The organism is Nonomuraea sp. NPDC049625 (assembly GCF_040675285.1).
Lineage (GTDB): Bacteria > Actinomycetota > Actinomycetes > Streptosporangiales > Streptosporangiaceae > Nonomuraea > Nonomuraea angiospora_A.
Map to the genome: position 1 here is coordinate 1166684 of NZ_JBFAOQ010000002.1, position 115343 is coordinate 1282026.

The 115343-nt window shown below is 71.7% G+C and carries 94 protein-coding genes and 3 pseudogenes (2 of these 97 running past the window's edge); 48 read left to right on the top strand and 49 right to left on the bottom strand.

What is annotated here, in order from left to right:
* The 5 genes in view from AB0J87_RS12790 to AB0J87_RS12810 are tightly spaced (at most 30 nt apart) and all read right to left on the bottom strand, a layout consistent with a single transcriptional unit that may run on beyond the window.
* Positions 1-814 carry the beginning of a glycoside hydrolase family 76 protein gene (locus tag AB0J87_RS12790; protein WP_363964778.1) on the bottom strand. The gene continues 1070 nt to the left of window position 1, outside the view, so 814 of the gene's 1884 nt are visible here — the first part of the coding sequence; the start codon lies at positions 812-814; the stop codon falls past the left edge of the window.
* Entirely contained in the window at positions 811-2085 is a 1275-nt protein-coding gene (locus AB0J87_RS12795) for an ABC transporter substrate-binding protein (protein ID WP_363964780.1), read from the bottom strand. Before AB0J87_RS12795 ends, AB0J87_RS12790 begins: the two co-directional genes overlap by 4 nt.
* Positions 2086-2115: 30 nt before the next feature.
* A complete protein-coding gene (locus AB0J87_RS12800; RefSeq protein WP_363964781.1) occupies positions 2116-2982 on the bottom strand; it encodes a carbohydrate ABC transporter permease in 867 nt (288 codons plus the stop codon).
* Complete coding sequence (locus tag AB0J87_RS12805) at positions 2979-3917, bottom strand: sugar ABC transporter permease (RefSeq protein WP_363964782.1); 939 nt, start codon at positions 3915-3917, stop codon at positions 2979-2981. Before AB0J87_RS12805 ends, AB0J87_RS12800 begins: the two co-directional genes overlap by 4 nt.
* Complete coding sequence (locus tag AB0J87_RS12810; RefSeq protein WP_363964784.1) at positions 3914-5176, bottom strand: glycoside hydrolase family 125 protein; 1263 nt, start codon at positions 5174-5176, stop codon at positions 3914-3916. The genes AB0J87_RS12805 and AB0J87_RS12810 overlap by 4 nt, the downstream gene beginning before the upstream one ends.
* A 133-nt stretch (positions 5177-5309) precedes the next feature.
* On the opposite strand from AB0J87_RS12810, the gene AB0J87_RS12815 reads away from it, so the two are divergent.
* Genes AB0J87_RS12815 through AB0J87_RS12825 form a run of 3 tightly spaced genes read left to right on the top strand, consistent with a single transcriptional unit; the run spans position 5310 to position 8767 of the window.
* Positions 5310-6410 (top strand): substrate-binding domain-containing protein, encoded by a 1101-nt coding sequence (locus AB0J87_RS12815; RefSeq protein ID WP_363964786.1) that lies wholly within the window; start codon positions 5310-5312, stop codon positions 6408-6410.
* 23 nt (positions 6411-6433) lie between these two features.
* On the top strand, positions 6434-7501 hold the full coding sequence (locus AB0J87_RS12820; RefSeq protein ID WP_363965064.1) for a glycoside hydrolase family 76 protein: 1068 nt from the start codon (positions 6434-6436) through the stop codon (positions 7499-7501).
* A 51-nt stretch (positions 7502-7552) separates the two neighbouring features.
* Complete coding sequence (locus AB0J87_RS12825; protein ID WP_363964788.1) at positions 7553-8767, top strand: FAD-dependent monooxygenase; 1215 nt, start codon at positions 7553-7555, stop codon at positions 8765-8767.
* Between the two features lie 110 nt (positions 8768-8877).
* Here AB0J87_RS12825 and AB0J87_RS12830 read toward each other — a convergent pair whose 3' ends face one another.
* Together AB0J87_RS12830 and AB0J87_RS12835 are read right to left on the bottom strand one after the other, a co-directional pair.
* Positions 8878-9252, bottom strand: coding sequence for a DoxX family protein (locus AB0J87_RS12830; RefSeq protein ID WP_363964789.1), 375 nt, complete (start codon positions 9250-9252; stop codon positions 8878-8880).
* A gap of 76 nt (positions 9253-9328) precedes the next feature.
* Positions 9329-10198: an RNA polymerase sigma-70 factor gene (locus AB0J87_RS12835; RefSeq protein ID WP_363964791.1), complete on the bottom strand. Its 870-nt coding sequence runs from the start codon at positions 10196-10198 to the stop codon at positions 9329-9331.
* A 111-nt stretch (positions 10199-10309) separates the two neighbouring features.
* Between AB0J87_RS12835 and AB0J87_RS12840 the strand changes: the two genes are divergently transcribed.
* The 4 genes from AB0J87_RS12840 (at position 10310) to boxB (ending at position 15553) form a co-directional block, all read left to right on the top strand.
* The gene (locus tag AB0J87_RS12840; RefSeq protein WP_363964793.1) at positions 10310-11512 is read left to right on the top strand and encodes an alginate lyase family protein; all 1203 of its coding nucleotides are present in this window, start codon (positions 10310-10312) and stop codon (positions 11510-11512) included.
* A 139-nt stretch (positions 11513-11651) separates the two neighbouring features.
* Complete coding sequence (locus AB0J87_RS12845) at positions 11652-12509, top strand: 3-hydroxyacyl-CoA dehydrogenase family protein (RefSeq protein WP_363964795.1); 858 nt, start codon at positions 11652-11654, stop codon at positions 12507-12509.
* On the top strand, positions 12506-14047 hold the full coding sequence (gene paaZ, locus AB0J87_RS12850) for a phenylacetic acid degradation bifunctional protein PaaZ (protein ID WP_363964796.1): 1542 nt from the start codon (positions 12506-12508) through the stop codon (positions 14045-14047). The genes AB0J87_RS12845 and paaZ overlap by 4 nt, the downstream gene beginning before the upstream one ends.
* A gap of 27 nt (positions 14048-14074) precedes the next feature.
* A complete protein-coding gene (gene boxB / locus AB0J87_RS12855) occupies positions 14075-15553 on the top strand; it encodes a benzoyl-CoA 2,3-epoxidase subunit BoxB (protein ID WP_363964798.1) in 1479 nt (492 codons plus the stop codon).
* Here boxB and AB0J87_RS12860 read toward each other — a convergent pair.
* Positions 15550-16398, bottom strand: a complete 849-nt coding sequence (locus tag AB0J87_RS12860; protein ID WP_350738214.1) for a PaaX family transcriptional regulator C-terminal domain-containing protein — start codon at positions 16396-16398, stop codon at positions 15550-15552. The genes boxB and AB0J87_RS12860 overlap by 4 nt on opposite strands.
* A 160-nt stretch (positions 16399-16558) precedes the next feature.
* Between AB0J87_RS12860 and boxC the strand changes: the two genes are divergently transcribed.
* From boxC to AB0J87_RS12890, 6 genes are read left to right on the top strand one after another with little or no spacing between them, the layout of a single operon-like run.
* On the top strand, positions 16559-18208 hold the full coding sequence (gene boxC, locus AB0J87_RS12865) for a 2,3-epoxybenzoyl-CoA dihydrolase (RefSeq protein ID WP_363964800.1): 1650 nt from the start codon (positions 16559-16561) through the stop codon (positions 18206-18208).
* A gap of 2 nt (positions 18209-18210) precedes the next feature.
* Complete coding sequence (locus AB0J87_RS12870; protein ID WP_363964802.1) at positions 18211-19749, top strand: benzoate-CoA ligase family protein; 1539 nt, start codon at positions 18211-18213, stop codon at positions 19747-19749.
* Positions 19746-20717, top strand: a complete 972-nt coding sequence (locus AB0J87_RS12875) for an NAD(P)/FAD-dependent oxidoreductase (RefSeq protein ID WP_363964804.1) — start codon at positions 19746-19748, stop codon at positions 20715-20717. Before AB0J87_RS12870 ends, AB0J87_RS12875 begins: the two co-directional genes overlap by 4 nt.
* A 14-nt stretch (positions 20718-20731) precedes the next feature.
* Entirely contained in the window at positions 20732-21061 is a 330-nt protein-coding gene (gene fdxA / locus AB0J87_RS12880) for a ferredoxin (protein WP_350738204.1), read from the top strand.
* A gap of 5 nt (positions 21062-21066) precedes the next feature.
* On the top strand, positions 21067-21927 hold the full coding sequence (locus AB0J87_RS12885) for an amidohydrolase family protein (RefSeq protein ID WP_363964806.1): 861 nt from the start codon (positions 21067-21069) through the stop codon (positions 21925-21927).
* 2 nt (positions 21928-21929) lie between these two features.
* Entirely contained in the window at positions 21930-22457 is a 528-nt protein-coding gene (locus AB0J87_RS12890) for a gamma carbonic anhydrase family protein (protein ID WP_363964807.1), read from the top strand.
* 12 nt (positions 22458-22469) lie between these two features.
* On the opposite strand, the pseudogene AB0J87_RS12895 reads toward AB0J87_RS12890, so the two are convergent.
* From AB0J87_RS12895 to AB0J87_RS12905, 3 genes and pseudogenes are all read right to left on the bottom strand, one after another.
* Positions 22470-23236: pseudogene (locus AB0J87_RS12895) on the bottom strand (enoyl-CoA hydratase/isomerase family protein).
* Between the two features lie 3 nt (positions 23237-23239).
* Positions 23240-24967 (bottom strand): CocE/NonD family hydrolase, encoded by a 1728-nt coding sequence (locus AB0J87_RS12900; protein ID WP_363964809.1) that lies wholly within the window; start codon positions 24965-24967, stop codon positions 23240-23242.
* 113 nt (positions 24968-25080) lie between these two features.
* Positions 25081-25443 carry a hypothetical protein gene (locus AB0J87_RS12905; RefSeq protein ID WP_350738190.1) on the bottom strand — a complete coding sequence of 121 codons (363 nt, stop codon included), beginning with the start codon at positions 25441-25443 and terminating at the stop codon, positions 25081-25083.
* A 297-nt stretch (positions 25444-25740) separates the two neighbouring features.
* On the opposite strand from AB0J87_RS12905, the gene AB0J87_RS12910 reads away from it, so the two are divergent.
* Entirely contained in the window at positions 25741-26646 is a 906-nt protein-coding gene (locus AB0J87_RS12910) for a helix-turn-helix transcriptional regulator (protein WP_363965066.1), read from the top strand.
* 4 nt (positions 26647-26650) lie between these two features.
* Here AB0J87_RS12910 and AB0J87_RS12915 read toward each other — a convergent pair whose 3' ends face one another.
* Genes AB0J87_RS12915 through AB0J87_RS12925 form a run of 3 tightly spaced genes read right to left on the bottom strand, consistent with a single transcriptional unit; the run spans position 26651 to position 29430 of the window.
* Positions 26651-27436, bottom strand: coding sequence for an ABC transporter permease (locus AB0J87_RS12915; RefSeq protein ID WP_363964811.1), 786 nt, complete (start codon positions 27434-27436; stop codon positions 26651-26653).
* Positions 27433-28182: an ABC transporter ATP-binding protein gene (locus AB0J87_RS12920; RefSeq protein WP_363964812.1), complete on the bottom strand. Its 750-nt coding sequence runs from the start codon at positions 28180-28182 to the stop codon at positions 27433-27435. The genes AB0J87_RS12915 and AB0J87_RS12920 overlap by 4 nt, the downstream gene beginning before the upstream one ends.
* Positions 28183-28230: 48 nt before the next feature.
* Complete coding sequence (locus AB0J87_RS12925; protein ID WP_363964813.1) at positions 28231-29430, bottom strand: nitrate ABC transporter substrate-binding protein; 1200 nt, start codon at positions 29428-29430, stop codon at positions 28231-28233.
* 291 nt (positions 29431-29721) lie between these two features.
* On the opposite strand from AB0J87_RS12925, the gene AB0J87_RS12930 reads away from it, so the two are divergent.
* Positions 29722-30528, top strand: a complete 807-nt coding sequence (locus AB0J87_RS12930; protein WP_363964814.1) for an SAM-dependent methyltransferase — start codon at positions 29722-29724, stop codon at positions 30526-30528.
* A 4-nt stretch (positions 30529-30532) separates the two neighbouring features.
* Here the strand turns inward: AB0J87_RS12930 and AB0J87_RS12935 are convergent, their stop codons facing one another.
* Complete coding sequence (locus tag AB0J87_RS12935) at positions 30533-30766, bottom strand: hypothetical protein (RefSeq protein WP_363964815.1); 234 nt, start codon at positions 30764-30766, stop codon at positions 30533-30535.
* A 311-nt stretch (positions 30767-31077) separates the two neighbouring features.
* Here AB0J87_RS12935 and AB0J87_RS12940 point away from each other — a divergent pair, with 311 nt between their 5' ends.
* Positions 31078-31554, top strand: coding sequence for a hypothetical protein (locus AB0J87_RS12940; protein ID WP_363964817.1), 477 nt, complete (start codon positions 31078-31080; stop codon positions 31552-31554).
* On the opposite strand, the gene AB0J87_RS12945 is transcribed toward AB0J87_RS12940, so the two are convergent.
* The 3 genes from AB0J87_RS12945 to AB0J87_RS12955 are packed head-to-tail and all read right to left on the bottom strand — an operon-like array spanning position 31547 to position 35777.
* Positions 31547-32785 carry a LacI family DNA-binding transcriptional regulator gene (locus AB0J87_RS12945; protein WP_363964819.1) on the bottom strand — a complete coding sequence of 413 codons (1239 nt, stop codon included), beginning with the start codon at positions 32783-32785 and terminating at the stop codon, positions 31547-31549. The genes AB0J87_RS12940 and AB0J87_RS12945 overlap by 8 nt on opposite strands.
* Positions 32770-34791: a glycoside hydrolase family 36 protein gene (locus AB0J87_RS12950; RefSeq protein WP_363964821.1), complete on the bottom strand. Its 2022-nt coding sequence runs from the start codon at positions 34789-34791 to the stop codon at positions 32770-32772. Before AB0J87_RS12950 ends, AB0J87_RS12945 begins: the two co-directional genes overlap by 16 nt.
* Complete coding sequence (locus AB0J87_RS12955) at positions 34791-35777, bottom strand: hydroxyacid dehydrogenase (RefSeq protein ID WP_363964823.1); 987 nt, start codon at positions 35775-35777, stop codon at positions 34791-34793. Before AB0J87_RS12955 ends, AB0J87_RS12950 begins: the two co-directional genes overlap by 1 nt.
* Before the next feature lie 247 nt (positions 35778-36024).
* Between AB0J87_RS12955 and AB0J87_RS12960 the strand changes: the two genes are divergently transcribed.
* The 10 genes from AB0J87_RS12960 to AB0J87_RS13005 all read left to right on the top strand — a co-directional run bounded on the left by AB0J87_RS12960 (position 36025) and on the right by AB0J87_RS13005 (position 53376).
* Positions 36025-37011: an ABC transporter permease subunit gene (locus tag AB0J87_RS12960; protein WP_363964825.1), complete on the top strand. Its 987-nt coding sequence runs from the start codon at positions 36025-36027 to the stop codon at positions 37009-37011.
* Positions 37008-37874 (top strand): carbohydrate ABC transporter permease, encoded by an 867-nt coding sequence (locus AB0J87_RS12965; protein ID WP_357737024.1) that lies wholly within the window; start codon positions 37008-37010, stop codon positions 37872-37874. The genes AB0J87_RS12960 and AB0J87_RS12965 overlap by 4 nt, the downstream gene beginning before the upstream one ends.
* Positions 37875-37902: 28 nt before the next feature.
* Complete coding sequence (locus tag AB0J87_RS12970; protein ID WP_363964827.1) at positions 37903-39474, top strand: DUF3502 domain-containing protein; 1572 nt, start codon at positions 37903-37905, stop codon at positions 39472-39474.
* 2 nt (positions 39475-39476) lie between these two features.
* Positions 39477-42359, top strand: a complete 2883-nt coding sequence (locus AB0J87_RS12975) for a hypothetical protein (RefSeq protein ID WP_363964829.1) — start codon at positions 39477-39479, stop codon at positions 42357-42359.
* Positions 42360-42511: 152 nt separating this feature from the next.
* Entirely contained in the window at positions 42512-44005 is a 1494-nt protein-coding gene (locus tag AB0J87_RS12980) for a glycoside hydrolase family 43 protein (protein ID WP_363964830.1), read from the top strand.
* A gap of 34 nt (positions 44006-44039) precedes the next feature.
* Positions 44040-44750: an alpha/beta hydrolase gene (locus tag AB0J87_RS12985; RefSeq protein ID WP_363964832.1), complete on the top strand. Its 711-nt coding sequence runs from the start codon at positions 44040-44042 to the stop codon at positions 44748-44750.
* A gap of 227 nt (positions 44751-44977) precedes the next feature.
* Positions 44978-45901, top strand: a complete 924-nt coding sequence (locus tag AB0J87_RS12990) for a substrate-binding domain-containing protein (RefSeq protein ID WP_363964833.1) — start codon at positions 44978-44980, stop codon at positions 45899-45901.
* Between the two features lie 237 nt (positions 45902-46138).
* Positions 46139-50617: a hypothetical protein gene (locus AB0J87_RS12995; protein WP_363964835.1), complete on the top strand. Its 4479-nt coding sequence runs from the start codon at positions 46139-46141 to the stop codon at positions 50615-50617.
* A 32-nt stretch (positions 50618-50649) separates the two neighbouring features.
* On the top strand, positions 50650-52311 hold the full coding sequence (locus AB0J87_RS13000; RefSeq protein ID WP_363964837.1) for an AbfB domain-containing protein: 1662 nt from the start codon (positions 50650-50652) through the stop codon (positions 52309-52311).
* Positions 52312-52476: 165 nt separating this feature from the next.
* Positions 52477-53376 carry a hypothetical protein gene (locus AB0J87_RS13005; protein WP_363964839.1) on the top strand — a complete coding sequence of 300 codons (900 nt, stop codon included), beginning with the start codon at positions 52477-52479 and terminating at the stop codon, positions 53374-53376.
* On the opposite strand, the gene AB0J87_RS13010 is transcribed toward AB0J87_RS13005, so the two are convergent.
* Complete coding sequence (locus AB0J87_RS13010; RefSeq protein ID WP_363964841.1) at positions 53362-54153, bottom strand: hypothetical protein; 792 nt, start codon at positions 54151-54153, stop codon at positions 53362-53364. The two genes, AB0J87_RS13005 and AB0J87_RS13010, sit on opposite strands and share 15 nt — an antisense overlap.
* A 46-nt stretch (positions 54154-54199) precedes the next feature.
* A pseudogene (locus AB0J87_RS13015) lies at positions 54200-54952 on the bottom strand (SMI1/KNR4 family protein); the annotation flags it as partial.
* 111 nt (positions 54953-55063) lie between these two features.
* Here AB0J87_RS13015 and AB0J87_RS13020 point away from each other — a divergent pair.
* Positions 55064-55234 (top strand): hypothetical protein, encoded by a 171-nt coding sequence (locus tag AB0J87_RS13020; protein ID WP_363964842.1) that lies wholly within the window; start codon positions 55064-55066, stop codon positions 55232-55234.
* Between the two features lie 47 nt (positions 55235-55281).
* Complete coding sequence (locus AB0J87_RS13025) at positions 55282-56100, top strand: MOSC N-terminal beta barrel domain-containing protein (RefSeq protein ID WP_363964844.1); 819 nt, start codon at positions 55282-55284, stop codon at positions 56098-56100.
* A 39-nt stretch (positions 56101-56139) separates the two neighbouring features.
* On the opposite strand, the gene AB0J87_RS13030 is transcribed toward AB0J87_RS13025, so the two are convergent.
* Together AB0J87_RS13030 and AB0J87_RS13035 are read right to left on the bottom strand one after the other, a co-directional pair.
* On the bottom strand, positions 56140-57474 hold the full coding sequence (locus tag AB0J87_RS13030; protein ID WP_363964846.1) for a hypothetical protein: 1335 nt from the start codon (positions 57472-57474) through the stop codon (positions 56140-56142).
* Positions 57475-57563: 89 nt separating this feature from the next.
* The gene (locus AB0J87_RS13035; RefSeq protein ID WP_363964848.1) at positions 57564-58466 is read right to left on the bottom strand and encodes a helix-turn-helix transcriptional regulator; all 903 of its coding nucleotides are present in this window, start codon (positions 58464-58466) and stop codon (positions 57564-57566) included.
* A gap of 114 nt (positions 58467-58580) precedes the next feature.
* Between AB0J87_RS13035 and AB0J87_RS13040 the strand changes: the two genes are divergently transcribed.
* Complete coding sequence (locus AB0J87_RS13040; protein ID WP_363964850.1) at positions 58581-59279, top strand: SDR family NAD(P)-dependent oxidoreductase; 699 nt, start codon at positions 58581-58583, stop codon at positions 59277-59279.
* Between the two features lie 76 nt (positions 59280-59355).
* Here the strand turns inward: AB0J87_RS13040 and AB0J87_RS13045 are convergent, their stop codons facing one another.
* The 3 genes from AB0J87_RS13045 to AB0J87_RS13055 all read right to left on the bottom strand — a co-directional run bounded on the left by AB0J87_RS13045 (position 59356) and on the right by AB0J87_RS13055 (position 62293).
* Positions 59356-60876, bottom strand: a complete 1521-nt coding sequence (locus AB0J87_RS13045) for a multicopper oxidase family protein (RefSeq protein WP_363964851.1) — start codon at positions 60874-60876, stop codon at positions 59356-59358.
* Positions 60877-60887: 11 nt separating this feature from the next.
* The gene (locus tag AB0J87_RS13050; RefSeq protein WP_363964853.1) at positions 60888-61352 is read right to left on the bottom strand and encodes a hypothetical protein; all 465 of its coding nucleotides are present in this window, start codon (positions 61350-61352) and stop codon (positions 60888-60890) included.
* Between the two features lie 92 nt (positions 61353-61444).
* The gene (locus AB0J87_RS13055) at positions 61445-62293 is read right to left on the bottom strand and encodes an AraC family transcriptional regulator (protein WP_363964855.1); all 849 of its coding nucleotides are present in this window, start codon (positions 62291-62293) and stop codon (positions 61445-61447) included.
* A 135-nt stretch (positions 62294-62428) separates the two neighbouring features.
* On the opposite strand from AB0J87_RS13055, the gene AB0J87_RS13060 reads away from it, so the two are divergent.
* Together AB0J87_RS13060 and AB0J87_RS13065 are read left to right on the top strand one after the other, a co-directional pair.
* Positions 62429-63403 carry a DMT family transporter gene (locus AB0J87_RS13060; protein WP_363964857.1) on the top strand — a complete coding sequence of 325 codons (975 nt, stop codon included), beginning with the start codon at positions 62429-62431 and terminating at the stop codon, positions 63401-63403.
* A 10-nt stretch (positions 63404-63413) separates the two neighbouring features.
* The gene (locus AB0J87_RS13065; protein ID WP_363964859.1) at positions 63414-64430 is read left to right on the top strand and encodes a class I mannose-6-phosphate isomerase; all 1017 of its coding nucleotides are present in this window, start codon (positions 63414-63416) and stop codon (positions 64428-64430) included.
* An 11-nt stretch (positions 64431-64441) separates the two neighbouring features.
* Here AB0J87_RS13065 and AB0J87_RS13070 read toward each other — a convergent pair whose 3' ends face one another.
* The 3 genes from AB0J87_RS13070 to AB0J87_RS13080 are packed head-to-tail and all read right to left on the bottom strand — an operon-like array spanning position 64442 to position 68341.
* The gene (locus tag AB0J87_RS13070) at positions 64442-65437 is read right to left on the bottom strand and encodes a hydroxyacid dehydrogenase (protein ID WP_363964860.1); all 996 of its coding nucleotides are present in this window, start codon (positions 65435-65437) and stop codon (positions 64442-64444) included.
* Positions 65434-66483 carry a LacI family DNA-binding transcriptional regulator gene (locus AB0J87_RS13075; RefSeq protein ID WP_363964862.1) on the bottom strand — a complete coding sequence of 350 codons (1050 nt, stop codon included), beginning with the start codon at positions 66481-66483 and terminating at the stop codon, positions 65434-65436. The genes AB0J87_RS13070 and AB0J87_RS13075 overlap by 4 nt, the downstream gene beginning before the upstream one ends.
* Positions 66467-68341 (bottom strand): DUF2264 domain-containing protein, encoded by a 1875-nt coding sequence (locus tag AB0J87_RS13080; protein WP_363964864.1) that lies wholly within the window; start codon positions 68339-68341, stop codon positions 66467-66469. Before AB0J87_RS13080 ends, AB0J87_RS13075 begins: the two co-directional genes overlap by 17 nt.
* Before the next feature lie 272 nt (positions 68342-68613).
* Between AB0J87_RS13080 and AB0J87_RS13085 the strand changes: the two genes are divergently transcribed.
* From AB0J87_RS13085 to AB0J87_RS13100, 4 genes are read left to right on the top strand one after another with little or no spacing between them, the layout of a single operon-like run.
* The gene (locus tag AB0J87_RS13085; RefSeq protein WP_363964866.1) at positions 68614-70611 is read left to right on the top strand and encodes an ABC transporter substrate-binding protein; all 1998 of its coding nucleotides are present in this window, start codon (positions 68614-68616) and stop codon (positions 70609-70611) included.
* Positions 70612-70615: 4 nt separating this feature from the next.
* Positions 70616-71605, top strand: a complete 990-nt coding sequence (locus AB0J87_RS13090; RefSeq protein ID WP_363964868.1) for an ABC transporter permease — start codon at positions 70616-70618, stop codon at positions 71603-71605.
* 12 nt (positions 71606-71617) lie between these two features.
* The gene (locus AB0J87_RS13095) at positions 71618-72697 is read left to right on the top strand and encodes an ABC transporter permease (protein WP_355195422.1); all 1080 of its coding nucleotides are present in this window, start codon (positions 71618-71620) and stop codon (positions 72695-72697) included.
* A 14-nt stretch (positions 72698-72711) separates the two neighbouring features.
* On the top strand, positions 72712-74820 hold the full coding sequence (locus AB0J87_RS13100; RefSeq protein ID WP_363964870.1) for an ABC transporter ATP-binding protein: 2109 nt from the start codon (positions 72712-72714) through the stop codon (positions 74818-74820).
* Here the strand turns inward: AB0J87_RS13100 and AB0J87_RS13105 are convergent.
* From AB0J87_RS13105 to AB0J87_RS13120, 4 genes are read right to left on the bottom strand one after another with little or no spacing between them, the layout of a single operon-like run.
* The gene (locus AB0J87_RS13105) at positions 74767-76296 is read right to left on the bottom strand and encodes a heparinase II/III family protein (RefSeq protein ID WP_363964872.1); all 1530 of its coding nucleotides are present in this window, start codon (positions 76294-76296) and stop codon (positions 74767-74769) included. The two genes, AB0J87_RS13100 and AB0J87_RS13105, sit on opposite strands and share 54 nt — an antisense overlap.
* A gap of 60 nt (positions 76297-76356) precedes the next feature.
* Positions 76357-77712 carry a sugar ABC transporter substrate-binding protein gene (locus AB0J87_RS13110; RefSeq protein ID WP_363964874.1) on the bottom strand — a complete coding sequence of 452 codons (1356 nt, stop codon included), beginning with the start codon at positions 77710-77712 and terminating at the stop codon, positions 76357-76359.
* Positions 77713-77734: 22 nt separating this feature from the next.
* Positions 77735-78640, bottom strand: a complete 906-nt coding sequence (locus AB0J87_RS13115; RefSeq protein ID WP_363964876.1) for a carbohydrate ABC transporter permease — start codon at positions 78638-78640, stop codon at positions 77735-77737.
* On the bottom strand, positions 78637-79548 hold the full coding sequence (locus AB0J87_RS13120; protein ID WP_363964878.1) for a sugar ABC transporter permease: 912 nt from the start codon (positions 79546-79548) through the stop codon (positions 78637-78639). The genes AB0J87_RS13115 and AB0J87_RS13120 overlap by 4 nt, the downstream gene beginning before the upstream one ends.
* Before the next feature lie 384 nt (positions 79549-79932).
* Between AB0J87_RS13120 and AB0J87_RS13125 the strand changes: the two genes are divergently transcribed.
* On the top strand, positions 79933-80919 hold the full coding sequence (locus AB0J87_RS13125; protein WP_363964880.1) for a LacI family DNA-binding transcriptional regulator: 987 nt from the start codon (positions 79933-79935) through the stop codon (positions 80917-80919).
* Between the two features lie 56 nt (positions 80920-80975).
* Positions 80976-83057, top strand: coding sequence for a beta-galactosidase (locus AB0J87_RS13130; protein WP_363964882.1), 2082 nt, complete (start codon positions 80976-80978; stop codon positions 83055-83057).
* Here AB0J87_RS13130 and AB0J87_RS13135 read toward each other — a convergent pair.
* Positions 83051-84028, bottom strand: coding sequence for an arabinan endo-1,5-alpha-L-arabinosidase (locus AB0J87_RS13135; protein ID WP_363964884.1), 978 nt, complete (start codon positions 84026-84028; stop codon positions 83051-83053). The genes AB0J87_RS13130 and AB0J87_RS13135 overlap by 7 nt on opposite strands.
* Before the next feature lie 291 nt (positions 84029-84319).
* Here AB0J87_RS13135 and AB0J87_RS13140 point away from each other — a divergent pair, with 291 nt between their 5' ends.
* The 5 genes from AB0J87_RS13140 (at position 84320) to AB0J87_RS13160 (ending at position 89499) form a co-directional block, all read left to right on the top strand.
* Positions 84320-85009, top strand: a complete 690-nt coding sequence (locus AB0J87_RS13140; protein WP_363964886.1) for a DUF2306 domain-containing protein — start codon at positions 84320-84322, stop codon at positions 85007-85009.
* A 74-nt stretch (positions 85010-85083) separates the two neighbouring features.
* Complete coding sequence (locus AB0J87_RS13145; RefSeq protein WP_363964888.1) at positions 85084-86715, top strand: FAD-binding protein; 1632 nt, start codon at positions 85084-85086, stop codon at positions 86713-86715.
* 55 nt (positions 86716-86770) lie between these two features.
* Positions 86771-88030, top strand: coding sequence for a sensor histidine kinase (locus AB0J87_RS13150; RefSeq protein ID WP_363964890.1), 1260 nt, complete (start codon positions 86771-86773; stop codon positions 88028-88030).
* Positions 88027-88683 carry a response regulator transcription factor gene (locus AB0J87_RS13155; protein ID WP_363964892.1) on the top strand — a complete coding sequence of 219 codons (657 nt, stop codon included), beginning with the start codon at positions 88027-88029 and terminating at the stop codon, positions 88681-88683. The genes AB0J87_RS13150 and AB0J87_RS13155 overlap by 4 nt, the downstream gene beginning before the upstream one ends.
* A 27-nt stretch (positions 88684-88710) precedes the next feature.
* A complete protein-coding gene (locus AB0J87_RS13160; RefSeq protein WP_363964894.1) occupies positions 88711-89499 on the top strand; it encodes an N-acetylmuramoyl-L-alanine amidase in 789 nt (262 codons plus the stop codon).
* Between the two features lie 17 nt (positions 89500-89516).
* On the opposite strand, the gene AB0J87_RS13165 is transcribed toward AB0J87_RS13160, so the two are convergent.
* The 3 genes from AB0J87_RS13165 to AB0J87_RS13175 all read right to left on the bottom strand — a co-directional run bounded on the left by AB0J87_RS13165 (position 89517) and on the right by AB0J87_RS13175 (position 94240).
* Positions 89517-92078 carry a sugar-binding domain-containing protein gene (locus tag AB0J87_RS13165; protein WP_363964895.1) on the bottom strand — a complete coding sequence of 854 codons (2562 nt, stop codon included), beginning with the start codon at positions 92076-92078 and terminating at the stop codon, positions 89517-89519.
* An 18-nt stretch (positions 92079-92096) separates the two neighbouring features.
* Positions 92097-93131, bottom strand: a complete 1035-nt coding sequence (locus AB0J87_RS13170) for a glycosyl hydrolase 53 family protein (protein ID WP_363964897.1) — start codon at positions 93129-93131, stop codon at positions 92097-92099.
* Positions 93132-93292: 161 nt separating this feature from the next.
* Positions 93293-94240 (bottom strand): hypothetical protein, encoded by a 948-nt coding sequence (locus tag AB0J87_RS13175; RefSeq protein WP_363964899.1) that lies wholly within the window; start codon positions 94238-94240, stop codon positions 93293-93295.
* A gap of 179 nt (positions 94241-94419) precedes the next feature.
* Between AB0J87_RS13175 and AB0J87_RS13180 the strand changes: the two genes are divergently transcribed.
* Positions 94420-95577 carry an alkaline phosphatase PhoX gene (locus tag AB0J87_RS13180; protein WP_363964901.1) on the top strand — a complete coding sequence of 386 codons (1158 nt, stop codon included), beginning with the start codon at positions 94420-94422 and terminating at the stop codon, positions 95575-95577.
* 50 nt (positions 95578-95627) lie between these two features.
* Here the strand turns inward: AB0J87_RS13180 and AB0J87_RS13185 are convergent, their stop codons facing one another.
* Positions 95628-96953, bottom strand: a complete 1326-nt coding sequence (locus AB0J87_RS13185) for a phytase (RefSeq protein ID WP_363964903.1) — start codon at positions 96951-96953, stop codon at positions 95628-95630.
* A gap of 116 nt (positions 96954-97069) precedes the next feature.
* Complete coding sequence (locus AB0J87_RS13190) at positions 97070-97720, bottom strand: TetR family transcriptional regulator (protein ID WP_363964905.1); 651 nt, start codon at positions 97718-97720, stop codon at positions 97070-97072.
* A 163-nt stretch (positions 97721-97883) separates the two neighbouring features.
* Between AB0J87_RS13190 and AB0J87_RS13195 the strand changes: the two are divergent.
* The 3 genes and pseudogenes from AB0J87_RS13195 to AB0J87_RS13205 all read left to right on the top strand — a co-directional run.
* Positions 97884-99302, top strand: a pseudogene (locus AB0J87_RS13195) (MFS transporter); the annotation flags it as partial.
* Between the two features lie 264 nt (positions 99303-99566).
* On the top strand, positions 99567-100178 hold the full coding sequence (locus tag AB0J87_RS13200; RefSeq protein WP_350738259.1) for a carboxypeptidase-like regulatory domain-containing protein: 612 nt from the start codon (positions 99567-99569) through the stop codon (positions 100176-100178).
* Positions 100179-100241: 63 nt separating this feature from the next.
* Entirely contained in the window at positions 100242-101201 is a 960-nt protein-coding gene (locus AB0J87_RS13205; protein ID WP_363964907.1) for a YceI family protein, read from the top strand.
* A gap of 106 nt (positions 101202-101307) precedes the next feature.
* Here the strand turns inward: AB0J87_RS13205 and AB0J87_RS13210 are convergent, their stop codons facing one another.
* The 3 genes from AB0J87_RS13210 to AB0J87_RS13220 all read right to left on the bottom strand — a co-directional run bounded on the left by AB0J87_RS13210 (position 101308) and on the right by AB0J87_RS13220 (position 103446).
* Positions 101308-102273: an NAD-dependent epimerase/dehydratase family protein gene (locus AB0J87_RS13210; RefSeq protein ID WP_363964909.1), complete on the bottom strand. Its 966-nt coding sequence runs from the start codon at positions 102271-102273 to the stop codon at positions 101308-101310.
* Positions 102273-102698: a MerR family transcriptional regulator gene (locus tag AB0J87_RS13215; protein WP_363964911.1), complete on the bottom strand. Its 426-nt coding sequence runs from the start codon at positions 102696-102698 to the stop codon at positions 102273-102275. The genes AB0J87_RS13210 and AB0J87_RS13215 overlap by 1 nt, the downstream gene beginning before the upstream one ends.
* Before the next feature lie 169 nt (positions 102699-102867).
* Entirely contained in the window at positions 102868-103446 is a 579-nt protein-coding gene (locus tag AB0J87_RS13220; protein WP_363964913.1) for a helix-turn-helix domain-containing protein, read from the bottom strand.
* 60 nt (positions 103447-103506) lie between these two features.
* Here AB0J87_RS13220 and AB0J87_RS13225 point away from each other — a divergent pair, with 60 nt between their 5' ends.
* Positions 103507-104442 carry an SDR family oxidoreductase gene (locus AB0J87_RS13225; RefSeq protein ID WP_363964915.1) on the top strand — a complete coding sequence of 312 codons (936 nt, stop codon included), beginning with the start codon at positions 103507-103509 and terminating at the stop codon, positions 104440-104442.
* 56 nt (positions 104443-104498) lie between these two features.
* Here the strand turns inward: AB0J87_RS13225 and AB0J87_RS13230 are convergent, their stop codons facing one another.
* The 7 genes from AB0J87_RS13230 to AB0J87_RS13260 all read right to left on the bottom strand — a co-directional run bounded on the left by AB0J87_RS13230 (position 104499) and on the right by AB0J87_RS13260 (position 111189).
* The gene (locus AB0J87_RS13230) at positions 104499-105110 is read right to left on the bottom strand and encodes a hypothetical protein (protein ID WP_363964917.1); all 612 of its coding nucleotides are present in this window, start codon (positions 105108-105110) and stop codon (positions 104499-104501) included.
* A 12-nt stretch (positions 105111-105122) separates the two neighbouring features.
* Positions 105123-106589, bottom strand: a complete 1467-nt coding sequence (locus AB0J87_RS13235; RefSeq protein ID WP_363964919.1) for a multicopper oxidase family protein — start codon at positions 106587-106589, stop codon at positions 105123-105125.
* Between the two features lie 5 nt (positions 106590-106594).
* Positions 106595-107047, bottom strand: a complete 453-nt coding sequence (locus AB0J87_RS13240; protein WP_355195477.1) for a hypothetical protein — start codon at positions 107045-107047, stop codon at positions 106595-106597.
* Positions 107044-107580 (bottom strand): hypothetical protein, encoded by a 537-nt coding sequence (locus AB0J87_RS13245; protein WP_363964921.1) that lies wholly within the window; start codon positions 107578-107580, stop codon positions 107044-107046. Before AB0J87_RS13245 ends, AB0J87_RS13240 begins: the two co-directional genes overlap by 4 nt.
* 76 nt (positions 107581-107656) lie before the next feature.
* A complete protein-coding gene (locus AB0J87_RS13250) occupies positions 107657-108298 on the bottom strand; it encodes a response regulator transcription factor (RefSeq protein WP_363964923.1) in 642 nt (213 codons plus the stop codon).
* Complete coding sequence (locus tag AB0J87_RS13255) at positions 108273-110621, bottom strand: GAF domain-containing sensor histidine kinase (RefSeq protein WP_363965068.1); 2349 nt, start codon at positions 110619-110621, stop codon at positions 108273-108275. Before AB0J87_RS13255 ends, AB0J87_RS13250 begins: the two co-directional genes overlap by 26 nt.
* Before the next feature lie 91 nt (positions 110622-110712).
* Positions 110713-111189, bottom strand: a complete 477-nt coding sequence (locus tag AB0J87_RS13260) for an anthrone oxygenase family protein (RefSeq protein ID WP_363965070.1) — start codon at positions 111187-111189, stop codon at positions 110713-110715.
* A 315-nt stretch (positions 111190-111504) separates the two neighbouring features.
* Here AB0J87_RS13260 and AB0J87_RS13265 point away from each other — a divergent pair, with 315 nt between their 5' ends.
* A complete protein-coding gene (locus AB0J87_RS13265; protein ID WP_363964925.1) occupies positions 111505-114576 on the top strand; it encodes a BTAD domain-containing putative transcriptional regulator in 3072 nt (1023 codons plus the stop codon).
* 7 nt (positions 114577-114583) lie between these two features.
* On the opposite strand, the gene sulP is transcribed toward AB0J87_RS13265, so the two are convergent.
* Positions 114584-115343: the final stretch of a sulfate permease gene (sulP, locus tag AB0J87_RS13270; protein WP_363964927.1), read on the bottom strand. 905 nt of this gene lie beyond the right edge of the window; the window shows 760 of its 1665 coding nt (coding positions 906-1665); its start codon lies beyond the right edge, outside the window — the gene reads right to left on this strand; its stop codon occupies positions 114584-114586.

The window sequence follows — 115343 nt, forward strand, 5'->3', positions numbered from 1 at the left end:
GGTAGGTCGTGGCCCAGTCCGCCGCCGCGCGGGCGTCGGTCAGGTAGGAGGCGGTGCCGGTCGCGGCGTGGAGCGCGGCGGCGGCACTGATGTAGGTGCCGAAGTTGTAGCTGAAGTCCCATTTCACGAGGGTGCCCGAGCCCTCGATGTGGTCGTAGACGTGCCCGGACTGCTGAAGATCGGCCTTGATCCAGGCGAACAGGCTCTGCGCCCGCGTCAGGTAGGCGGCGTCGCCGGTCGCGGCGTACAGCTTGGCGGCGGTGATCACGGCCGGGGCGTTGGTGGCCACGTTCTTCTGGGTGTGCACGCTCCTGCGCCACCAGATGCCGCCGCCGAACGTGGTGTCCTGCTCGGCCCAGATCTGGTCGAACAGGGCACGCGACCGGTTCAGGTACGTCGCGTCACGCGTGATCTCGTACGCCCGCGCGCACGCCAGGGCCCACCAGCCCAGGTCGTCGTTGAAGTCGTTGGCGAAAGTGGGGTAGTAGGCGACGAAACCGGCGTACACGTCGTCGATCAGCTGCCGGTAGGCGGCGCCGCCGGTGCGCTGGTAGGCGTCCATCACCAGCTCCCACAGCTGGGCCTCCCACCAGAAGTCGGTGTACAGGCCGCCTTCCGGGCCGTGGGCGTGCTCGGCATGGATCTGGTGGTCGCTGTTGGTGTAGAAGTACTTCTTCGCCGGATCCCAGAAGGCGGAGACGAAGGCCGACATCGCCGCGTCGGCGTCGGCGGGCACGGTGGCGTGCGCGGGAGCGGGGGCGAGGGTGAGGGCCGCTGTCAGCACGAGGCCGGCGGCCGCCGCGCGCGCTCTCATTGGTTGTTCTCCGTCAGCACCCGGTCACCCTGCTCCTGGGCCTTGGCCAGGGCCTGCTGGGCGGTGGTCTTGCCCTCCATGAGGAGCTGGAGGTTGGGGATGAGGGACTCCTCCTCCATCGGCGCGTAGCCCGCGCAGGCGGGGCGGATCTTGGCGTACTGCAGCGTGTCCAGGATCGGCTTCCAGAACGGGTCGCCGGAGAAGAAGGGATCCTGCGCCGCCTGCACGTTGCCGGGGATGTTCAGGCTCGTCCTGGCCCACAGCAGCGCGTTGTCCTTCTCGGCCGTCCACCACTTGACGAACTCCCAGGCCGCGTCCTTGTGCTTGGCCGCCTGCGGGATCACCAGGCCGAAGCCGCCCATGAGGCTGGCGCTGCCGCCCTGCGGCCCGGCCGGCGGCGGCACGATGCCGAAGTCGAGGTCCTTGCCGTACTTCTGGTACGTGGTGATGTTCCAGGGACCCGTCAGGATCATGGAGACCTTGCCGGTCGCGAACGCGTCGGTGCCCTCGCCGAGCCCCTTCTCGAAGCCGCTCTGGTAGACGCCCGCCTTGATCAGGCGGCTCCACAGGTCGAGGACCTGCAGGCCCTGCGGGCCGTTGAAGGTCGTGCGCGAGCAGTCGTCGCTGACCATCTGGCCGCCGGCCTGGCGCAGGTACATGCTGAACAGGCCGGTGTCGTCCATCGACAGGCCGGCGCGCACGAGCTTGCCGCCCTCGCGCCTGGTCAGCTTGACCGCCGCCTGCTCCAGCTCGGCCCAGGTGCGCGGCGGCTCGACCCCGGCCTCCTTCAGGTGGGCCTTGTTGTAGAACAGGGCCCGCGCGTCGACCGTGAGCGGCAGCCCGTACAGCTTGCCGCCGTGGGTGAGCTCGCGCAGCGCCTCGCCGTAGAAACGCTCCCGCTCGATGCCGTCCTTCTTCAGCAGGTCGTCGATCGGGGTGAGGACGCCCTTCGGCGCGTAGCTCGCCGTCCGCCAGCGGTCCCAGAACATGACGTCGGGGGCCTGGCCGGAGGTCGAGGCGGTGAGGAACTTGGTGAGCATGTCCTCCTGGACGACGTACTCGACCTGGATCTTGGGGTGCGTCTTGTTGAAGGCGGCGGTCATGGTCTTGAACTGCTGTTCGCCCTCGCCCGACCAGTCGCCCCAGAACTTCAGCCGCACCACCCCTCCCGCGGAGGAGGAGGGGGCGTCGGACGAGGCGCAGCCGGTCGTGATCGTCAAGAGTACGGCGAGGGCGGTGGCGGCCAGCCGCTTGACCAGGGTCGAGTGCATCGGCGGCGCGCTCCTTTCTGGGAGGGGGTGTCACTGGAGGCCGGAGCCGGTGAAGGCCAGGCCGCGAGTCAGGTAGCGCTGCCCGAAGGCGAACAGCAGCAGAGTGGGCAGCATGGCGACGATCGATCCGGCCATGAGCGGCCCGTAGTCGGTCTGCCGGTTGAAGGAGAAGGCGGCCAGGCTCATCTGGATCGTGCTCATGTCCGGGTCGTTGAGCACGATCAGCGGCCACAGGAAGCCGTTCCACCCCGCCACGAAGGTGAAGACCGCCAGGGTGGCCAGGGCGGGACGGCACAGCGGCAGATAGATCCGCCAGAAGATGCGGAACTCGGGGCAGCCGTCGACGCGGGCGGCCTCGCCCAGCTCCCTGGGCAGCGCGAGGAAGAACTGCCGCATCATGAACACCGCGAAGGCCCCGACGGCCCCCGGCAGGATGACCGCCCAGTACGTGTTGAGCAGGCCGAAGCCGCCCTGGCCGGCGAGATCGTTGCCCCCGGCCAGCGGGAAGTTCTTGACGATGAGGAACGACGGCACCAGGGTCACCACGGACGGCACCATCATCGACGCGAGCAGCAGCCGGAACAGCACCCGGCTGCCGCGGAACGGCAGCCGCGCGAACGCGTAGCCGGCCAGCGACCCGAGCAGCAGGTTGGTGGCGACGCCGGCCACGGCGAGCAGCAGCGAGTTGGCGAAGTGCCGGGCGAAGGGGACGGTGGTGAACGCCGCCCCGTAGTGCTCGAAGGTGATCGTGCCGGGCAGCCACGTGATGGGCAGGGAGATGATCTCGTCGTCCGGCTTGAGCGACGTGCTCAGCGACCACAGGAACGGCAGCAGCATGAACAGCCCGACGACGGTGAGCACGGCGTAGAACAGGGTGATTCTGATCGTCCGGATCATGTCTCGTCGCTCCGGTTGAGCCGCATGTTGAGCACGGTGACCGCCACGATGACGAGGAAGAGCGTGAACGCCTGAGCCGAGGCGTAGCCCATGTGCAGCCGGTTGAAGCCGGTCTCGTAGATCTGGTAGACGGGCGTCAGGGTCGAGTTGCCCGGACCGCCCTTGGTCATCACGTACGCCTGGTCGAAGAGCTGGAACGCGCCGATCAGCGACAGCGTCGTGACGAACATCGTCGTGGTGCGCAGCTGCGGCCACGTGATGTGGGCGAACGCCGCCCAGCGGCCCGCCCCGTCCAGGGCGGCGGCCTCGTACAGGTGGCCGGGGATGTTCTGCAGCCCGGCGAGGTAGATCAGCATGTTGGAGCCGACCCCCTGCCACAGGGTGACCAGCACGATGGAGAGCATGGCGGTGCTGCTGTCGCCCACCCACGCCGGGCCGGGGATGCCCAGGAAGCCGAGGATCTCGTTGACCGGCCCGTAGTGGCTGTTGAGCATCCAGGTCCACACGGTCGCGGCGGCCACGGGGGAGGTGACCACGGGGATGTAGAAGACGGTGCGGAAGACGCCCATCGCCGGGAGCCTGCTGTTGAGCGCCACCGCGAGCAGCAGCGAGACGGCGATCATCGCGGGCACGAACATCGCGCAGTACAGCAGGATGTTCTTCAGCGTGAGGGCGAAGGTGGCGTCCTTCAGCAGCCTGGCGTAGTTCGCGAGGCCGGCCCACGTCGGCGGGGTCAGCACGTCGTACGAGGTGAAGCTGAGGCCGAGGGTGCCGATGACGGGCAGCACGGTGAAGACGAGGAACAGCACCATCGGCGGCGCGGCGAACAGCGCCCCGGCCCGCGCCTGGTGCCGGCTCAGCAGGGAGTCCCCGGGCCGGGCGCGGCCCGGGGATGCGCGGCCGGCCGCGGACCGGCCGGCGAGCGTCTGGGTCATGTCTGTGCCACCTCCATGGCGAACTGCGCGAACAGGCTGTTGGCCCAGCCGAACCAGGGGCGGGTGAAGACGCCGGGGTCGTCGGGGTCGAAGCTCTCGTGGACGTATCCGGTGCCGGCCGTCGTGGCCGCGAGCACGGCCAGCAGCTCGTCCCGTTCCGACGCGTCGGTGGACGTCAGGCCCTGCATGATCAGCGATAACGGCCAGACATGTCCGGACTTGGTATGCGGGCTGCCCACGCCCCGCGCGTACCTGCCCTCGGCGTAGTGCGGGTTGCCGGGGCCGAGCACGAAGGCGCGCGTGTTGCGGTACGTCGGGTCGGACGCCGGCCGGTATCCCAGGTAGGGGATGGAGAGCAGGCTGGGGATGTTGGCGTCGTCCATCAGCAGGTGGTTGCCGAGGCCGTCGCTCTCGTAGGCGTAGATCTCGCCGTGGACGGGGTGGCGGACGACGGCGTGCCGCCGGATGCCTTCGTCGATCTCCCCACGCAGCCGTACGGCGTCGTCGGCCAGGCCGGCGTCCGCGTAGATCTCCCGCGCGAACTTCGCCAGCTGGCCCAGCACGACGACGGCGAACATGTTGGCCGGGACGAGGAAGCCGTACGTGCACGCGTCGTCGCTTGGCCGGAATGCGGAGCGGACCATGCCCGTGTATCCGCAGGCCGGGCCGCTCCCCTCGTTGACCAGCGTGTCGGTGGGCAGCCCCGGATCCGGCCGGACGAAGCGGTACGGCGAGCGCTCTGGCCGCTGCTCGGCGCGCATCGTGCCGACGACGGTGACCAGCATGCGGTACACGGACTCGTCGAACACCGAGACGTCGCCGGTCGCCTCCCAGTAGAGGTGCAGCAGCCGGATCGGATGGCACAGGGAGTCCAGCTCCCACTTGCGCTCCCAGACCCACGGCCCCGCGCGCGGCACGTCGTCGTGGTGGCCCTGGCCGTCGGGGCTCTCGTTGAACGCGTTGGCGTACGGGTCGATCGCGACGTACCTGGCCTGCCGGTGGATCACCCCGCGCACCATGCGGCGGACCTCGTCGTCGGAGGCCGCGTGCCGCACGTACGGCTCGACCTGGGCCGCGGAGTCGCGCAGCCACATCGCCGGGATGTCGCCGGTGAGCACGAACGTCGTCCCGTCCGGCAGCGGCTTGACCGTGCTCTCCAGCGTGTTGAGCAGGCACTGCCGGAACATCGCGGCGGCCTCGGGGTGACGCCGGGCGAGCCTGGGCTCGACCTTGTCGGCGAGATCATGTACGGCTTTCACACGGTTCCCTTCGACATCGCTTGAGGGAAACGTAAGAATCAAGTTGTCATAAGTCAATATGTCTGAAACATCGAGATATAAGATGATATATATCTGGATGGGTTGACATACCAACTGAATGGCGAGGGGAAGAGTGGCTGAGAGAGGCCCGCTGCTGTACGAGCGGATCGTCGACTACCTGCTGGACGAGGTCAGGCGAGGCGCCCTGGCCCCGGGCGACCGCGTGCCCTCGGAGATGGAGCTCGCCGAGCGGTTCAAGGTCAGCCGCATCACCTCCAAGAAGGCGCTCGAACTCCTCCGGGAGGCCGGCGTCGTCCATCGGATCCGCGGCAAGGGCTCGTTCGTGGCCACGGACCTTCCCGACCTCGACCGGCTGACCCCCGCCGCGCGCCCCGCCGAGGGGGAGCGCGTCCCCGGGGCCATCGTGATGATCTATCCGGACGCGTCGGAGGCGTACGGGCTGGAACTGCTGTGCGCGGTGGAGGAGCGCTGCGCCGAGCGGGGCATCCCCCTGGTGATCAAGCGCACCCGCGGCAGCCAGGAAGAGGAGGAGAAGGCGATCGAGTCGATGGTGGACTCGGGGCTGGCCGACGGCCTGATCGTGTTCCCCGTCCACGGCGAGTACTACAACGCCGGCCTGCTGCGGACCATCCTCGACGGCCACCCGCTGGTCCTCGTCGACCGCTACCTGGCCGGGATCCAGGTGTGCGCCGTGCACACGGACAACGCGGCCGCCGCCCGCGCGCTGACCGAGCGCCTGCTCGACCAGGGGCACCGGCACGTCGCCTTCGCCTCGCCCCCGCCGGAGAACACCTCCAGCATCGAGGAGCGGCTGGAGGGCTTCCGCGCCGCCTGCGCCGCCCGCGGCGTGCCGCTCGACCATCAGCATCATCTGACCGAGCTGTCCAGCACCCTGCCCGGCGCCTTCACCCCGGAGAACGTGCGGGCCGACATCGACCGGATCCGCGCCTTCCAGGCCCGCGAACCCCAGGTCACCGCGTTCGTGGTCTGCGAGTACAACCTGGCGCGGGTGCTGGACCGGGCGATCGACGGCCCGGTCATCGCGTGCTTCGACTCGCCGCTCGACCCCGTCGCGGGCCCTGCCTTCCTCCACGTACGGCAGGACCAGCGCGAGATGGGCAGGCGCGCGGTGGACCTGCTGCTCGCCCAGACGCGCGGCGAGCCCGTCCCCGCCCGATCCATCGTGCCCTTCACCATCGTCGAGCCCGTTTGATGAACGGAGAATCCTTGACCGACGTGTGGAACCACCGCGCCGACCTGGCCCAGCGCAGCATCGACCACTATTTCGCCGCCCCCGGGGAGCAGCTTTTCAACAACTGGCATCCGCTGGAGCCCGGTGACAACGACGTCTTCAACTACTGGTGGCTCGCCCACGCCATCGACGTCCGGATCGACGCGTACCTGCGGACCTCGGACCCGGCACGTCTGGAGCAGGCCAGGCACATCCACGACGGGATCCTGCGGCGCAACGGGGGAGAGCTGTTCAACGACTACTTCGACGACATGCTCTGGCTCGCCCTGGCGACCCTGCGCCTGGCCGAGGCGACCGGGGAGAGCGAGCTGTACGGCGAGGCCGTCGAGCTCTGGCAGCATGTCCTCGACCAGGGCTGGAACGACCACGAGGGCGGCGGCATCGCGTGGCGCGTCTCCCAGCCGTACTACAAGAACACCCCGGCCAACGCCCCGTTCGTCATCCTCTCGGCGCGGCTGCACCGGCACACGGGCGAGCGGCGCTACCTGGAGCAGGCGCGGCTCGTCATGGACTGGCTGGAGCGCACGCTCGTACGGCCGGACGGGTTCGTGCACGACGGCGTCAACCGCCAGGAGGACCACGCGGTCGACGAGGACTGGCGCTTCACGTACAACCAGGGTCTGTACGTCGGCGCGTGCGTCGAGCTCGCCCGCGCCCTTGGCCTCGGCCTCGGCCTCGGTAAGGAGCCTGACCTCTACCTCTCCCGCGCTGCCCGGACCGCGCGGACGGCCATCGCCGAGCTGGGCGTGGACGGCGTGTTCGCCGCCGAGGGGGAGGGCGGCGACGAGGGACTGTTCAAGGGCATCTATTACCGCTACGCCCGCGAGCTCGTCGAGGTCGCCGAGGTGCCCGAGGTCAGGGCCTTCGTGCTGGGCAGCACCGAACACCTGTGGCGGTCGTGCGGCCGTGACGGCCTCGTCCTCGCGAGCGAGCAGTGGGACCGCCCGCCCCGGACGAAGGTCCCCCTGTCGGCCCAGCTCAGCGCGGCCATGGCCACGGAGGTGTGCGCCGCGCTGACGTCGCCGCGCGTCCATCCTGACCGCACCGCCTAGCATTGACCCGGTTTCGCGTCCGAGCCGGCTCGCCGCTGAGGGGAGTGCGCCATGCAGGTCGTGGTCATCGGGGCGGGTCTGGGCGGCCTGTGCCTGGCTCAGGGACTCAAGGCGGCGGGGGTCGCCGTGACGGTCCACGAACGCGATCCCTCCGTCGGCCACCGGCCGCAGGGCTACCGCATCCACCTCGACTCCAGGGCCGCCCGCGCGCTGAGCGAGTGCCTGCCGCCGCGTCTCTACGAGCTCTTCACCGCCATGTCCGGGCAGCCGAGCAGGCGGGTCACGATCGTCGACGAGCACCTGCGCGAGCTGCATGCCGTCCGCTTCGGCGACGGCGCGTCCGGCGAGGCCCCGGAGACGTTCAACGCCGCGGTGGACCGGATGACGCTGCGCACGATCCTGCTCGCCGGGCTCGACGAGGTTCGCTTCGGTGCCGAGTTCGTCCGCTACGAACAGCAGGACGGCGGGCGGGTGCGCGCCTTCTTCGCCGACGGCTCGACCGCCGCGGGCGATCTGCTGGTCGGCGCCGACGGCATCGGCTCGCGCGTACGCGGCCAGCGCCTGCCCCAGGCCCGGGTCAAGGACCTCGGGGTTCGCTGCCTCTACGGCCGGACGACCCTCGACGACCGGGTGGCGGGGCTGCTGCCGCCCGCGCTGGCGGAGGGCTTCATGTCGGTCAGGTCGGCCCGTGCCGGACTGGCGCTCGGCCTGGTACGGCCCCGCGAGAACCCCGCCGAGGCGGCGGCGCGGCTCTGGCCCGGCCTGCGGCTGGACTGGGCCGGTGACTACGTGATGTGGGCGCTCGCCGTGCCCGCCGCGGCGCTCCCCGGCACCGACCGCGAGCTGGCCGCCGCCGACGGCGCCCACCTGCACGAGCTGGCCGCCGGACACGTCGCCGGCTGGCACCCCGACCTCGTCGAGCTGGTCGCCTCCGCCCGGGCCGACCAGACCTTCTACGTCCCGGTCAGGAGCTCGGTCCCGCTCAAACCGTGGGGGCCGGACAACGTCACCCTGCTCGGTGACGCCGTACACGCGATGAGCCCGGCCCAGGGCTCGGGGGCCAACTGCGCGCTCCTGGACGCCGCCCTCCTGTGCCGCGCCGTCGGCGCGGGCGGGCCGCTGGTCGAGGCGGTGGGTGGCTACGAGCGCAAGATGACCGAGCTCGGCTTCGCCGCCGTCCGCGCCTCCGAGCGGGCGGCGGCCGGTGGCGGGCTCCTGGCGAAAGTCCTGGCCCGGCTCGCGAGCCGCCGGCCGAACCAGGAGTAGCCCGTAACGAGGACGGCACGCCGCAGCCAGGAGTGGCCCGTTACTCGCCTTCCAGGAGCTCTACGACGGGCGGTTGGCCACTCTGCCCGGCGTCCAGCGGCTCAGCGTGGTCACCCGAGCCCGTGGTAGGCCAGGTTCACGGCCAGAGCGGCCACCGCCAGCGAGAAGAACACGGCCCACGCGCCGAAGTGATAGTCGCGGGCCCGCAGGTGGGCGGCGAACGCCCCGAGGAAGTACAGCACGAGGCCGGCGGCGGCGAGCGTGCCCAGCGCCGGCACGACGAACCCGGCCGGCAGCCCCACCGCGCCCGCCCCCAGCAGCAGCCCCAACGGGAGCGTCCAGGACCGGGGGACGCGCATGATGTCCGCCTGGCGCTTCGGGTAGTCGTGGCCGATGAGGTTGGCGACGGCGGCCAGGCCGATGATCGCCGAGGCGAGGAGGGTGATGACGAGGTAGGCGGCGAACACGAAGGTCTCCTTCTCCATGAGGACGACGGCAGGTCGATCGCCTCACGGACGGGGCAGCGCCCCGGGGAGTGACAACGTGCTCATGTGACTTAGGTCATGCCGCCACGCCCGCGAGCTTCTCCGGGTTGCTGACCACGTGCACCGTCTTGATCACTCCGTCCAGCAGGTGCAACGTGATCGCCAGCACCGGCGTGCGCCCCGAGCGGACGACGATCCCCGGACCGCCGTTGACCTGGAGCACCTGAGCGTGCGAGTCGCCGGGCATGCGCCTGGAGAGGATGACGATCGCGCGGGCCACGTACTCGTGTCCGTGGATGGCCTTGCGGGGTGCGCCGGTGAGGCCGCCGCCGTCGCTCACCATCGTCACGTCCGGTGCCAGCACCTCCAGCAGGGCTTCCAGGTCGCCGCCGAGGCAGGCGGCCAGGAACCGCTCGGTGGCCTGCTGCCTGGTCGCCGGGTCGGCGTCGTAGCGGTGGCGCCGTTCCTCGACGGCCTTCCTGGCGCGGTGCGCGATCTGCCGCACCGCCGCGTGGTTGCGCCCGACGAAGTGCGCTATCTCGGCGTGGTTGTAGCCGAAGGCCTCGCTCAGCACGAACACCGCGCGCTCCGTCGGCGACAGGACCTCCAGCACGAGCAGCATCGCGGTCGACACCGAGTCGGAGAGCACCACGTCCTCGGCGACATCCGGGAGGGTGAGCATCGGCTCGGGCAGCCACGGCCCGACGTAGGACTCGCGCCGTACGCGTGCGCTGCGCAGCCGGTCGATCGCCAGCCGGGTGGCCACCCGCACCAGATAGCCTTCGGCGTCCGCGACGGTGGCCACGTCGACGCGGCTCCAGCGCAGCCAGGCGTCCTGCACCACGTCCTCGGCCTCGGTGACGCTGCCCAGCACCCGGTACGCCACGGCGTGCAGCAGACCCCGGTGCTCGGTGAACTTCCGCTCGGCCTCAGGCATTCGCGTCATGAGAAGGGCTTACCAGGGACACAAGCGGGCCGCATCACTTGTCAGGGTTCGTTGTCAGGGCTACGATCACACCGACCTTTAGGAAACTTTCCTAAATAAGGAGTGGGGTCCGTGGTCCGTCCCCGTCGTCGCGGGATCCTGTCGTCGCTCGCCATCGCCCTGGCGATCCCCCTGATCACCGCCGTCCTGTCCCCGCCCGCCGCCGTGGCCCGGACGGCGCCGGCCGCCTTCGCGCATCCCGGCGTGCTCGTCAGCAAGGCCCAGCTCGACTTCGTCCGCACCAAGGTCAACGCCGGGGCCCAGCCGTGGAAGGGCGCCTACGACCAGATGATCGCGAGTCCGCTCGCGTCGTTGTCGCGGACCCCGAAGCCGCGGGCCGTCGTGGAGTGCGGCCCGTACTCCAACCCCAACAACGGCTGCACGGACGAGCGCCAGGACGCGCTGGCCGCCTACACCGACGCGCTGGCCTGGTACATCTCCGGGGACAGCCGGTACGCGCAGAAGGCGATCCAGATCATGGACGCCTGGTCGGCCGTGATCACCGACCACACCAACAGCAACGCGCCGCTCCAGACCGGTTGGGCGGGATCGTCCTGGCCCAGGGCGGCCGAGATCATCCGCTACACCTACACCGGGTGGTCCGCCACGGGCGTCAACCGCTTCACGACCATGCTCCGTGACGTCTACCTTCCCGAGATCATCAACGGCAGCGCCCGCACGAACGGCAACTGGGAGCTGACGATGATGGACGCGACGATCGGGATCGCGGTGTTCCTGCAGGACAAGGCGGCCTATGACAAGGCCGTGAGCACGTTCCGGGCCCGCGTGCCCGCCTACATCTACCTCGCCACCGACGGCGCCTTCCCCAAGGGCCCGGCGGGCAGCGGCATCGACACCCGGGCCGAGGTCGTCGACTACTGGCAGGGCCAGGACACCTTCGTCGACGGGCTCTCCCAGGAGACGTGCCGCGACTTCACCCACACCGGGTACGGCCTGGCGTCGATCGCGCACATCGCCGAGACGGCCCGGATCCAGGGCCAGGACCTCTACCCCGAGATCGCCGACCGGCTGCGGCACGCGCTCGGCCTGCACGCCAAGTACCAGCTCGGCACGGCCGTGCCGGCGTGGCTGTGCGGCGGAAGCCTCACCCTGGGCCTCGGGCCGGTCACCGAGGTCGGCTTCAACGCCCTGCACAACCGCATGGGCATCGCGATGAGCAACACGCAGGCCCTCACCGAACAGCAGCGCCCGGCGGGCACCAACAACCTCTTCGTCGCCTGGGAGACCCTCACCCACGCGGGCAATCCGAACTAGGCCAGACATAAATCTGCTACACCAGTCTTTCGCAGCGCCATGAAACTGTGGCAAGTTGAGTACCTGTGAGCGTACGGGGCATGACCGCATCCAGCGCGTCCGCGCCCCGCGCCCAGGAGCTCGCCACAGGAGGACTGCGATGACCCAGACGTTGCCGGAGCGGTGCGGGGTGGTGGGCGGCGGGCGCATGGGCGCCGGCATCGCCCACGCCCTGCTCCTCGCGGGCTGCCACGTCACGCTGGTGGAGCGCGACGGCGAGGCCGCGGCCGCCGCGCGGGACCGGGTGGCGCGGGCGGTCGAGGGCAGCGCGAAGCGCGGCCTGATCGAGGACGCCGGCGCGCCGATGGCCCGCCTCACCACGGTGACGGAGCCCGCCGGGCTGGCCGCGGCCGGGCTGGTGATCGAGGCGGTGCCCGAGGACGTCGACCTCAAGCTCGTCACGCTGCGCGCCGCCGAGGACGCGGTCGGGCCGGAGGCCGTGATCGCCTCCAACACCAGCAGCATCTCGCTGGACACGCTCGCCCAGGCGCTCGCCCGCCCCGAGCGCTTCCTCGGGCTGCACTTCTTCAACCCCGTCCCGGCCAGCAGGCTCGTCGAGGTGGTCATCGCGACCGCCACCGATCCGGCCCTGCGGGAGCGGGCCGTGGCGTGGGTCGAGGCCATCGGCAAGGTGGCCGTGGTCGTCCGCGACTCGCCCGGCTTCGCCAGCAGCAGGCTCGGCGTCGCCCTCGGGCTGGAGGCGATCCGCATGGTCGAGTCCGGCGTCGCCTCGGCCGAGGACATCGACGCCGCGATGACGCTCGGCTACGGACACCCGACCGGGCCGCTGCGCCTGACCGACCTCGTCGGCCTGGACGTCCGGCTGGGCATCGCCCGCTACCTCGAACGCGAGCTCGGCCCCCGTTTCACCCCGCCCGACCTGCTCGTCCGGCTCGTCGAGCAGGGCCACCTGGGGCGCAAGACCGGTAAGGGCTTCTACGACTGGAGCGAGTCGTGAGCACGCTGGAGAGTTACCTCGAAGGGGCCTGGCGCGCCGGAGGAGGCGAAGGCGTCCCGGTCGCCGACGCCGTGACCGGCGAGATCGTCACCCGGGTCAGCGGCGAGGGGCTCGACCTCGCCGCCGCGGTGGCGTACGCCCGAGGCACCGGCCTGGCCGCGCTCGGCGAGCTGACCTTCCCGCAGCGCGCCGCCGCGCTCAAGGCCGCGGCCCTGGCACTGCAGGAGCGCAGGCAGGAGCTGTACGAGCTGTCGGCGCGGGCCGGCGCCACCCGGCGGGACGCGCAGGTGGACGTGGACGGCGGCATCGGCACGGCCCTCGTGTACGCGAGCCTGGCCCGCAAGGGCCTGCCCGACCACACGCTCATCGTCGAGGACGACCCGATCCCGCTCGGCAGGGGCGGCACGTTCGCGGGCCGCCACGTCCTCACCACCCCGCGCGGCCTCTCCCTGCAGATCAACGCGTTCAACTTCCCGGTCTGGGGCATGCTGGAGAAGCTCGCGCCCGCGCTGCTCGCCGGGCTGCCTGCGATCGTCAAGCCCGCCACCCCGACCGCCTACATCGCCGCGCACGCCGTGCGGATCATCGCCGACGCGCTGCCGCCGGGGGCGATCCAGCTCGTGGCGGGGAGCGTGCCCGGGCTGTTCGACCTGCTCGGCGGGCAGGACCACATCGGCTTCACCGGCTCGGCGGCCACGGCCGCCCGGCTGCGGTCCGACCCGGCCGTCACCCGCCGCTCGGCCCGCTTCAACGCCGAGGCCGACTCGCTGAACTGCTCGGTGCTCGGCCCGGACGCGGTGCCGGGGGAGCCGGAGTTCGACCTGTTCGCCGACGCCCTGGTGACCGAGATGACGGTCAAGGCGGGGCAGAAGTGTACGGCGATCCGGCGCGCGTTCGTCCCCGCCCAGCTCATCGACGCGGTGGCGGAGGCGATCGCGGCCAGGCTGGCGAAGGTCGTCGTGGGCGCCCCCGGCGCCGAAGGCGTGACCATGGGTGCTCTGGTCGGGCAGGCCCAGCGCAGGGACGTCCGGGCCGCGGTCGCGCGGCTCGCGTCGGCCGGCACGGTGGTCTTCGGTGACGCGCAGACGGTGGAGGTGGTCGGCGCGGACCCTGAGCGCGGCGCGTTCCTGTCGCCGCTGCTCCTGCGCGTGGACGACACCGTCCATCCGGAGCCGCACGAGATCGAGGCCTTCGGGCCGGTGAGCACGCTCATGCCCTACAGCGGGGTCGCCGAGCTGAACGACCTGATCGCCCGCGGCGAGGGCTCGCTGGCCGGCTCGGTGGTGTCGTACGACGCGGACTTCGTCCGGAAGGTCGTGCTCGGCGCCGCCGCGCACCACGGCCGCCTGCTGGTGCTCGATCGCGACAGCGCGGGCGAGTCCACCGGGCACGGCACGCCCATGCCCCAGCTCGTCCACGGCGGCCCCGGCCGGGCGGGCGGCGGCGAGGAGGAGGGCGGGCTGCGCGCCGTCCACGCCCACCTCCAGCGGACCGCCCTCCAGGGCAGCCCGGCGACACTCGACTCCATCCTGAAGTAACGACAAACAAGCGTAGAGAGAGCAGCGATGAGCACCGACTCCCGTACCGGCGCCGCCCCCCTGCCCAGCGGCCCGCTCAGCCGCGTGGACTACAGCGAGCGCATCCCCAACAACGTCGACCTCGCGGGCGACCGCCGCCTGCAGCGGGCGCTGGAGGGCTGGCAGCCGAAGTTCCTGGACTGGTGGAAGCAGCTCGGCCCGGCCCTGCCGACCAAGGACGTCTACCTGCGCACGGCGGTGGCCGTGGGCCGCGACGGCTGGGCGCACTTCGACCACGTCCCCATGGAGGAGTACCGCTGGGGGATCTTCCTGGCGGAGCGGGACCCCGACCGCAAGGTCAACTTCGGCAAGCACAAGGGCGAGCCCGCCTGGCAGGAGGTGCCCGGCGAGCACCGGGCCGACCTGATGCGGCTGATCGTCGTGCAGGGCGACACCGAGCCCGCCAGCGTCGAGCAGCAGCGTGTCCTCGGCAACACCGCTCCCAGCATCTACGACCTGCGCAACCTCTTCCAGGTCAACGTGGAGGAGGGCCGTCACCTGTGGGCCATGGTCTACCTGCTGCACGCCTACTTCGGCAGGGAGGGCCGCGAGGAGGCCGAGCAGCTGCTCAAGCGCAACTCCGGCGACCTGGACTCGCCGCGCATCCTGGGCGCGTTCAACGAGGAGACCACCGACTGGCTGCAGTTCTTCATGTTCACGTACTTCACCGACCGCGACGGCAAGTACCAGCTCGGCACGCTCAAGGAGTCGGCGTTCGACCCGCTGGCGCGCACGTGCGAGTTCATGCTCAAGGAGGAGGCCCACCACATGTTCGTGGGCACCACGGGCGTGCAGCGGGTGCTGGAGCGCACGGCCGAGCTGATGAAGGAGCACGGCACGGCCGACGTCCTGCCGTACGGCGGCATCCCGCTGGACGTCATCCAGAAGTACCTGAACTTCCAGTTCTCGGTCTCGATGGACCTGTTCGGCTCCGAGCAGTCGACCAACGCCGGCAACTACTTCACCTCCGGGCTGAAGGGCCGCTGGATGGAGACCCGGCGCAAGGACGACCACGTGCTGCTGGAGGACACCCGCGAGCTGCGCCACGTCGAGGACGGCCAGATCAGGGTCAGGACGGTGCCGATGCTCAGCGCGCTCAACCTGGATCTGCGCGACGAGTACGTGGCCGACTGCGCCAACGGCGTGCGCCGCTGGAACCAGGCCCTGGAGGACGCCGGCCTGGACGAGCGGCTGTACCTGCCGCACGAGGGCTTCAACCGCAAGGTCGGCGTCTACGCCGGTCACCACGTGACCCCGCACGGCGAGGTCCTCGACGAGGCCGCCTGGCAGGCCCGCGCCCACGGGTGGCTGCCCACCCCCGAGGACCGCGAGCAGGTCGCGGCCCTCATGGTCCCCGAGTACGAGTACGGCAAGTTCGCCGGCTGGATCGCCCCGCCGAAGACCGGCATCAACGACCAGCCGGTCGAGTTCGACTACGTGCACCTGGCCGACGAGGGGCTCCTCTAGTGCCGGGCGGCGGCCTCTTCGTCCATGAGGTCCCATTCGGCCTGCGCGCGCCGGTGCCAGCGGTTGTGCAGGTCGTGGAAGACGGCCGCCGCCCGGGGCCCCGGCCAGGCGTGGTCGAGCAGCTCGGCCGGCAGGTCGGGGTCGAGGAACGGGAAGCGGCGCCACTCCTGGATGAGCAGCACCTGGTTGACGAACGCCTCCCGGCCGGAGGCGACCGCGCGGCCCTCGAACTGCTCGATGAAGCTCACGTAGCGCTTCTCCACGTCGTCGAGGTCCCACGCGGCCGAGATCAGCTTGGCGGTGTCGCCGATGCCCGCCGACGGCCCGGTCCAGGCGTAGGCCCGGTCGGTCAGGTCCAGCTCGCGGATGACCTCGCGTACCGCGGCCTCCTTGGAGGCGTCGGGGATCACCCAGAGCGCGGGGGAGGGAGAGCCGAGCCCGAGCCAGGTCAGCTTGGTGCGCAGCCGGTGGCGGAGCTGGCGCTGGGTCTCGGGCACGCCGGCGGTGAGCACGAGCCAGCGGCCGTCCCACTGGTGGGGGGCGCGCATGAAGCCGTAGATGCGCTCGGTGCCCTCGCGCAGCAGCCGGTCGCCGGCCTCGGTCAGCCTCCAGCGCACCTTGCGGCCGTGCCGCTCGGACTCCAGCAGCTCCTCGGCGGCGGTGCGGGCCAGGGCCTGGCGCGCGGACTTCTCCTCCACGCCGAGTGCGCCGAGCGCGGCCACCAGCGTGCCCGTCCACACCTCGCCCCCGCGCGGCAGGACGAACTCGCCCAGGACCGTCAGCAGCGTCGACCGCGCGCTGGCGGACGCCTTCTCGCGCGGGCGCTCCGCGGACTCGGCCGGCACGGTTGCCCTCCCGTCGTTCGACACGCTCGTGACGCGCATTCTGCCAGGTCGGGCACCCTCGCGGATTCGCATCCAGGCAGAAGCACTACAAACACTTGACGCTACTCATGATAGACGTCGAATATTAGGACCAAGGTCCCACGCCCTCCCGGAGCACGCATTGACTGTCACCTTCGCGACCTCCCCAGACCGCTACCGCCACTGGACTCTCGCGGTGGACGGGGCGGTGGCCACCGTCACGCTCCGAGTGGACGAGCACGGCGGCCTCGTCCCCGGCTACGAGCTGAAGATGAACTCCTACGACCTCGGCGTCGACATCGAGCTGTACGACGTCGTCCAGCGCCTGCGCTTCGAGCATCCCGAGGTCAGGGCGGTCGTGCTCACCGGCGGCCTGGACCGGATGTTCTGCGCCGGAGCCAACATCCGGATGCTGGCCCAGTCCACGCACGCGTGGAAGGTCAACTTCTGCAAGTTCACCAACGAGACCCGCAACGGCATCGAGGACGCCACCGAGCACTCCGGCCAGACCTGGATCGCCGCGCTCAACGGCACCGCCGCCGGCGGCGGCTACGAGCTCGCGCTGGCCTGCGACCAGATCGTCCTGGTCGACGACGGCTCCTCTGCCGTCTCCCTGCCCGAGGTGCCGCTGCTCGGCGTGCTGCCGGGCACCGGCGGCCTGACCCGCGTGGTGGACAAGCGGCACGTGCGCAAGGACCGGGCCGACCTGTTCGCGACAAAGTCCGAGGGCTTCCGCGGCCGCACGGCCATGGAGTGGGGCCTGGTGGACGCCGCCGTGCCGCGCCACTCGTTCGAGGAGGAGGTGACAAGGCGGACGGACGCGGCGGTGGCGGCCTCCGCCCGGCCCTCGGACGCCACGGGGGTGGCCCTGACGCCGCTCGACCGCAAGGACGACGGCGACGCCATCACGTACCCGTACGTGACCGCCCGGATCGACCGGGCCGGCCGCCGGGTCGAGATCACCGTGGACGGCCCGAGCGACACCCCACCCGCCGAACCCGCGGACCAGGGCGCCGGCTACTGGCCGCTCGCCGTGACCCGCGCGCTGGACGACCTGATCCTGCACCTGCGCACCAACGAGCCCGAGCTCGGCATCTGGGTGCTGCGCGCGGCCGGCGACCCCGACCGGGTGCTGGCCTACGACGCCCAGCTCCGCGAGCGGGCCGGGCACTGGTTCGTCAACGAGGTGCGCCACTACTACAAACGCACGCTCAAACGCCTCGACGTCACCAGCCGCAGCCTCATCGCCGTCATCGAGCCGGGCACGGCCTTCGCGGGCCTGCTCGCCGAGCTGGCCCTGGCCGCCGACCGGCAGTACATGCTGGAGGGCGTCTACGAGGACCGCGACGAGGCCGCCGTCCCCGCCACCCTCGTCCTCACCCCGTCCAACGACGGCCTCTTCCCGATGGGCAACGGCCTGTCCCGCCTGCGCTCCCGCTTCTGGGGCAACGACCGGGACCTGGAGGCCGCCCGCGCCCGGTTCGGCGAGCCGCTGGAGGCGGCCGCCGCGATGGAGCTCGGCCTGGTCACCCTCGCCCTGGACGACATCGACTTCGAGGACGAGCTGCGCATCGTGCTGGAGGAACGCGCCTCGCTCTCGCCCGACGCGCTGACCGGCATGGAGGCCAACCACCGCTTCGCCGGCCCGGAGACGCTGGAGACGAAGATCTTCGGCCGCCTCACCGCCTGGCAGAACTGGATCTTCGTCCGGCCCAACGCCTCCGGCCCCGACGGCGCGCTGCGCCGCTACGGCACCGGCCGCAAGGGCGACTACGACCCCAAGAGGGTCTGACCATGACTCTTTTCAACGCCGGGGACTGGCTCGTCCACCGCCACGTCCGCGAGGGGCGCGGGGACCGGGTGGCGGTCCGCGGCGGCGTCACGCTCACGTACGCGCAGCTGTCGGACCTCGTGGCGACCGCCACCGCCGCCCTGCGGGCACTCGGCCTGCGGCGCGACGACCGCGTGGTCTTCGTCACCAGCGACGGCGTCCCCATGTTCGCGGGGATCCTGGCGGCGTTCTGCGGCGGGTTCGTGGCCGTGCCGGTCTCGACCATGCTGGGCGCCAAGGAGCTCGGCGCGATCATCGCCGACTCCGGCGCCGCCGTCGTCGTCGCCGGAGCCGAGTACGCCCCCCAGGTCCAGGAGGCGCTCGCCGCGGCCCCTGAGGTGCGGCACGTGGTGTGGGAGGGCGACCCGCCGCCAGGGAGCACGTCCCTGACATGGGAGGAGCTGCTCCGCGCGGGCGGGGGAGAGCGGCGCGAGCCTGCTCCCACCCTGGAGGACTCCTGGGCCCTGTGGCTCTACACCTCCGGCACCACCGGCGTCCCCAAGGGAGCCATGCACCGGCACGCCAACGTCAGGCACGTCTGCCAGACCTACGGCGACCAGGTGCTCGGCATCCGGCCCGACGACGTCTGCTTCTCCGTCGCGAAGCTGTTCTTCGCCTACGGCATCGGCAACTCGATGTTCTTCCCGCTCTCGGCCGGAGCCGCGACCGTGCTGGAGCCGCGCCGCCCCGCCCCCGCCGTGACCGCCGAACGGATGGCCGCCGACCGCCCGACCCTGTTCTTCGCCGTCCCCACCTTCTACGCCGCGCTGCTGGCCGCCGGCCTGCCCGCCGGCACGTTCGCCTCCGTACGGCTGGGCGCCTCGGCCGGGGAGGCGCTGCCCGCGCCGCTCCAGGAGCGGTTCACCGGCCGCTTCGGCGTCGAGATCATCGACGGCATCGGCTCCACCGAGGCGCTGCACATCTTCCTGTCCAACCGGCCCGGCGACGTGCGCCCCGGCACCACCGGCCGTCCCGTGCCCGGGTACGACATCGAGCTGCGCGACCCCGACGGCCGGCTCGTCGCCGACGGCGAGCCGGGCGCGCTGCACGTACGCGGCGAGTCCATCGCCCTGGGCTACTGGCGGCGCACCGACGCCAGCCGCGCCGTGTTCGCGGGCCAGTGGCTCAACACCGGCGACACCTACACGCGCTCTGCCGAGGGCTACTACACCTGCCTGGGCCGCAGCAACGACCTGCTCAAGGCGGGCGGCATCTGGGTCTCGCCCGCCGAGGTCGAGAGCCGGCTGCTGGAGCACCCGGCGGTCCTGGAGGCGGCCGTGGTGGGCGTGGCCGACGAGCACGGGCTGGACAAACCGGTCGCCTGCGTCGTCGCCCAGGGGCAGGTCACCGCCGAGGAGCTCGTCCAGTGGTGCCGCGACGGCCTGGCCGCCTTCAAACGGCCCCGCCGGGTGGTCTTCCTCGACCGGCTGCCCAAGACCGCGACCGGCAAGATCCAGCGCTTCCGGGTCCGCGAGCTCCTCGCCGAGGAGGCCCGCGCGTGAACGTCGACGTGCTGATCATCGGCGCCGGTCCCGTGGGCCTGTACGGCGCCTACTACGCCGGGGTCCGCGGCCTGCGCACGGCGGTGGTCGACTCGCTCGGCCAGGTCGGCGGCCAGGTGAGCGCCATGTACCCGGAGAAGCAGATCTACGACATCGCCGGGTTCCCGGCCGTCTCCGGCCGCCGCCTCATCGCCAATCTGGTCGAGCAGGCCGCCCCGTACGAGCCGGCGTACGTGCTCGGGGAGGAGGCCCAGCGGCTCGAACGCGCCCCGAGCGGCCGGCTCGTGGTCAAGACCGGCGCGGGCACCGAGATCACCGCCGGGGCCGTCATCGTGACCGGCGGCATCGGCACCTTCACGCCCCGCCCGCTCCCGGCCGGGGAGGAGTTCCTCGGCCGGGGACTGGCTTACTTCGTGCCCGAGTCCGCGGACTACGCGGGCCGGGACGTCGTCATCGTCGGCGGCGGCGACAGCGCCGTGGACTGGGCCCTCATGCTCCACCCCGTCGCGCGCAGCGTCACGCTGGTCCACCGCCGCGCCGCCTTCCGCGCCCACCACGGCTCCGTGGAACGGCTCACCGCGTCGCCGGTCGAGGTCGTCGTCAACGCCCAGGTCACCGCCGCCCTCGGCGGCGACCGGCTGGAACGCGTCGAGCTCAGCACCGGGCGGGCCCTCCCGTGCCAGCGGCTGGTCGCCGCCCTCGGCTTCACCGCCAACCTCGGCCCGCTGCGCGAGTGGGGCCTCGACCTGCACGACAACCGCCACCTGGTCGTCGACTCCGCGATGCGCACCAACGTGCCCGGCATCTTCGCCGCCGGCGACATCGCCGACCACGACGGCAAGGTCCGGCTGATCGCGGTCGGCTTCGGCGAGGTGGCCACGGCCGTCAACAACGCCGCCGTGCACCTCGACCCCGCCGCCCAGCTCTTCCCGGGGCACTCCACCGACAACCCCGCCCCGGGTCCGTAACCAGGAGATTCACCATGCCGTACGTCATCGCCGAACCCTGCATCGACGTCATGGACAAGTCGTGCGTCGAGGAGTGCCCGGTCGACTGCATCTACGAGGGGGACCGCAAGCTCTACATCAACCCCAAGGAGTGCATCGACTGCGGCGCCTGCGAACCCGTCTGCCCCGTCGAGGCGATCAGCCAGGACCGGCGGGTGGCCGACGAGCACGCGGAGTTCGTCGAGGACAATCGCCGCTTCTTCATCGAGGTGCTGGACGGGCGCGACGCGCCGCTCGGCGCGCCCGGCGGTTCGGGCAGAACCGGCCGGATCGGGGTGGACACCCCCATGGTCGCGGGCAGGTAAGGAGCATGATCGACGGCATCCCCCTCATCGACGCGCACGTCCACGTGCCGCTGCTCGGCACCCTCAAGCCCGCCTGGCTGCGCTGGGCCCGCGACTTCGGCGAGCACGGCGTGCTGGAGGACGTCTGGGACTCCGCGGGCAGGCCGCGCCCCGACCGCCTGGACGAGCTCTTCGCCGCCCAGGGCGTGGACGTCGCGCTGCTGTTCTGCGAGTACAGCCCCAAGGCCACCGGCACGCAGGCGTTCGAGGACCTGCTGCCGATCGTCGAGCACAACCCGGTCCGCTTCCGGCCGGTCGCCAACGTCAACCCGCACCTGCACTTCCCGCTCGCCGACGAGCTGCGCCGCCAGCTCGACCTCGGCGCCGCCGCGCTCAAGCTGCACCCCGTGCACGGCGGGTTCCGCTGCGACGACGCCGCCCTCTACCCCGCCTACCACGTGCTGGAGGAGCGCGGCGTCCCGCTCGTCGTCCACTGCGGCACCAGCTCCTTCCCGGGCGCGGCCAACGAGAACGCCGACCCGGGCTTCCTCATCCCGGTCATCCGCGACTTCCCCGGCCTCAACGTGGTGCTCGCGCACGGCGGACGCGGCTGGTGGTACGACGCCGCCGCCTTCCTCGCCCTGTCCCACGACACCGTGTGGCTGGAGCTGTCCGGCCTGCCGCCCAAGCGGCTGCCCGAGTACTACGCCAAGTACGACCTCACGCGGCTCGGCCGCAAATGGATCTTCGGCACCGACTGGCCCGGCGTCCCCGGCACCGCCGCCAACGCCCGGGCCGTCGCGGGCCTGCTGCCCGACGAGGTGGCCAGGGCCGTGCTCGCCGGGAACGCGACGAAGGTGTACGCCGGCCTGCGCACGGGGGAGTGACCATGCCCGTCTACGCCCTCGGCGACCAGGTGCCCCGGATCCACCCGGACGCCTACGTCCACCCCGACGCCGTCGTCATCGGCAGCGTCGTCATCGGCGCCGAGTCGTCGGTCTGGCCGTCCGCCGTGCTGCGCGCCGACTTCGGCCGCATCGAGATCGGCGAGCGCACCTCCATCCAGGACGGCACCATCCTGCACACCACCGAGCAATGGCCCACCGTCATCGGCAGCGACTGCGTCGTCGGGCACAACGCCCACCTCGAAGGCTGCACGGTCGAGGACCGCTGCCTCATCGGCTCCGGCTCGGTGGTGCTCAACCGCGCCGTGGTGCGTACGGGGTCGGTGGTGGGCGCCCAGGCCCTCGTACCCGAAGGGGTGGAGGTGCCAGCCGGCCACATGGCGCTCGGCGTGCCCGCCCGCCCCAAGCCGATGGAAGGGGCCGCGCAGAGCGAGTGGATCGGCTTCGGCGTGGACGAGTATCGTGCCAACGCCAAGCGCTACCGCCACGAGCTGCGCCGGCTCGACCCCTGATCTTCTCCCACGTCAGCGGCGCCGCTCCAGGAACGCGGTCATGCGCTCGTGCTTCTCCTCCGTCTCGAACAGCACGGCCTGCGCCACGTCGTCGAAGCGCGGGTGCGCGCCGGGCGGGGCCGCCAGCGCGAGCTTGGTCAGGCGCAGCGCGAGCGGCGCGTTCTTCGCGATCCGGGCGGCCAGCCGGTCCGCCGCGGCCGGCAGCTCGTCCTGCGGCTCCAGCTCGTTGACCAGCCGGACGGCCAGCGCCTCCTCGGCCGAGAGCACCCTCCCGGCGAGCAGGATCTCCTTGGCGAGCGGCTCGCCGACCAGCTCGCGCAGCCGCCAGCAGGCCCCGGCGGCGGCCATGATGCCGAGCCCCCCTCCGGGTTGCCGAATCGGGCCCGCGGGGTGGCGAGGCGGAAGTCGCAGGCGTAGGCCAGCTCCGCGCCGCCGCCCAGGGCGGGGCCGTCGACGGCGGCGATCGTGGGCATCGGCAGCCGGGCGATCCGGTCGAACAGGCCGCTGTTGATGCCCGCCAGCGCGTCCTCGCGGCGGCGCTCGCGCAGTTCGCGGATGTCCGCGCCGGCGGCGAAGATCCCGTCGGAGCCGGTGAGCACGAGGATGCGCGGCCGCCGCTCCAGCTCGGCGCAGACCGCGTGCAGGTCCGTCACCATGCCGGCGTCGATCGCGTTGCGCACCTGCGGCCGGTCCAGCCGGACCAGCATCCGGTCGGGCCCGTCCTCGATCTTCACGGTGTCGTTCGGCGGCAGCACCGCGACCTCTTTCCTCGTCGTCATGTCTCAGCGGTGGATCACGGGCAGGATCAGGCGGCTCGGGTGCCCGGGACCGTGGAGCACGCTGTTGGTCGCGACGACGACCTGGTCGGCGGTGTCCTCGGCGATGGTCCCGCCGGTGTTGGTGTTGCGGTCGTAGCGGGGGAAGTCGCTGGAGGAGACCTCGAGGCGGATCCGGTGCCCGGGCAGGAACACGTTGGAGGTCACCGACAGGTCCAGCGTGACCTCGTACACCTGGCCGGGGGTGAGGGGCTCCGGCTCGGCCAGGGAGTCGCGGTAGCGGGCGCGCAGGATGCCGTCGGTGAGGTAGATCGCCCGTCCGTCGGGGAAGACGTCGACGAGCTTGCCCGTGAAGTCGGTGTCGCGCGCCGACGAGGTGACGTGGAGGACGAGCGAGACGTGGCCGGTGACCTCGACCGGCTCCTCCAGCGCGGGGGTGGTGAAGCAGAGCACGTCGTCGCGGGCCTCGACCGGGCGCTGGTCGACCGGGCCGGCCCCGTTGACGGCGGCGGGCATCATGATCCGGCCGCCGCGGGTGGGCACCGGGTCGGCCGGGTCGTAGGTGTAGGTGTCGGTCGCCTCCGCCGTGGGCGGCCGAGGGCGGAGGACGCCGTCGCCGCCGGCGGTGTTGGCCCGGCCGGCGCCGTCGAGGAAGTAGTCGGTGTACTCGGTATCGGGCAGCGGCCAGTCCTGCTCGTCGCGCCACTGGTCGATGCCCATGACGAAGATCCGTACGGGCGCGGTGCCGTCCAGGACGTCGGTGCGGCCGCGCAGCCAGCGGTCGAAGAAGCGGATGTGCGCCCCGGTCAGGTCGGCCGCCATGCCGCCGGCGCTCATCCCGAACCGCCGGTCGTGGTAGGCCCCGTCCTGGTACAGGTGGTCCCAGGGGCCGATGATCAGCCGCTGCCCCTCGCGGGCCTCGGCGCTGCCGCCCTCGGCGCGCATGCGGGTGTAGGTACGGACGGTGCTGTCGACGAACAGGTCGAACCAGCCGCCCACGTTGAGCGCGGGCACGGTCACCTGGTCGAACCGCTCGGCGACGGCGAGGTCCTGCCAGAACCGGTCGCGGGCCGGGTGCCGCAGCCACTCGGCCCACCAGGGCGACCGCTTGTTGAGCAGCGGCTGGTCGCCGATCGGCAGGGTGGCCAGATGCGGCTGCGGATCGGCCGCCATGCCGGCCGCCTCCATGAGAGCGCCGAAGTCGCCCGCGGTCTGCGCCGCCGTCAGCGTCATCATCGTGGTCCACGTCCAGGCCGTGTGCCACGAGAGCGCGCCTCCCGCGGAGTACCAGGGCGCGTGGTAGAAGTCGGTGCTGGTCACCGTCGGGGCGATCGCCTTGAGCCCGGCGGGGGCCTGCGAGGCGCCGGCCCACTGCACGAAGCCGAGGTAGGAGGCGCCGTAGCTACCGATGTTGCCGTCGCACCACGGCTGCTCCAGGAGCCAGGCGACGGTGTCGGCGCCGTCGTGCGGGTCGTCCGTGTGGGGGGTGAACTCGCCGTTGGAGCGGAACCTGCCGCGCGTGTCCTGCCAGACGACCGCGTACCCGGCTTCGAGCAGGGCCTGCAGGTTGGGGGTGAGGGGAGATCCGCCGAGGCCGGGCAGGGCGTCCTTGCCGTAGGGGACGCGCACCAGCAGCGTGGGCGCGGGTGGTCCTTCGGGGATCCAGAGGTCGGTGGCGAGGGTCACCCCGTCGCGCATCGGCACCATGACGTCCTTCTCGACCGAGAAACGCATCCTAATCTCCTACGCCAGCACGCATCGCCGTCAGGATTTTGTAGCATTTTGCGTCTGCCTCTTTCTAGCGCACATCCTGACCGATCGGAAGGGCCGGCGCGAACGCCCGTGCGTCAGGGGCGCTCGTCGGATCGGGGCCAGCGGGCCTTCAGTTCGAGTTCGGCCTTGGCCATGGCGGCCTGCAGCTGGTCGGGGCTGCCGGCCTCGAGGACGGTGCAGCGGAGGGGGTCGCGGCATTCGAAGGCGGTGTAGGCCTGCCGCCAGGCCCCCCAGGTGATGACCCAGCCCGGCCACCGCGCCTGCAGGGCGTTCAGGTCGCGATCGATGGCGGCCGAGGAGCCGGAGGCACCGGCGTCCTGCCGCGGGGGCGGTTGGGCGGGTCCACCGCGCGAGCGGCGATGGCGGGGTCGCTGCGATCTCTCCGTGAGGTCTTCCCGGGTGGGCTCTTCCCGGTCGGGCGGCATGGGTGCTGGCATCAAGATCTCCATCGAGGGGGTAGATCGTGGTGCGTGCGGACGCTTATCCTTCCCACTCGGCATTCCCCGATGCAAGTACGTCTGCACATGCATTCCAAGAAAATTGCATATGCACGTGCACCGGCTGCGCGTTGAAAGGGGGAAAGGGATGGAGAGTCCCATTTACAAGGGCATGTCGTCTTCTGTGTTGTATGGGGTGAAGTGCGCGGCGCGAATATCGATGCATGGTCAGAAAGAGCATGAAACAGTAGGTAACGTAAGGAGCAATGTGTGCCTCGCCCGGCAAAAGGATCAATGATGATCGTTGCAGAGCCTGACGGAGACGGCGTCCCCGCCGGCGTCGTACGTGGTGCCCGGAGCGGGCCGACCGCGTTGCGGATCATGGTGGGTACACAGCTGCGCCGGCTGCGCGAGGCCAAGGGCATCACCGGCGAGAAGGCCGCGGACACCATCCGCGCCAGCCACTCCAAGATCAGCCGGATGGAGCTGGGCCGCAGCCCCTTCAAGCAGCGTGACGTGGCCGATCTGCTCACCTTGTACGGCATCACCGCCCCCGACGAGCGGGAGAAGGTGCTGGAGCTGGCCCGCCAGGCCAGCGCCCCGGGGTGGTGGCACCAGTACAGCGACGTGCTCCCCGGCTGGCTCGAGCCCTACCTCGGGCTGGAGCAGGCGGCACGCACGATCCGCAACTACGAGGCGCAGTTCGTGCACGGCCTGCTGCAGTGCGAGCCGTACGCGCGGGCCGTCATCGGCATCCGGCACGGCGACGCGGACCCCGACGACCTCGATCGCCGGGTGGCGATGCGGATGCGCCGCCAGGACCTGCTCACCGACAGCGACGCGCCCATCCTGTGGGCGATCATGGACGAGGCGGTGCTGACCAGGCCGATCGGCGGCCGCGACGTCCAGCGGGCCCAGCTCGAGCATCTGCTCGCGGCCTGCGACCTGCCGAACGTCACCCTGCAGATCGTGCCCTTCCACATCGGCGGGCACGCGGCGGTGGGTGGCCCGTTCACGCTCTTACGCTTCGACGCCCCCGACCTGCCCGACGTGGTCTATCTGGAGCATCTCACCAGCGCGATGTACCTGGACAAGCCCACCGACATCGACGACTACAGCAAGGTGATGAACACCTTGACCATCCAGGCCGCTCCGAAGGAGGCGACTCCGTCGCTGCTCAAGGGCATGCTCGAAGAGCTCTGAGCGGCTAGCGTGCCACGTCCCGGGCGGCCGTGTGCCAGCTCGTCGCCCTGCGCGCCAGAGCGCCGAAGCCGAGGAAGACGGCCAGCCCGAGCAGGGACGCCAGCGCGACCGCCGCGAACAGCTGCTCGGACTGCAGCCGGGACCGGTACAGGTCGATGAGCGTGCCGATGCCCGGCTCACCCTGCCGGAAGAAGAAGTCACCGACCACCGCGCCGATGACCGACAGGCCGGCGGAGACGCGCAGGCCGGTGAGGATGTGGGGCAGCGCCGACGGCAGCTGGAGCTTCCACAGCCGGGCCGCCCACCCGGCCCGCGCCAGCGTGAACAGGTCGTGGTGGGCCTCCTCCACCGACCGCAGCCCGAACAGCGTGTTGGTCACGATCGGGAACAGCGCGATCAGCGCGCAGACCAGGACGCGGGTGAAGAACCCGAACCCGAACCAGAACCCGAACAGCGGCACCAGCGCCAGGATCGGGATCGTCTGCAGGATCACGAGGTATGGATGCAGCGACCGCTCCAGCCAGCTCGCCTGCGCCATGGCGATCGCGCACACGACGCCGGTCACGGCCGCGATCGCCAGGCCCAGCAGCGCGACCTGGCCGGACAGCAGCAGGCCGGCGAACAGCTCGGCGCGGTTGACGGGGTCGAAAAGCCCCACCCGCACCACGGCGTCCGGCGGTGGCAGCAGGAACCGCCGGTCCGGGGTCAGCAGCACGTACGTGACCGCGTACCACAGGGCGATCACCAGGGCGAAGACGAGCAGCGGCGGCACCCACCGCAGCCACCTCATGCGGCCGCCCCCCGCAGCCAGGCCGACACCTGGCCCGCGATCCGCGCGAAGTCGGGGCTGAAGCGCAGCTCGGGCGGGCGCGGGTAGGGGAACGGCACGTCGCAGGCGCCGACGATCCGCCCCGGCCGTTCCGACAGCACGATGATCCTCGTGGCCAGGAAGACGGCCTCGCCGACGGAGTGGGTGACGAACACCGCGGCGAAGCGGCGTAAGCCGAACAGCCGCAGCAGCTCCGACTGCAGCCGCTCGCGCGTGATCTCGTCCAGCGTGCCGAACGGCTCGTCGAGCAGGAGCAGGTCGGGCTGAATGGTGAGCGCGCGGGCCAGCGACACCCTCATCCGCATCCCGCCCGACAGGGTCCGGGGCCGGTGGTGCGCGAAGCCGGCCAGCCCCACCAGGTCGATCGCCTCGTTCGCGCGCCGCCGCCGCTCCGCCCTGGACAGCCCGCGCAGCTCGCCGAGCAGCTCCACGTTGGCGCGGACGGTGCGCCACGGCAGCAGGGCATGGTCCTGGAAGACGTAGCCCACGGACGTGGTGTCCCGGCGCACCGAGCCCTCGGTGGCGTCGGTCAGCCCCGCGGCCAGGCGCAGGAGAGTGCTCTTGCCGCACCCGGAAGGGCCGACCACCGCGACGAACTGGCCGGGGGCGACGGTCAGATCGACCTTGTCCAGCGCCTGCGTGCCGTCGTCGTAGCGCTTGCCCGCGCCGGAGAAGGACAGCGCGGAGGGGGCGGCCTCACCGAGCACCGGGCCACTAGACCACATCGGACAGGACACGGGCAACACGCCGATCGGTCAGCCGGCGCCGTAGCCGATCTTCGGGTCGACGAAGTCGTTGGTGACCACGTCGGAGGGCTGCAGACCGTCCTTCACCGGCTTGTTCTGCTTGGCGAAGATCGGTCTGGTGATGTCGATCAGCCGCTGCACGCGGGCGGTGTCGAAGTTGCCGACGGTGTCGTCGGGGCCGTTGCCGGCCAGCTTGAGGGCCTTCATCTGCTGGACCGAGAACTCCGAGCTCGGCTTGGTGTACTGGGTGGCGACCTTGTACGCCTGGTTGAGCCGCAGGGTGAGATCGATCGTGGGGCCCGGCTCGGCCAGCACGTCGACCTGCGCCTGCTGGAAGATGGGAATGAGCTTGCGCAGGCACGGCGCGAGCTTCTGCTTGTCGGCCGGGCGGATCACCAGCGGCGGGCCGTAGTTGGGGTAGCCGGCGTCGTACACCAGCTGATACTTCACCGGCTTGCGCCACTGCGGCACGTCTTTTTCGTAGATGTACGGCTCGGCGTTGGCATAGCCGGCCACCGCCGCCTTGCCCCCGGCGGCCACGAAATGGGACGGCGACCCGTCGTAGGATCCGTCCACCTGGCTGCGCTTCAGCAGCCCCGCCCCCACCAGATACTCCATGTAGGTGTTGCCGCCGAAGTAGAGCACCTTCGTGTCCGTCCGGCCGATGTCCTTGATGGTGTCGAAGGTGGGGTACGTGGCCGGGTCCCACAGGATGATCTGCGGGTGGATCTCCAGCAACGCCATGACCGCGAGGGTCGGCTGGGTGGCCGACATCTGGATGCCCTCGTCCATGCCGCCCAGCACGCCGAGGGTGATGCCGGGGTCGGTGTACATCTGCGCCGACGACTGGGTGAAGCCGATCGCCGGCCCGCCCGCCCGGAGCTCCAGCGTGACCCCGGTGTCCTTGCCCCGGACGACCAGCGGCGCGCTCACCCGCTTCCTGCCGGCGTCAATGGCGGGATCGGCGCCCAGGAGGTGGTACATCCCGCCCTCGACGGTGATGTGCGGCGTCCACTGGGTCTGCACCACGATGGTGGCCGGGCAGACGCCGCGCAGGTCGGTGGGGTCGTTGGCATTCCCCGACGCCGCCGGTTTCGGCTGGGGTGTCTGTTGCGTGCCGGTGCACGCCGCGAGCAGGAGGAACAGCCCGAGAATCGCTGTGGTCCTCGCCGTGTTACGTCCCGCATGCCGTGGCCGGCGCACGCGCATGGTGCCATCCTTCCGATGTGCGGCGATCGAATATTCGCGGCAGAAACCATGTCAAGCGCTGTTCCGATATCGCTGGTCCTGCGCGCGCGGAAGACAATTCCCGGAACTTACCATGCTTTGTCGAGCGCCCGGCATTTCGGGTGAGCGCCTTTGGATGAAAGGCCCTCGGTGGGTGATTTGTCCAGTCGTGTGAGATTCAGATTCGAGAGAAGTGCATAACCGCCTCTTCGTTGCAAATGGGTATGATCACCTCGCAGGTGGGACCTTATGCTCAAGCCTGGAGACCTCTGAATGACAGCAGACAACTCGACCACGGACCGGTGGCCGCCGGAGATCGACACGACCGTGGCACACTCGGCGCGGGTCTGGAACTACTGGCTGGGCGGCAAGGACCACTACGCGGTGGACCGGGAAGTCGGCGACCGGTTGAGCCGGATAAATCCGGACATCGCCTTCACGGCCCGCGCCGACCGCGCCTTCCTCCATCGCTCCGTGCGCCATCTGGTGGCCGAGGCGGGGGTACGGCAGTTCCTGGACATCGGCACCGGGCTGCCCACGGCCGGCAACACGCACGAGATCGCCCAGAGCCTGGCTCCGGAGACGCGCGTGGTCTACGTCGACAACGACCCCGTCGTCCTCGCCCACGCCAAGGCCCTGCTCGTGGGGACGCCGGAGGGCAGGACCAACTACATCCAGGCCGACCTCCACGACCCGGACACCATCCTGAGAGCGGCCGCCGAGACGCTCGACTTCACCCAGCCGATCGCGATCATGCTGCTGGGGATCGTGCACTTCATCAACGACGACGACGAGGCGTACGCGATCATCAACCGCCTGCTGGACGCCGTCCCCTCCGGCAGCCACCTGGCGCTCGTCCACATCACCGCGTTCTTCAACCCGGAGGCGAAGCGCGAGGAAGTGCGCCACTGGAACGAGCACGGCACGCCCAAGCTGACCATCCGCTCGCCCGAGCAGATCGGGCGCTTCTTCGACGGCCTGGAGATCCTGCCCCCCGGCATCGTCTCCACCACGCGCTGGCGTCCCGACATCGACGACGTCCCGGAAGTGGATGGATTCTGCGGGGTCGGCAGGAAATAGGGGGTCAGCGCCGTCTCACGATGAAAGGCTGCTCGGAGTCGGTCTCCTCGCCGACGGAACCGACACCCCACAGGTCCGAGGTGCCGGGGATGGCCGCGATGGCGGCGTAACCGGTGCCTCCGGCGCTGATCGTCTCCCGCGTCCACGACGTGCCGTCGCAGTGGAGGAGGATCGCCTTGCCCGGGTGGAGGGGGTCGGTGCCGCTCGCCCACACGTCGTCCTTGCCGAACGCGGTCAAGTGGTGCAGGGAACCCTTCCACGGCGCAGGCGGCCGGCGGGCTCAGGCAGGCCGTCGCCGCCGCGAGACCGCGCATGATCTTCATCGTGCGCATTATGCCGTTGAAACTTTCACGAACAGGAATCTGCGCCCCGGGCCCCGCGGCCACCCCAAAACCGCCGGTGAAAGGAGAGACCGGCCCCCTTATCAGCCGGGCGTTCGGCCAGGTTAGCGCGCGCCCGATTCCGGCCCGACGAATCCTCTAGTGGACGGCTCGACGGCCCCCAGCGCAGGGTGATGCCGACGCCATGTCAGACAGAAGGGGGCGGGAATTGTTACCCGACATCCTGCGACGCCGCACGACCAGGCTCCTGACCGTCGTTCTCACGCTGCTGGCCGCGGTCGCCGTGCCGGTCGTGCCGGCCCACTCGGCCGCCCAGGTCCCGATCTTCCTGGAAGTACGCGGGGACAACAGCCGGAAGCTGGCCGGCATCTACGGCTGGATCGAGTTCAACGACAGCACGACGTACACCTACCAGTTCTACCTGTGCCGCGAGTCGAGCTACAGCGCCGCCGGGGGGTACGTCCTGATCAACGACCGCGCCACCCTCCGCGCCTCGTACAGCTTGAACTGGGGGGACACGACGATACCCGAGTGCCTGTATCCGGCCCAGCTGTACGGCACGACGGATTCCGTCGGCAGCACCGTCAGGAACGTCACGGTCGAGGTGGAGGGCGTCAACTTCAACGGCCAGAACCAGGCCACCTGGAAGAGGAAGTCGTTCACCTACGACAACCCCTTCAACTGACGATCCTCTCACCCACCGATCCGCGCACCACGATGTGCGTGCCCAGGATGACGTGCTGCGGCTGGCCGGGGTCCAGGGCCAGCCGCACGGCGGTACGGCCCAGCTCCTCGGTGGGAATGTGCACCGTGGTGAGCCCGGGCACGAGGTCGGCGGCGAGCGGGATGTCGTCGTAGCCGGCGACCGACACGTCCTCGGGCACGCGCAGGCCCGCCTCGCGCAGCGCGGCCAGCACGCCGGCGGCGACCATGTCGGTGCCCGCGAAGATCGCGGTGAACTCCGTGCCCGCCGCCAGCAGCCGCCTGGTCCCCTCGTAACCGGCGCCGCGGGAGAAGTCGCCGGGCAGGACGAGGTCCGGATCGCAGGGGACGCCGTAGTCCTCGTGCGCGCGGCGGAAGCCGGCCACGCGGTCGATCTTGGTGGTGTTCTGGTCGTCGGCGGTGGCGGCGCCGAGATAGACGATCCGGCGGTGGCCGCGCGAGAGCAGGTGGCCGGTCATGGCGTACGCGCCGGCCTCGTTGTCGTACTCGACGACGGTGGTCGGCACGTCGTCGCCGAGCGGCGGGCGCCCGCACAGCACGAGCCGGGAGCCCGCCTTGTCCAGAGCGTGCGCGAAGTGCGACATCCGAGCGCGGTAGGCGTCGTCGGCCGAGCCGCCGCCGACCAGGATCACCGCGTCGGCGCGCTGCTCGCGCATGGCCTCGACGACCGCCAGTTCGCGCGCCGGGTCGCCGTGCGTGGCGCACACCAGGCACAGCCGGCCCTCCTCCGTGGCCTGCTGCTCGACGCCCTTGGCGACATAGGCGAAGGAGGGCCCGGTGACGTCGTCGAGCACGAAGGCGACCATCTTGGTGCCGGCCCCGGACAGGGCGCGGGCGTGCACGTTGAGGACGTAGTCCAGCTCGCGCATGGCCCGCAGCACGCGGGCCCGGGTGGCCTGCGCGACCGGATAGTCCCCTTTGAGGACCCGGGAGACCGTGGACGCGGAGACCCCGGCGCGGGCGGCGACGTCGCGGATGGTGGCCCGCTCCAGATCATCCACGGGCGCGGCCCTCCGCGACGCCGCCTCCCGCGCATCGGCCCTCCGCGACGCCGCCTCCCGCGCATCGGACTTCGGCGGCGCGGCCTCCCGCGCATCGGGCTTCGGCGGTGCTGTCTCCCGCACGTCGGGCTTCGGCGGCGCGGCCTTCCGCGCGGCGGCGTCCGGCTTCGGTGGTGTCAGCTTTCGTGGCAAGGCGCACCTTTCGTCAGGCGGAGCAGCGCCGCGGAATACGGCTCGGGCAACACGACGCCGATCATGCCCGCCTGCCAGCCCGCCTCGGTCGCCGACGGGAAGAGCGGGGTCACCTCGCAGCCGGAGGGCCAGGGCAGCTCGATCGTCGCGGACGGCGCGCCCCTGCGCCACACGGCGAGGTAGACGGTGTCCCCGCAGTCCACGGCCAGGGCGAGGCGGTCGTCCTGCCAGCCGGGCAGCCCGAGCGGCCAGCATGGCAGGCCGTGCGCCAGCTCGCCGCGGTAGGACTTGTACACGCCGATCGCCTCGGCGACCTCGGCCAGCTGGTCCGGGTCCAGCAGGTCGAGCCGGCCGCTGAGGTGGATGCGGCCGAGCATCGCGGTGACCATGGACCAGGCGACCCGCTCGGCCGGGTAGGCCCACATCGCGCCCTGCTCCGGCGGCACCGCGGCGGGCGCGGCGGCGGCGATGGCGGGCAGCAGCAGCTCGTCCTGCTGGTCGGTGAGCGAGGCGATGGAGTGCCTGGCCAGGGTGGCGCCGTCCAGCCGCATGCCGCCGGCCGCGCAGGACTCGATCACCAGGCCGGGGTGGCGCTCCAGCAGGCGTTCGACCCAGGCCAGGTAGGCGCGGTTGTGTTCGAGCAGCCGATCGGCCGGGCCGATGTCGATGTTGTAGTCGAACTTGAAGTAGCCGATGCCGTGCTCCCGGATCAGCCGGTCGATCACGGCGTCGAGGTGGGCGACGGCGGCGGGGTGGCTGAGGTCGAGCTGGTGGCGGCCCCACTCGGCCAGCCTGGTTCCGGCCCGGCGCAGGAACGCCTCCTCGGGCAGGGAGACCCCGCTGCGTACGCCGATGACCTCGGGCTCCAGCCACAGCCCCGGGACCATGCCGTGGCCCTTGATCGCGTCGATGACCTCGCCGATTCCCCCGGGGAAGCGCACGGTGGACGGCTCCCACGCGCCGACCGTGTCCCACCAGCCCGGCACGCCGCCGTCGCCGGGCCCGGCCAGCGAGTCGTCGTACCAGCCGGCGTCGACGCAGAAGTACTCCGCGCCGACCCGGGCGGCGGCCTCGATCAGCGGCAGCAGGCGCTCGGTCGAGGGGTCGCCCATCAGGCAGTTCATGAAGTCGTTGAACACCACCGGCAGCTCGGCGTTGTCGCGGTGCGGCCGGCGCACGGCCCGGCGGTAGGCGGTCAGGGCGGCGACGGGGTCGCCGGCCACGGTGAACGCGGCGGTCGCGGTGGTGAAGCTCTCGCCCGGCGCCAGCCGCGCCGACCAGCCGTGCTCGCGCTGGGACGGTCCCGACAGCGCCAGGTAGACGTCGTCGAACCGGTCGGCCAGCTCGGCGTGCCAGGGGCCGTTGTGCTCGATCTGCCAGGCGAGCGTGCCGCCGGCGCACTCCAGCCACCCTGTCGGCAGGTGTTCGGAGGACGGCCAGGAGCCGGTGCTGGTGAGTGCGACGCGGTTCTTCGTCCCGGTCTGGCCGAAACGCGTCATGCCGACGTCGTGCAGCTCCAGCGGCCGGCCCGACCAGCGGAACTCGCCGCTCCACGGGTTGCGCGCGCTCCACACCGTCAGATCCCAGGGCAGCCCGGCGAACGCGAAGCTCGACACGTGCTCCAGGACCAGCTCGTCCGTCGCGGTCACCGTCGACCAGCACCGGACGACCTGTCCGATCACCTGTCCAATCACCTGTCCAATCACCTGTCCAATCACCTGTCCAATCACTGGGCCGACCGCCTGGAAGACGGTCGTCACGGAGACGCCGTCGCCGCCGGAGCGGATCGTCAGGCGCTCGTCCTCGGCGCGGTGGCTCTCGTAGCGCAGCTTCAGCCCGTCCACGTGCCGCTTGCCCGACGTGCCGCTCCTGCCCCGGCCGGTCACCTCGATCTGCACCACCGGCAGCGCCGAGCGGCCGTTGCCCCGGAACGGGCCGATCGCCAGCAGCCGGGGCGGAGCGCCGGTGGTCAGGTCGAGGACGAGGTCGCGCCAGGTCACCTCCATCAGGCCACCCGGTCCAGGTCCTCGTGCGTCACCTGGTGCGCCAGCGGCAGCCCGGCGATGAGCCGTTCCAGCTCGTCCAGGGCGACGGCGCCCATCCGGGACAGCTCGTTGCCGTGCGAGCCGGCGATGTGCGGCGTGAGGAAGGCGTTGGGCAGGTCGAACAGGGGCGAGTCGGGCTGCAGCGGTTCGGGCTCGGTGACGTCGAGGACCGCCGACAGCCGCCCGGACTTCAGCTCGCCGATCAGCGCGTCGGTGTCGACCAGCGACCCGCGCGCGGTGTTGATCAGGACCGCGCCGTCCGGCATCAGCGCCAGCCGCGCCCGGTCGAGCATGTGCTCGGTCTCGGGGGTGGCGGGGGCGTGCAGGCTGACGATGTCGCTGCGGCGCAGCAGCTCCTCCAGCGACTCCTGCCGTACGCCGGGAACCCGGGTGTAGGGGTCGTACAGGCACAGGTCCAGGTCGTACGGCGCCAGCAGTTCGAGCACCTTGCGGCCGATGCGGGAGGCGCCCACGATGCCGACCGTGCGGCCGTTGTTGCCGATGCCGGGCTCGATCTTGGCCAGGGTGAAGGAGCGGTCGCGCCGGTAGCGCTGGTTGAGGGCGAAGACCCCCTTCCCGGCCAGCAGGATCGCGCCGACGGTGTACTCGGCCACCGGGACGGCGTTGGCCTCGGCGGCCGAGGAGACCAGCAGGCCGCGTTCCCACCAGGCGGGGCTGATCATGCCCTTCACCGAGCCGGCCGCGTGCAGGACGGCGCGCAGGCGGGGCGCGGCGGCCAGCAGCGCCTCGTCGATCGGCGGGCAGCCCCAGCCGGTGATGAGGATCTCGACGTCGGCCAGGGCCACGCGCGGGTCGTCGAACCGCTCGGCGACCACGGCGACGTCGATGTCGGCCAGCGTGTCCAGCCGCCGCAGCAAGGGCGCGGGGAAGAGCAGAGCGAGATGTTCCTCGCGCATGGCGAACAGCGCCTTCGGGCGTGGGGACACGGGGGAAGCCCTCCATTCGATAGAGACCGGTTTCTAAACTAGGAGCGCAGCCCTCTGTGGTCAACGGGCAATCCCCGATTAACTCGAAGGCGCGTCTTACCAGGATCTCCCGGCTGGCCTGCGCTGATCTGTAACGTCTCTGTAACGCAGCCTTGAACGTGCTGGCCGGTCGGACGTAGCGTTCGCAGCGACCGGTTTCTATCAACCTAGAGAACCACCTGCTGCCGCCTCAGACGGGACTTCGGTGATGAGCACGCTACAGACGAGGCCAGAGCCTCAGACGAGACCGCCTTCCGGGCCGCCGGACAGGCGCCGCGTCCGACGCAGGGCGGTCCGTACGAACTGGACGATCGGGCTGCTCGCCCTGCCGGCCGTCGCCTTCTTCCTTGTCTTCAGCTACCTGCCGATGTCCGGCCTGGTGGTGGCGTTCAAGGAGTTCGACGTCAGCCAGGGGATCTTCGGCAGCCCGTGGAACGGGCTGGAGAACTTCAGCTATTTCCTGGAGTCCGGGGACGCGGCGAGGATCCTGTTCAACACCCTCTTCCTCAACATCCTGTTCCTGGTCGCGACGCTGGCCGCCGGCATGGTTCTGGCGATCATGCTGAACGAGATCCGCAGCACGTTCTTCAAGCGGGTCTCCCAGTCCGTCGTCTTCTTCCCCTACTTCGTCTCCCCGGTCGTGATCAGCATCATCCTGCAGGTGCTGCTGGCCGGGGCCTCCGGCGGGGGCGGGGCGGTCAACGACGCCCTCGGGGGCCTCGGGTTCCCCTCGGTCGACTGGTACACGGAGCCGGGGCCGTGGCCGTGGATCCTCACCGTGGTGAAGATCTGGCAGCTCGGGGGCTACCTGAGCGTCATCTTCCTGGCCGCGATCACCGGCATCCCCGAGGAGGTCTACGAGGCCGGGATGATCGACGGAGCCTCGCGGGCCCAGATGGCCTGGCGCATCACCCTCCCGCTGCTGAAGCCCACCGCGGCGGTCCTGCTGGTGCTGGGGGTCGGCCGGATCTTCTACGGCGACTTCGGCACCATCTACGCGATCGTCGGGGACAACGGCACCCTGTTCGACAGCACGGACGTCATCGACACCTACGTCTTCCGCGCCCTGCGCCAGCTCGGCGACTTCGGCACCACCGCCGCGATCGGCCTGTTCCAGTCGGTGGTGGGTTTCGTCCTCGTGGTGATCGCGGTGCTGATCCAGCGCAAGTACTCGAAGGAGACCAGCATCCTATGAGCGGCAAGAAGCTGGAACCGTTCACGATCGTCAGCGTCATCGGCGTCTCCTTCGCCATGCTGGCCTGCGCGATCCCGTTCTGGATGATCATCTCGGGGTCCCTCACCAGCGAGTCCGAGCTGGCCACGACGGGCTACAGCCTGTTCCCCGCGGCCTTCGACCTCACCGCGTACAAGATGATCTTCACGGGTCCGGCGGTGCTGAACGCCTACTTCGCCAGCGTCTTCATCACGGTCGTGGGCACGGCCCTGTCCCTGGCGGTGACCTCGGGGCTGAGCTGGGTGATCGCCCGGCGGCTGCCCGGCCTCAGCCGGCCGCTGACCGTCTTCTCCTACCTGCCGATGCTGTTCTCCGGCGGCCTGGTGCCCCTCTACCTGCTGGTCACGCAGTACCTGAAGCTGCAGAACAGCTACTTCTCGGTGATCCTGCCGCTGCTGGTCATGCCGTTCCTGGTCTTCGTCCAGGTCAGCGCCTTCCGCCAGCTGCCGGAGTCGATCTTCGAGTCGGCCAAGATCGACGGCGCGGGGGAGCTGCGCATCTTCTTCACGATCGCGATCCCGCTGTCCAAGCCGATCCTCGCCGTCGTCGGCCTCTTCTACGCCGTGCACTACTGGAACGACTGGTTCATGGCGCTGCTGTTCATCGACGACGTGCACAAGTTCCCGCTGCCCCTCGTGCTGCAGAACCTCATCTCCAACATCTCGTTCACGCAGATGCTGCCGCAGCTGGCCGAGGCGGCCACCCCCGTCTACCAGCTCCGGCTGGCGCTCACCACCGTCGCCATCGGCCCGATCCTGCTCGCCTACCCCTTCGCCCAGCGCTACTTCGTCAAGGGCATCACCCTCGGTGCCACCAAGGGCTGATCCCGCTCCCCCCACCTCAGGAGTTACCGTGTCCCACCACCTCATGTCGCGGCGCCGCCTGCTGGCCACCGGCGGCGGCCTGTCCCTGGCCGCCCTCCTCGCCGCCTGCTCGGACGACTCCCAGAAGCCGCAGGCCACCGGCGGCGCCCAGAGCGCCGGCGCGCTCGCGCTGAGCCTGCTGCTCCCCGGCGACGTTCCGGCCGGCTGGGACGCCGTCCTGGCCGAGGTCAACAAGAAGCTCCAGGCGGACCTGGGCTTCACCATCAAGCCGCAGTTCATCCCGTGGACCAGCTACGGCCAGCAGGCGCTGCTCAAGTTCACCGCGGGGGAGAAGTTCGACACCGCGCTGCAGGCGCGCTGGCTCAACATGACCCAGCTCGCGGCCAGCGGCTCGATCGTCGAGCTGAGCAGCCTGCTGTCCAGCGGCAAGTACCCCAACCTGACCGCCACGATCGACCCGAAGATCATCGAGCTGAACCGGTGGAGCGGCAAGCTCTACGGCCTGCCCCAGATCAACTCGGTCGCCCGCTTCCACCACTTCAGCATCCGCCAGGATCTGGCGGAGAAGCTCGGCATGAGCGACATCACGGACTTCGCCGGGCTGGAGAAGTTCTGGTACGACGTCAAGCAGAAGAACAAGGACATCATCCCGATCGGGGTCAGCTCCCGGATGCCCAAGCTGCTGGTGGCGTGGAACCCGGTCGGCTGGCTCAACCCCTACATGTGGGACAACCCCACCATGAGCATCGCCTCCTTCACCGGCGACTCGCTCAACTTCGTCCTGGCCGCCGACGGCAAGCAGACCGGCTCGTCCAACCCGATCCCGTGGTGGGAGGCCCCGGGCACGGTGGACGCGCTGCGCAAGATCCGCAAGTACTACCAGGACGGGCTGATCAACAAGAACGCCCTCACCCTGGACTCGAAGGCGCTGGACTCCCAGTTCAAGGCCGGCCGCGTCGCCACCGGCTGGGCCATGACCGACGGCCTGTCCTCCACGGGGCTGTCCGAGCTGACCAAGAACGTGCCGGGCGCGATGATCGCGAACGTGATGCCGCTCAAGGGCGGCGAGAGCGCCAAGCCGTACCAGACGTTCCAGAGCGACAACTTCGTCGTGCTCAACGCCAAGGGTGAGAGCAACGAGAAGGCCATGCAGCTGCAGGACTGGGTGTCGATCAAGGAGAACCACGACCTGATCAACTACGGCCTCCCCGGCAAGGACTGGAACCCCGTCGGCGACGACAAGTACGAGCAGCTGTCCACCTACACCTTCCCCGGCTTCGCTCTCGCCTGGCGGGCCAAGCTGGAGCGCCGGGTCAAGGGCATGACGGAGTCCGAGGCCAAGTGGTTCGACTGGGCGCAGGACATCGACAACTTCACCGTCGATCCCTACGCCAGCTTCGTCCCCGACCCGGAGCCGATCAAGCGGGAGAACACCCAGGTCACCGCGGCCATGACGCAGTTCGCGAACCCGCTGTTCATCGGCGCGGTCGATGTCGACCAGGGGCTGGACAAGCTGAAGAAGGCGCTGGAGCGGGCGGGCCTGGCCAAGGTCCAGGCCGAGATGGCCAAGCAGGCCGACGCCTACCTGAAGGGCCAGTGACGATGGCGCTCCCCATCAGCCGGAGGACCGTGCTGGCGTCCTCCGGCGCGCTGGCCGCCGCCACGTGGTTATGGAACGGCGAGGCCGCCGCCGCCACGACGGGCCGTGAGGCCCCGCTGGACGTGGTGGTCTTCGGCGACGAGGCCTCCGAGAGCGCGCACGCGGTGACCGCCGACCGGTCGGCGGTGGTGGCCGGGGCGCTCGGCCGCTCTGCCCGCGTGCTCAACCCGCAGGAGTCCGCCGGGGTCTGGGGCGGCACGGTCTCCTTCACCGTCAAGTGCGCGCCGCGCGGCACCACGTACGTCACGATCAAGCTGTGGGGCGGCGACCGGGCCGCGAGCGAGGCCGACCAGTCCCGGCTCCAGCTCTTCTGCGCGGGCGCGCAGGTCGGCCACTACCACCTGGGCGCGGTCGACCCGCTGGACATCCTCAGCCAGGACGCCCACTCGCCGGGCCGCTTCCACTTCCACACGCTGCCGCTGCCCGAGGCGATGACCCGCGACCGCGAGCAGGTCACGCTGGAGATCCGGTCGATGGGCCGGATCTGGGGTTACGGGCAGAACGCGGCCGAGTTCTACCGCTCGATGGACAAGCCCAGCCGCCCCTTCTACCGGATCTACACCCATACCGAGCCGTACTTCCCCGGCGACGGCATCCAGGGGCCGGCGCCCGACGCGCCCGTCCGGCCCGCGCCCGGCCCCGAGGTGCTGGCGGACATCAAGGCCAGGGTGCTGCGCGAGCACCGCAACTGGCTCGACGGCAACCCCGCCTCGCTCGACTCCTGGGCCTTCCAGGGGCTGGCCGAGGGCTACTTCTGGCCCGAGAGCCCCGCCCACCAGTCTGCGGACGCGATCGACCAGGTGCTGGCCGCCATCGACGCCCGCTACACCAAGTGGCTCGCCGACCCGACCGTGCTGACCGCCTCCGACCAGCAGTGGGAGGGCTTCGCCAAGGTCGGCACGGCGCTCCTGCTGCTCCGCGACGTCCTGGGCGACCGGCTGGAGCGCCCGGTCGGCGGGCGGCCCGTGGGCGCGCCCAACCCGGGCTTCGAGCGCGGCGGCACCGCCCCCGCCTCCTGGAACACCGCCCGGTGGGCCGGCACGGCCACCTGGCTCTGGGACGACACGGTCAAGCGCGGCGGCTCGCGTTCGGTCAAGGTCACCGTCGCCGCCGGGGCCGCCGCGGGCTGGAACACCGCCCAGAACCGCACCCTCATCGGCCAGGGCCGGCACCGCTACGGCGTCTGGGTCAGGACCGAGGACGTCGTGGCCCCGGGCGCCTACCTCGATGTGCTCTTCTACGACGCCGCCGGCAAGATCGTCGGCACCGACAACAAGTTCTACGCCCCGGCCGGCACCCGGGACTGGACGCAGATCACCGCCGAGCTGACCACCCCGGCCACCGCGGTCGAGCTCCGGCTCGACGTCCGCGTCGAGGGCGGCGGCACCGCCTGGTTCGACGACGTCGAGGTCACGCCGCTCGACGGGGCCACCCCGCCGGTCCAGGGCGATCTCCCGGTACGGCGGGACGCGTACACCAGGATGCTGGCCGAGTCGATCTCGTACTGGCGCCAGCACATGCCGCACTACAGCAACCAGACGATGATCTGCGCGCTCGGCATCTACCGCTGCAACCGCGCCCTGATGCTGATAAATCCGGGAAAGGCGCCGCTCACCGAGGAGAAGGCCCGCGACTACATCCACCAGTCCGTCGGCCTGAAGCCCTTCCTCGGCCGCGAGGACGCCTCCGGCACCCCCAGCAAGATCCTCGGCGAGCACTTCCACCAGGTCACCCGCAAGGGCCTGACCAGAGAGCTGGGCTACGTCGGCAACTACGGCGAGGTGACCGACTGGCTGGTCCTGCTCTACGAGGCCGTCACCCGCTTCGACGGCGTCGAGGACGCCGAGCTGAAGGCGCACCTGATCAAGATGATCAACGCGCGGGCCGTCTTCCGCTACCCCGAGGTCGACAACGACGGCTACCGCACCATGCGCATGGAGGCCGCCGTCGGCTGGCGCGACGACCACTATCCCGGCGACGTCGTCTACGCCCAGCGCCTGGCCTGGGACGGCCACCCCGCCATGGCCGCCGCCGTGCTCGGCGACCCCGCGATCGCCGGGCACGCCCAGCGCATGATCGCCGACAACCAGTTCTTCGGCCACCTCGACCTGCTGCTCACCAACACCTGGCCGCGCGTGGGGCTCAACGCCCTGCGCCTCGTGCAGCGCGACTGGCCCGCCTTCCAGGCGCTGCCGGCGAGCGGCACGCGGTTCCCCATGGACTGGGACGCCCCTGCCTTCGTCTTCTCCGACGAGGAGAACGGCGTCGTCGCGATCAAGAACGGCAAGGAGATCCTCTACGCCTCCCTCTACTGGCGCGCCCGGCAGGCCGTCAACGACCTGGCCCGGGTCCACCACATCACCCCGGACACCCACCGGGTCGCCACCGTCCGGCAGCAGTGCCAGGTCACGCCCACCGGCGACACCTGGACCGAGGCCGACTGGGTCTGCTTCTCCTTCGCCATCAACGACCCCGCCGCCTCCCACATCCCGCCCGGCGGCTTCCCGCCCCCCGGTCCGCAGGTCCACCAGGCCTTCGCGGGCGAGGTGCTCAAGGTCGGGCCGTATCCCGCGGACGTCCCGGACCCCGCGCTCGGGGTGGACTTCCCGGGTGTGGAGAAGCTCTTCGTCGGCAAGGCCCAGTTCTACCGCTGCTCCTACGGCCGTTACCTCATCGGCATGAACACCTCCGAGGACCGGCCCCGCCGCCTGCACACCACCGGCCCCGGCCACGCCCGTGACCTCGTGACCGGCCGCCGCGTCCGCCTGGGAACCCCGATCGAGGTCGCGCCCCTCAGCACCGTGGTGCTCTTCCTGGAGGACTGATGCACTCCTTGCCCGGCCCGTCGCGCCCCCTGGGGCGACGGTGTCCGGGCCGGGACCATCTCGCTGATCGACCAGACCGTTACCGTTGTTCACCGTGCCTCGGGCCTGCGCCGAGAAGTTGAGCTTCCTGCTGGAAAGAGTGTGGAGATCGTATGATCCGCAATCCCGTCCTGCCCGGTTTCGACCCTGACCCCTCGATCGTGCGGGTGGGAGAGGATTACTACCTGGCCACCTCGACCTTCGAGTGGTATCCGGGCGTCCGGGTGCACCACTCCCGTGACCTGGTCAACTGGCGCCCGCTGGGCGGCATCCTGACCGGGCGCGAGCTGCTCGACCTGTCCGGCGTGCCCGACTCAGGAGGCGTCTGGGCGCCCGACCTGACCTATCACGACGGGCTGTTCCACCTGGTCTACGGCGTGATGGACAACTACGCCCTCGGCTACAAGGACATCGCCAACCACCTGATCACCGCGCCCTCGATCGAGGGGCCGTGGTCCGACCCGGTCCGGCTGCCGGGCCGCGGCTTCGACGCCTCCCTCTACCACGAGGACGGCCGGAGCTGGCTGCTCAACATGGTCTTCGACTCCCGGCCGGGCCGCGGGTTCGCCGGGATCGAGCTGCAGCCCCTCGACGGCGGCAAACCCGAGCTCATCCTGCCCAACCGCAAGGTCACCGAGGGCCCGCACCTCTACAAGATCGACGGCTGGTACTACCTGATGGTGGCCGAGGGCGGCACCGGCTACGAGCACGGGGTCACGGTGCTGTGCTCCCGCTCGATGTCGGGGCCGTACGAGGAGGACCCGGCGGGGCCCATGCTCACCTCGCGTCACGACCGGAGCCTGGAGCTGCAGAAGGCCGGGCACGGCTGCCTGGTGGAGACGCAGACGGGGGAGTGGTACCTGTCCCACCTGATGGCCCGGCCGTACCACAACGGCAGGTGCGTGCTCGGGCGCGAGACCGCGCTGCAGCGCGTGACCTGGGAGGACGGCTGGCCGCGCGTGGCGGGCGGCGTGCCCGCCGTCGAGGTGGCCGCCCCCGAGCTGCCCGCGCACCCGTGGCCGGCGAGCGAGGGCTGGAACGGCGGCTCGCCGTCCCCCGGCGGGCTCGGGCCGGACTGGAGCACGCTGCGGCGGCCCGCCTCGCCCGACTGGCTGACCGCCGACCAGGGCGGGCTCACCGTCCAGGGCGGTCAGTCCCCGTACGGCCTGCGCACCCCGAGCCTGGTCGCCCGCCGGGTCACGGACCGGAAGTGCTCCCTGGAAACGGTCATGCGGTTCGAGCCGGACAGCGTCCACCAGTGGGCGGGCATCGTCGCCTACTACAACTCGCGCAACTGGCATTACCTGGCCGTGACCGCCGACGGCCTGGTGCTGACCACCAGCGACCAGGGGACCCGCACCGAGCGCCTGCTCGGCCCCGTGGGAGGCGAGGTCGAGCTGCGCGTGGAGTTCGACGGGCCGGTCGTGCGCTTCAACCACGGCCAGGACCTGGACGCCACGATCCTGTCGGACGAGCACGCCGACGAGTTCATCGACGGGAAGGTGCGGGCCTTCGGCTTCACCGGCGCGTTCGTGGGGTTCTGGGTGCAGGACCTGGCGGGAGAGGGCTGCTCGGCGCGCTTCGAGCAGATCATCTACCGCACATGAGCAACACCGGTCTCTCCAGCACCTGGGGCATCCCATGAGGCTGCACGTCGACACCTGGGGCCAGGGCGGCCCACCGCTGCTCCTGGTGCACGGCTGGGGCGGCGACCACCGGCTGTGGCGGGCCCTGGACTTCGGGGGCCGCCGGGTCATCGCCCCCGACCTGCGCGGCCACGGCCGCTCCCCGGTCCCGGCGACCGGGTACCGGCCCGTCGACCTGGCCCGCGACCTGGTGCCGCTGCTCGACGAGCCGGTGCTGGCCGTCGGGCACTCCATGGGCGCCCAGGTGGTCACCGCGCTGGCGGTCGAGCACCCGGAGCTGGTCAGCGGGCTGGTCGTGGTCGCCCCCGCCTACGGCGCCGACGAGGAGGAGGAACGGCTCATCCCCGGGCGCCTGGCGGCGTTGCGCGCCGACGGCGTGGCCGCCGCGCTGCGGCAGCTCGGGCCGCTGCCCGCGCCGATCACCGGGCAGCTGCTGGCCACGCCAGGTCACGTGCTGGCCGAGTGCTACGCCGGGATGTACACCGTGCCGGGTGCGTTCGGGGTGCGGCGGGAATCGGAGCGATATCTGGCCAGACGGGCCTGTCCGGTGCTCGCCGTGCACAATGTGCCGGAGGCCGCGCGGTGGGAGGCGGATCTCCCCGGTCACCCGCGATCCAGGACCGTGGTGTGGCCGGATTCCGGGCATTTCCTGCACGTGGAGCATCCGGCGACGTTCGTGGAACTGGTGGCCGGCTGGGACCATTGAGTCTCCTGGGGTTCGCGCCGTCGCCGTGATGACGGTCTCACAACTCGGGTTCGGCAAACGTGAAGACCATCACATACACTCTGACCAGCGGTTACGTGGTGGCCGTTCGTGCCGCTGCCCGGCCTCAGCGCAGCGGCCGGGCGGTCACGGGTGCGTGTGGAGCGCGCTCGCCGCCCGCGTCGGTGCCCTTTCGCAGCGGGGCTGAAGCCCAACGAGAAGATATGATCATGCGAAGTCTCGCGTACGCCATTGCCGGTCTCGCTCTGGGCGCGGCCGCCTGTGGCGTGCCCGCCAACGGCGACGCCACGGAGGGCCTCACCATCGGCCTGTCGGTCTCGACGATGAACAATCCGTACTTCGTCCAGTTCCGCGACGGGGCGGAGGCGGCCGCGCAGCGCTTCGGGGCCAAGCTGGCCGTCGCCGACGCCCAGAACAACGCCTCCCGGCAGGCGACGCAGATCCAGGGCTTCACCAGCCGCAAGCTGAAAGCGGTCATCATCAACCCGGTCGACTCCAACGCGCTCGCCACGGAGGTCAGAGCGGCGAACCTGGCCGGCATCCCGGTGATCGCGGCCGATCGCGCCATCAACCACGCCTCGGTGGCGCAGACCCTGACCTCGGACAACCTGGCCGGAGGCAAGCTCGGCGCGCAGGAGCTGGCCAAGCAGATCGGCGGGAAGGGCGAGGTGATCGTGCTCCGCGGCACGGCCGGCACCTCCGCCTCCCGAGACCGCAGCAAGGGCTTCACCGACGGCATCGCCGCGTACCCGAAGATCAAGGTCGTGGCCACGCAGCAGGCCGACTTCGACCGGGCCAAGGGCCTGAACGTCATGACGGGCCTCATCCGGTCCCACCCTGGCCTCGACGGGGTGTTCGCGGAGAACGACGAGATGGCGCTGGGCGCGATCCAGGCCCTGGGGCCGAAGGCGGGCCACGTCAAGGTCGTCGGCTTCGACGGCACGCCGGACGGGATCAAGGCGGTGCGGGCGGGCAGCATGGCCGCCACGGTCACCCAGCAGCCGCGCCTGATCGGCTGGCAGGCGGTGCAGGACGCCATCAAGGTGGCCAAGGGCCAGACGGTCGCCAAGACGGTGGCGGTCCCGGTCAAGCTGGCGACCAAGGAGAACGCGAACGAGTTCTGGACCTTCTGAGCCAGCGAGCGTAGTTAACGGTACCTATCAGAGTACGCTCAGCGTAAGCGCGTCCCGGCGGGGTCGGCAAGAGGGGAAAGCGCATTCCTGGATTTCCGGCCATCAATCATGCCTCTGAACTGGTGAAACGTCGGACTTGAACTGATCACCTATGTAACGCCTGGGTAACGGGTTCTTGTCGGGCATCTCACTGCGGCCTAATCTCCGGGGAGAACGTTTTCTATCGGGAGATCCGCCATGCTCATTCGGCACCGGTTAGGCGGCCCGCTCGCCGCGATCCTGCTGCTGCCCTTCCTCGCCGCGCCCCCCGCGATGGCCGCCCCTCTGCCCGCCGGACACGTGGACGTGGTCACGTTCGGCGACACCGAGTCCGAGAGCGCGCACGCGCTGCAGGCGGCCTCCACCGCGGTGGTCGAAGGGGCGCTGGGGGAGCCCGCCCGCGTCGCCAAGCCGACCTCGCCGCCCACCGTCAAGGGCGGTGAGCTGCGGTTCAGGGTCGCGGTCGATCCGGTCGCGCAGAACTACTTCACGCTGAAGTTCTGGGGGAGCGACGTCTCGCCCTACAAGACGATCGCCTACGTCAACGGCGAGCAGATCGGCTACCGGCGCTCGGGCGACTACGAGGCGATCAACCTCGGGTCGAGCAAGGCGCTGCCGGGCCGGTTCTACTACAACACGATCATGCTGCCGCTCGGCCACACCCTGGGCCGGCGGGTCGTGGAGATGACGGTCCGGACGTACGACGCCGGGTTCGCCCAGCCCGTGACCGCCGACTCGCGCGGCTACTACCGGGCCTACACGCACACCACCGCGTACCTGGACGTCTCCGGCGAGAAGCAGGGGACGGTCACCCCGGACACCACGCCCGCGCCCGGGCCGGCCGACGCCGAGAAGCAGGCGATGGTCGACCGCTACCGGAAGAGCCAGATCGACCTGTTCAACCAGTACAGCGGGCAGCTCGACGCCTCGCCCACGGCGAAGCTGTCGATCGTCCGCTACCAGGACGACCTGCGCTTCTACGCCTCGGCGCTGCTGGAGCCGTGGACGCCGGCGAACACGCCCGAGCTGAAGAAGGCGGCGCTGGGACGGCTGTTCAAGGCGATCGACAACCACGTCAAGGACTACTACGCCGACACCCGGCTGCTGCTGCGGGGCGGTCACCAGGGCGACTGGGGCGGCTACTACGGGGCCCTGGGCGAGGCGCTGTACATCGTGGAGAACCTGATCCCCGAGGTGTACGGCGCGAAGGAGTTCGAGGCGTTCCTGGACGAGCCCTTCGTCACCGGCACGCAGGACGGGCCGTCCTCGCTCAAGGGCGTGGACTGGGACGGCGGGGAGCTGTCCCGGCGCGAGGCGTACGAGCGGGTGCTGAAGGCCAACTTCGACTTCGCCCGCGCGCGCCTGTCCTACATCTACAACCAGGTGATGTACACCTACGAGGGCGCGTGGGAGGCGCACGAGGGCCTGCGGGTGATCGGGTCGCGCTTCTACGAGGGCAAGGCCAGGAGCCACCGGATCCTGCTGGAGGCGCTCGGCGTCGAGCCCTTCCTCGGCGAAGAGGTGCTGGTGGGGCCCGACGGCAAGGACCTGGACCTCTACCACTCGCTCTTCTACCACGACACCACCGCCCGCTTCACCGACGACTTCGCGCAGATCGTGGGCAAGGGCCTGGCCAGGAGCAAGCTCGGCCCCGACGGGCGCGTGGTGCGCCGCCTGCCGTACGGCGAGCACTACACCGGCATCACCAAGGCCGGCCTGACCAGGGAGAACACCTTCGTCGCCAACTACGGCGAGGCCACCAACTACCTGCCGGAGTACTTCTTCCGCACCTGGGGCCACCAGGGCGACGAGAAGCTCAACGACGAGATCCTCAAGCTGGCGCTGAAGAACCTGCACGCCCGCGGCTTCACCCGCTACACCGGCACGGACGACAACGGCAAGCGGGTGGCCCTGGCGGAGATGGTCGTGGACGAGCGCAACACGAGCTACCCGGGCTGGCCCGCCTACGCCCTACGCAACACCGAGGGCCGCACGATGGAGTACGTCACGCTGGACAAGCACATGTCCGAGCACGCCGAGCGCTACGCGGGCGCGGAGTGGGAGCCGTACCGGCGCTACGCGAACGAGGCGGCCGGGTTCGTCCAGCAGCAGATCGCCGACAACCAGTACTTCAACACCTTCTCCTCCGTGGAGGCGAAGCGGAAGTACGACATGTGGCTGCCCGAGACCTACGCCTACCTGCGTGCCCGTCCGGCGGCCGGGGCCGTGCTCCCGCAGACGGACTTCGCCGCGTACACGCCCGCGGAGCTCGCCGCCCTGGGCGTCGACCCGGCCCGCTACGAGCGGTTCGCGTTCGCGGACGTGGACGACATGTTCGTCTCCGTACGCGACGGCGACACCCGGATCTTCGGCTCGCTGTTCGAACGGCAGCGCGGCGTCGCCGGGAACGGGCGGCTGCACGTCCTGGACAAGGACCACCACAACGTCGTGCAGATCGCCACGGACACGCAGTTCGCCTACCGCGACTACAACCTGCGGATGGACAACATCGACGTCGACTTCATGGAGGACCAGCAGAAGGGCGACGGCGGCCTGCCGCAGGCCCTGGCCGGTGAGATCCTGCCCGCCGCCTACCAGCCGGGCGTCGGCACCGTGCGGCGGGAGAACTACGAGTTCGACACCCCCTACTCCGGATACGCGGACTTCCTGACCGCCCGCTACGGGAACTACGTGTTCGCCTTCAACACCACCCGGGACGACCACGGCAACAAGCGCTCGTTCTCGCTGGACGTGCCCGGCGACGCGGTCGACCTGGTCTCGGGCAGGCGGGTGGCCGGGGGCGCGGTGAGCGTGCCGCCCGAGACCGCGATGGTGCTGAGGCTGGACGGCGCCGTGGCCGAGCGGCCGAAGCCGCACCACGTGGACTTCGTCCAGGCGCTGCGCGACCGCGACGGCGTCACCCTCACGTGGAAGCCCGCCGCCGGCGCCGAGTCGTACACGATCAGGCGCGACGGCAAGGTGGTCGCCACCGGGGTCCGCGGCACGACGTACGAGGCCGGCAGGCAGTCCGGCGCCTACACCGTGACCGGCGTGAACCGCCACGGCTCCGGCTGGGCCTCGCAGGCCGTCCAGCCGCCCGCCGCGCCGGTGGACCGCGTCGGCGAGGTCGCGGGCCGCGTCAAGGCGGACGGGTACCGCGTCGAGCTCACCGGGGGCGACGGCAAGGGCCTCGGCGACGGCGACGACTACTACGTGGACAAGCGTGACATCAAGGACACCTTGCTGTTCTCGAACGAGGTGCTCACCGGCAGCGGGTCGGTCATCGCCCGGATCGAGCAGGCGCGGGGCCCGGCTGCAGGTGTGATGCTCCGGGCCGACGCCCGCTACATCTACTTCGGCGCGGACGCCTCGGGCCGGCTCGTCCTGCGCAATCGCACCCGCGACTCCCGGCACGACTGGCAGGACGACCGGCGCAGCCCGATCGACGCCGGGATCCAGGGCTACACCGCGGCCGAGTACCCGTTCGTCAAGCTCGTACGCGACGCCGACGCCCAGATCGTGCGGGCGTGGGCGAGCAAGGACGGCCGGTCGTGGTCGTACGTGGCGGAGCTGTTCACGCCCTTCCCCGAAGGCGTGTACGCCGGGGTCGCGGCGGCCACGGCGGCCACGTTCACCCACGTCACGGTGTCGCCCGACCGCGAGGGGACGCTGTACGCCCGGGTGGAGCGGGCCCGGGACCGGGTGACGCTGCGCTGGAGCAAGCCGGACGCCGCCACCCGGTTCACCGTCTACCGCAAGGACGGCGCGAGCGCCGCCTGGCGCCCCGTGCTGTCCAGCGCGCTGACCTTCGACTTCACCGACGAACCGCTGCGGCATGGCACCCGCTTCTACCGGATCGCGGCGATCGGCGCGGACGGCGCCGAACGGCCGGGCTCGGGCCTGCTGATGGCGACGGCCGAACCGCTCGCCACCGTGATCGCCGAGACGGAGAAGCTGCCCGCCGCCGACTACACCAAGGGCAGCCACTACCTGCTCACCCGGGCGATCGCCGAGGCGAAGGCGGGTGGCGACGAGGACGAGCTGATCGACCGGATCTACGCCGCCGTCGAGCAGCTCGTGCCGGTCGGCACGCTGCTGAAGAAGGTGACCGTCGAGCCGTCCATGGTGGAGGCGTCCACCGAAGCGTGGGGAGGCGGCGGCACCAAGGCCCAGAACGGCTGGCGCGCCTTCGACGGCGACCTGGCCACCGCCACCGACACCACCACCTCGGCGGGCTGGATCGACGTGCGCCTGCCGGCGGTGGTCGCGCTGGACGCGGTCCGCTACCACCCGCGCTCCACCCACGTCACGCGGCTGAACGGCGCCGTGTTCAGGGGATCCGCCGACGGCGGCGCCACCTGGACCGACCTGCACACGGTCAGCGGGGTAGACGCGGCGCAGTGGTACTCCGTCCCGCTCCCGCGGACCGCGGCCTACCCGTGGCTGCGCGTCGCCTTCCCGTCGGGCAACACCAACGTGGCGGAGATCGAGTTCCTGTCCATGAGCGACGACCGTACCCTGCTCGACCTGCTCATCGAGGAGGCCGAGGCCGTCGATCCGAGCCGCCGCACCCCCGAGCTGACCGCCGCGCTGGAGCACGCCCGCTCCGAGCTGAGCGGTCAGGAGCAGATCGACGCCGCGGCCGAGCGGCTGCGCGTCGCCCTCGCGAGCCTGTGACCCCGTACCCTCCAACCCCCTAAGGAGAGGTCATGTCCGCACGCACCCCCCACGTCACCCGTCGCGGAGCCCTCAAGACAGCGCTCAACACCGTGCTCGCCGCCGGCGCCGGCGCGGCCCTGCTGGGCCGCGCCGAGCCCGCCGCCGCGGCAAGCCACCCCGGCCTGCTGCACACGCAGGCCGACTTCGACCGCATGCGTTCGATGGTCAACGCCGGAGCCCAGCCGTGGAAGGCGGGCTGGGACCGGCTCGTGGCCAACTCCCACTCCCAGAGCACCTGGACGCCCAACCCGCAGGCGACGATCGTCCGCGGCGGCGACGGCCAGAACTACGGGATCCTCTACAACGACATCCACGCCGCCTACCAGAACGCGCTGCGCTGGAAGGTCAGCGGCAGCACCGCGCACGGCGACAAGGCGCGCGACATCCTCAACGCCTGGTCCGGCACGCTCACCACGGTCACCGGCAACGCCGACCGGTTCCTGGCCGCGGGCATCTACGGCTACCAGTTCGCCAACGTCGCCGAGATCATGCGCGGTTACGGCGGCTTCGACCTGGCCCGCTTCCAGCGGATGATGCTCAACGTCTTCCACCCGCTCAACGAGAGCTTCCTGACCAACCACAACGACGCCTGCATCACCAACTACTGGGCCAACTGGGATCTGTGCTCCATGAACTCGATCCTGGCCATCGGCGTGCTCTGCGACCGCCAGGACCTCATCGACCGGGCCGTCACGTACTTCAAGACGGGCGCGGGCAACGGCTCGATCGCGCACGCCATCCCGTTCCTGCACAGCGGCGGGCTCGCGCAGTGGCAGGAGAGCGGGCGCGACCAGGGCCACACCATGATGGGCGTCGGCCAGATGGGCGCCTTCTGCGAGATGGCCTGGAACCAGGGCATCGACCTGTACGGCTACGACGGCAACCGGTTCGCCAAGGCGTGCGAGTACATCGCCAAGTACAACCTGGGCGAGGACGTCCCGTTCGCCGCCTACACCTGGGGCACCGGCCAGAACTGCGCCCAGCAGACGCACACCGCGATCTCCTCGGCGAGCCGCGGCGAGGTGCGGCCCGTCTGGGAGACCGTCTACCACCACTACGCCGTCAGGCGCGGCCTGGCCATGCCGTACTCGGCCGCGTTCGTCGCCAAGGTGCGGCCGGAGGGCGGCGGCGGCGACTACGGGCCCAACAGCGGCGGCTTCGACCAGCTCGGGTTCGGCACGCTCACGCACGCCAGGGTCCCGGGCGCCGCCACCCTCCCGGCGGGGACGACCAGGTCGCTGCGCTCGGTCAACTATCCCGCCCGCTACGCCAGGCACCAGAACGACCTCGGCTACCTGCACGAGGTGAGCGCCTCCAGCGACGCCCAGACCCGCCAGGACGCCACCTTCACGATCGTGACAGGGCTCGCCGCGCCGAACGGCTACTCCCTGCGCGCCGCCGACGGCCGCTACCTGCGCCACTCCGGCTGGCGGGCGCGCCTGGGCGCCGACGACGGCACCGCCGTGTTCAGGGCCGATGCCACCTTCTACGCCGTCCCCGGCGCCGCGAGCGGCTCGGTGCGCCTCGAATCGAGCAACTATCCCGGCCGTTTCCTGCGCCACCGCGGCTTCGAGCTCTGGGTGGACGCCTACGACGGCACGACCGGGTTCCGCGACGACAGCTCCTTCACGGCCGTCACGGCCTGGGCCTGACCCCGTCACGGGCGGGCGGCGCCACCGACTGGGTGCCGCCCGCTAGGGGCTACTGAAGGTGATCATGTCCTTCCTTTCCGGTTGTTTCCGGGAGATCGGCGGATCTTCACTGCTACCGTCCGGCCTTTCCGGCAGTAAACCCGAGAGAAAGAGAGACGGACCCCTATGTGGATCGCCTTGGGTGTGATCGTCGCCCTGGTCGCGGGCGTGGCTCTGTGGTGGAAGTTCCGAGATCCGCTCAGAGGCGAGGACTTCTACAAGTTCCACGTCGAACGCAAGTGGGCCTGGGAGCTCATCCTCGACGACGAGCAGGAGCGGGCCTTCATGGCGGGGCTCGAGGCGTACGACGAGGAGAGCACGGTCTACCCGCACCGCGAGGCCGGCGCGCTGCGCGTCTACGACCCGTCCATGATGATCTCGCTGTTCCTGCTCACCGAGCAGTTCGCCGCGATGGGCCCGCAGGCCCAGGCCGACCCGGCGGGCGCCGTACGCCACCTGATCGACCGCGCCGCGCAGAGCGAGACCGGCGGCGTGCTGCACCTCGACGACGACTGGATGGCCCAGCCGGTCGACGGCATGGACAAGTACGACTTCACCAGCGCGATGATGAGCGCCACGCACGCCCAGGGCGTGGACGGCGGCGTCGGCGGCTACGGCGACGAGGACGGCGGCTACGGCATGCTCACCGTGCTCGTGGAGATGCCGCAGCACGTGGCCCGCATGTACGACGACGCCCACAGCCACGCCGCCCCCGGCGAGATCCGCAACCGGCTCGACGTCTACAAGGCCGTGATCGAGGAGCCGGAGCCCGAGTTCGTGGCGGGGCTGGAGAGCGCCGACGCCGAGCGCAGCCGCTTCACGAACACGCTGATGTACGACTACGGCCGGGTGCTCGCCGGATACCGGTCGATGCGCCCGCAGATGCCGCAGGCGCAGCCGTCCGACGTCATGTCCATGGTCATGGCGCGCATGCTGTCGGACAGCCTGCCCGGCATGACCTGGACCCGGCAGCCGTCGACCGAGCAGTACCAGCGCGCCCTGGAGCTGATCTCAACGAGAGGCTGACCCGCCGCGGGCGAACCGGCCCGCGAAGGTCCGCACGTCCGCCGACCTGCCCGCCAGGTCGGCCGCCCACTTGACCGCCGTCCTCAGCGACGGCTCCGGGGCGTGGTAGGACCTGTCGACCGACCACCACCAGGCCCGCTCCCGGGGCGGCTCGGCGGCCAGCTCGGCTGCCGCCAGCCCCGCCGGGTGGCCCGCCCGCTCCCAGAGCTCCTCCCACTGCGCGCGGCGCAGGCGCAGGTAGAGCAGGTTCTTGAGGTCGGCGAGCACGCCGAGGTCGTTGACGGTGGCCTCGGACAGGTCCAGCCCGTACAGGCGCGGGCACGACATGAGCGGCGCCAGGTCCACGGGGTTCGCGGTACGCAGCGTCAGCAGGCGCAGCGTGGCGTGGCCCGCCAGCGGCCACAGGTCGATCGCGTCCATGGCCAGGTCGAGCAGCTCCACCGGCGTGTCGCGGAGCGGGCCCAGGTCCGCTCCGGGCACGTTCTCCACGGTGATCTGCCACAGCGTCGGCGTCCCGCGCAGGGGCCGGAAGTCGGCCCAGGGAGCGTTGAGCACCGTCAGGCGTTCGATCCCCGCGCGCATGCCGCGCATGGAGGCCGCGTCGGCGCCGGCGACGACCAGCGCGCGGGGCTCCTCCTCCGGCTCCTCGGCGTCGATCCACAGCTCGCCCTGCTCGATCCGGTACGCGCCCGCCCGCAGCGCGGCGACGTGCCGATGCAGCAGGCCGGTCACCGAGTCGGCGACGTAGACCGGGCCGTCGTCGTGGTGCACGCCCATGCGGATGACCTGGCCGGAGCGCCGCGCCGGGCCCCGGCGCGAGGTCCACGGCCAGGAAGTCGCCGCCGGTGCTGGTGGCGAACGGGATCCAGCCCGGGTGGTCCGACGCCCGGCGCACCGCCAGCCGCGGGCCGGTGCTGGTGATCAACGGGGTGCGCAGGTGGTCACGCCAGGCGCGGCCCGCGGCCCACCAGCGGTTCTCCGGGCGGCTCTGGCTCACCAGCCTCTCCAGGCCGAACCAGGGGTGCCGGTCCAGCAGCCCTTCGCCGCCGTCGCCGTCGATGTGCGCGTACAGGGCACGGAGGTCGTCGGGGAGCCCCATCGCGAGCTCGGCCCGGCGCGCCTCCGGCAGGGCGGGCGGCGGCGCGTACGTGTCCCGCCCCAGGATCCGGTCCCGCTCCCGTAAATAGGCGCCGAGCAGGGCGACCGCCTCCCGCGGGTCTCCCGCCTGCGTGGACTCCACCGGGCCCTTCTGGAACGCCGCCGGCTCGGCCGGGAGCGCGTGCCGGTCGAGCACGTACAGGAACCCGCCGCCGTGGGCACGCTCCAGCGACTCGCTGACCACCGCCTCGAACCGCCCCTTGGCCTCCACCACCAGCTCGACGGTCAGATGATCGCCGGTCGGCCCGGCCAGCGTGTGCACGGCGCACAGCTCGGCGTGCAGGTCGACGTCACCGCCGCCGGCGCCGGGCTCGTACGTCAGGCCGCTGTGCCCGGCCCCGCCGCCGGCGGTCGCGAACCCCCGCAGTTCGGCCCGGCGCCACTTCGGGGGCGCCGCGGCCGCGATCTTCTCGGCCATGGAACGGAGTACGTCGTCGATCACGCGGCCTTTCCCCACCCGACTCGATCTTGTGAACGGCCGGATCCGCACCCGGTCGCTTTGTCGGTGATGATCTCTAATCTCCCGCCCATGACACAAGTGATCCCGTCACCCGCCTGGCAGGAGCTACGCGACCTCGTCGCCGAGGGCAGGACCGCGGACCTGGCCGACCGCGTGATCCCGATGCTGCCCGGGCCCTGGGGGCGCGGGTGGCGGCGGTCTTCGGCGGTGAGGCCACGCCTGAGGAGGCGGGAGTGGTGACATATTTGCCTCCTGACGGCCGTTACTGAACCGGATAAGCTTGGGCGGTGATCCTTGATCAAATCCTGATTTATCCGCTGAAATCGGGTCAGGGTTGGGCGCGGTCCGAGGCGGTCGTTCACCCCTGGGGCCTGGACGGGGACCGGCGGTGGGCGGTCGTCGACGAGAACGGCGACAACCTGTGGCTGGGCGAGTTCCCGCGCCTGGCGTCCGTCGCCGCGCACCCCACCGCCGAGGACGGTCTGCGGCTCGCGGCGCGCGGGATGGAACCCCTGACCGTGCCGCCCGCCACCGGTGCGGCCACGCGGGTCGGTTTCACCGGCCTGGACAAGGCGGTGCTCGCCGACGACGCCGCGCACGCCTGGTTCAGCGAGCTGCTGGGGCGCCCGGCCCGGCTGGTGTGGCTGGACGACCCCACGCGGCGGTCGATCGACCCGGCGCACGGCGGGTTGCCGGGTGAGGTGGTGAGCTTCGCGTGGGACGCGCCGCTCCTGCTCACCTCGGAGTCGTCCGCGCTCGCCCTGGACGGGTGGCTGGCCGAGGAGGCCGCCAGGCACGGCGAGGATCCGCCCGGGCGGTTGTCACGGGTACGGTTCCGTCCCAGCGTGATCATCGAGGGCGCGGAGGCCTTCGCGGAGGAAGGCTGGCGCGAGGTGCGGATCGGCGACATCCCCTTCCGGGTCTCGGAGATCTGCGACCGTTGCGCGGTGACGACGATCGATCCGGAGACCCAGGTGAAGGGCAAGGAGCCGCTGCGGACGCTGGCCCGGTACCACAAGTGGGACGGCAAGACCTGGTTCGGCATCCGCCTCGTCACCCTCGAACCGGGCACGATCCGGGTGGGCGATCCGGTCAGCGCCCGCTGACCGGATCGATCGCGCACCGTGGCCGGCGAGGTGCCGGTCTCAGCAGTCGAGGTTCGGGCAGTTCAGGGCGAGTACGAGGCGGTCGCTGTCGTAGATGGCGTCGTAGTCGCCGCGGAACTCGTTGACCAGCCATATCTCTCCGCCGGCCGGCCAGTAGGCGACGTTCTGCGCGTTGCCCGGAGCGGTGGTCATGTAGTGGACGTCGAGCGTGCCGCGGTCGGCGGAGATCGTGACGCGGTGCAGGCAGGACTTGCGGTAATCCCCTGAGATGTTCGCCGTGCCGCCCGGCATGTAGGTGACGGCGGGCGCGCCGTCGGGGCACAGCCCGACGAGGACGCCCCTGTCGCCGGAGAACACGCCGCCCTGCAGCTCCCAGACCGGGCTCGTCCAACCCTCGGTGGGGTGGACGAGCCCGTCGGAGCCGGTCTTGAGCAGGGCGGTGGACGGGTCGAGCGGCCAGCGCAGGATCTTCCCGCCGGAGGCGCCCCTCTTGTACTCAACGGTGGTCAGGTGGTCGGCGCCGCTCCGGTCGAGCGAGACGCCGTTCAGGCAGGGCCTGGTCAGGTCGAGGCTGGCGCACACCGCCGGGGAGTTGAGCCGGTAGTAGCCGATCTGCGGCAGGGCGAAGCCGGAGTACGCCGCCGAGCAGACGCCGCTCACGCAGCCGACGTTCCCTGACGTGGTGGAGTTCATCTTCCAGAAATGGGTGAGGTCGAAGACGCGGACCAGTCGGTCGCCGCCGGAGACGTCCGGGTCGCCGCCGGTGACGAGGAAGAGCTTGTTGCCGTACCACGAGATGCCGTCGGCGTGGGTGGCGATCTCGTGGAAACCTTCGGCGGTGCCGTCGGGTTCGACCAGGACGACGTGGCGGTAGGGGGCTCCCGACATTCCGGCGGTGACGTCGGCGAAGGTGACCCTGGCGAGCCGGTTGGCTCCGTACTCGTGGGAGGCGCCGCTGCGCCAGCTCACCGCGACGATCTTCCGGCCGGCGCAGCCGTCGCAGGGCGGGTAGAGCACCGAGCCGTTCATGCCGTCGCCGCTGCCCGTGATCCCCTGCGGGAACCAGTTCGCGGTCGTGTCGTCGGTGGCGTTCCAGCAGAATCCGCTGACCGGGACGGAGACGTGGAGGTCGGTGGGGTGGCAGATCGCGCGGGTGGTGTAGCCGCCGGCGATGACGGTGTCCATCCGCACCTTGGTCACCGGCAGCGTGGAGACCACCGCGTCACGCGCCGACATGGTCGAGGTGAACGCCAGCGGCCTGACCTGAGCCAGTTGCGCGGCCGTCAACGCGTAGCCGGTGGCCGCCTGGGCGGGCAGGGGGACGGCCAGCAGGGCGGTGAGGAGCAGGACCAGTGCGGCTAATCGCGTGACCACAGGTGACCTCCGTCATTATGAAGGTTTCCTGCATTACTAACATCAACTTGGGAGGTGGTCAACGACATGGGGGAGAAATCAGGGGCTACTTAGTGAGGGCTCCTCCTAATGTATTCCTGTAGGTCGGCATCGTGGTCCGGGGCCGGTGGGCCGGCGACGGCGGTGAGGCGGAGCTTGGTCTCGTCCTCGCTGCCGGGCACGGCGGTCATGATGACGATCTTGAGCTCGGAGTCGCCGTCGGTCAGGATGTCGCAGTCCACCGTGACGGGGCCCACCGACGGGTGGTAGATCGTCTTGTGGTCCTCGCGGTGCGCGGCCACCTCTCCGGTCGCCCACAGCTCGGCGAACCTCCTGTTGCCCGCGTTCAGCTCGCGGATCAGCGTGGCCAGGCGGCCGTCCTGGGGGAAGCGGCCGGTGGCGCGGCGCAGGTCGGAGACCACGGCGGCGTCGGTGGCGGCGCGGTCCGCCTCGGTCACCGGCCACAGGGCGAGGTGCGCGGGGCCGGCGTCCACCGGAAACCTGTCACGGGCGAAGTTGCGCAGCCGCGGCGGCGCGCCGGAGGGGTCGCCCAGCAGGGCGGCCCACCCGCGGTTCCACCACACCAGCTGCCAGTCCGCCGCGAACACGGCGACCGCCACATCCCCGAGGCGGGCGAGCACCCGCTGCACGCCGGGCGGAAGATGGTCGGAGATCGCGCCGCCCACCGGCGGTACGAGCTGGGCCAGCCGGTACAGGTGGTCCCGCTCGGCGGTGGACAGCTGTAGAGCCCGCGCCAGTGACGCCACCACCGACGCCGAGGGTGTCGTGGCCCGCCCCTGCTCCAGGCGCACGACGTAGTCGACCGATACGCCGGCCAGGTCAGCCAGCTCTTCGCGCCGCAGCCCGGCCGCCCGGCGTCCTCGGGACACCGGCAGCCCGGCGGCCGACGGGGGCAGCCGATCCCGCCACGTGCGGATCATCGCGCCCAGTCCGGTTCCGGGTGTCGTCGACATGACCTCCATCCTCATGCATCCCCGGTCGTGCGGGTGGGCGCGAGGGTGGTACCGGTCTTCCTACCGTCGAAGCCTCCCTGGTCCGCCTCCTTCGCCGGGACCAGTATCGAACGCATGACGATCACCTTCATCACCGGAGCCAACAAGGGCCTCGGCCGCGAGACCGCCCGCCGCCTGATCGAGTACGGCCACACCGTGCTCGTCGGAGCCCGCGACCGCGAGCAGGGCGAGGAGGCCGCCGCCGCGCTCGGCGCACGCTCCGTCCCCATCGACGTGACCGACGACGCGTCCGTGGCCGCCGCGGCCGCGAACGTCGCCGAACACGAAGGCAGGATCGACGTCCTGATCAACAACGCCGGCGTCCACGGCCCCGTCGGCGACCCCGGCGACCTCACCGCCGCCGACGCCCGCGCCGTCCTCGAGGTCAACGTCATCGGCGTCGTCCGCACCACCACCGCGTTCCTGCCGCTGCTGCGCCGCTCGGACGCCCCTGCGATCATCAACGTGAGCAGCGGCATGGGCTCCCTCGCCTTCACCCACGACCCCGGCCGGCCCGAGTCGCATGTGATCGCGCCGCTGTACACCTCCTCGAAGGCGGCGCTGACGATGTTGACCACGCAATACGCGAAAGGGCTCAAGGGCATCCGCGTCAACGCCGCCGACCCCGGCTACACCGCGACCGACCTCAACGGCCACAGCGGCCCCCAGACCGTTGCCGAGGGCACGGACGCGATCGTCGCCCTCGCCACCGAGGAGCCCGGCGCCGGCACCGGACGCTTCGTCTCCCGCCATGGCGAGATCGCCTGGTCCTGAAGCCGGGCCGTGCCGAAGCCGCCCCGGACCGGTGGAATGCGCCGCCGGCCGGCGCCTGGTGCTCACTTATTGGGGCTCACTCGGGCTTGTTGCCGGCCGAGCCGCCGACCGTGAACCGGGTGGTGACTCCCTCGTACATCAGATGGGCCGTGAGCCCTTCGGAGGCGTGGGGCAGGTTGTGGCAGTGGTCCATCCAGACGCCGGGGTTGTCGGCGACGAAGGCGATCTCGTACGTCTGGCCGATCCCGACCTCGAGGGAGTCCACCCACCAGGGGCTGCCGGTGGCGGCCACGCCGTCGCGCGTGAGCACCACCGCGTGGTGGCCGTGCAGGTGCATGGGGTGCGCCTCGCCACTGTTGTTGGAGATGCGCATCCGCACCACGTCACCCTCGGTCACGTGGAACATGGGCACGTCGGGGTAGAGATGGCCGTTGATCGTCCACCACACGCCGGGGACCCCGTCGAGGAAGCCGGGGCGGCGGCCCACGTCGTACTCGAAGCGCCGGTCCGGCTTGGCGGGGTCGAACCCGAGCGGCGCCCGGGCGCCGTACGTGAGCGGGTCGAGAGTCGCCGCCGGCCGTGGCACCGGGGGCGCGTCGTACGACGTCGAGCCGAGCACGACACCGGCGGGACCACCGAGGTGGATCCGCACGGGGGAGCCGCCGGCGGGCATGGTGACCTCGAGGTCGGCGCGTCCGCCGGCGGCCACCGCGACCGCCTGGTCCCGCACCGGCCCCGGCCCGCTGACCTCGGTGCCGTCCACGGCCACGAGCCGGTACGGCGCGCCGCTCACCCAGGCCGGCATGACGCCGTACTCGGTGTTGATCACCCGTACCCGGGTCCGCGCGCCGGGCGCCGCCTTGACCTGGACGTCGCCCTCGCGCCCGTTGACGGTGCGGATGCCGCCGTACAGGTGCACCAGCGCCACGACGTCTTTCACGCCGGCGGTTCTGGCCGGCGCGACGACCAGCGCGCCGAGCAGGCCGCCGCGGACCTGTTCGTGTGACATCTGGTGCGAGTGATACCAGAAGGTGCCCGCGCGGTCGGCGACGAACCGGTAGGTGAACTCCTTGCCGATGCCGACCGCGTCCTGGGTGACGCCCGCGACGCCGTCCGCGGCGTTGGGGACGTCGACGCCGTGCCAGTGCAGCGTGATGCCGCCCGGCACCGACTCGTTGACCAGCCGGACCTGGACCAGCTGGCCCTGGACGGCCTTGATGACCGGGCCGGGCGACTGCCCGTTGAGCGTGTAGCCGTCGAAGTCGCGGCCGGAGGACAGCCGGAACCGCTGCTTGCGGGCCACCACGGTCACCGTGACGTCGGCCGGGCGGTCCGCGTCGGCGACCAGTTCCGTCACGTCGCGCCCGCCGTGTTGGGCAGGGGCGTGGGTCGAGGCGCCTCCCATCGCATGCGCCCCGTGGTTCTGGGCGCCTCGCGGCCCGCCGCCGTAGTCCGCGTACCCCATGTCCATGACGGAGTACGCGGACGGCAGCAGGCTGGCCTGCCAGAGCCAGATCAGCGGCCCGAGCACGGCCGCCGTCGCGGCGCACGCGACGGCGGTGCGGACCTGGCCGCGACCCGGGCGGTTGCGACGCACGGGACGCGCCGTCAGTCGCGGGCCGCGTGCTGCGACCCCGGCACGGCGGCCGGGCTCACGGCCGCGCCCCGGCGCGCCGCGTACAGCGCCACGGTGAACAGCAGCAGCGCGTTGAGGCCGTGCACGAGGCCGACCAGCGGGATGCTGTGGCCGACGAGGCCGAAGGTGATCTGCAGGACGACCAGCAGCAGCACCAGCCCGGCCGCCTTCACGGCCCCGGGGAGCTTCGCCCAGAACGAGGAGATCAGCAGGAGCAGCGAGAGGACCGGGATGACGAAGATCCCGTTCATGCCGTGGATCATGAGCCCGAGGGCCTCGGCGAACGGCGTCTCGCCGCTCTCCATGAGCGTCTTGTCGACCACGCCGCCCCCTTCGACCCACAGGCCGAGCCCGGCGTCCGCCCAGACCACCATCGACGCCTGCACGGCGACCTCGATCGCCACCAGGTAGGCCAAGACCTTGTAGACGTTTTTCATCGCATCCTCCCTGTCCGGTGTTGTCGCGAGTCACGTTAGGGAGGGTGACTTGGGGCGGAATGGTGGCAGACTTGGGACGGACTGAGAAGAGGTCAGACCGGTCGTGCCAGCCGATACTGGGTGGGCGTGACGCCGTACGAGCGGGTGAACCAGCGGGTGAGGTGGGCCTGGTCGGTGAACCCGGCCTCGACGGCCACCCGGGCCGCCGGATGGCCCTGGGCGAGCAGGCGGCGGGCGGCGCGCAGCCGCAGCTGGCGCTGGTAGTCGCTGGGCGCGAGCCCGTAGGCCGTGCGGAAGGCCCGGTAGACGGCGTACCGGCTGGAGCCGGTCCAGGCCGCGAGGTCGTCGGCGCTGATCGGCTCGGCGTGGCGGTCGTGGATCAGCTCGCGCGCCTTGGCGGCCAGCCGCGTGACGGCGGGGGCGCTGAGGGCGGCGGGCGGTCCGGGCGGCGTGCGCGCGGCCAGGTGCACGAGGGCGGCGACGGTGGAGGAGAGCAGCTCGTCGCGTTCGAGCGGTCCGGCGCCGAGCTGCAGCGCGGTGTGCAGCCGGCGCAGCCGCTCCGCGAGCACGGGTGAGCCGAGGACCGGCGCGGCGAACAGGGGCCGCCCGGCGGGGCGCCCGGTCAGGTCCCGGAGCACGTCGGTGATCAGGTCCTCGCCGATGTGCACGATCCGGTACGTGAAGCCCAGCTCGTGGGCCGCGTGCCCGTCGTGCACCTCGTCGGGGTTGAACGCCATCACCATCCCGGCCGCGCTCGTGTGCCCGGCGCCACGGCAGGTGAAGGTCTGCGCGCCGTGCTCGGTGACGCCGAAGGAGTAGGTCTCGTGGCTGTGCCGGTGGTAGCGGTGGCGCAGGAAGCTCGCGTACATGGCCTCCAGCGGCATCCCGTCCGCGCGCCAGTAGCTGGTCCACTCCCGGGGCCCGCGGCGCTCGCCGGTCATCGCATCACCATCCGGTCGTCGCCGCGCACGAGCGTACAAGACCGGCATGGCGCCCCGGGCGCAGGCTGGATCGCTGCCGCCGCGCCCGTCTCCTCTGTCCCCCGGCGCGGAACGGCGTGTCGCGGAGGTGAACCCATGGCAAGCACTGTAACGAGCGGCACCAAGCCGTACCTTCTGCTGGTCACGACGATGCTGCTGTGGGGGAGTGGCTTCGGCGCCTCCAAGGTGATCGTCGACCACCTGCCCCACTCCGTGGTCGCGACCCTCCGCTTCGGCGGCGGAGCCCTGGCGCTGCTGGTCGCCCTGCGGCTCTCCCGGCAGCCCGGCGGCCGGCGGCGACCGCCGGTGCGCGACTGGGCGCGGGCGGCCGGCGCGGGCGTGCTGGGCGTCTTCGTCTACAACGTGCTGTTCTTCTGGGGACTGTCGCTGGCTCCGGCGATCGACGGGAGCACCATCGTCCCGGTCATGAGTCCGGTGCTGACCACGTCCTTCCTGCTGGTCATGGGCCGGGAGCGGGCGTCGGCGGCGCGGGTGGCGGGGCTGGTGATCGGCGCGGCCGGCGCCGTGGTCTTCTTCGTGGGCTCGGGCGGGGAGGCGGGCGCGGGCCAGGGCCGGCTCGCCGGGGACCTGCTCTTCCTGCTGAGCGCCTGCTGCTGGGCGGCGTTCACGCTGATGGGCCGCCGCGTGCTCGCCGGCATCGACCCGCTCAAGGCGACGACGTACGCGACGGTGAGCGGGGCGGTGCTCCTGGCGATCTACAGCGCGCCGTCGGCCGCCGAGGTCGCCTGGCACGACGTGCCCGCCTACGTCTGGCTGAACGTGGCCTTCGTGGCGCTCGGCCCGACCGCGGTGGCGAACCTGCTGTACTACCGGGGCATCCGCGACGTGGGGCCGGCGTCGGCGTCGATCATGATGTTCGTCGTGCCCGTCGTCGGGACCGCGTGCTCCGCCCTGTTCCTGGGGGAGTCGTTCGGCACCGTGCAGGCGCTGGGCGCGGCCGTGCTGCTCGTCGGCGCCGTCCTCGCCGTCACCCAGGGCAGGATCCCGGCACGGCGGCGCGCCGTCGTTCAGGAACCCGCCCCCGAACGTCGACCAGGTCACCTGGCATGATGCAGGGTCTATGACCATTTACCGGCTGCCCGCCAACACACCCCGCTCGTTCTACCGGGGTGAGGGGCGCATCGGCAGGTTCCGCGGCGTCCGTCCCGCCGAGGACCCGTACTTCCCGGAGGACTGGATCGCCTCGACCACGAGCCGGCACGGCGCGGCTCCCGCGGGGCTGACCACGCTGCCCGACGGCCGGTCGCTGGCCGAGGCGATCGCCGCCGATCCCGTGTGGTGGCTGGGGGAGCGGCACGTCGCGGAGCACGGCGCCGACCCGGCGATCCTGGTGAAGCTGCTCGACGCGGGCGAGCGCCTGCCGCTGCACGTGCACCCCGACCGCCGCTTCGCCGCCGCCCACCTGGCCTCGCCGTACGGGAAGACCGAGGCGTGGGTGATCGTCTCGGCCGAGCCGGGGGCTGCGGTGCACCTCGGCTTCGCCAGGGACGTCGAGCCGGGCGAGCTGGCCGGCTGGGTCGCGGAGCAGCGGATCGACCGGATGCTCGACGCCACCAACCGGGTGCCGGTGCGGGCCGGCGACGCCATCCTCTGCCCCGCGGGCCTGCCGCACGCCATCGGGGCCGGGGTCCTCATGGTCGAGGTGCAGGAGCCGACCGACTTCTCCGTGCTGCTGGAGTGGGCGGGCTTCGACATCGACGGCCCGGCCGCCGGGCACCTGGGGCTCGGCTACGACCAGGCGCTCGCCTGCGTCGACAGGAGCGGCTGGGGCGAGGAAGGGCTCGCCGAGCTGAGCCGCGCCCGCCGCCCGTCGGCCGACGCCAGGCCCGGGGTCCAGCGGCTCTTCACCGACCTCGCCGACGAGTTCTTCGCGGCCGAGCGGCTGCGGCCCGATCCGGTCAGCGTGCTGGAGCCGGCGTACTCGGTCGTCGTGATCACCGCCGGCGCCGGCTCCGTCGAGTGCGAGCACGGCGCGCCGCTCCAGGTCGGCGCCGGGGACACGCTGCTCGTCCCGTACGCGGCCGGGAAGTGCGCGCTGCGCGGCGACGTCGCGGCGGTGCGCTGCAAACCGGTGTGAACCGACGGGAGTCAGGCGATCCGCGGCAGGTCGGCGAGGCGGATCTGCCCGTGCAGCGGCCGTCCCGTGACGAACCGTTCGACCTCGCCCACCGCGTACTCTCCCAGCGCGCGCAGCTCCCTGCCCCGGGCGCCGCTGACGTGCGGGGTCACCCAGACCCCGGGCGCGGACAGCAGGGGATGGCCCGCCGGCAGGGGCTCGGGGTCGGTGACGTCGAGGATCGCGTTGAGCCTGCCGGACACGCACTCGCCGGTGAGCGCCTCGGTGTCGACGAGCGTGCCGCGGGCGGTGTTGATCAGCGTGGCGCCGTCCGGCAGCAGGCCGAGGCGGCGCTTGTCCAGCAGCCGGTACGTCTCGGGCAGGGCGGGCGCGTGCACCGTCACCAGGTCGGCGCGGCGGCACAGGTCGTCGAGCCCGACCGGCTCGCAGCCGAGCTCGCGCGCCCGGTCCGCGTCCAGGTAGGGGTCGTTGAGCAGCGGCGTCACCCCGTACGGTCTGAGCCGCTCGATCACCAGCCGGCCGACGCGTGAGGCGCCGACGACGCCCACGGTGAAGGCGCCGAGCCCCGCGCGCTCGCCGGGAGCCGGGACGCCGCCGGGGCGGGGGCCGTCCGGCCAGCCGCCCGTGGCGTAGGCGTGGACCCGGCGCGGCACCGACTTGGCGGCCAGGACCAGCATCGAGATCGTGTAGTCGGCGACCGGCACCGCGTTCGCCGCGGCGGCCGACGACACCACGATGCCCCGCCGGAACACCTCGGCGGTGACGTGCTCCTTGACGCTGCCGGCGGCGTGCGCGATGGCCCGCAGCCTGGGCGCGCGCTCCAGCACGGCCGCGTCGATGCGGGGGCACCCCCAGCCGGTGATCAGCACCTCCACGTCGGCGAGCGTCCCCCCGAGGTGGGGGAGCACGGCGTCGGGGGCGTCGACCAGCCCGGCCAGCCGTTCGCGCACGTCATCGGGGAACAGCTCGCCGAACAACGCGCCGTGCATCGCGAAGGCGGCTCTCACCGCACGCTCCGCAGGCGCCCCACCGAGCTCCTGACCACGATGTGCGTGCCGAGCGTGATCGGCGGCTCGGCCAGCGGGTCCTTGCCGGACAGCGCGAGGCGTACGGCCGCCCGGCCCAGCTCGGCGTGCGGCAGGTGGACGGTCGTCAGCCCGATGTCCTCGGCCGGGGGCACGTCGTCGTAGCCGACGATGGAGACGTCCTCGGGGACGCGCAGGCCGTGCTCGTGGATCGCCTGTACGGCCCCGGCGGCGATCACGTCGGTGGCGGCGAAGACCGCGGTGAAGTCGTCGTGCCCGGCGGCGAGCCGCCGCTTCATGGCCGCGTACCCGCTGGCCCGGTCGAAGTCGCAGGGCACCTCGAGCGCCGGGTCGTGGCCGAGCCGGTGGTCGGCGAGGGCCGCCCGGTAACCCGCCACGCGGCTGTCGGACGTGGTGTGGCCGGGGCGCAGCCCCAGGTAGAGGATGCGCCGGTGCCCGGCCGACAGCAGGTGGGCGGTGACCGCGTGGGCTCCGCCCGTGTTGTCGAACCCGACGGTGAGCGCCGGGACCCCCTCGCCGAGCGGCGGCCGGCCGCACAGCACCAGGCGCGAGCCCGAGGAGGCCAGCCCGTGGGCGTAGTGCGTCATGCGTTCGCGGTAGTCGTCGTCCAGGATCACGCTGCCCACCAGGATCACCGCCTCGGCGCGCTGCTCGCGCATCATCCGGACGATGCTGAGCTCGCGCTCCATGTCGCCGCCGGTGGTGCAGATGAGCGACAGGCGACCCTCGGCGGCGGCCTGCTCCTCCACGCCCTGGGCGATGTAGGCGTAGTAGGGCACGGACACCGAGTTGACGACGATCGCCACGGCTCCGGGCGAGGCCACGGACAGGGCCCTGGCCTGGGCGTTCGGCACGTAGTCCAGCTCGCGCACCGCGCGCAGCACCTTGTGCCTGGTGCTCGGCTGCACCGGGTAGTCGCCCGCCAGGGTGCGCGAGACGGTCGCCACCGAGACCCCGGCCTGCTTGGCGACGTCGCGGATGGTGACGCGTTTAGCCGGTCCAGACAACGCGCTCCCCCACGGGTCCGTTGCGGGTGTAGCCGGGCTCGCGGCCGAGCGCGACCGTGACCCTTGATCCAGCGGCATCATTCCACGAGACCTCGTCGCCCTTCACCCGGATACCCGGCGCCTGCGCGGGGGAGCCGCGGCCCAGCCGCACCGCCGAGACGTAGACCGCGGCGCCGCCCGGGTGGGCGCCGATCAGGTACGGCGTGGCGGAGTGCGGGCCGATCGCGTTCTCGTCCTGGCGCAGCGCCGCCTGGGCGGTGCGCCAGCCGTGCAGCCCGGCGATCTCGCTCACCAGGCCGCTCACGGGCCCGCTTACAGGGCCGCTCCCTGGGCCGCTCCCTGGGCCGGTCGCCACTGACGCGGTGAGCCCGGCCAGGGTGACCGCGCACGGCTCGCCGGAGGCGAGGGCGTGACCGCCGTCGCGGACCACGCTGCCCGCCGGGGCGGTGACGCGGTGCACGCGCACCTCCCACGGGCCGTCGAGCACGGAGGCGGTCTCCACGACGACCTCGCCGTCGGCGTAGCGGGAGGCGGCGAAGCCGTGGGCGATGCCGATGCGCTCGATGCGGCGGCGGCGGGTGGCGCGCCCGTCGGGGAGCAGCACGGCGAGATGGTTGTCGACGTTCTCGGCCCGGCCGCCGGGGCCGGTCTCGGGCGCTGTGTGCGTGGAGTAGCCGAGTTTGGCGTAGTGCGGGTCGTCCTTGGCGGAGTCGGGGTCGTTGCCGTCGCTGCCGTGGTTGACCAGGCGGGTGACGCCGTCGGTGCGGTGCAGGAGCCAGCCGGGCGCGGGCAGGGCCAGGGCGAGGTCGCCCTCGCCGGGCGCGGTGGCCGGGGCCGTCCAGACGGGGTGGTCCGGGCCGAGCAGCAGTCCCAGGAATCCCTTGCTCGCCCAGTACGGCGACGCGGGACCCGAATATCCCTGCGTCGTCGGCAGGTGCGGCCGGTGCCACCCCAGGGTGAGCAGGCCGCGCTCGTCGGGCACGCCGTGGGCGGCGAAGTGGTCGAGCGTGCGGCCCGCCATCAGGCGCGTGGTCCCCGGCCCGACGGGGGAGGCGTCGAAGATCGCGCCGAGCCAGAGCGGGGCCAGGCTCGCCATCCGGTACGTGAGCGACCGGCCCTGGTGCATCGGCGCGCCGTCGGGGGCGAAGAAGTGCCGGTAGCCGTCCAGGAACGTGCGCAGCCGCTCCTTGTGGACCGTGGCGTCGGCGCCCGACATCCTGGCCCACCACAGCGTGTAGAGGTGGATCGCCCAGCCGCAGTAGTAGTCGTAGTTCTGCCCGGCGCCGTCGGTGTACCAGCCGTCGCCGACGTACCAGCGCTCCACGTCGGCGAGGTGCCCGTCGATCTCGCCCCGGTCGTACGGCCCGCCGACCCCGGCCAGGAACTGCTCGACGATCACCTTGAACAGCACCCAGTTGCACGGCCAGGCGCGCTTGCCCACGATCTCGCCCAGCCAGGACACCACCCGCTCCTGGACGCCGGGGTCGAGCCGGTCGAACAGCAGCGGCCGGGTCTCGTGCAGCGCGATCGCGATCGAGGCGGCCTCCACGATCGTCTGGTTCAGATCGGTGATGGCCGGCCAGGCGTACTCGTGGCCGGGGTCGGTGCCGTGCGCGAGCCCGTCGGCGTAGCGTTCCAGCAGGCCCGCAGGCGCGCCGGCCGGGTCGCCCGCGAGGCGGAACGCGGCGAGCAGGAAGGTGCGCGCGAACCCTTCGAGCCCGTCGGAGCCGGGCCCCGACCAGCTCGTCCGGCCCGGCAGCCGGTACTGCGCGAAGCCGGGGGAGGCGTACGGCAGCACGGCGTCGAGCAGCCCGTCCGCCGTCTTCACCCAGTGCTCGCGAGGGCGGTCAGCGCGCACGACTACCTCCAGGTAACCGGTTACTCGTCGGCTCGGGCCGAACATACGCACGCGCCACAAGCGCCGTCAAGGGCGGTTCTGTCCGAAGGTAACGAGATGCTAACAACTCCGCCTAGTCGCACGGTGAACCCGCTGCTAAGTCCGGAATTTCGGGAATCTTCGCCGCGCGGACGGGTCTTGACGACCGTGTCAACGGCTTTTAACGTTCAGCGCAACTTGTCGAGTAACCGGTTACCAAGCCATCCGCCCCCAGCCGTTCTTGGAGTCTCGACATGGCCTACCGACCCGATCCCTCCAGCCTCAGCCGTCGCGACCTGATCAGGCTCGGCGGCGGCGCCCTCCTCGTCACCACGTCGCTGTCGGCGTGCACCGCCACCGGATCACAGGGCGGATCGCAGCCGTCGAAGAGCGCACCTCCGGCCGATCGCCCGCTGGAGGCCCCGATGCTCGCCGACCAGATCAAGGCGGGCAAGCTGCCCCCGCTCGCCGAACGGCTGCCCGAGATGGCCGACCGCCTGGTCGTGGACGGGCCCCAGGGCCTGGGCGGCTACGGCGGCACCTACCACGGCGCCTGCCTCGGCGAGGGCGACGACCCGTGGCTGGAGCGCCTGATCGGCTACGAGCCGATGCTGCGCATGGACCCGGGCGGCAAGACGACGCTGCCCGGCACCCTCAAGGAGGTCGCCGCCAACGCCGACGGCACCGAGTACACCCTCCACATGCGCAAGGGCATGCGCTGGTCGGACGGCGAGCCGTTCACCGCGGACGACGTGATGTTCGCGATCGAGGACGTCTACTACAACGAGAAGGTCACCACCACGGGCGTGCCTGCGCTGCTGCACGTGAACGGCGAGCGCGCCAAGGTGGAGAAGGTCGACGACCACACGGTGAAGCTCACCTTCGCCAAGCCCAAGGGCGACTTCGTCGACGGCTGCCGCACCGCCACCTGGACGGGGGCCAACTTCGGCTTCTATCCCAAGCACTACCTGAAGGACTTCCACCCGACGTACAACAAGGACGTCGAGAAGGACATGGAGAAGAAGGGGTTCGGCGAGTTCGCGGCCTACTGGGAGGACCGGATCAAGTGGTGGAACAACCCCGAGCGCCCGACCCTGCACGCGTGGGTGGTGACCGACCCGCTCAACACCGGCGACCGGGCGGTGGCCGAGCGTAACCCGTACTACTGGAAGGTCGACTCCGGCGGCGCGCAGCTGCCCTACATCGACAAGCTGGAGTTCGCGATCATCCAGGAGGCCGAGGTGATGCTGCTCCAGGGTGTGGACGGCAAGCTCGACTTCCACGCCCGGCACATCAACTCCGACGTGAACAAGCCGGTGCTGGCCGAGGGACGCCAGAAGGGCGGCTACCACTTCATCAAGGTCGAGCCGACCACGATGAACCGGATGATCATCTCCCTGAACCTGTGCCACAAGAACAAGGAGCTGCGCGAGGTCTTCAGGAACAAGGACTTCCGCGTCGGCCTGTCCCACGCCATCGACCGGCAGAACATCATCAACACCGCCTACCAGCGCCAGGGCGAGCCCTGGCAGGCGGCGCCGCACCGCAACTCGGAGTTCTTCGACGAGCAGATGGCCAAGCAGTACACGCAGTACGACGTGAACCTGGCCAACCAGCACCTCGACAAGGCGGGGCTGAGCAAGAAGGACGGCGAGGGCTTCCGCCTGCTGCCGGGCGGCGACCGGCTGCGCTTCTCCCTCGACCTGATCACGCTGTTCCCCGAGTGGGCCAACGCCGCCGAGCTGGTCCGCCAGAACTGGGCGGCGGTCGGTGTCGAGATGAAGGTCAACCCGATCGAGCGCACCCTGTTCTACGACCGCAAGGCGGCCAAGGCCAACGACCACGACGCGAACGTCTGGGCCGGGGACGGCGGCCTGCGCATCGAGATCGACGAGCCGCGCTGGTGGTTCCCCAACGGGGAGGAGTCCAACTACGCCACCCGCTGGGGCATGTACTTCCAGACCCGTGGCGAGAGCGCGGACGGGGAGAAGCCGCCCGCGCAGACGCTGCGCCAGATGGAGCTCTACTGGCAGATGCGGACCGAGCCCGACCAGGCCAAGCGCAAGGAGCTGTTCCGGCAGGTCCTCGCGATCGCCAAGGAGCAGTTCTACGCCATCGGGATCGTCCTGCCCACCGACGGCTACGCGATCGTCGGCAACAAGCTGAAGAACGTGCCGGCCAGCTATCCCGACGCCTTCCAGTTCCTCTCGCCCGGGCTCGTCAACGTGCCGACCTGGTACTTCGGAGCCTGAGACGATGCTGCGCTACCTCGGCAGGCGCGTCCTCGTCCTCATCCCGACGCTGGTCGCCATCTCCGTCATCACGTTCGTGGTGATCCAGCTCCCGCCGGGCGACTACCTGACCACGCTGACCGCGCAGCGGGCCGCCCAGGGCGACGCCGTGCCCACAGGCGAGGTGGCCCGGCTGACCGAGCGCTACGGGCTGGACCAGCCGGTCGTCGTGCAGTACTGGCAGTGGATCTCCAACATCCTGTTCCACGGCGACTTCGGCGAGTCCTTCGACTACGCCCGGCCGGTCACCGCGCTGCTCGCCGAACGGCTGCCGCTGACGATCACGCTGTCGCTGGTCACGCTGGTCTTCATCTGGGCGGTGTCGTTCCCCATCGGCGTCTACTCCGCGATCCGGCAGTACTCCGCGGGCGACTACACCTTCACCTTCCTCGGCTATCTCGGGCTCGCCGTGCCGAACTTCCTGATCGCGCTGGTGCTGATGTGGGTCGGGCTCAAGTTCTTCGGCCTGAACGCGGGCGGGATCCTGTCGCCGGAGTACCGCGACGCCCCGTGGAGCCTGGCCAAGGCAGGCGATCTGGTGGCCCATCTGTGGATCCCGATCGTCATCTGGGGCACGGCCGGCACCGCGGGCAACATCCGCGTCCTCCGCGCCAACCTGCTGGACGAGCTGCGCAAGCCGTACGTGGTGGCGGCCAGGGCGCGCGGCATGCCCGAACGGAAAATGACGATCATGTATCCGGTGCGGGTGGCGATGAACCCGTTCTTCTCCACCATCGGCTGGGTCCTGCCCGGCCTGATCGCGGCGGACGCGATCACCTCCAAGGTGCTCAACCTGCAGACCACCGGGCCGCTGATGCTGCGCGCGCTGCTCGCCCAGGACATGTACCTGGCCGGGGCGATCCTGCTGATCAGCGCCGTGCTGGTGGTGGTCGGCACGCTGGTCTCCGACCTCGCGCTCGGCTGGCTGGACCCGCGCGTCCGGCTCAGGTACTAGGAGGGCCCGATCGTGAAGGATGAGACCCTCGCCGTCGCGTCGCAGTGGAAGCTCGTCTGGTGGGGCTTCAAGCGCCACCGGGTCGCGCTGGTCTGCGGCTTCGTCACCGTCGCCATCTACCTGGTCGCGGTCTTCGCGCCGTTCCTCGCTCCCGGCTCCGGCCAGAAGACCAACGCCGACTACACCTACGCGCCGCCGCAGGCGCTGCGCTTCGACACCGATACCGGGCTGTACGTCCATCCGTACACCTTCAAGCAGGACCCGGAGACGCTGGCGCTGTCGTTCGAGGCCGACGAGGGCAAGAAGGTGCCGGTCGGGTTCTTCGTCAGGGGCGAGCCGTACGAGCTGCTCGGGTTCATCCCCTGGGACCGGCACCTGATCGGCCCTTCGAGCGGGGGGCACATGTACCTGCTGGGCACCGACTCCGTGGGCCGCGATCTGCTGTCCAGGATCATCCAGGGCACCACGGTCTCCATGTCGATCGGGCTGGTCGGCGTGCTGCTCTCGCTGGTGCTGGGCATCGTGCTCGGCGGCGTGTCGGGATACGTGGGCGGCCGGACCGACACGGTGATCCAGCGCGTCATCGAGATCATCATGTCGATCCCGACGATCCCGCTGTGGATGGCGCTGTTCGCGGCCGTGCCGGCCTCGTGGAGCCAGCTCGAACGCTACTTCGCGCTCACCGTCGTCATCTCGCTGGTCGGCTGGACCGGCATGGCCAGGGAGGTGCGGGGCAAGTTCTTCGCCGTACGCGGCGAGGAGTACGTGATGGCCGCGACCGCCGACGGCGCCGGGCGCCTGCGCATCATGTTCCGGCACATGCTGCCGTCGTTCACCAGCCACATCATCGCCAACCTGTCGCTGTCGATCCCGTCGGTGATCCTGGCCGAGACCGCGCTGTCGTTCATCGGGCTCGGCCTGCAGACCCCGATGATCAGCTGGGGCGTGCTGCTGCAGGAGGCGCAGAACATCCGGGCCGTGTCCACCGCGCCCTGGATGCTGATCCCCGGCATCGCGGTCGTGGTGACCGTGCTGGCCATGAACTTCTTCGGCGACGGCCTCCGTGACGCGGCCGACCCGTACAAGCACTGACGCGGGAGGACCTCGTGGAAGAGCCGCTGCTCAGGATCGAAGGGCTGCGCACCCACTTCTTCACCTCGGAAGGCGTGCTCAAGGCCGTGGACGGGGTGGACCTGTCGGTGCCTGCGGGCAGGACGGTCTGCCTGGTCGGCGAGTCGGGGTGCGGCAAGTCCGTCACCGCGCGCTCGATCCTGCAGCTCGTGGACCGGCCGGGCCGGATCGTCGAGGGTTCGATCCGCTGGAAGGGCGCGACCGACCTGGCCGGGCTCGACCCGGCCGGGGAGGAGCTCCGGCGGGTGCGCGGCGGCGAGATCGGCATGATCTTCCAGGAGCCGATGGCGTCCCTGTCGCCGATGTACACCGTGGGCGCGCAGCTCTCCCAGGCCCTGCGGCTGCACCGCGACCTGACCCGGCAGGAGGCCCGGCAGGAAGGCGTCGCGCTGCTGCGCAAGGTCGGCATTCCGGACGCCGAGCGGCGCTTCGACGCCTACCCGTTCCAGCTGTCGGGCGGCATGTGCCAGCGCGTGATGATCGCGATCGCGCTGTGCTGCGACCCGGCGATGCTGATCGCCGACGAGCCGACCACCGCGCTCGACGTCACCACCCAGGCGCGCATCCTCGACCTGATGATGGACCTGCGCGCGCAGAACGACATGGCGATCCTGTTCATCACCCACGACCTCGGCGTGGTCGCGGAGATCGCCGACGAGGTCGCCGTGATGTACCTCGGCAAGATCGTCGAGCACGGCACCGTGGCGGAGATCTTCTCCGACCCCCGCCACCCGTACACGCGTGCCCTGCTCCGCTCGATCCCGGAGCTGCGGGGCAGCGGGGCCCGCCGGCGGCTGACCGCGATCCGCGGCATGGTGCCGTCGCTGCACCGGGTGCCGGACGGGTGCCCGTTCCACACCCGCTGCGACCACGCGATCGACGGGCTCTGCGACACCACGCCACCCCCGATCAGGAGGTACGGCGAGGCGCACGTGGCCTCCTGCCACCTCGACGAGGTCCCGGCCGAGCCCCCGGCCGCGGTGCTCCAGGTCGCCGAGCGGGCCGCCCCCGCCGCCGAGGCGGCCGGACCCCTGCTCAGGGTCGAAGGGCTGGCCAAGCACTACCCGATCGGCGGCGGCCTGTTCCGCCGGCCGACGGGGCTCGTCCGCGCCGTGGACGGGGTCGATCTGACGATCCTGCCCGGCCGGACGCTCGGCCTGGTGGGGGAGTCGGGCTGCGGGAAGACCACGCTCGGCCGCTGCGTCGCGCGGCTGGCCGACCCGACCGCGGGCCGGATCCTCTACCGGACGGAGCCGGGGGACGAGGTCGATCTCGCCACGGTGACCGGGGCCCGGCTGAAGGAGTTCAGGAGGCAGATCCGGGTGATCTTCCAGGACCCGTTCTCCTCGCTCAACCCCAGGATGACGCTCCAGCAGATCGTCGGCGAACCGCTCAGGACCCACGGCATCGCCTCCGGCGGCGAGCTGACGGACCGGGTGGCGGACATGCTGGCCCGCGTCGGGCTCCGCCCGGAGTACATGCGGCGCTATCCGCACGCGTTCTCCGGCGGCCAGCGGCAGCGCATCAACATCGCGCGTGCGCTGATCACCGGGCCCCGGCTCGTGGTGGCCGACGAACCGGTCTCCGCGCTGGACGTGTCCGTCCGCGCCCAGATCCTGAACCTGCTCACCGACCTGCAGGAGGAGCTGGGGCTGACGTACCTGTTCATCTCGCACGACCTGTCCGTGGTGGAGCACATCAGCGACCGGGTCACCGTCATGTACCTGGGCCAGGTCGTGGAGGACGCCGGCACGGCCGACCTCTACCGGCAGCCGCGCCACCCGTACACCGAGGCGCTGCTGCACGCCGTGCCGGTGCCCGACCCGGGCCGGCGGCGGGAGCGGCACGCGTACGAGATCGCCGACGATCTGCCCGACCCGGCCGCGCCGCCGCCCGGGTGCCGCTTCCACACCCGGTGCGCGCACGTCCGCGCCGAGCTGTGCCGCACCGACGTGCCCGACCTGCGCGCGTACGGCGAGCGGCGGGCGGCCTGCCACCACGCGGCCGAGCTCACCCTCGCCGGGGTGGGGTCAATGGCACGTGAAACGGAGGTCGACGGCCGGATGGCCGGGCGGGACGCGTAGCCGCAGGCGGTGGACGGTGTCGGGACGGCCGTGGTGATCGCGGGTGGCGAGCGTCTCGACCGTCGCCGCGAACCCGGGATGGTCGAGGGTGACCAGGCCGTCCCAGTTCACCTGGTTTCCGCGCGCCTCGGGGCGGATCCGGCTGATGAACACCTCCTCGACCGGGACGTCGCCGGTGAACTCGTCACGCAGGTCGAGCCGGCCGTCCCGGTGCCAGCGGAAGCGGCGGACCACGGGCGACGGGTAGGCGGAGCTGAGGTCGAGCGCGAAGGTCAGGCCGTCGGGCGTCTCGGCGTACTCCAGCACCTCGGCGCGCCCGCCGCGCTGGGGGACGCCGCCGACGACCGGGAGCGAGTGGCCCTCCGCCGAGGGGTGCAGGAAGGTGTGGCGCCGGTCGCCGAAGTAGTCCCGCGTGTACTCGCCGGCCCCGAGGTCGTCCAGCACGTTGCGGCCGCCGGCCCTGAGGACGAAGTGGCCGAGGTCGTCGTGGTTGTGCGGCTCGTCGTTGTGCCCGCCCTTGGCCGCGAAGCCGTGGCCGTGCACCCCCCGGTCCACCACCCAGGCCAGGTCGGGCAGGTAGCTGGTGGTCTCCACCGGCCGTGACGGCACCGGACGGTACCAGGAGAGCGTCCTGGACAGGTGGCCCCACCGGTAGCAGTGGTCGGCGTGGAAGGAGGGGACGGCGTCCGGCCCGGGGGTGCCGAAACGCTCGGCCAGCCTGGTGAGCAGGCCGGCCGGGAGGAACGGGTCGTCCGTCGTGTCCGAGAACGGCACGTGCCCGCCGTCGGCGAAGCGCACCCGGTGCGGGAACGCGGCCATCGCGGCCACCTTGGGATGGTCGAGCAGATCCTCCCCGGTGCGCTCGCGCAGCGCCTCGGCGAAGTAGACGAAGTAGCCGAACCCGTAGACCCAGTACGCGACGCCTTCGACGCAGCCGCCGTCGTCCCCGTACCCGTCCAGGAACCGCCGCATCGCGGCCCGGCACCGCTCAAGCACCGGCTCGGGGTCGTCCAGCACGGCGAGCGCCGCCATCCCGGCGGCGCCTCCGCACACCGCCTCCCAGTTGTTGCCGAACCCCTCCCACTCCATGGGACGCGGGTCCAGGAACCGGTCGAGGACCCGTTTCCGGACCTCGGCGCGGGCCCGCTCGCCGACCACCGGGTCCACCCGCCCGGCGAGCTCGGCCAGCGTGTGGGCGGTCTCGCAGGCGAACAGGTCGACAGGCATCGACCGGTGGGCGGGCAGCACCCACGTGTACTCGTCGCAGGTCGCCCACACCACGTCGTCGAGCGCATCCCCAAAGGGATCGAGCAGGGCCAGGGCCGCCAGCCTGGCGCGGCGGCCGAAGTAGCGCCGCTCGTAACCCAGCCGCTCTCCCGTGCGCCCGTACTCGCGGAAGGCCGTGTACGGCAGGCCGGGCAGCGGCTCGTCGCTCGCCGCGACCTCGCGGATCTCGCGTTCCAGAGCGGACAGCACGGGTCCGATCATAAAGAAACGGGCGGCTCGGCATTCCGCCGGGCCGCCCGCTTCGCCGGGTCAGCCGCTGGTGAGCGTGAAGCCCTGCTCGGTGCCGAAGGCGGTGATGCGGTCCTGCCACGCCTTCAGCGCGCCGGCCAGGTCGCCGCCGCCGTCGATGGCCTGGCCGACGGTGTCCTTGAAGACGCTGTTGGCGTACACCTGGAACGGCAGGTACTGCCAGCCGGGGTTGACGGCGGCCGAGGCGTCGCCCAGGACCTGGTTGATCTTCTGCCCGCCGAAGAAGTCCTGCGGCGCGTCACGGAAGGCCGGGTCGTCGAGCAGCGCCTTCGTGGCGGGGAACAGCCCGGCCTCGGAGTTCAGCGACTTGACGGCCTCCGGGTCGGAGTTGAGCCACTCGGCGAAGGCGACGGCGGCCGGGATGTTCTTGCTCTGCGGGATGACCGCGACCGACGAGCCGCCGTTCTCGGAGTTCATCGGCTTGGCCGCGTCGAACTGCGGCATCGGGGCGACCGCCCACTTGCCCTTCGTCTTGGGGATGGAGTTGATGATGCCGTTCGGGGCCCAGGCGCCGGTCAGCCAGGCCGCGTACTTGCCGGAGCCCATGCCCTTCCACCACTCGTCCGTCCAGCCGGGCTGCGGGTCCACCAGCTTCTCGCCGAGCAGGGTGGTCCAGGTGCCGACCCACTGCTTGACGCCGGGGTCGGAGGACAGCGTGACGCCGACCGAGCTCTCGCCCGAGGTCTTGAACGGCGCGCCGCCCGCCTGCCAGATCATGCTGTCCACGCCGCCGGCGTCACCGGGGTCGATGGTGGTGAGGAAGTTGTCCGGGTTGTCGGCCTTGATCTTCTTGGCCGCGTCCACGAACTCGGCCCACGTGGTCGGGGGCTTGATCTTCAGCTTGTCGAAGATGTCCTTGCGGTAGAACATCGCCATCGGGCCCGTGTCCTGCGGAATGCCGTACACGCCGCCGTTGATCGCCACCTGGCCCCACGCCGCGGGGGCGAACTTGTCCTTCAACGAGGCGGCGCCGTAGTCCGCCAGGTTGACGACCTGCTTGGCCAGCGCGAACTGCGGGAGCGCGAAGTACTCGACCTGCGCCACGTCGGGCGCGCCGGAGCCGGCCTTGATCGCGGTCTGCAACTTGGTGTACTGGTCGGCGGACTGCCCCGCGTTCACCACGTTGACCTTGATGTTCGGATATTTTGCCTGGAAGCGGGCGACGGTCTTCTCGATCCCCGTGACCCAGGTCCAGAACGTCAGCTCGGCCGGCTTGCTCAGCGCGTCCTGGACGGCCGCCGTCGCGCTCGGGGCGGCGGCCGGTGCGGTGGCGCCCCCTCCAGAACCGCCACCGCACGCGGCCAGCGCCAGCGACAGGGCCGCGGCGACACCGGCGGTCATCGCATGTCTTCTCATGATGTTTCCTCACTCACGGGGGTTACTGCTTGACGCTTCCGGTGGCCAGGCCCGACTGCCAGTACCGCTGGAGCACCAGGAAGGCGACGATCAACGGCACGATGGACAGCAGGCTGCCGGTCAGGATGAGCTGGTAGCTGGCGTCGCCGGCGCCCGAGGTGCCGCTGTTGGCCTGGGCGTTCCACTGGTTCAGCCCGACGGTGAGCGGGAACCAGTCCGGCGAGTTCAGCACGATCAGCGGCAGGAAGTAGTTGTTCCAGGTCGCGACCAGCGCGAAGAGCAGGACCGTGACGAACCCGGGGGCCAGCAGCCGCAGGGCGATGGTGCGGAAGATCCTGAACTCTCCCGCGCCGTCGATGCGGGCCGACTCCAGGATCGAGTCGGGCACGGCGTCGGCCGCGTAGACCCGCATCAGATAGAGGCCGAACGGGCTGCACAGTGCCGGGATGAGCACCGCCCACGGGGTGTCGACGAGCCCGACCTGGCTGAAGAGCAGGTACGTCGGCACCGCCAGGGCCGTGCCCGGGATGGAGATCGCGCCGAGCACCATCGCGAACAGCAGCTTGCGGCCAGGGAAGTCGTACTTCGCCAGGGCGTACCCGCCGAGAGTGGCCAGCAGGGCGGCGCCGCCCGCGCCCACCACGGCGTAGAGCACGGTGTTGCCGAACCAGCGCAGGAAGATGCCGTTCTGGTAGCTCAGGGTGTCGCCGATGTTGGCGAACAGGTGGAAGTCCCCGCCGAACCAGAGCCCGAAGGTCGAGAACAGGTCGCCGCTGCTCTTGCTGGCGTTGGCCAGCAGCCAGAACAGCGGGAGCACCGCGTACCCGAACATCACCAGCATGAGCACGGTGAGGGTGGCGCTCTTCCTGCGGCGCTTGGCGGTGGGGGATCGGTGCGCGCCGGACCGGCGCGTGGCGACCGCGGTCACAGGGTCTGCTCCCTTCTCGCCGTGATGAGCTGCACGGCGTACGCGACCACGACGGTGACGAGGCCGAGGACCACGGCGACGGCGGCCGAGTAGTTGATCTGCTGGCCGTTGAAGGCGAGGTTGTAGGCGTACATGTTGGGCGTGTAGCCGGTCGAGATCACCGCGGGCGCGAGCTTCTGCAGGATGTTCGGCTCGTTGAAGAGCTGGAAGCTGCCGATGATCGAGAAGATCGTCGCCACGAGCAGCGCGGGGCGCAGGGCGGGCAGCTTGATGCTCCAGGCGATGCGGATGGCGCCCGCCCCGTCCATCTCGGCGGCCTCGTAGAGCTCCTCGGGGATGGCCCGCAGCGCGGCGTACAGGATGATCATGTTGTAGCCGACGTACTCCCAGGTCACCATGTTGCCGATGGAGGTCAGCATCCAGGGGCGCGACAGCAGGTCGGGGGCCGTGACGCCGAGCGCGTCGCCGATCTGGCCCACCAGGCCGAACTGGTCGCCGTACATGTAGCCCCACAAGAGGGCCGCCACCACGGCCGGCACCGCGTACGGCATGAAGATCGAGATGCGGAACAGCGACGGCCAGCGCAGCCGGCCACTGTCGATGGCGAGCGCGCACCCCAGGGCGATGAGCAGCATGACGGGCACCTGCACGACCAGGAAGAGCGCCACGCGGAGCAGGCCCGCCCCGAACAGCGCGTCGCCCAGGGCGCGGGTGTAGTTGGCCATTCCGGAGAAGACCGTGCCGCCGATGAGGCGGTCCTGGAAGAAGCTGAGGTAGATCGCGTACGCCAGCGGCGCGACCACCGCGACCAGGAAGACCACGAAGAACGGCAGGAAGAAGGCGTAGCCGGCGACCCGCAGGCGCAGGAGCGGCCGGTCGAGGCCGGGCCGCGCGGCCCGCGCGGTCATGTCGCGCTCCTCTGCGATGTTCGCGCTGCCACGAATACTGGCACTGAGCTCTCCTTGTCGGGGGCCATCTGCGGCCGATGAGCCGCGCTGCTACCTGCGCCACCGTGGGCCTGCCCGCTGCGGTAGCTGCGATGATCGTGTGTTTACGTAAACATGAAGAAGGTGTCCCGTAGTCTGGAGCCGCCGCAGGATCATGTCAATAGGTAACCGTCAGTTAACATACGTGGCGATTTGGTGGTCTTTTATGTCGATCTCTCGTGGCCATTGACGGCTGGGGCATGTTTACGTAAACATCTGGCGAGAGCATCGGACGATCAGAGGTGGCAGTTGGACGGGACGACCCAGGAATCACCGGCGGGACGACGCTCGCGCAGGCGGCCGTCCATGGCCGACGTCGCCGCGATGGCCGGGGTCTCCAGCCAGACGGTCTCCCGGGTGGTCAACAACCGCAGCAACGTCGAGGAGGAGACCCGCCAGCGCGTGCTGTCGGCCATGCGGGTCCTCGGCTACCGGCCCAACACCGCCGCGCGCGCCCTGGTCACCGGCCAGTTCCGCACCCTGGGCCTGATCAGCTTCGGGCTGTCCAGCTTCGGCAACGCCCGCACCGTCGACGCCGTCACCCGGGCGGCGCAGCGCGCCGGCTACACCGTGAACATGATCGCCGTCGAGTCGCAGACCGAGCAGGCCGTGCACGAGGCGTTCGACCAGCTCACGGTGCAGGCGGTCGACGGCATCGTGCTCATCGAGGCGCAGATCCTCGACACCCCCTCGCTCCGGCTGCCGCCGGGCGTCCCGGTCGTGATGGCCGACGGCGACGTCAGCCACCGCCACCCCATGGTGGACACCGACCAGGCCCTCGGCGCCCGGCTCATCACCCGCCACCTGCTCGACCTCGGTCACGAGACCGTCTGGCACGTCGCCGGGCCCGAAGACTCCTACGCCGCGCGGCGCCGGGCCGAGTCCTGGCACGCCACCCTCAAGGAGGCGGGGGCCGCGACTCCGCAGTTACTGTTCGGCGACTGGAGCGCGGCCAGCGGCTACAAGGCGGGCCGCGAGCTGGCGCGGCGGCCCGGCGTGACGGCCGTCTTCGCCGCCAACGACCAGATGGCCCTCGGCGTGATGCGCGCGATGATCGAGGCGGGTCACCGCGTCCCCGAGCACGTCAGCATCGCCGGCTTCGACGACCTCGACGAGTCGGCCTACCTCTCCCCGCCGCTCACCACCGTCCGCCAGGACTTCGACGTGGTGGCCGAGAAGATCGTGGCGCTCATGATCGGCCAGATCGAGACCGGGACGGCCCCGTCCGCCACCGCTTTCGTCGCCCCCGAGCTGGTCGTCCGGCAGAGCACCGGCGCGCCGCCCCGTACGTGACCCAGAAAGAAGGGAGGAGCGGCGGACCTCGCCCCGGCGAGGCCGCCGCGCCGACGATGAACGCCGTTCCTCGCGATGTCAGCCCGGTCCCCGGGACCGCCGGCGCCCCGTCACCGGCCGACCGGCTCCGGCGCCGGCTCGGCGGCGTGGCCTTCGGCGGCGACTACAACCCCGAACAGTGGCCGGCCGAGACCAGGGCGGAGGACCTGCGCCTCATGGCCGAGGCCCGGGTGAACCTCGTCACCGTCGGCGTGTTCGGCTGGGCCCGCGTGGAGCCGGCGCGCGGCGCGTACGACTTCTCCCTCTTCGACCAGGTCCTGGATGACCTGCACGCGCACGGGATCACCGCCGACCTGGCCACCATGACGGCCTCGCCGCCGCCCTGGCTGGTCCACGAGCATCCCGAGATCCTGCCGGTCACCGCCGACGGGACCGTGCTCGGCCCCGGCGGGCGGCAGCACTTCTGCCCGTCCAGCCCGGTCTACCGCGAACGTGCCGCGCTGCTGGCGGAGCGGCTGGCCGAGCACTATCGCGGCCACCCGGCCCTCGGCCTCTGGCACGTCGGCAACGAGTACGGCTGCCACATCCCCGCCTGCTACTGCGAGGTGTCGGCGGACGACTTCCGCCGCTGGCTGCGCGAGCGGTACGGCGACGACATCGAGGCGCTGAACGAGGCCTGGTCGACGGACTTCTGGGCGCAGCGCTACGCCACCTTCGACCACATCCGGCCGCCCCGCGTGGCTCCGACGTACCCCAACCCGGCCCAGCAGCTCGACTACCTGCGCTTCAGTAACGAGGCGCTGCGCGCCTGCTACGACCTGGAGGCCGGCATCCTGCGGCGCGTCACCCCCGACGTGCCGATCACCACGAACTTCCTGGCCGGCCTGAAGGCCGTGGACGTCTTCGACTGGGCGCCCGGGCTGGACGTCGTCGCGGTCGACTCCTACCCCGACCCCCACGACGAGCGGCCGCACCTCGGCCCCGGCCTGGTGTACGACACGATGCGCGGAGCCGGCGGCGGTGACCCGTGGATCCTCATGGAGCAGGCGCCGAGCGCGGTGAACTGGCGGGTCAGGAACGCCGTCAAGCAGCCGGGCCAGATGCGGCTGTGGAGCTGGCAGGCGGTCGCGCACGGCGCCGACGCGGTCCTCTACTTCCAGTGGCGGCAGTCACGGGGCGGCGCCGAGAAGTTCCACTCCGGCATGGTGCCGCACGCGGGCGCCGACAGCAGGGTCTACCGCGAGATCGTGGCGCTCGGCAGGGAGCTGGCCGCGGTGCCCGACCTGGCCGGCACGCGGGTGCGCAACCAGGTGGCGATCCTGCTCGACTGGAACAGCTGGTGGGCGCTCGAGCTCGACTCCCACCCCTCCGACGGCGTGCGCCAGCAGGACCGCCTGCTCGACCACTACGGACCCCTGTTCGAGCTCGGCGCGGGTGTGGACGTGGTGCCGCCGTCGGCCGACCTGACCGGCTACCGGCTCGTCGTCGTGCCCAACCTGTACCTGCTGGCGGGCGAGGACGCGCGGCGCGTCTCGGCGTACGTCGCCGGCGGCGGCGCGCTGGTCGTCTCGTTCTTCAGCGGGATCGTGGACGAGCACGACCGGGTCCACCTGGGCGGCTATCCCGCGCCGCTGCGTGAGGTCCTCGGGGTGCGGGTCGAGGAGTTCTGGCCGGCGGCCGAGCACGAGACGTTCCCCGTACGGGGCTGCGGTGCGCTGGCGCACCTCGAGGGGACGGCCGACCTGTGGCGCGAGGACCTGCGCCTCACCGGGGCCGAGCCCGAGGTCGTCTTCGACGGCCCCGACGGCCGCCCGGCCGTGACCAGGCACGACTTCGGCGAGGGAACCGCCCGCTACCTGTCGACCCGCCTCGACGAGCCCGCCATGCGGGCGGTCCTCGCGCGGGCGCTCGCCGAGGCGGGTGTCACGCCCGCCGTCGAAGGGCTGCCTCCGGGGGTCCAGGCGAGCGTGCGCGCCGGTGCCGGCCGCCGCTTCCTGATCCTGCTGAACCACACCGGCGAGAAGCACGACGTGACCCCCGGCGGGGAGTGGACCGACGCCCTCTCGGGCGAGGACGTCGAGTCCGTCACGCTGCCGCCCTCGGGCGTCGCCGTGCTCCGGTCCGTGGCGGGTCAGTAGACGAAGGGCCAGCCCGCGCTGTCGTACCCGAGGAGGTTGATCCCCAGCAGGGGCGCGCCGTTGTCGGCGTAGTAGTGGTAGTAGAGCACCTCGGCGTCGCTGTCGGGGACCACCGCCTGGTGGCCCGGCCCGTGCACGCTCCCGTGCCCGGCCAGGACCTGGGTGCCGCCGCCCGAGGTCATGGCGACGCCGTTGCGGTCCACGTACGGGCCGGTGACGCTGCTCGAACGGCCGACCATGATCCGGTAGGTGCTGCTCGCCCCCTGGCAGCAGGCGTCGAACGACACCCACAGGTAGTAGTACGAGCCGTGCCGGAAGATGAACGGCGCCTCGATCGCGGTCGTGCCGGTGCGCTGGGCCAGGCCGGTGATCGAGGTGCCGAGGCGCTTGCCGGTGGCGGGGTCGAGCTGGATGAGCTTGATCCCGGTCCAGAACGACCCGAAGGACAGCCACCAGCGGCCCTGGGCGTCCACGACGAGGTTCGGGTCGATGGCGTTGTAGTTGCTCGACGAGGTGGTCGAGATGATCATTCCCTGGTTCGCCCAGGAGCCTGACGCGCCCGTGGTGCTGGTGGCCAGGAAGATCGCCGAATTGCGCGAGCCGAACGTCGAGGCCGAGTAGTAGAGGTAGTAGCGCCCGTTGCGGTAGGAGATGTCGGGCGCCCACAGGCTGGTGCTGCCGCCGGTGTACGACGTGGTCCACGGCGCGCCGCCGGGGAAGACCACGCCGGCGTTGTGCCAGGCGGTCCGGTCGGTCGAGGTCTTGATCGTGATGTTGTCGCCGGTGTGCACCAGCAGGTAGGAGCCGTCGGGCCGCTTGACCACGCTCGGGTCGTGCACGCCGATGTCGCCCGTCACCCGTCCGGGGTTGGGATAGGCCGCCGGGGGAGTGGTCGGCGTGGCCAGGGGCACGGGCTCGGGTCGTACCGCGGCGGCACCGAGCAGGAGGGCGACGAGAGCTCGTTTCCACATGACGCGACCTCGGCGGTGGGGGCTTGACTGCGACAGTCAGGGTTACCGGTCACATGAGTGGTGTCAAGCACGCCTGCCGCCCTCGCAGGTCGGGCGCCTGAAACTTTCACACCCGACCCGCGCGCCGCTCATGACGAGGGCGGTTCGTTCAGCTCGCGCAGGCGTGCGCCCGTGCGACGCTCCCATCGGTCCGAGGGCCGAAAGTACTACCCCGCCGGCGGCCGAAAGGCCGAACCAGCACGAGCCCTTACGCCGATGAACCGGCGCCCCCGCGATTGTCACCATCGAGCCATGACCCACACGAAGGCGGGCCGGCTCATCCCCGCCGGACTGCTCGTCCTCAGCGCCGTCCCCGTGATCGCGGGCGCCATCCGCGCGGCCGAGCTGGCCGCCGGCGCCGCCATCACCCCGGACAACGCCCGCTTCATCGCCGCCCCCGCGCCCGTGCTGCTGCACATCGCCGGCGTCACCGTCTACAGCGTCCTGGGCGCCTTCCAGTTCGCGCCCGGATTCCGCCGCCGCAGGCCCGCCTGGCATCGGGCGGCCGGACGGGTGCTGGTGCCGGCCGGCCTGGTCGCGGCCCTCGCCGGGCTGTGGATGACCCTCTTCTCCGACCTCCCGGCCGGCGATGCCGGGCTCCTGACCGTCTTCCGGCTGGCGGCCGGCTCGGCCATGGCCGGCTCCCTCGTCCTCGGCTTCGCCGCGATCCTGCGCCGCGACGTCGCCCGGCACCGCGCCTGGATGATCCGCGCGTACGCCCTCGCCATGGGCGCGGGCACGCAGGCGGTGGTCCTGTCCGCCTGGTACGCGGCCACGGGCGCCGATCCCTATGGCGTCACCCGGGCCCTGCTCCACGGCCTGGCCTGGGGCATCAATCTCGCCGTGGCCGAATGGGCCATCCGCAGGACGGCCCCCGGTCAGCCGGTCGGTGGGGCGGATCAGCCGTTCGGCGGGGTGAAGGGCTCAGCCGCCGATTCATGACATGGACGGATGTGTGGCTCGCTGCCGGATTGAGAGGCTGACGGCCCCTAGCCAGTCGGAAGGAGCGAGAACACATGCCAGAAGCGAGCGAGGGAAATACGGGCGCGGCGGTGAGCCGTCGTGGGGTGCTCGCCGGTGCGGGCGCCGCGGCGGTCACCCTGCTGGGCACGGGCGACGCCGAGGCCCAGGCCGCGCCGGAGGCGTTCGGGCCGGTGACCGTACGTCCGGGCGACATCCGCTACGACCAGCTGCTGCGCGGCAACAACTTCCGCTTCGTAGGCCGCCCGGACGAGATCCGCGTGGCCGGGTCGACCGAGCAGGTGGTGCGCGCGGTGCAGGAGGCGGTGCGGTCCGGCCGGCGGGTCGCGGTACGCAGCGGCGGTCACTGCTTCGAGAACTTCACCGCCGACCCGGCGGTGCGGATGCTGCTGGACCTGTCCCCGATGGACGCGGTCGGTTACGACGCCGGCCGGCGGGCGTTCTCCGTGCAACCCGGCGCCACCCTCGGTCACGTCTACCGGACGCTGCTCACCGGCTGGGGCGTGACGATCCCCGGTGGCAGCTGCCCGGAGGTGGGCGCCGGCGGGCACTTCGCGGGCGGCGGGTACGGGGCGCTGTCCCGGCGGTACGGCTCGGTGGTGGATCACCTGTACGGCGTGGAGGTCGTGGTGGTCGACCGCGACGGCACCGCCCGCGCGGTCGTCGCCACCCGCGACCCGGACGACCCGAACCACGACCTGTGGTGGGCCCACACCGGCGGTGGCGGCGGCAACTTCGGCGTGGTCACCCGGTACTGGCTGCGCTCGCCCGGCCCGACCGGCACCGACCCGTCCCGGCTGCTGCCCCCGGCGCCGCGGCGGATGGTGCAGCACGTGGTCATCTGGTCCTGGGAGCACATGACCGAGCAGGCGCTCACCGGGCTGATGCGTAACTTCGGGACCTGGCACGAGCGCAACAGCGCGCCCGGCTCCCCTTACGCCGGGCTGTACGGGCTCCTCCAGCCCTCGCACCGCTCCGGCGGGACCGTCATGCTGGTCGCGCAGATCGACGCGGACCTGCCCGGCGCCGGCGACATGGTGACCGGCTTCGTGTCGGCGGTGACGGACGGGGTCGATCTCACCCCGGTGTACGACCAGCGGCGGACGATGCCGTGGCTGCACCGGATGACCTGGCCGGGCAGCGGCGAGCCGGGCGACGTGATCACCCGGCGGTACAAGATCAAGGCCGGCTACCTGCGCCGCTCGTTCACCGAGACCCAGCTGGCGGCCGTCTACCGCAACCTGGAGAACGAGACCGGCGGGCCGGGCGCCGGCATGCTGCTGGTCGGCTACGGCGGGCAGGTCCGCGCGGTGGCGCCCGGGGCCACCGCGATCGCCCAGCGCGACGTGGTCATGAAGGCGGTCTACCAGGCGGTCTGGGACGAGGAGAAGAAGGACGGGGCCAACCTCGCCTGGGTCCGCGAGTTCTACCGCGACGTGTACGCCGGCACCGGCGGCGTGCCCGTGCCCGGCGAGGTCAATGACGGCTCCTACATCAACTACCCGGACGCCGACCTGGCCGACCCGGCGTGGAACACCTCGGGCGTGCCCGCGCAGACGCTCTACTACAAGGACAACTACCCGCGCCTGCAGCGGGTGAAGGCCCGGTGGGACCCGCGCAACGTCTTCCGGCACGCGCTGGCCGTCGAACCTCCCCAGGCCGGTTGACCGGCATCCGGGCTAGATTGTCCGCCGGGGGCAGGCGCCGGGGAGGAGGACGCGGATGAGCGATCCGCCGGCACGGTGGTCCGTGGCGTTGACCGTCGGGCCGTACGCGCTGCTGGCGCTGCTGACCGGTGTCACCGTGGCCATCAAGGGCTCGGCGGGCGAGTCCCTGATCGTCGACCTGGTGCTGTGCGCGCTGATGGCGGCGTGGATGCTGGGCGTCTTCACGCTCCGTCCCGCCTGGCGCGAGCGGGCGCCGGTGATGGCGGTGTTCTGCGCGGTGCTGATCCTGCTCATGGCGATCCTGGCGATCAGGGACCCGTGGTTCGGGGCCTTCACCCCCGCCGGGTACGTCTACGCCTTCCGGCTCCTGCGCTGGCCGTGGCAGCCGGTCGGCGTCGGGGCGGTGGCGGTGGTGGCGGGCACGGCGCAGGCGTACGGCGTGGACAAGACCACGGTCGCCGGCCTGGCCACCTACGGAGCCGTCGTGGCCGCGAACGCCCTCCCCATGTGCGCCTTCGCCTGGTTCGCCCGGCGCGGCGCCCGGCAGAACGAGGAGCGGGAGCGCGCGCTCCAGGAAGCCCGTGAGGCGAACCGCAGGCTGGCGGCGTCGCTGGCGGAGAACGCGGCCCTGCACGAACGCCTGCTGGCGCAGGCGCGCAACGCCGGCGTACAGGACGAGCGGCAGCGGATGGCGCGGGAGATCCACGACACCCTGGCGCAGGGGCTGACCGGCATCGTCAGCCAGCTGCGCGCGGCCGAGCACGCCGGCGACGATCCGGCGGCCTGGCGCGGGCACGTCGCCGCCGCGACCAAGCTGGCCAGGGAGAGCCTGTCGGAGGCGCGGCGGTCGGTGCACGCGCTGCGTCCAGAGCCGCTGCGGTCGGCCATGCTGAGCGAGGCGCTGGCGGGCGTCGCCGAGCGCTGGTCGGCGCTGCACGAGATCCCGGTCCAGGTCACGACGACCGGTACGGCGCGGCCGATCCGGCCGGAGGCGGAGGCCGCGTTGCTCAGGATCGCGCAGGAAGCCCTGGCCAACGTGGCCAAGCACGCGCGGGCGACCAGGGTGGGGGTGACGCTGTCGTACCTGGAGCACGAGACGGCCCTGGACGTCCGCGACGACGGCGGCGGCTTCGACCCGGCGCTGCTGGACGCCGCCGCCGACGGATTCCGAGCCGATCGCGGCGGGTTCGGCCTGATCGCGATGCGGCAGCGGATGGAGAGCCTGTCCGGCACGCTGCAGGTCGAGTCGGAGCCGGGCGCCGGCACGGGCATCTCGGCCCGCGTCCCCGCCGAGCGGGCGGAGGTGAGCGCGTGAGCCGCCCCGCCGGCCCGATCGGGCTGCTGATCGTGGATGATCATCCGGTGGTCAGGGACGGGCTCGCCGGCATGTTCGGCCGGGACCCGGAGTTCGAGGTGCTCGGCGAGGCCGCCGACGGGGCCGAGGCGGTCCGGCTGGCCCAGGCCCTGCGTCCGGACGTGATCCTCATGGACCTGCGGATGCCCGGCATGGACGGGGTGAGCGCGACCAGGGAGCTCGCCGAGCGGGGCAGCGAGGCCCGCGTGCTGGTGCTGACCACGTACGACACCGACAGCCACGTGCTCCCCGCGATCGAGGCCGGCGCCACCGGATACCTCCTCAAGGACGCTCCCCGCGACGAGCTGCTGCGCGCGGTCCGGGCGGCGGCCCGGGGCGAGGCGGTGCTCGCGCCGTCGGTGGCGGCCCTGCTCATGAGCCGGGTACGCCGGCCCGCCCCGGGGCCGCTCAGCCCGCGCGAGGTCGAAGTGCTGCAGCTGGTGGCGGCCGGAGCCACGAACCGCGAGGCGGCGGCCAAGCTGTTCCTCACCGAGGCCACCGTCACGTCCCACCTGCTGAACATCTACGCCAAGCTCGGGGTGAACGACCGCGCCGCCGCCGTCACCGAGGCGTTCAACCGGGGGCTGCTCATCCCACGGAATCCCCGGTGGTGACGGGTCATCGCCGGATACGGTCTGATCATGCGCGTTCATCGACCTGGATTCGTGGCACTAGCCGTACTGGCCGCGTTGTCCGGTGGGTGCGGTGGCGCCGCGCCGGCCCCTGGCGGGGCGGGCCTCCCGGCGCCGCCGGGCACGGGCAAGGGGCCGCTGGCGGGCAAGGTCGTGGTGCTCGACCCCGGCCACAACGGCGGGAACGCCGCGCACCCCGAGCAGGTCGACCGCCAGGTCGACATCATCACCAAGAGCAAGGCCTGTAACGCCGTCGGCTTCAAGACCGCCGACGGGTACGAGGAGAACGCCTTCGCCTGGAGCGTCACCCAGCACCTCAGGCCGCTCCTGGAGACGATGGGAGCCCAGGTCGTGCTCACCCGGAGCAACGACGAGGGCATCGGCCCCTGCGTCACCGAGCGGGCGGCCATCGGGAACGAGGCCAGGGCGGACGCGGTGGTGTCCATCCACGGCGACAGCGGCAAGCCGAGCGGGCACGGGTTCCACGTGATCACCCCCGGGCTGATCGCCGGGCGCAACGACGAGGTCATCGAGCCGTCCCGCAAGCTCGGGCTGGCGATCCGCGACGCGTACCGGGACGGCACCGGCATGCCGTACGCGAACTACCGAGGCGAGGACGGCCTGCGGTCCCGCACCGACCTGGGCGGGCTCAACCTGTCGACGCGGCCGGTCGTGTTCATCGAGTGCGGCAACATGCGCAACGCGGGCGACGCCGCCAAGATGACCGACGTCGCCTTCCGCAAGCGCATCGCCGACTCGCTGGCGAAGGGGATCAAGAACTATCTCACCGGCGCCTGACCGAGTCGCGGCGCCGGTCAGTACGTGGCGGGCAGCTGGGTGGTCAGGCCGGCGGTCACGGCGAACGAGACGGACGTGACGCTCGCGGTGGCGGCGGTCAGGCCGGTGGCGGTGGCGCGCAGGGCGATGGTGCCCGGCGTGCGGGAGGCCCGGATGAAGACCCGGTTCACCCCGGCCTCGGTGTCGAGGTAGGGCTTGTGGACGCTGCCCGGTTTGCCCGGGTTGAAGCCGCCCAGGAAGGCGGCCGGGCCGGTGAGCGTGAAGTCGACCCGGGCCTGGTGGGTGGGCATCCGGCGGCCCTGCGCGTCCACGGCCTCGACGTCGAAGAAGGCGATGTCGCTGCCGTCCGCGCGTAATCCGCCGGGCGCGGTGCGCGGCGTCAGCCGGAGCGCGGTGGCCGCGCCGGTGGTCGTCTTGGAGGCGCGGACGATCTCCTGACCGGCCGCGTCGTAGCCGACGGCGGTGATCGTGCCGGACTGCCAGCCGACCCCGGCGAAGGAGTACAGGAAGTCCTGGGTCGCGGAGGTGTCGTCGCCCACCTGGGCGCCGTTGACGAGCAGCCGCACGCGGCGGACGTGGGAGGAGGCCATGACGTACACGGTCTTGGCGGTGCCGGCGGGGTAGGTCCAGTGCCCGATGATGTGGATGTCCGGGATGGGGCTCTGCATGACGCGGAAGGTGTGCAGCGACTCCTTGGGGATGCGGACCGCGTCGACCCGGCCGGACAGCCGGGCGCACTCCCAGTTGTACTGGCGGCCGTGCTGGTTGGAGTCGGCCCAGACGAGGGCGGCGGCGCCGGAGTAGCGGCGATCGCCGGGCCCCTGGATGCGCTGCCCCCAGAACTCGTAGCGGGTGGCGGCGGCGTGCGGGCCGGCGAAGTCCTCGGAGGTCAGGTGGTAGGTGACGTCCGGGCCGGTCACGTAGCCGAAGTCCGGGGGAGAGTAGTTGTCCCAGACGCGCCGCGGCGCCTCGTCCCGCGTGTACTCGCACTCGATGATGGGCTTGCGATCACGGGCGTAGGCCGAATAGTGCCGGTTGAGCATGGTGCCGACGTATTCGGCGGCGTCCACCGCCGCGGTCCCGCCGTACGCGGAGTCGTCGGAGATGGCGCGGCAGCCCATCGCCCGGCCGCCGTTCGGGTCCCAGGTCTTGCGCAGATCGGTCACCTGGCGCATGTGATCGGCGGTGATCCAGTTGTTGCCGGCCTCCCAGAACAGGATGCTGGGGCTGTTGCGGAAGTAGATGAGCACGTCGCGCATGAGCTCGACCCGCTGCTCCCACTGCCGGCCGGTGGCGTCGGACTCCTTGTCGCCCGCGGGCTGGACGGAGACGATGCCGTACCGGTCGGTCATGCGGATGTTCGCCGGGGTGGTGGCGACGTGCATCCAGCGGATCAGGTTGGCGTTGCTGTCGCGGATCATCTCGCCGTCGAGGTGCGTCATCCATTCCGGCACGGCCGCGCCGATGGCGGCCCACTCGTTGGTGGCGCGGACGGCATAGCCGGTGAGGAAGACGTGCTTGTCGTTGATGTGGACGCCGCCGCCGCTGGTCCCGCCCTTGAACTCCGCCTTCCGGAACCCGGTGACGATCGGGTACGCGTCCAGCACGGTACCGCCCTCCGAGAGGACCACCTCCACGGTGTAGAGGTAGGGCCGGCCGGGTTCCCAGAAACGCAACTGGCTGATCCGCTGCGACAGCTTGACGATCTGCGTCTGCCCGGCGGCCAGCGTGACCGGCGATCCGGTGATGGTGGCGCGGACCTGGCCGTCGGCCTGGACGACGTTCGCGGAGACCGTGACGGTGCGGGCGGAGGTCTGCTCGTTGCGGACCTGGGCCTCGACGTTGACGGTCGCCGTCGCGCCGGAGACGTTCACGACGCTCGGGTAGACGTACGTGCCGACGGTCCGCAGGTTGGTGTAGAGCGGCAGCGTGAAGTACGTCCTGGGCAGCACGTACATGCGCACGTTGCGGGTCAGCCCGCCGTAGGTGGGGTTGAAGTCGCGGGTGTCCCACTGGAAGGCCGTGCCGGTGGACTGCTCGGGCCGCCATTTGGTGTTGTCGGCCTTGACCGCGATCACGTTCTCGGCGCCGAAGAGCACCTGGCCGGTGATGTCGAAGCCGAACGGCGTGACGCCGTACTCGTACAGGCCCACCTGAGTGCCGTTGACGTAGACCGTGGCCGCCTGCCGGACGCCCTCGAACTCCAGCAGCACCTTCTGCCCGGCGTGCGCGGCCGGGAGGGTGAACCGTTTGCGGTACCAGACCGGCTGCATCGCGACGGCGGACTCGCCGGAGCTGGTGATGTAGTTGTCGAAGGAGTCCACGTCGTTGAAGGTGTGCGGGACGCTCACGGCCGCCCATGCCGAGTCGTCGAACGAGGGCGCCTGCGCGTTCGCCACGTCGTCCTGCTTGACGAACCGCCAGTCCGGGTTGAGGTTGTAGACCACGCGGCCGCTCGCCGTCGCGGCGGTCGCCTCGTCGGCGCGGGTGAGCCCGGCGGCGCCCAGCGCCAGGGCGCCGGCGGCGGCCAGCACCGTCCTCCTGCGCACGCCGGAGGCGGGTTCGATCGCTTGTCCCATGGGTCTTCTCCTGCCGGGTCAGACGTTGAGGAATCCGTCCATGGCGGCGGTGGGCCGCAGGGTGGCGGGGTCCCATGCCCCGCTGCCGTAGGTCGCGAACGGCGAGTAGACCTCGGGCTCCCAGTAGAACGTGCCGAGGCCGCCGAAGCTCTTCAGGCCGGTGATGAAGGCGCGGAGCGAGTCGCGTACCTGCGTGGGCTTGTTCAGCGGCCCGCCGTACTCGACGTGCATGACCGGTTTGCCGTACGTGCTCTGGATGGTGTGCATGTTGTCCAGCACCGGGGCCACGTTGCCGCCCTGGGCGTAGGAGGACAGGCCGGTGATGTCCCATCGGCCGCCGTTGTCCCGGTAGGCGTTGAGGAAGTTCTGGACGCTGCCGAGGTTCTGCGGCTGGGCCAGGTGCACCAGCACGGGCGTGGCCGGGAAGACGTGCTTGACCATGTCGTAGGCGGCGTTGAGCAGGCCGGTCATCTGGGCGGGGCGGCTGATGCTCCCGACCGGTTTGCAGATGCCGGAGTTGGTCTCGTTGCCGATCTGCACCCATGCGGGCGTGACGTTGTTGTACTTGATCACGTTCATGGTGTGGTAGACGTAGTCGTACATCGCGTCCAGCATCTGGCTGTAGCTCATCGAGGCCCAGGCGGCGGGCGGGTTCTGCACCCCGACCGAGTTCCAGGTGTCGCCGAAGTGATAGTCGATGAGCACGGACAGCCCCGCGTTCTTGCAGCGTACGGCCATCGCGGCCGTCTCCTCGACGGCACAGTGGCCGTGCACCGGGTCGCCGGAGGGGTTGACCCAGGTACGCAGGCGGATGGCGGTGATGCCGTACCCCTTGAGGATGGTGAACAGGTCCTGGGCGGTCCCGGCGCCGTTGCGCCAGCTCCGGCCCTGCGCCTCCATCTGCGGCATCCAGCTGATGTCGGCGCCCTTGACGAAGGTCGCCGCCTGAGCCTCCGGCGTTCCCGTGCCCGCGCCCAGTGCGAGCGCGCCGGCGCCGAGGAGGACCGCGCGCCTGCTCAGCTCGGCGGGTACGGACGTGCGCATGTCTGCCATGACCGACTTCCCCTTCCTAGGGTTAAAGCGGTTTAACCGTAAGAATCGAGTCTGGGAGCGTCAAGGTCGGCTGTCAGTGGCGTGGTGGGAGCGGGGCGACGGGCCTGCTGGGCCGGGGATGCCCGCTGAAAGTTTCATGCTGCGTGAAAGCGTTTCCGCGCTCAGATGGCTCGGACGCGGACGTCCCGGAGCGCGCTCCGCACGAAGCTCTCGTCACCCGAGGCGGCCAGGTAGAAGCCCGCGCGGCAGGCGCTGCCCGAGATGGCGTGGCGCGGGTCGAGGGCGACGGACACCGGGCCCTGCCGTTCGCAGTCGGGGACCGGGGCCAGCACCAGCATGCGGCGGCTCAGCCCGCCGAGCCACAGCTGCGGGCCGACGAGCACGCCGTCGCGGACCTCGCCGGGGCGCGACAGGCGCAGCGGCCCGCCGGCCGACAGGGTGAGGAAGCCGTCGGGGGTGAGCGTGCCGCGCAGGTTCTGCGCCCAGGCCCGCCGCTGCTCGAAGGTCATCCCGGCCCGCTCGTCCTGCAGCGCGATCCGCCAGTCGCCGAACGCGAAGAGCAGGACCGGGCCGGCGGTGTCCACCCCGAGTGGCCCGGGCCAGAGAGTGACGTCGCCGGTGAGGCGGCGGATCATCGGCCGGCCGGCGGCGGTCTCGGCCTCGCCGTACAGCGGGGCGGTCAGGGAGCGGAACTCCCCGCCCTTCCCGGCGCCGGTGAGGGACCGGTGCCCCTCCGCCTTGCCGGCGCCGGTGAGGGTGCCGCTGGTGTACGGCCGGGCCCCCAGCGAGGCCAGGTTCAGGCCGGCCGGGTAGGTCACCTCCGCCCGCGACCCGTCGGGGAACGTGACCCGCAACGTCCTGGTCCCGCCCGTCCCGCTCGCCTCCGGGTAGACGGCGTTGGGATTCACCGTGATCGCCTCGCGCACCGGCTCCGGCTCCGGCGGCTCCGGCGCGGGGCGGCTCGTGTCCCGGCTCGTGAGAATCCCGATGAGCGACCCGATGAGCGACCCGATGAGCGACACCGCCGCGAGAGCGACCAGGACCGCGATCCCTGCCCGGCGTGGCCTGCGCGGGCCCTGCTCGATGATGTCGACCCGGCCCGCGGTCATCGGCCTTCCCCCGTCGTGCGGCTGTCCCCACCCAGTTCAGACCATCGGCGGGTGCGACGCCACGCCGGGCACGGGAATGTGATCCAGCGCACTATTCCCGTTAACTTCTCTGACGGGCGAATGTCGGTTTGATCGACATACTGTCGGCGAGGCCGCACCCCCTCAAGGAGGTTTCGTCGATGGAACGCCGTAATTTCCTGCGCGCGACCGTGCTCGGCGCGAGCACCGTCGCCTTCTCCGGCAGTCTGTGGCAGGGCGCCGCCCTGGCCGCACCGGCGCAGAACGCCCCCGGTCCCTACGGCCCGCTGCAGGCCGCCGACGCCAACGGCATCCAGCTGCCGGCCGGCTTCACCAGCCAGGTGATCGCCCGCTCCGGCCAGTCCGTCCCGGGCACGTCCTACACCTGGCACAACGCCCCTGACGGAGGCGCCTGCTTCGCCGACGGCAGCGGCTGGATCTATGTCTCCAACTCCGAGATCAACCCCGGCGGCGGCGCCTCGGCCATCCGTTTCGACTCCGGCGGAGCCGTCACCTCGGCGAACCGGATCCTGTCCGGCACCCGGCAGAACTGCGCGGGCGGTAAGACGCCCTGGAACACGTGGCTGTCGTGCGAGGAGGTCAGCCTGGGCTTCGTCTACGAGACCTACCCGTTCGGCGGCACCGCCGTGCAGCGGCCCGCGATGGGCCGCTTCAAGCACGAGGCCGCCGCGGCCGACCCCGTACGGCAGGTGATCTACCTCACCGAGGACGAGACCAACGGGCGTTTCTACCGGTTCGTCCCCACGACGTGGGGCGACCTGTCCTCCGGCACCCTCCAGGTGCTGGTGGCGGGATCGGCCACGTCGGGCTCGTTCACCTGGGCGAACGTCCCGGACCCGGACGGCTCGCCGACGGCGACGCGCAGCCAGGTGTCCGGCTCCAAGTCGTTCAACGGCGGCGAGGGCTGCCACTACGCCGACGACACGGTCTGGTTCACCACGAAGGGCGACAACCGGGTGTGGCAGGTCAACCTGGCCGGCAACACCTACGAACTCGCCTATGACGACAGCCTCGTCAGCCCCGGCACCCCGCCGCTCACCGGCGTCGACAACGTCACCGGCTCCACCTACGGCGACCTGTACGTGGCCGAGGACGGCGGCAACATGGAGATCTGCCTGATCACTCCCGACGACAAGATCTCCGCGTTCCTGCGGATCGGCGGCCAGAGCTCGTCGGAGATCACCGGCCCGGCCTTCAACCCCGCGGGCAACCGGCTGTACTTCTCCTCCCAGCGCGGCACCTCGGGGTCGTCGTCCGGCGGCATCACCTACTGCGTGACCGGCCCGTTCCGGACCTGACCCGGAAAAGCCTGAATGGGTCGCCGGAGTGATCCGGCGACCCGTTCACGTCAGCCGCGCGGGTTCCAGCCTGCGACGTCGACGTCCAGCCCGAGGCGGCGAGCGATGTCATCCCACTTCACATACTTGAAGTCGGTGTTCTCGCGCACCTCGCCCTCCGGATCCGTCGCCTCGGGGGTGTTGGCGCCGTCGTGGGTGACGAACAGGCCCTTGGGGAACCGGCGGCCGAGCGGCACGTTGATGACCATCGTCCCGTCGCTGCCCTGCACACCGTCGATGCCGCCGCTCTCGCCGACGCGGAAGGAGCCGAGGTAGGCGTTGTCACCTCTGCGGTCATAGACGGCGAAGGTGTCGCTGCCCTGGCTGGAGGCGATCAGGTAGCCCTTGCCGTCCTTGCCGTAATAGATGGTGAGGCCCTCGGCGTCGGCCGTCAGGTTGTCGCCGCCGTATCCGGGGTCGGCTCCGGGGGAGCACTCCTCGGTGGCGGGGTCGTAGGTGGCCGGTACGCCGTACTCGCCGACACGGTCGACCAGCTTCGGTGAACCGGTGAGATCGCCGGAGACGCGCCAAATGCCGACGTCCTCCTGGGCCGCGTAGAGCGTGCCGGTCTGGGCATCGACCACCATGCCTTCGATCTGCGGGCCCACGCCCGGCTCGTCGCACGGGCTCCAGCTCTGGCCGTTCGGGAGGGTGAAGCTCGACGGGAGATCGATGGTCCGGAGCGTCGTGTAGCCGATCTTGCCGCCAGGGGCGTCGGTGAGCTTCAGCAGCGCGAGCCGCGTGGTGTGCCGGCGGCTGACCAGGACGTAGGTGCCCGAGCCCCGCTTCCACGTCGCGAGGCCGTACACGGTCTCGGCGTCGTTCACCTCCGCCTGGGTCGCGTTGAAGACGAACGGCGCGGCGGGGTCGGTGACGTCGGTGAGCGGCTGCCGGTTCTGGCCCGCTCTCGCCGGATTGATCCGGTAGACGCGCAGCTTGTCGGAACCACGGTCGGAGGCGACGAAGACGTCCGACCGGCCCGCCTTGGACGCGTGCCCGTAGACGACGTCCACGTTGTTCAGCCGGCCCGGCTCGTCGTCCTGACCCGGCGCGGCCGGTGCGGGCAGGTGCTGGAGCTGCCTGCCGTCCAGGTCGTAGAGGTACAGACCGCCCTCCTTGGCGGTGGTCGCGATCAGGCTCTCCGCCGGAGAGGCGGGGTGGACCCAGATCGCCGGGTCGTCGCCGTTGGCATTGCCGCCGGTCTCGTCGTCGAACAGCGGCGGGGTCTCGACCCGCGGCTCGACGGCGGGCAGGTCTTGCGCGGTCGCCGGTGGGACCAGGGCACCGAACAGGCCGATCGTCAGCGCTGCGGACGCCAGCGAGGTCAGGGGGCGCATCGACTTCTCCTCATCAAGGAACCTTGCTGCCTTGATCCTCATGAGCGAAGCCGACCGGACCATGAACCGAACCGGAACTTCCGCCCAAATCGCGGCGCGAGTCGCAGGGGCGCCCGTCAGGGCTCGCGCGTGACGGGCGCGAGCCACATCCCGACGAGCGCGTCGATCAGGCCGGTCGCGGCGTCGTGCCAGGTGGTACGGGGGGTGGGGGCGCCTTCGGCGAGCGCGCGCTCGCGGTCGGCGCACGTGAGCACGATCAGCTGGCGGGCCATGTCGCCGCGCTCGGCCCGCACCTCGGCGGGCAGCTCGGGCAGGCACCGGTTGAACCCCTCGACGGTCTGCCGCAGCGAGGGGGAGGAGCGGGTCTCGTCACCCATGATCGCGCGGAGCGCGGGGTCGGTCATCACCTGGGCGACGAAGCGGGCGTACCAGGTGGGGGAGCCGAGGTCCGCCAGATGCTCGGTGACCGGGCGCACCATGCAGGCGACCCAGTCGCGCACGTCGGCGGAGTCGCCGAGCTCGGCCACCATCCGCTCACGGATCCGCTCGACCGGCTCGGCGTGCTTGCGGGCGATCGCGCGTACGAGGTGGGTCTTGGTGCCGAAGTGGTAGCCGACGGCGGCGTTGTTGCCCTGCCCGGCGGCCTCGCTGACCTGACGGTTGGAGACGGCGAGCACGCCGTGCTCGGCGAACAGCTGCTCCGCCGCCGCGAGAATCCGCTCGCGGGTCACTCCGGCGCGCTCGGCGCGTACGGTCTTGCCGGTCATCGGCACCACCGTACCGGAACGTCACGCCTGCTCACGAGGACCTCCTTCAGGGGCCTGACCGTCGGTTGTGTTCAGTAAATCGACGCTGTTAGCCTTAAGTCAAGCGACTGATTTACTAATACCTCGTCGTTTGCTTCCCTCAACCCCGCAACGGAGACCTCGCATGGCCAACATCCCCGCCCGCCGCGCCCACGCGGCCGACCCCCCGCGGTCGAGCACCTTCGTGGTGGTGCTCGCCTTCGCCGGGATCGTGGTGTCGTTGATGCAGACCCTGGTGATCCCGCTGGTTCCCGAGCTGCCCAAGCTCCTGGGAGCTCCGGCGTCCGACGCCACCTGGGCGATCACCGCCACCCTGCTCGCCAGCGCGGTCGCCACACCGGTGGTGGGACGGCTGGGCGACATGTTCGGCAAGCGGCGCATGCTCCTGCTCAGCCTGATCCTGCTCGTCGCCGGGTCGGTCGTGTGCGCCTTCAGCGACTCCCTGACGCCCATGATCGTCGGGCGGGCCCTGCAGGGCCTGGCCTCCGGCGTGATCCCGCTCGGCATCAGCATCATGCGCGACGAGCTGCCCGCCGAACGGCTCGGCTCCGCGACCGCGCTCATGAGCGCCTCGCTCGGCGTGGGCGGCGCCCTGGGCCTGCCCGCCGCCGCCCTCATCGCCGAGAACGCCGACTGGCACGTGCTGTTCTGGACCGCGGCCGGGCTCGGCGTTGTGGCCCTGGTCCTGGTGCTGGCCCTCGTGCCCGAGTCCGCGGTACGCAGCGGCGGGCGCTTCGACCTGGTCGGCGCCGTCGGGCTGTCGGCCGCGCTGGTGTGCCTGCTCCTGGCGATCTCCAAGGGCGCCAGTTGGGGCTGGGGCGACCCGCTCACGATCGGCCTGTTCGCCGCGGCGGTCGTGGTGCTGCTGCTGTGGGGCTGGTGGGAGCTGAGCACCCGCGAGCCGATGGTGGACCTGCGCACCACCGCGCGGCGTCAGGTGCTGTTCACCAACCTCGCCTCCACCATGATGGGCTTCTCGATGTTCGCCATGTCCCTGGTGCTGCCGCAGCTGCTGCAGCTGCCGGAGGCCACCGGCTACGGACTGGGCCAGTCGATGCTGGCGGTGGGCCTGGTGATGGCGCCGTCCGGCCTGGTGATGATGGTGCTGGCGCCGCTGTCGGCCCGCCTGTCCGCGGCCAGGGGGCCCAAGGTCACGCTGATGATCGGCGCCGTCATCGTCGCCGCCGGTTACGCGCTCAACATCGGGCTGATGTCCGAGCTCTGGCACCTCGTCCTGGTCTCCTGCATCATCGGGGCCGGCATCGGATTCGCCTACGCCTCCATGCCCGCCCTCGTCATGGGGGCCGTGCCGGTGTCCGAGACGGCCGCCGCCAACAGCCTCAACACCCTCATGCGCGCCGTCGGCACCTCCGTCTCCAGCGCCGTGGCGGGCGTCGTCCTGTCGCAGATGACCACCACGTTCGGCCCCGTCGCCCTCCCCTCCGAGGACGGCTTCCGCGTCGTCATGGGCATCGGCGCCGGAGCCGCCCTCCTCGCCTTCGTCCTGGCCGCCTTCCTCCCGCGCCGGAGCGCCGCCGCCCCCACCACGGCGCACGCCGCCGCCCCGGCGCCTTCCCCGCACGGTTCCGCGCACGGGCCGGCGCACGTGGATGAGCCCGCGTACGCGCCGGTGGGCACCGCCTGGACGGACGCGCCGGACGGCGGCGTCGAGATCCGCGGCATCGTCAGCGGCGACGACGGCCACGGGGTCGGCCACGCCACGCTGACGCTGATCGACTCGCGTGGCCACCAGCTCTCCCGGGCGGTGACCCTGGCCGACGGCGGGTACGCCATCTGGACGCCCGGCATGGGCACCTACGTCCTGATCGCGTCGGCCGCCGAGCGCGACCCGCAGGTGGCCACCCTCGTCGTGGGCGACCGGCCGGTCGACTTCAACCTGATCCTCACCGGCTCGAACAAGCTGACCGGAGTGGTGCGCGACCTGGAGGGCAAGCCGGTGCCCGGGGCGGTCGTCGTGCTGACCGACGTCCGCGGCGAGGTCGTCACCACGGGCGCGACCGACGGGGAGGGCTCCTACAGCCTGTCCGGCGTGACCTCGGGCGGCTACACGCTCGCGGTCAGCGCGGACTCCTTCCGCCCGGCCGCCGTCCCGGTCGAGGTTGCCGGCGCCGGCCAGACCAGGCAGGACGTCGAGCTGCGGCCCGGCGCCCGGATCCGCGGCACCGTACGGGTGGGCGACGGCGGCCCGCTGAACGACGCGCGGGTGACGCTGCTGGACGCGGCCGGGAACGTGGTCGGCACCACGACGACCGGCGAGGACGGCGCGTACGCCTTCGCCGACCTGACCGGCGGCCAGTACACGCTCATCGCCACCGGATACCCGCCCGTGGCGGACACCGTGAGCATCAACGGCCGCGACGACGACGACCGCGACCTGTGGCTGGTCCACGCCGACTGACACCCGACACCGCGACGACCGCTCGAAGGGACGAGCAAGGAAAGCAGGGAGAGCAGGAGCACCATGTACACCAGCCAAGAGCAGGCCGGGCGGAACGCCACGGCGAGCCGGCAGACCGAGCGGAGCGCTCCGGGGAGCCCTCAGAGCGCCCCGGCGGGCCGGCAGACCGAGCGGGGCACTCCGGGGGACCGGCAGAGCGCCCCGGCCGCCCGCCGGGGCCTGCACGCCCTGATCCGCACCAAGGACGGGTGGGCCGTGCAGCACGCGATCGTCACGGTGACCGACCTGACCGGGCAGCAGGTCGCGCGGGCCGAGGCCGACGCCGAGGGCGTCGTGTCGACCGGCCCGCTGGCGCCCGGCGTCTACACGGCCGTCGCCACCGCGGCCGGATACACACCGGCCGCGATGACGGCGATCGCGACCGGGTCCGGCGCCGCCGAGCTGGGCACGGTGGTGCTGGCCCGGCAGGGCGGCGTCGACCTTCCCCCGCCCGGGATCTGGACGCTCGACCCGGCCCACTGCACGATCGCGGCGACCGCCCAGCATCTGGGGCTCAGCACCGTACGGGGACGGTTCACCCAGTTCGCCGGGCGGATCGAGGTCGGCACGGACCCGGAGACCTCGTCGGTGGCCGCCGACATCGTGGCCGCCTCGATCGAGACGGGGAACGGCATCCGCGACGACCATCTCCGCTCGGCCGACTTCCTGAACGCCGCCGCGTACCGGATGATCTCCTACCGCAGCGCCGGGCTCACGCCCGCGGGCCCCGACCGGTGGATCGTGCACGGGACGCTGACGCTCGCCGGGGTGCAGCGGCCCGTCGACCTCGACCTGGCCTACCTCGGCACCGGCCCCGACCCGTGGGGCGGCCTGCGGGCGGCGTTCCGGGCCGAGACGGAGCTGCGCCGCGAGGACTTCGCGATGACGTACAACCAGGTCGTGCGGGCCGGGGTCAACCTGATCGGGTCGACGCTGAAGGTGGAGCTGGACATCCAGGCCGTGCAGGGGGCGTCCCTGCCCTAGGCGAGAGCTCCCTGGGACCGGCAGTGCCAGGCAGGCAGCCGGACGACGGGCGGGCCCGCGGACCGTGCCGCCCGTGCGGAACCCCGGCGATGGTCGGTTCCGTCGCCTACACCAGGCCGAGGTCGCGCAGGCTCTGCGCCGTCTGCACGATCGTCGTCTCGGCGGGCCGCGGACGCCAGCCGAGCTCGCTGCGGGCCCGGTCGTTGTGGATGATCGGCCGTGGCGGGTCCTCCCCCGGCACCTCCTGCGTGGGTACGCGTGCGCCCGCCGGGCCGAGCCGTCGGCGCAGGATCTGGGCCACCTCCAGGAAGCTCAGCGTCGCGCCGTCGGCGACGGCCAGGAAGCGCTTGCCCGCGGCTTTGGGCTCCGCCATGGCGCGAAGGTGCAGGTCGGCCACGTCGCGCACGTCGACGACGCCGAAGCGCTGGCGGGGCGCGAGGCTCATCGTTCCGTCGAGCATCGCCTTGATCAGCTGCGTCGAGGAGCGCAGGCCGGTCGTGAGGGTGGGCCCGAAGATGGCCGTCGGGTTGACCACGACGAGTTCGGTGTCTCCGCCGTCGCGCTCCATCAGGGCCCATGCGGCCCGCTCGGCGATCGCCTTGGAACGCGGGTACGGCGCCAGGCCCGGCGTGTCGGGATCGGTCCAATCGTCTTCGGTGAACTCGGCGCCCGGCTTGGGCGTGTATCCGACCGCGGCGAAGGATGAGGTGAGCACGACGCGCCGGGCACCCGCGTCGCGCGCGGCACGCAGCACCCGCAACGTGCCCTCCCGGGCGGGGACGATCAGCTCGTCAGGGTTCTCGGGCTGGGTGACCGGGATGGGCGAGGCGACATGATGAACCTCCTCGCACCCGGCCACCGCGGCGGGCCAGCCGTCGTCGGCCATCAGGTCGGCGGTGACGATCTCCAGGCCGGCGTCGTCGGCGTCGCCGCGGCGCACCGCCGCACGCAGCTCGGCCTCCTGAGTCGTCCGGCGCACCGTGGCGCGTACCGGTCTCCCGGCCCGCAGCAGTGCGGCGATCAGGTGCGTCCCCACGTAGCCGGCCCCGCCGGTGACCAGGACCCGGCTCATCACAGCACCCCCAAGCGACCGGCCGCATCGATGGAACGCCGCATCGCCTCGGACTCCGCGGCCGTGTCGCCGCGGTCGCGAGCGTCCCACAGCGCCGCTTTCTCCCGCAGATAGGCCAGCCGGGCATGCTGGGCGAGGATCTCGGCCTCGATGCGCTCCGCGTGACGCAGCAGCAGATCGCGCTGTTCGGCCGCCGCCACCCGCCCGCGGGTCCGGTTCGTCAGGTAGGTGCGCATGTCTTCGATGCTCACGCCGACCGCGCGAAGGCAAGCCAGCGCCTCGATCACGTGAAGATCCTCGTCGCGGTAACGCCTGTGCCCGCTGTTCTCGTCACGGTCGATCGGGCCGACCAGCCCGACCTCCTCGTAGTAGCGCAGGGTCGGCTCACTCAGCCCGCTGCGCCGGGACACCTCATGGATGGTCAAAACTGCCATGCGGTCAGCGAAACACACCTCAAGCGCTTGAGGTCAAACGCGGGGTCTGTGCCGCCCGGACCGGTGACGTCCAGGTACAGCGCCCGGGCGCCGCCACCGATCTCAGCGGGTGCCGCCCGGTCCGGCGCACTGAGCGGAGAGCGACAGCGTCAACCTCGGGTCACACGGTCTCGGCACGGGTCAGGTCGCTGATGGCGGCGAGGCCTTCGCGTTGCAGGTCGAGCAGATCGCGGGTCTCATCGGGCGCGATCCACCGGGCGAAGGCCGTTTTGAACACCAGAACGCCCAGCTCGCCGGCCAGGGAAGCGGTCGCCTGGGCGATGCCGCGGGCGACGAGCGCGGCGGTCACGGCGTGGGAGAGCTTGGCCAGCTTGAGCAGCTCGCGCTCCCGCAACTGCTCGTTCGCCGTGATGATCCCGTTCCGCATGCGAGAGAAATCCCGGCCCCGTCCGTCCTGCAGGACCCGGCCCCCGGCGTCGAGCGCCGCGGCAAGCAGACCGGCCATGGACGCGTCCGCCGGGGCGTCGGCGATCGCGCCCACGAAGGCGGCTTCGAGCTGCTCCCCGCCGGCGAACAGCACCTCGCGCTTGTCCGCGAAATGCCGGAAGAACGTCCGCTCGGTCACCCCGGCCCGCCCGGCGATCCCGGCCACGGTCGTCGCCTCGAAGCCGTCCTCGGCGAACAGCTCCATCGCCGCCCGCTGCAGACGATCCGACGCTCCAGGTGCCCAACGTGCCATGTCCGGATCGTAGCCCGAATCGAGGTGATGACAGAGCCTGACATCACGGCTATGCTGGTGATGTCAGCCCCTGACATCATTCTTGGAAGCGAGTCCACCATGCACGTCTTCGTCACCGGAGCATCCGGATTCATCGGCCGCGCCGTCGTCGCCGAGCTCATCGCCGCCGGTCATGAGGTGACCGGACTGGCCCGTTCCCAGGCATCGGCATCCGTCATCAAGGACCTCGGGGCGGACGTCCACCCCGGCGACCTCGACGACCTCGACCAGATCCGCCAGGGCGCGAACGCGGCCGACGGCGTCGTCCACCTCGCGAACAAGCACGACTTCGCCCACCCCGAGATCTCCAACCGCGCCGAGCGGGCCGCGGTCCAGACCATCAGCGACACGCTCGCCGGGTCCGATCGGCCGTTCGTGCTCGCGGCCGGCCTCGCTCTGCCCGGCCTCGGACGCCCGTCGACAGAGCGGGATCCCAATCCCGCCGTCGGCCCGGACTCACCGCGCGGCGGTGCCGAGAACCTCGCCCTCACCTACGCCGACCGTGGCGTACGGGTGATTTCCGCCCGCTTCGCCCCGACCGTCCATGGCGAAGGCGACCACGGCTTCATCTCCATCATCGCCCAGGCCGCCCGACGGCGCGGAGCCTCCGTCTACCCCGGCGAGGGGCACAACCGCTGGCCCGCCGTCCACCGCTCCGATGCCGCGCGTCTGGTCCGGTTGGGGCTCGAGGACGCCCCCGCCGGCACGATCCTGCACGTCGCCGCCGAAGAGGGCGTGCCCGTCCGGCGGATCGCCGAAGCGCTCGCCGACCGCCTCGGCGTGCCGGCGAAGCCCGCCCCGGCGGAGCAGATCGCCGACGAGATCCCGTTCATCGGCGGGTTTCTGGCCGCCGACTTCCCAACAACGAGCACGATCACGCGCGAACTGCTCGGCTGGCGGCCCACCGGCCCCACCCTCCTGGAGGACATCGCCGCGGGCCACTACGACCAACCCTGAACCGACCGTGATCACGGGCGACGCGGTGCCGGCCGCGCCGCCCACCCCCACCGGCATCACCGGCGCAGGCCCACGAGCAGCGTCCAGGCGGGGAACATCGTCCAGACGACGGCGCCCGGGATCCCGCCGGCGGCCCAGGCCCACGACACGTCGAAGACGACCGTGACGAGGAAGCCGACGCCGAACGCCCCGGCGGCGGCCGGCAGCCCGATCACGATGGCGCGGCCGAGGCGGGTCACGGCCGCGGGCAGGGTGCCGGTGCGCGCCCCCGCGGCGCTGATCGCGCCCGCCCAGCACATGCCGGCGACGGCGCTCAGGCTCACCGGGACGACCTGGTACTCGAACGGCATCAGGCCCGTGAGCAGCAGCGCCTGCAGCACGACGACCAGGACGGCGGCGACCAGGCCGACCCTGGTCCACCCGCGGGCGCGGGCGTCGCCGGCCATGAGGAGGCCCAGGCCGCGGACCACCGGCACGAGCGCCAGGTACTGGAGCAGGACGAGGACGTCGTTGGCCGGGCCGAGCCAGCTGTCGCCGGGGTCGTCGGCCCAGGGCCGCGCGACGACGTAGAACAGGACCAGGAACGCGTCCGCGACCAGGCCCGTGACCCCGCTTGCCACCGCCTGCCGGCGCAGCGACGCGGGCAGCGGGTGCGGGTCTGTCTTCACCGGTGTCCTCCTTCACTCTCGGGAGTTGCCCGCCGGGCCGCCGATGAGGAACGGGGTGGTGACGTTCTCGTACATGAGGTGGACGAGCAGCCCCTCACGCGCGTGCGGCAGGTTGTGGCAGTGATCGACCCAGATGCCGGGGTTGTCGGCGAGGAAGGCGATGTCGTAGGACTCGCCGTCCTCGACGTTCAGGGAGTCGACCCACCAGGGGCTCCCGGTGGCGGGCACGCCGTCGCGGGCCAGCACCACCGCGCGATGGCCGTGCAGGTGCATGGGGTGCACCTCGCCGCTGTCGTTGACGATCGTCATGCGGACGACGTCGCCGTCGGCGACCGTGAACATCGGCACGTCCGGATACATGTGGCCGTTGACGGTCCAGTACAGCCCGGGGACGCCGTCGAGGAAGCCCGGCCGGCGGCCCATCTCGTAGCGGAAGGCGCGGTCGGGGTGCGCCGGGTCGAAGCCGAGGGGCGCAGGGGTGCCGTAGGTCAGCAGGTCGAGCGTGGCGGCCGGGCGGGCGCTCGCCGGGACGCCGGACGGGCGGCCGAGCACCACCGACAGCGGCCCGCCGATCTGCACCCGTACGGAGCCGCCGCCGGACGGCATGGTCACCTCGAGGTCGGCCCGGCCGCCCGCCGTCAGGAGGACGGCGGCGTGCTCGATGGCCGTGGGGCCGCGCAGATCGGTGCCGTCCACGGCGACCAGGCGCCACGCGGCCCCCGTGACCCACACCGGGGTGGGGCCGTTGTCGGTGTTGATCACGCGTACCCGCGCCGTGGCACCGGGCGGGGCCGGGACGGTGACGTCGGACTCGGACCCGTTGACGGTGCGGATCCCGTGGTAGAGGTGCGACAGGGCGACGACGTCGAGCGCGGCCTGCGGGGGCGCGGGCCGCACGACCAGGGCGCCGAAGAGGCCGCCCGCGACCTGCTCGTGCGACAGCTGGTGGGAGTGGTACCAGAACGTCCCGGCCCGGCGGACGACGAACCGGTAGACGAAGTGCCGGCCGATCCGGACCGCGTCCTGGGTGACCCCGGCGACGCCGTCCTCGCCGCCCGGGACGTCCACGCCGTGCCAGTGCAGGGTGACCCCGCCGGGCACCGACGCGTTGACCAGCCGCACCTGTACGAGCTGGCCCGCCACGGCCGTGATCTGCGGGCCGGGGGAGCGGCCGTTGAAGGTGTACCCGCCGATCTCGCGGCCCGACGCCAGCCGCACGCGCTGCTCGCGCGCCGTCAGCGTCACCTCGACGTCCGGCCTGCGCGCCGGGTCGGCGACCAGGGTGGTGATGTCGCGGGTGGCAGCGTTCCGGTGGTGGTGCGGCGCGACCGCCTGCCGGCCGCCGTCGGCGTACCCCATGTCCATGACGGAGTACGACCGCGGCAGCCGGCTCGCCTGCCACAGCCAGCCCAGCGGGACGACGACGGCCAGCGTCGCGGCGCAGGCCGCGACCAGCCGCACGCGACGGGTGAGGACCATGACCCTCACACCGCCGCCGAGGCGGGCGCCTCGGCGGCGACGGGCCGGGCGCGCCGGGCCGCGTGCAGGGCGACCGCGAACAGCGCCATCGCGTTGAGCCCGTGCAGCCCGCCCACCCACGGCAGGTCGTGGCCCGAGTAGCCGAGCATCGCCTGGACGGCGACGAGGAGCAGCACGAACGCGGCGAACTTGACCCCGCCGGGGATCCGGGCGAAGAACGAGACGATCAGGAGGAGGAGGGCGACGACCGGAATGACGAGCCCGCCGTTGATGCCGTGCACGATGAGGCCGACGACCTCCGGGAAGGCCAGGTCGTCGCTCTCCATGACGGCCTTGTCGAACACGTTGCCGGCCGAGACCCACTTGCCGAGCCCGGCGATGGCCAGGACGATCGCCGCCGCCTGGACGGCGACCTCGACGGCGACGGCGTACGCCAAGACCTTGTAGACGATTCTCATGGTTCCTGTCCTTTCGACGGGGAGCGGAGCGCCTTGACGAGCAGGGCGGCGCCGAGTGGGGCGGCGCCGAGGAGGTAGGGGACGGCGAGGTCGGCGGTGAGCGCGCCGAGCAGGGCGGCCACCGCCGCGATCCCGCCGATGACCGGGTGCGCCAGCCCGGCCCGGCCCGCCACGTACGACAGCCCCGCGAGGGCGGAGGCCGCGCCGACGGCCAGCGCGGGCGGCAGGACCGGGCCGGCGACGTGGAGCGCCGCCTCGACCGTCGCCGCCGAGGCGACCAGGCCCAGCAGCGCCAGGACCACGGCGGCCGGCGCGCGGCCGGCGTGGCGAGGTCCCCAGGCGGACAGGTCGCGGTACACCAGCGAGACGGCCACGACGGCGAGCCACGCACCGGTGACGCGGACGAACCCGAGGGCCGGCCCGCCCGCCAGGCGTCCGGCCGGGCACAGGGCCGGCTCGCCCGCCAGGCAGCCGGCCAGGCAGAGCGCCGACGACGCCAGCAGGCACAGCCCGCCGGCCACCCGCGTCCTCATGACCGCCAGCGTCGGCGCCGCCGCGTCCCGGCGTCACGGGGCAGATGTCCCAGCCGGCCCGGGAGGCCGGGCCCCGCTATCGGGGTTCGCCGCCGAGTCCCGCTTCGCGGGCCCGGACGATGGCCGCCGATCGGTCGGTGACGTGCAGCTTCGTCAGGACGTTCGAGACGTAGTTGCGTACGGTCTTGCCGCTCACGCCGAGCCGCTGGGCGATCGCCATGTTGTCCAGGCCCCGGGCGACGAGCCCCAGAACGTCGTGCTCGCGCTCGGTGAGCTGCGGGAACGGCGACGCCACCGCGACCCGGGCGAAGTGGGCCAGGATCCGCGCGGCCACGCCGGCGCCGAAGACCGCCTCGCCACGGGCGACCGCGCGTACCGCGGCCACGATCTCCTCGGGCCCGGCGCCCTTGAGCGCGTACCCGTGGGCGCCCGCGCGCAGGGCGGCCAGGACGTTCTCGTCGTCGTCGTACATGGTCAGGATCAGCGAACGGGTGGGCAGGCCGGCGGCGCGCATCCGGGCGGTGACCGTGAGGCCGTCGCCGCCGGGCATGTTCACGTCGAGCACGGCGACGTCGGGCCGGTGCTCCACGGCCAGGCGCAGGGCGTCCGCGCCGGTGGCGGCCACGGCCAGCACGGTCATCCCGGCCTCGGCGTCGAGCAGGGCCCGCAGGCCCGACACGAAGACGGGGTGGTCATCGGCGAGGATCAGCCTGATCATGGTCCCCTCCCAGGCTCGTCGGCAGAAAGGCGCGGATGTGGGTGCCGCCGCCGGGCGGGGAGCGCATCGACCAGGCCCCGCCCACCTCGGCGGCCCGTTCCCGCATGGAGCGGATCCCCACGCCGGCCGTCCGATCGGGGTCGAGCCCGCGGCCGTTGTCCCGCACGGTCACCTCCACGCCGCCGTCCGACGGCGTGACCGTGGCCGTGCAGTGGGTCGCCTGGCTGTGGCGGACCGCGTTCGTGATCGCCTCGACGGCGATCCGGTAGGCCGCCGTCTCGACCGCGGCCGGCAGCGCGGGCAGCGGTTCGGCGCCGACGACCTCGATGGACATGGCGCCCGACAGGGCCGCGGCCCGTGCCCGGATCGCGCCGACGACGCCGAGCTCGTCCAGCGCGGGCGGGCGCAGCGCCTCGACCAGGCGCCGCACATCGGTCAGCGACGCGGCGGCCTCCGCGGAGATCTCGTCGAGCAGCGGACGCGCCGCCGAGCCGGGCGGCACGTCCCGCGCGGCGAGGCCGGCCTTGATCCGGATCGCGGCCAGGGTCGGGCCGAGACCGTCGTGCAGGTCGCGGCGTAAGCGGCGGCGCTCGTCCTCGCGCGAGGCCACGACCTCGGCGCGGGACCTGACCAGGTCGTCATGCAGCCGTACCGCCTGCACGGCGGTGCCCACCTGCTGCGCCAGGGAGGCGATCAGGCCGAGGTCGACGGGGTCGAGCGGGTCGTCGCTGCCGCGGGCCGAGACGCGCAGGTGCCCGATGAGCGTCCCGTGGTAGCGCAGCGGCTCGACGTGCACCTCGCCGACGGGGACGCCGTACTGCGTGGCCAGGTGACCGGCGCCGGAGCCGTCCACCAGGTCGATGGCCGCGTGCGGGACGCGCAGCGACCGGGCCACGGTCTCGACGATCGCGGGCAGCACGTCGGCGGGCAGCAGCACCGCCTGCAAGCGGGTGCCGAGGCGGGTCAGCGCCGCGGACGGGTCGCGGCGGTCGCCGTACATCACCCGGTTGACCGTGCTCTGCGCCAGCGCGCGCAGCGGCGCCAGCGCGAGCGCCGCACCGGCCGCGGTGAGCGCGGCGGCCACCGGCTGCGACAACCCCAGCCCGCTGACCAGCAGCGCCACGACGGCCGCGTACCCGGCGACCAGGATCGCGACCACGCTGGCGTACACGAGCGACCGGTTCGCCAGCCGCTCGATGTCGAACAGGCGATGGCGGCGCAGCGCCACCCCGATCCCGACCACGAACGGCAGCCCCGACAGCCCGAGGGCTCCCGGCGGCAGGGGACGCGCCGCGGCGAGCAGCTCGGGAAGGTGCCAGCCGGCCAGGCTCAGCAGCGTCGCGACCGCGCCGCCCGCCACCAGCCAGCGCATCCGGGCGCGCATCAGCGGATCGGGGTTGCGGCGGTAGGCGGCGAGGCCCCACACCGTGCTGGTGACCAGGACGGCCGCCACGACCGCAGTCTGGCCGCCGTGCACCAGACCCAGCCAGCCGAGCGCGTTGGGCGCCAGCGGTGCGGCGAGCGCGCTCCAGAGTGCCATCGCGGCCGGCGGCGCGGCGTACGCGACGGCCATGGCCCGCCGGCTGCGGGCCGGCAGCGGCCGGGGCGCGGTGAACGCGATCGTGAAGGCCAGCAGCCCTCCCCAGGAGATCGAGTACGCCACGACCGTGTTGAGGTGGAACAGCCACAGCTGGGCGCCGCCGGTGGCCAGGGCCAGGACGGGCAGCCCGGCGGTGACGGTGAGCGTGCTGCCCAGCAGGCCCGCCGCGAGCACGAGCAGCGGAGCCGTCGCGGGCTCCTCGGGCCGCCGCAGATACAGCGCGACGGCCAGCCCGGCCAGCGCGAGCACGAAGACGAGGTCGCCCCAGCCCTCCATGAGCAGCGGGTACGGATCGGGGCGGCCGACCCGGACCGCCACCGTCGTCGGCCGCTCGCGGACCACGTCGTAGACCAGGGTCGTGCCCGGCCGCGGACGGGGGACGACGCCCAGGCCGTCGGCGAGCCGATGCCCGGCCACACCGGTCACCAGATCACCGGTCCGCAGCCCCACCCCGCCGGGAGCGCCCGGCACGCTCACGGGGGCGCCGGGGACCTCCACGGGGGTGCCGGGGATGTCCGCCGGAGTGCCGGCGACGTCTGCCGGGGTGCCCGGGACGTTCACCACCACGCCGTCGGCGCGCCAGCCCAGCGGCACCACGCTGCCGTCCGACGGCGCGTCCAGCCCGGCGGCGGTCGCCACCACGCCCAGCACCACCAGGAGGATCGCCACTCCCGCCGGAACCCGCCGCGACCACCCTGACGGGCCCGGCCACAGTCGCCACATGGACACGCACACATCGTGACCGACACCCCGGCCGGAAAACCATCACCCGGACGCCTACGGTTTGGATGGAAAGGCGTGTCAGGGGCCGGCTCTATTTTCCTGACAACGTGAGAGCCCAGGCGAGCAGGCCGAACGCGGTTGTGGAGGCGACCACGCGGACGAGGTTCCAGCTCCGCCACCGCATCTCGCCGAACGCCTCGCGGACCGCGGCCACGTCGATGCGGCCGGGATCTCCCGCCGCCTTGATCGCGTCGTTGAGCGGCACGTTGACCGCCAGGGTGATGACGACGGTGATCGCGTACAGGATGAGCGCGGCGACGATCCACGGCAGGGCCGGGCGGCCGAGGTAGGCCACCGCGGCGAGGATCGTGAACAGGAGCGCGCCGAAGAAGCCGCCCGCCATGAACCACGGATTGATGATCGCCCGGTCGATCGACTGGAACGCGGCCACGAACGTGCGGTCGTCGGTCCGCCCGAGGCCCGGCATGATCGTGTGCGCGTACAGGCCGAAGATCCCCGCCACGAGGCCCATCGACAGCGTTGCGGCCATCAGCGCCGTGATCCGCATGCCTTCCACAGAGTCCTCCCAGCGGGCTCAGCGATGTCGTCCGGCTCTCACGATCCCATCGGCTCCTTTCGTGGACCTGTCCTGAACCTGTCGCGCGGGCCACGCCGGAACCCGGCGAAAGGAGGCGGCCCGCGCGACGCAAGGTTTGTGCAAGAACGATGGCATCGCCGGTGGCTACCGTGGTTCGTAGCGGCACGTGCCGATGGACCCGTTGCGGCACGACGACGCTCCACCCGCCCGTGCTGTCGTCCATCACTTCGCGACGTCAGGATGAATGTGGACATAAGGTCGAATGCCGGATTTCGGTTCGGGATTTTGGGCCCGCTCGAGGTCGTACGTGACGGCCGGCCGATCTCCCTTCCGGCGGCCAAGCAGCGGATCGTGCTCGCCACGCTGCTCCTGCGCGCCAACCGGAACGTCTCGCCGGACGAGCTGATCGAGCGGCTGTGGGCCGACGACGTTCCCCACAACGCCCGCAGCGCGTTGTACACCCACGTGGCGCGGTTGCGGCGCGCGCTGGGCGAGGACCCGGGCGGTGACGGCTCCCACCGGCTGATCCGCACGTCCGACGACGGCTACGTCATCGATGTGCCGCCGGAGGCGCTGGACCTGTCGCGGTTCCGGGCGCTGGTCGCGCGCGCCGGCGCCGGCACGGACGCCGCCGGCGCGGCGGATCTCCTCGGCCGCGCGCTGGGGCTGTGGCGCGGCCCCGTGCTGGCCGGCGTTCCGTCGGAGTCGCTGCACCGTGACGAGGTGCCGCCGGTCGTGGAGGAGCGGCTGCGGGCCGTCGACCGGTGGTTCCAGCTCGGCCTGCGGCTCGGCCGCGACGACGAGATGGTCAAGGTGCTCAAGGAGGCGACCGCGGAGCATCCGTTCCACGAGCGGCTGTGGGCGCAGCTCCTGGTCGCGCTGCATCGGTCCGGCCGCCGGGCGGAGGCGCTGGAGACGTACCGGAGCGTCGTCGCCCTCCTGCGCGACGAGCTGGGCGTCGACCCCGGCCAGGAGCTGGCCCGCCTGCACTCCGCCATCCTGGCCGGCGACCCCGACGCGGCGCGCGTGCTCGATGACGGCCACCTCCCGCCGGCCTCCCAGCCGGACGATCCGCCGCCGAGCCCGGTACGCCCGCGGCAGCTCCCCTCCGACGTCGCCTCCTTCACCGGGCGCCGCGACGAGCTCGCGGCCCTGAACGCCCTCCTCGACCGCGAGGACGCTCACGCGTCGCCGCCGATCGTGATCGCCGCCGTCAGCGGCATGGGCGGGGTGGGCAAGACGGCGCTGGCCGTGCACTGGGCGCACTCGGTCGCCGACCGGTTCCCCGACGGCGTGCTCCATCTCAACCTGCGCGGCTTCGGCCCGGGCAACCCCGTCGAGCCCCATGCCGCGCTGGAGCTGCTGCTCAACGCGCTGGGCGTGGTCGGGCAACGGGTTCCCAAGGAGACGGACGCCCGCTCGGCGCTGCTGCGCAGCGTGCTGGCCGGGCGGCGGGTCCTGATGCTGCTCGACAACGCCCGCGACGCGGCCCAGGTGCGTCCGCTGCTGCCGGGCTCGCGCTCGTTCGTGCTGGTCACCAGCCGCAACCAGCTGCGCGGCCTGGCCGTGCGGGAGGGGGCGCGGCCCCTCGTGCTCGGCCGGTTCTCGCCCGGCGAGTCGAGCGCCCTGCTGGCCGCGATCCTCGGCCCGGAACGGATCGGCGCCGAGCCGTGGGCCGCCGCCGAGCTGGCTCGGTCGTGCGTCCACCTGCCGCTGGCGCTGACGATCGCGGCCGAGCACGCGATGTACCGCCCGGACAGCCCGTTGCGGAGCCTGGCCGAGGAGGTGCGGGCCCAGCGGACCCGGCTGGACGCGCTGGACACCTCCGACGACCACGAGGCGAGCGTGCGGGCGGTGCTCTCCTGGTCGTACCTGGCGCTGGAGCCGCCGGCGGCCCGCATGTTCCGCCTGCTGAGCCTGCACCCCGGTCCCGACGTCGGCCCGGGGGCGGCGGCCGCGCTGGCGGGCGTCCCGGTCGCCGAGGCGCGGCGGCTGCTCGACGTCCTGGCCGACCGGTCGCTGCTGGAGAGGCCCAGCGGTGAACAGGGCCGTGAACAGGGCCGGGAACGGCACCGCTTCCACGACCTGCTCCACGCGTACGCCGCCGAGCAGAGCGCCCAGACCGACGGCGCGGCCGAACGGACGGCCGCCGTCCGTCGCGTGCTGAACTGGTACCTCCACACGGCGAGCCGCGCCGCTGACCTCGTCGAACCCACCAGGAGACGCTTCCCCGACGTGATCGACCGCGCCCCCGCGGAGCCGCCCGCGCTGGAAGGCCCGGAAGGCGCGCTGATGTGGGTGGAGGAGGAACGGGCCGGCCTCGTGGCGGCCGTCGCGCTGTCGGCCGAGCACGGCTGGGACGACTTCACCTGGCGGCTGGCGCATGCGCTCTGGCGGTTCTTCCTCATCACCGGGCACGTCCGCGACTGGATCGACACGCATCTCCGGGCGCTCGACGCCGCGCGCGACACCGGGGACCCCCGCGTCCTGGCCGAGACGATGAAGAACCTCGGCTTCGCGTACTGGCGGGCCGGGCACCTCTCCGAGGCGCTGGACCACCACGGCCGGGCGCTCGTCCTCGACCAGGAGAGCGGCGACGGCTGGGGCGAGGCCAAGACGCGCAACCATCTGGGGTTCATCCACGACCGCGCGGGCCACTTCGCCGAGGCGCTGCGCCAGCAGCAGCGCTCCCTCGCCCGCTACCGGGAGGCGGGCGACCTGTGCGGCCAGGGCCGCGCGCTCGTCGGCATCGGCAACGCCTACCGCCAGCTCGGGCACCACAGCGCGAGCATGGTCCACCTCAAGAGGGCGCTCGCCATCACCTGCGAGATCGGCGACCGCTGGGGCGAGAGCCTGGCCCTCACCGCCATCGGCTTCACCCGCCTGACCGGCGGCTACGGCGCGGAAGCCACCCGCCCTCTCTACCGGGCCCTCACCATCTCCCGGGAGATGGGCGACCGCTGGGGGGAGAGCATGGCCCTCATCGTGATCGGCCTCGGCCTGCTGATCGACGGCGAGTACGGGGACCCGTCCCACCCGCTGTGCCAGGCGCTCGCCATCTCCCGCGAGATCGGCGACCGCTGGAGCGAAAGCCTCGCGCTCACCGCCATGGGGTTCGCCAGCCTGGCCTCTGGGCGGAACGCGGAGACCACGCGCTACCTCCGGCGCGCTCTCACCGTCAGCCACGAGATCAGATGCGTCGCCGGCGCCGACGACCTGCTCCACGAGGCGTTCCGCACCGCCATGCCGCGGGCCGGCCACCAGACGCTCGTCTCCACGCTGTCCTTCCACACCCGCCTGCAACTCAGGCTGGCCGCCGTGGACGCCCCTCGCGCGCTCGGCCCCTCCCCGCGATGAGCGCTGATCAGGGCGCTTCGCGCGCCCACTGCCGGTAGGCGGCGACCGCGGTCGGGAGCGTGGGGAAGAGCCGCTGCTCGCCGACCGTGGCGGTCAGGCCGTACGCGTCCAGGTACGTGCGCAGGTCCTGCTTGACCCTGGCCATGGCGAAGACGATGCCGCGCCGCTCCAGCTCCTGGCGCAGGGAGTCGACGGCGTCCAGGGCGGTGATGTCCACCTCTACGTTGGCCTCGGCGTTCAGGACGAACCAGCGGACGGGGGTGTCCTGCTGGTCGACGGCGGCCAGGGCGCGGCGGTGGAAGTCCTGGGCGTTGGCGAAGAACAGCGGCGAGTCGTAGCGGTAGATCACCAGGCCGGGGATGGTGCGGGCGGCCGGATAGTCGTCGATGTCGTGCATGCCCGCCAGGCCCGGCACCACGCCCAGGATCGCGTCATGCGGGCGGGCCACCCGGGCGAGCATCTCGGCGACCGACAGGGCCACGGCGAGCAGGATGCCGTACAGGATGTCGAAGATCAGGACCCCGGCGAAGGCGCCGAGGGCGAGCAGGAGCTCGGTGCGGCGGAAGCGGGCCAGCCGCACGAAGTCGGGCAGTGAGACGAGCCGGGTGGCGGCGTACACGACGATCGCGCCGAGGGCGGCGGTGGGGAAGTCGGCCAGCAGCGGCCCGGCGAACATGAGCACCGCGACGACGGCGACCAGGCAGATGAGCGAGTACAGCTGGGTGCGGGCGCCGGCCGCGTCGGCGAGGGCGGTGCGGCTGCCGCTG

Excerpts from the sequence above, each read along its gene's own strand:
- AB0J87_RS12795 (WP_363964780.1), bottom strand. The coding sequence starts at position 2,085 with ATGCACTCGACCCTGGTCAAGCGGCTGGCCGCCACCGCCCTCGCCGTA.
- AB0J87_RS12800 (WP_363964781.1), bottom strand. The coding sequence starts at position 2,982 with ATGATCCGGACGATCAGAATCACCCTGTTCTACGCCGTGCTCACCGTC.
- AB0J87_RS12805 (WP_363964782.1), bottom strand. The coding sequence starts at position 3,917 with ATGACCCAGACGCTCGCCGGCCGGTCCGCGGCCGGCCGCGCATCCCCG.
- AB0J87_RS12825 (WP_363964788.1), top strand. The coding sequence starts at position 7,553 with ATGCAGGTCGTGGTCATCGGGGCGGGTCTGGGCGGCCTGTGCCTGGCT.
- AB0J87_RS12830 (WP_363964789.1), bottom strand. The coding sequence starts at position 9,252 with ATGGAGAAGGAGACCTTCGTGTTCGCCGCCTACCTCGTCATCACCCTC.
- AB0J87_RS12835 (WP_363964791.1), bottom strand. The coding sequence starts at position 10,198 with ATGACGCGAATGCCTGAGGCCGAGCGGAAGTTCACCGAGCACCGGGGT.
- AB0J87_RS12845 (WP_363964795.1), top strand. The coding sequence starts at position 11,652 with ATGACCCAGACGTTGCCGGAGCGGTGCGGGGTGGTGGGCGGCGGGCGC.
- boxB (WP_363964798.1), top strand. The coding sequence starts at position 14,075 with ATGAGCACCGACTCCCGTACCGGCGCCGCCCCCCTGCCCAGCGGCCCG.
- AB0J87_RS12870 (WP_363964802.1), top strand. The coding sequence starts at position 18,211 with ATGACTCTTTTCAACGCCGGGGACTGGCTCGTCCACCGCCACGTCCGC.
- fdxA (WP_350738204.1), top strand. The coding sequence starts at position 20,732 with ATGCCGTACGTCATCGCCGAACCCTGCATCGACGTCATGGACAAGTCG.
- AB0J87_RS12885 (WP_363964806.1), top strand. The coding sequence starts at position 21,067 with ATGATCGACGGCATCCCCCTCATCGACGCGCACGTCCACGTGCCGCTG.
- AB0J87_RS12890 (WP_363964807.1), top strand. The coding sequence starts at position 21,930 with ATGCCCGTCTACGCCCTCGGCGACCAGGTGCCCCGGATCCACCCGGAC.
- AB0J87_RS12900 (WP_363964809.1), bottom strand. The coding sequence starts at position 24,967 with ATGCGTTTCTCGGTCGAGAAGGACGTCATGGTGCCGATGCGCGACGGG.
- AB0J87_RS12905 (WP_350738190.1), bottom strand. The coding sequence starts at position 25,443 with ATGCCAGCACCCATGCCGCCCGACCGGGAAGAGCCCACCCGGGAAGAC.
- AB0J87_RS12910 (WP_363965066.1), top strand. The coding sequence starts at position 25,741 with ATGATCGTTGCAGAGCCTGACGGAGACGGCGTCCCCGCCGGCGTCGTA.
- AB0J87_RS12915 (WP_363964811.1), bottom strand. The coding sequence starts at position 27,436 with ATGAGGTGGCTGCGGTGGGTGCCGCCGCTGCTCGTCTTCGCCCTGGTG.
- AB0J87_RS12925 (WP_363964813.1), bottom strand. The coding sequence starts at position 29,430 with ATGCGCGTGCGCCGGCCACGGCATGCGGGACGTAACACGGCGAGGACC.
- AB0J87_RS12930 (WP_363964814.1), top strand. The coding sequence starts at position 29,722 with ATGACAGCAGACAACTCGACCACGGACCGGTGGCCGCCGGAGATCGAC.
- AB0J87_RS12950 (WP_363964821.1), bottom strand. The coding sequence starts at position 34,791 with ATGGAGGTGACCTGGCGCGACCTCGTCCTCGACCTGACCACCGGCGCT.
- AB0J87_RS12960 (WP_363964825.1), top strand. The coding sequence starts at position 36,025 with ATGAGCACGCTACAGACGAGGCCAGAGCCTCAGACGAGACCGCCTTCC.
- AB0J87_RS12965 (WP_357737024.1), top strand. The coding sequence starts at position 37,008 with ATGAGCGGCAAGAAGCTGGAACCGTTCACGATCGTCAGCGTCATCGGC.
- AB0J87_RS12975 (WP_363964829.1), top strand. The coding sequence starts at position 39,477 with ATGGCGCTCCCCATCAGCCGGAGGACCGTGCTGGCGTCCTCCGGCGCG.
- AB0J87_RS12980 (WP_363964830.1), top strand. The coding sequence starts at position 42,512 with ATGATCCGCAATCCCGTCCTGCCCGGTTTCGACCCTGACCCCTCGATC.
- AB0J87_RS12985 (WP_363964832.1), top strand. The coding sequence starts at position 44,040 with ATGAGGCTGCACGTCGACACCTGGGGCCAGGGCGGCCCACCGCTGCTC.
- AB0J87_RS12990 (WP_363964833.1), top strand. The coding sequence starts at position 44,978 with ATGCGAAGTCTCGCGTACGCCATTGCCGGTCTCGCTCTGGGCGCGGCC.
- AB0J87_RS12995 (WP_363964835.1), top strand. The coding sequence starts at position 46,139 with ATGCTCATTCGGCACCGGTTAGGCGGCCCGCTCGCCGCGATCCTGCTG.
- AB0J87_RS13000 (WP_363964837.1), top strand. The coding sequence starts at position 50,650 with ATGTCCGCACGCACCCCCCACGTCACCCGTCGCGGAGCCCTCAAGACA.
- AB0J87_RS13005 (WP_363964839.1), top strand. The coding sequence starts at position 52,477 with ATGTGGATCGCCTTGGGTGTGATCGTCGCCCTGGTCGCGGGCGTGGCT.
- AB0J87_RS13010 (WP_363964841.1), bottom strand. The coding sequence starts at position 54,153 with ATGGGCGTGCACCACGACGACGGCCCGGTCTACGTCGCCGACTCGGTG.
- AB0J87_RS13020 (WP_363964842.1), top strand. The coding sequence starts at position 55,064 with ATGACACAAGTGATCCCGTCACCCGCCTGGCAGGAGCTACGCGACCTC.
- AB0J87_RS13035 (WP_363964848.1), bottom strand. The coding sequence starts at position 58,466 with ATGTCGACGACACCCGGAACCGGACTGGGCGCGATGATCCGCACGTGG.
- AB0J87_RS13040 (WP_363964850.1), top strand. The coding sequence starts at position 58,581 with ATGACGATCACCTTCATCACCGGAGCCAACAAGGGCCTCGGCCGCGAG.
- AB0J87_RS13050 (WP_363964853.1), bottom strand. The coding sequence starts at position 61,352 with ATGAAAAACGTCTACAAGGTCTTGGCCTACCTGGTGGCGATCGAGGTC.
- AB0J87_RS13055 (WP_363964855.1), bottom strand. The coding sequence starts at position 62,293 with ATGACCGGCGAGCGCCGCGGGCCCCGGGAGTGGACCAGCTACTGGCGC.
- AB0J87_RS13060 (WP_363964857.1), top strand. The coding sequence starts at position 62,429 with ATGGCAAGCACTGTAACGAGCGGCACCAAGCCGTACCTTCTGCTGGTC.
- AB0J87_RS13065 (WP_363964859.1), top strand. The coding sequence starts at position 63,414 with ATGACCATTTACCGGCTGCCCGCCAACACACCCCGCTCGTTCTACCGG.
- AB0J87_RS13085 (WP_363964866.1), top strand. The coding sequence starts at position 68,614 with ATGGCCTACCGACCCGATCCCTCCAGCCTCAGCCGTCGCGACCTGATC.
- AB0J87_RS13090 (WP_363964868.1), top strand. The coding sequence starts at position 70,616 with ATGCTGCGCTACCTCGGCAGGCGCGTCCTCGTCCTCATCCCGACGCTG.
- AB0J87_RS13110 (WP_363964874.1), bottom strand. The coding sequence starts at position 77,712 with ATGAGAAGACATGCGATGACCGCCGGTGTCGCCGCGGCCCTGTCGCTG.
- AB0J87_RS13120 (WP_363964878.1), bottom strand. The coding sequence starts at position 79,548 with ATGACCGCGCGGGCCGCGCGGCCCGGCCTCGACCGGCCGCTCCTGCGC.
- AB0J87_RS13125 (WP_363964880.1), top strand. The coding sequence starts at position 79,933 with ATGGCCGACGTCGCCGCGATGGCCGGGGTCTCCAGCCAGACGGTCTCC.
- AB0J87_RS13130 (WP_363964882.1), top strand. The coding sequence starts at position 80,976 with ATGAACGCCGTTCCTCGCGATGTCAGCCCGGTCCCCGGGACCGCCGGC.
- AB0J87_RS13135 (WP_363964884.1), bottom strand. The coding sequence starts at position 84,028 with ATGTGGAAACGAGCTCTCGTCGCCCTCCTGCTCGGTGCCGCCGCGGTA.
- AB0J87_RS13140 (WP_363964886.1), top strand. The coding sequence starts at position 84,320 with ATGACCCACACGAAGGCGGGCCGGCTCATCCCCGCCGGACTGCTCGTC.
- AB0J87_RS13145 (WP_363964888.1), top strand. The coding sequence starts at position 85,084 with ATGCCAGAAGCGAGCGAGGGAAATACGGGCGCGGCGGTGAGCCGTCGT.
- AB0J87_RS13150 (WP_363964890.1), top strand. The coding sequence starts at position 86,771 with ATGAGCGATCCGCCGGCACGGTGGTCCGTGGCGTTGACCGTCGGGCCG.
- AB0J87_RS13160 (WP_363964894.1), top strand. The coding sequence starts at position 88,711 with ATGCGCGTTCATCGACCTGGATTCGTGGCACTAGCCGTACTGGCCGCG.
- AB0J87_RS13165 (WP_363964895.1), bottom strand. The coding sequence starts at position 92,078 with ATGGGACAAGCGATCGAACCCGCCTCCGGCGTGCGCAGGAGGACGGTG.
- AB0J87_RS13170 (WP_363964897.1), bottom strand. The coding sequence starts at position 93,131 with ATGGCAGACATGCGCACGTCCGTACCCGCCGAGCTGAGCAGGCGCGCG.
- AB0J87_RS13175 (WP_363964899.1), bottom strand. The coding sequence starts at position 94,240 with ATGACCGCGGGCCGGGTCGACATCATCGAGCAGGGCCCGCGCAGGCCA.
- AB0J87_RS13180 (WP_363964901.1), top strand. The coding sequence starts at position 94,420 with ATGGAACGCCGTAATTTCCTGCGCGCGACCGTGCTCGGCGCGAGCACC.
- AB0J87_RS13185 (WP_363964903.1), bottom strand. The coding sequence starts at position 96,953 with ATGCGCCCCCTGACCTCGCTGGCGTCCGCAGCGCTGACGATCGGCCTG.
- AB0J87_RS13190 (WP_363964905.1), bottom strand. The coding sequence starts at position 97,720 with ATGACCGGCAAGACCGTACGCGCCGAGCGCGCCGGAGTGACCCGCGAG.
- AB0J87_RS13200 (WP_350738259.1), top strand. The coding sequence starts at position 99,567 with ATGGGCACCTACGTCCTGATCGCGTCGGCCGCCGAGCGCGACCCGCAG.
- AB0J87_RS13205 (WP_363964907.1), top strand. The coding sequence starts at position 100,242 with ATGTACACCAGCCAAGAGCAGGCCGGGCGGAACGCCACGGCGAGCCGG.
- AB0J87_RS13210 (WP_363964909.1), bottom strand. The coding sequence starts at position 102,273 with ATGAGCCGGGTCCTGGTCACCGGCGGGGCCGGCTACGTGGGGACGCAC.
- AB0J87_RS13220 (WP_363964913.1), bottom strand. The coding sequence starts at position 103,446 with ATGGCACGTTGGGCACCTGGAGCGTCGGATCGTCTGCAGCGGGCGGCG.
- AB0J87_RS13225 (WP_363964915.1), top strand. The coding sequence starts at position 103,507 with ATGTCAGCCCCTGACATCATTCTTGGAAGCGAGTCCACCATGCACGTC.
- AB0J87_RS13235 (WP_363964919.1), bottom strand. The coding sequence starts at position 106,589 with ATGGTCCTCACCCGTCGCGTGCGGCTGGTCGCGGCCTGCGCCGCGACG.
- AB0J87_RS13240 (WP_355195477.1), bottom strand. The coding sequence starts at position 107,047 with ATGAGAATCGTCTACAAGGTCTTGGCGTACGCCGTCGCCGTCGAGGTC.
- AB0J87_RS13245 (WP_363964921.1), bottom strand. The coding sequence starts at position 107,580 with ATGAGGACGCGGGTGGCCGGCGGGCTGTGCCTGCTGGCGTCGTCGGCG.
- AB0J87_RS13250 (WP_363964923.1), bottom strand. The coding sequence starts at position 108,298 with ATGATCAGGCTGATCCTCGCCGATGACCACCCCGTCTTCGTGTCGGGC.
- AB0J87_RS13255 (WP_363965068.1), bottom strand. The coding sequence starts at position 110,621 with ATGTGGCGACTGTGGCCGGGCCCGTCAGGGTGGTCGCGGCGGGTTCCG.
- AB0J87_RS13260 (WP_363965070.1), bottom strand. The coding sequence starts at position 111,189 with ATGCGGATCACGGCGCTGATGGCCGCAACGCTGTCGATGGGCCTCGTG.